General features: G+C 73.0%; 107 protein-coding genes, 1 rRNA gene and 1 riboswitch (1 of these 109 only partly in view). Of the genes, 47 read left to right on the top strand and 61 right to left on the bottom strand.

What is annotated here, in order from left to right:
* The 6 genes from ABZ990_RS14915 to mug form a co-directional block, all read left to right on the top strand.
* Positions 1 to 324, top strand: the 3' portion of a protein-coding gene (locus tag ABZ990_RS14915; protein ID WP_361230791.1) for a GNAT family N-acetyltransferase. Its footprint begins 63 nt before the window's first position; only the last 324 of its 387 coding nucleotides appear in the window; its start codon lies beyond the left edge, outside the window; it ends in the stop codon at positions 322 to 324.
* 167 nt (positions 325 to 491) lie between these two features.
* Positions 492 to 1,832 (top strand): hemolysin family protein, encoded by a 1,341-nt coding sequence (locus tag ABZ990_RS14910; RefSeq protein ID WP_361230789.1) that lies wholly within the window; start codon positions 492 to 494, stop codon positions 1,830 to 1,832.
* Entirely contained in the window at positions 1,829 to 2,848 is a 1,020-nt protein-coding gene (locus ABZ990_RS14905) for a hemolysin family protein (protein WP_361230787.1), read from the top strand. Before ABZ990_RS14910 ends, ABZ990_RS14905 begins: the two co-directional genes overlap by 4 nt.
* Before the next feature lie 153 nt (positions 2,849 to 3,001).
* Positions 3,002 to 3,784, top strand: a complete 783-nt coding sequence (locus ABZ990_RS14900; protein WP_361230785.1) for an SGNH/GDSL hydrolase family protein — start codon at positions 3,002 to 3,004, stop codon at positions 3,782 to 3,784.
* Between the two features lie 98 nt (positions 3,785 to 3,882).
* Positions 3,883 to 5,325: an adenylosuccinate lyase gene (gene purB / locus ABZ990_RS14895; protein ID WP_361230783.1), complete on the top strand. Its 1,443-nt coding sequence runs from the start codon at positions 3,883 to 3,885 to the stop codon at positions 5,323 to 5,325.
* Positions 5,326 to 5,336: 11 nt separating this feature from the next.
* Positions 5,337 to 5,897, top strand: coding sequence for a G/U mismatch-specific DNA glycosylase (gene mug, locus ABZ990_RS14890; protein WP_361230781.1), 561 nt, complete (start codon positions 5,337 to 5,339; stop codon positions 5,895 to 5,897).
* Positions 5,898 to 5,907: 10 nt separating this feature from the next.
* On the opposite strand, the gene ABZ990_RS14885 is transcribed toward mug, so the two are convergent.
* Entirely contained in the window at positions 5,908 to 6,357 is a 450-nt protein-coding gene (locus tag ABZ990_RS14885; RefSeq protein ID WP_361230779.1) for a hypothetical protein, read from the bottom strand.
* A 140-nt stretch (positions 6,358 to 6,497) separates the two neighbouring features.
* Here ABZ990_RS14885 and ABZ990_RS14880 point away from each other — a divergent pair, with 140 nt between their 5' ends.
* Positions 6,498 to 7,655, top strand: a complete 1,158-nt coding sequence (locus ABZ990_RS14880) for an ROK family transcriptional regulator (RefSeq protein ID WP_361230777.1) — start codon at positions 6,498 to 6,500, stop codon at positions 7,653 to 7,655.
* 176 nt (positions 7,656 to 7,831) lie between these two features.
* Here ABZ990_RS14880 and ABZ990_RS14875 read toward each other — a convergent pair whose 3' ends face one another.
* The gene (locus ABZ990_RS14875) at positions 7,832 to 8,572 is read right to left on the bottom strand and encodes a GntR family transcriptional regulator (RefSeq protein WP_361230775.1); all 741 of its coding nucleotides are present in this window, start codon (positions 8,570 to 8,572) and stop codon (positions 7,832 to 7,834) included.
* A 314-nt stretch (positions 8,573 to 8,886) separates the two neighbouring features.
* Positions 8,887 to 9,726, bottom strand: coding sequence for an RNA polymerase sigma factor SigJ (gene sigJ, locus ABZ990_RS14870; RefSeq protein ID WP_361230830.1), 840 nt, complete (start codon positions 9,724 to 9,726; stop codon positions 8,887 to 8,889).
* A 397-nt stretch (positions 9,727 to 10,123) separates the two neighbouring features.
* On the opposite strand from sigJ, the gene ABZ990_RS14865 reads away from it, so the two are divergent.
* From ABZ990_RS14865 to ABZ990_RS14850, 4 genes are all read left to right on the top strand, one after another.
* The gene (locus ABZ990_RS14865) at positions 10,124 to 11,743 is read left to right on the top strand and encodes an alkaline phosphatase D family protein (RefSeq protein ID WP_361230773.1); all 1,620 of its coding nucleotides are present in this window, start codon (positions 10,124 to 10,126) and stop codon (positions 11,741 to 11,743) included.
* 125 nt (positions 11,744 to 11,868) lie between these two features.
* On the top strand, positions 11,869 to 13,287 hold the full coding sequence (locus tag ABZ990_RS14860) for an SWIM zinc finger family protein (protein ID WP_361230771.1): 1,419 nt from the start codon (positions 11,869 to 11,871) through the stop codon (positions 13,285 to 13,287).
* A gap of 20 nt (positions 13,288 to 13,307) precedes the next feature.
* A complete protein-coding gene (locus tag ABZ990_RS14855; protein WP_361230769.1) occupies positions 13,308 to 16,034 on the top strand; it encodes a DUF6493 family protein in 2,727 nt (908 codons plus the stop codon).
* 76 nt (positions 16,035 to 16,110) lie between these two features.
* Positions 16,111 to 17,679: a GNAT family N-acetyltransferase gene (locus tag ABZ990_RS14850; protein WP_361230767.1), complete on the top strand. Its 1,569-nt coding sequence runs from the start codon at positions 16,111 to 16,113 to the stop codon at positions 17,677 to 17,679.
* A gap of 87 nt (positions 17,680 to 17,766) precedes the next feature.
* Here ABZ990_RS14850 and ABZ990_RS14845 read toward each other — a convergent pair whose 3' ends face one another.
* Entirely contained in the window at positions 17,767 to 18,993 is a 1,227-nt protein-coding gene (locus ABZ990_RS14845; RefSeq protein ID WP_361230765.1) for a PLP-dependent transferase, read from the bottom strand.
* 60 nt (positions 18,994 to 19,053) lie between these two features.
* Here ABZ990_RS14845 and ABZ990_RS14840 point away from each other — a divergent pair, with 60 nt between their 5' ends.
* The 3 genes from ABZ990_RS14840 to ABZ990_RS14830 all read left to right on the top strand — a co-directional run bounded on the left by ABZ990_RS14840 (position 19,054) and on the right by ABZ990_RS14830 (position 21,921).
* Positions 19,054 to 19,605, top strand: a complete 552-nt coding sequence (locus ABZ990_RS14840; RefSeq protein WP_361230763.1) for an Lrp/AsnC family transcriptional regulator — start codon at positions 19,054 to 19,056, stop codon at positions 19,603 to 19,605.
* 4 nt (positions 19,606 to 19,609) lie between these two features.
* Positions 19,610 to 21,367, top strand: coding sequence for a DUF885 domain-containing protein (locus ABZ990_RS14835; RefSeq protein ID WP_361230761.1), 1,758 nt, complete (start codon positions 19,610 to 19,612; stop codon positions 21,365 to 21,367).
* Positions 21,368 to 21,471: 104 nt separating this feature from the next.
* Entirely contained in the window at positions 21,472 to 21,921 is a 450-nt protein-coding gene (locus tag ABZ990_RS14830) for a hypothetical protein (protein ID WP_361230759.1), read from the top strand.
* A 38-nt stretch (positions 21,922 to 21,959) separates the two neighbouring features.
* Here the strand turns inward: ABZ990_RS14830 and ABZ990_RS14825 are convergent, their stop codons facing one another.
* From ABZ990_RS14825 to ABZ990_RS14810, 4 genes are read right to left on the bottom strand one after another with little or no spacing between them, the layout of a single operon-like run.
* Positions 21,960 to 25,127, bottom strand: coding sequence for an SMC family ATPase (locus ABZ990_RS14825; protein WP_361230757.1), 3,168 nt, complete (start codon positions 25,125 to 25,127; stop codon positions 21,960 to 21,962).
* Positions 25,124 to 26,293, bottom strand: coding sequence for an exonuclease SbcCD subunit D (locus ABZ990_RS14820; protein ID WP_361230755.1), 1,170 nt, complete (start codon positions 26,291 to 26,293; stop codon positions 25,124 to 25,126). Before ABZ990_RS14820 ends, ABZ990_RS14825 begins: the two co-directional genes overlap by 4 nt.
* 11 nt (positions 26,294 to 26,304) lie before the next feature.
* Entirely contained in the window at positions 26,305 to 26,535 is a 231-nt protein-coding gene (locus ABZ990_RS14815) for a hypothetical protein (protein ID WP_361230753.1), read from the bottom strand.
* Positions 26,528 to 27,154, bottom strand: coding sequence for a YigZ family protein (locus ABZ990_RS14810; RefSeq protein ID WP_361230751.1), 627 nt, complete (start codon positions 27,152 to 27,154; stop codon positions 26,528 to 26,530). The genes ABZ990_RS14815 and ABZ990_RS14810 overlap by 8 nt, the downstream gene beginning before the upstream one ends.
* A gap of 152 nt (positions 27,155 to 27,306) precedes the next feature.
* On the opposite strand from ABZ990_RS14810, the gene ABZ990_RS14805 reads away from it, so the two are divergent.
* Positions 27,307 to 27,735, top strand: a complete 429-nt coding sequence (locus ABZ990_RS14805; protein WP_361230749.1) for a CoA-binding protein — start codon at positions 27,307 to 27,309, stop codon at positions 27,733 to 27,735.
* Positions 27,736 to 27,859: 124 nt separating this feature from the next.
* On the opposite strand, the gene ABZ990_RS14800 is transcribed toward ABZ990_RS14805, so the two are convergent.
* Positions 27,860 to 28,432 carry an XRE family transcriptional regulator gene (locus ABZ990_RS14800; RefSeq protein WP_361230747.1) on the bottom strand — a complete coding sequence of 191 codons (573 nt, stop codon included), beginning with the start codon at positions 28,430 to 28,432 and terminating at the stop codon, positions 27,860 to 27,862.
* A gap of 261 nt (positions 28,433 to 28,693) precedes the next feature.
* A complete protein-coding gene (locus ABZ990_RS14795; RefSeq protein ID WP_361230745.1) occupies positions 28,694 to 29,461 on the bottom strand; it encodes an acyltransferase in 768 nt (255 codons plus the stop codon).
* Positions 29,462 to 29,650: 189 nt separating this feature from the next.
* Here ABZ990_RS14795 and ABZ990_RS14790 point away from each other — a divergent pair, with 189 nt between their 5' ends.
* Positions 29,651 to 30,190, top strand: coding sequence for a gamma carbonic anhydrase family protein (locus ABZ990_RS14790; RefSeq protein ID WP_361230742.1), 540 nt, complete (start codon positions 29,651 to 29,653; stop codon positions 30,188 to 30,190).
* 109 nt (positions 30,191 to 30,299) lie between these two features.
* On the opposite strand, the gene ABZ990_RS14785 is transcribed toward ABZ990_RS14790, so the two are convergent.
* The 3 genes from ABZ990_RS14785 to ABZ990_RS14775 all read right to left on the bottom strand — a co-directional run bounded on the left by ABZ990_RS14785 (position 30,300) and on the right by ABZ990_RS14775 (position 34,565).
* Positions 30,300 to 30,989, bottom strand: coding sequence for a DedA family protein (locus ABZ990_RS14785; RefSeq protein ID WP_361230739.1), 690 nt, complete (start codon positions 30,987 to 30,989; stop codon positions 30,300 to 30,302).
* Between the two features lie 47 nt (positions 30,990 to 31,036).
* Positions 31,037 to 33,781 carry a glycoside hydrolase family 3 C-terminal domain-containing protein gene (locus tag ABZ990_RS14780; RefSeq protein ID WP_361230737.1) on the bottom strand — a complete coding sequence of 915 codons (2,745 nt, stop codon included), beginning with the start codon at positions 33,779 to 33,781 and terminating at the stop codon, positions 31,037 to 31,039.
* Between the two features lie 331 nt (positions 33,782 to 34,112).
* The gene (locus ABZ990_RS14775) at positions 34,113 to 34,565 is read right to left on the bottom strand and encodes a DUF4442 domain-containing protein (RefSeq protein WP_361230734.1); all 453 of its coding nucleotides are present in this window, start codon (positions 34,563 to 34,565) and stop codon (positions 34,113 to 34,115) included.
* Between the two features lie 95 nt (positions 34,566 to 34,660).
* Between ABZ990_RS14775 and ABZ990_RS14770 the strand changes: the two genes are divergently transcribed.
* Together ABZ990_RS14770 and ABZ990_RS14765 are read left to right on the top strand one after the other, a co-directional pair.
* A complete protein-coding gene (locus tag ABZ990_RS14770) occupies positions 34,661 to 35,824 on the top strand; it encodes a hypothetical protein (RefSeq protein ID WP_361230731.1) in 1,164 nt (387 codons plus the stop codon).
* The gene (locus ABZ990_RS14765; RefSeq protein ID WP_361230728.1) at positions 35,821 to 37,122 is read left to right on the top strand and encodes an MFS transporter; all 1,302 of its coding nucleotides are present in this window, start codon (positions 35,821 to 35,823) and stop codon (positions 37,120 to 37,122) included. The genes ABZ990_RS14770 and ABZ990_RS14765 overlap by 4 nt, the downstream gene beginning before the upstream one ends.
* A gap of 139 nt (positions 37,123 to 37,261) precedes the next feature.
* Here the strand turns inward: ABZ990_RS14765 and ABZ990_RS14760 are convergent, their stop codons facing one another.
* The 3 genes from ABZ990_RS14760 to ABZ990_RS14750 all read right to left on the bottom strand — a co-directional run bounded on the left by ABZ990_RS14760 (position 37,262) and on the right by ABZ990_RS14750 (position 40,079).
* Positions 37,262 to 38,107 carry a fused MFS/spermidine synthase gene (locus ABZ990_RS14760; protein WP_361230725.1) on the bottom strand — a complete coding sequence of 282 codons (846 nt, stop codon included), beginning with the start codon at positions 38,105 to 38,107 and terminating at the stop codon, positions 37,262 to 37,264.
* Between the two features lie 219 nt (positions 38,108 to 38,326).
* Positions 38,327 to 39,259 carry a patatin-like phospholipase family protein gene (locus ABZ990_RS14755; protein WP_361230722.1) on the bottom strand — a complete coding sequence of 311 codons (933 nt, stop codon included), beginning with the start codon at positions 39,257 to 39,259 and terminating at the stop codon, positions 38,327 to 38,329.
* Positions 39,260 to 39,338: 79 nt separating this feature from the next.
* Complete coding sequence (locus ABZ990_RS14750) at positions 39,339 to 40,079, bottom strand: DNA alkylation repair protein (RefSeq protein WP_361230719.1); 741 nt, start codon at positions 40,077 to 40,079, stop codon at positions 39,339 to 39,341.
* A 187-nt stretch (positions 40,080 to 40,266) separates the two neighbouring features.
* Between ABZ990_RS14750 and ABZ990_RS14745 the strand changes: the two genes are divergently transcribed.
* Positions 40,267 to 41,028 (top strand): TVP38/TMEM64 family protein, encoded by a 762-nt coding sequence (locus tag ABZ990_RS14745; RefSeq protein WP_361230716.1) that lies wholly within the window; start codon positions 40,267 to 40,269, stop codon positions 41,026 to 41,028.
* 133 nt (positions 41,029 to 41,161) lie between these two features.
* Complete coding sequence (locus tag ABZ990_RS14740; RefSeq protein WP_361230713.1) at positions 41,162 to 42,037, top strand: undecaprenyl-diphosphate phosphatase; 876 nt, start codon at positions 41,162 to 41,164, stop codon at positions 42,035 to 42,037.
* 300 nt (positions 42,038 to 42,337) lie between these two features.
* Here the strand turns inward: ABZ990_RS14740 and ABZ990_RS14735 are convergent, their stop codons facing one another.
* From ABZ990_RS14735 to ABZ990_RS14690, 10 genes are all read right to left on the bottom strand, one after another.
* Positions 42,338 to 42,460, bottom strand: coding sequence for a hypothetical protein (locus ABZ990_RS14735; protein ID WP_361230711.1), 123 nt, complete (start codon positions 42,458 to 42,460; stop codon positions 42,338 to 42,340).
* A 92-nt stretch (positions 42,461 to 42,552) separates the two neighbouring features.
* Positions 42,553 to 43,125 (bottom strand): MazG-like family protein, encoded by a 573-nt coding sequence (locus tag ABZ990_RS14730; protein WP_361230709.1) that lies wholly within the window; start codon positions 43,123 to 43,125, stop codon positions 42,553 to 42,555.
* 26 nt (positions 43,126 to 43,151) lie between these two features.
* The gene (locus tag ABZ990_RS14725; RefSeq protein WP_361230706.1) at positions 43,152 to 43,562 is read right to left on the bottom strand and encodes a DUF6302 family protein; all 411 of its coding nucleotides are present in this window, start codon (positions 43,560 to 43,562) and stop codon (positions 43,152 to 43,154) included.
* 8 nt (positions 43,563 to 43,570) lie between these two features.
* Positions 43,571 to 44,365, bottom strand: a complete 795-nt coding sequence (locus ABZ990_RS14720; protein WP_361230828.1) for an endonuclease/exonuclease/phosphatase family protein — start codon at positions 44,363 to 44,365, stop codon at positions 43,571 to 43,573.
* A complete protein-coding gene (gene tmk / locus ABZ990_RS14715; protein ID WP_361230703.1) occupies positions 44,247 to 44,996 on the bottom strand; it encodes a dTMP kinase in 750 nt (249 codons plus the stop codon). Before tmk ends, ABZ990_RS14720 begins: the two co-directional genes overlap by 119 nt.
* On the bottom strand, positions 44,993 to 46,105 hold the full coding sequence (locus ABZ990_RS14710; RefSeq protein WP_361230700.1) for a radical SAM protein: 1,113 nt from the start codon (positions 46,103 to 46,105) through the stop codon (positions 44,993 to 44,995). The genes tmk and ABZ990_RS14710 overlap by 4 nt, the downstream gene beginning before the upstream one ends.
* A 371-nt stretch (positions 46,106 to 46,476) precedes the next feature.
* The gene (locus tag ABZ990_RS14705; RefSeq protein ID WP_361230698.1) at positions 46,477 to 46,605 is read right to left on the bottom strand and encodes a hypothetical protein; all 129 of its coding nucleotides are present in this window, start codon (positions 46,603 to 46,605) and stop codon (positions 46,477 to 46,479) included.
* Positions 46,602 to 47,153 (bottom strand): hypothetical protein, encoded by a 552-nt coding sequence (locus ABZ990_RS14700; protein WP_361230696.1) that lies wholly within the window; start codon positions 47,151 to 47,153, stop codon positions 46,602 to 46,604. Before ABZ990_RS14700 ends, ABZ990_RS14705 begins: the two co-directional genes overlap by 4 nt.
* Complete coding sequence (locus ABZ990_RS14695; RefSeq protein WP_361230693.1) at positions 47,150 to 47,587, bottom strand: hypothetical protein; 438 nt, start codon at positions 47,585 to 47,587, stop codon at positions 47,150 to 47,152. Before ABZ990_RS14695 ends, ABZ990_RS14700 begins: the two co-directional genes overlap by 4 nt.
* Positions 47,584 to 48,174, bottom strand: a complete 591-nt coding sequence (locus ABZ990_RS14690; RefSeq protein WP_361230690.1) for a hypothetical protein — start codon at positions 48,172 to 48,174, stop codon at positions 47,584 to 47,586. Before ABZ990_RS14690 ends, ABZ990_RS14695 begins: the two co-directional genes overlap by 4 nt.
* A gap of 173 nt (positions 48,175 to 48,347) precedes the next feature.
* Here ABZ990_RS14690 and ABZ990_RS14685 point away from each other — a divergent pair, with 173 nt between their 5' ends.
* Positions 48,348 to 49,640: an XRE family transcriptional regulator gene (locus ABZ990_RS14685; RefSeq protein WP_361230687.1), complete on the top strand. Its 1,293-nt coding sequence runs from the start codon at positions 48,348 to 48,350 to the stop codon at positions 49,638 to 49,640.
* On the opposite strand, the gene cutA is transcribed toward ABZ990_RS14685, so the two are convergent.
* A complete protein-coding gene (cutA, locus tag ABZ990_RS14680; protein ID WP_361230685.1) occupies positions 49,637 to 49,966 on the bottom strand; it encodes a divalent-cation tolerance protein CutA in 330 nt (109 codons plus the stop codon). The two genes, ABZ990_RS14685 and cutA, sit on opposite strands and share 4 nt — an antisense overlap.
* A gap of 265 nt (positions 49,967 to 50,231) precedes the next feature.
* Here cutA and ABZ990_RS14675 point away from each other — a divergent pair, with 265 nt between their 5' ends.
* Positions 50,232 to 50,984, top strand: coding sequence for a hypothetical protein (locus tag ABZ990_RS14675; RefSeq protein ID WP_361230682.1), 753 nt, complete (start codon positions 50,232 to 50,234; stop codon positions 50,982 to 50,984).
* Between the two features lie 639 nt (positions 50,985 to 51,623).
* Here ABZ990_RS14675 and ABZ990_RS14670 read toward each other — a convergent pair.
* The gene (locus tag ABZ990_RS14670; RefSeq protein ID WP_361230679.1) at positions 51,624 to 51,755 is read right to left on the bottom strand and encodes a hypothetical protein; all 132 of its coding nucleotides are present in this window, start codon (positions 51,753 to 51,755) and stop codon (positions 51,624 to 51,626) included.
* Between the two features lie 41 nt (positions 51,756 to 51,796).
* On the opposite strand from ABZ990_RS14670, the gene ABZ990_RS14665 reads away from it, so the two are divergent.
* Both ABZ990_RS14665 and lnt read left to right on the top strand, forming a co-directional pair.
* On the top strand, positions 51,797 to 52,234 hold the full coding sequence (locus ABZ990_RS14665) for a nuclear transport factor 2 family protein (RefSeq protein WP_361230676.1): 438 nt from the start codon (positions 51,797 to 51,799) through the stop codon (positions 52,232 to 52,234).
* A 221-nt stretch (positions 52,235 to 52,455) separates the two neighbouring features.
* Complete coding sequence (gene lnt / locus ABZ990_RS14660; RefSeq protein ID WP_361230673.1) at positions 52,456 to 54,090, top strand: apolipoprotein N-acyltransferase; 1,635 nt, start codon at positions 52,456 to 52,458, stop codon at positions 54,088 to 54,090.
* A gap of 88 nt (positions 54,091 to 54,178) precedes the next feature.
* On the opposite strand, the gene ABZ990_RS14655 is transcribed toward lnt, so the two are convergent.
* Positions 54,179 to 55,084, bottom strand: coding sequence for a Gfo/Idh/MocA family oxidoreductase (locus ABZ990_RS14655; RefSeq protein ID WP_361230670.1), 906 nt, complete (start codon positions 55,082 to 55,084; stop codon positions 54,179 to 54,181).
* 95 nt (positions 55,085 to 55,179) lie between these two features.
* Positions 55,180 to 56,382 carry an FAD-dependent oxidoreductase gene (locus ABZ990_RS14650; protein ID WP_361230667.1) on the bottom strand — a complete coding sequence of 401 codons (1,203 nt, stop codon included), beginning with the start codon at positions 56,380 to 56,382 and terminating at the stop codon, positions 55,180 to 55,182.
* A gap of 101 nt (positions 56,383 to 56,483) precedes the next feature.
* Between ABZ990_RS14650 and ABZ990_RS14645 the strand changes: the two genes are divergently transcribed.
* From ABZ990_RS14645 to ABZ990_RS14635, 3 genes are all read left to right on the top strand, one after another.
* The gene (locus ABZ990_RS14645; protein ID WP_361230665.1) at positions 56,484 to 57,122 is read left to right on the top strand and encodes a TetR/AcrR family transcriptional regulator; all 639 of its coding nucleotides are present in this window, start codon (positions 56,484 to 56,486) and stop codon (positions 57,120 to 57,122) included.
* A gap of 133 nt (positions 57,123 to 57,255) precedes the next feature.
* A complete protein-coding gene (locus ABZ990_RS14640; protein ID WP_361230663.1) occupies positions 57,256 to 57,783 on the top strand; it encodes a DinB family protein in 528 nt (175 codons plus the stop codon).
* Positions 57,784 to 57,921: 138 nt separating this feature from the next.
* Complete coding sequence (locus ABZ990_RS14635; protein ID WP_361230660.1) at positions 57,922 to 58,374, top strand: hypothetical protein; 453 nt, start codon at positions 57,922 to 57,924, stop codon at positions 58,372 to 58,374.
* A gap of 101 nt (positions 58,375 to 58,475) precedes the next feature.
* On the opposite strand, the gene ABZ990_RS14630 is transcribed toward ABZ990_RS14635, so the two are convergent.
* The 7 genes from ABZ990_RS14630 to ABZ990_RS14600 form a co-directional block, all read right to left on the bottom strand.
* Positions 58,476 to 58,910 carry a hypothetical protein gene (locus tag ABZ990_RS14630; protein ID WP_361230826.1) on the bottom strand — a complete coding sequence of 145 codons (435 nt, stop codon included), beginning with the start codon at positions 58,908 to 58,910 and terminating at the stop codon, positions 58,476 to 58,478.
* Between the two features lie 118 nt (positions 58,911 to 59,028).
* The gene (gene ung / locus ABZ990_RS14625) at positions 59,029 to 59,712 is read right to left on the bottom strand and encodes a uracil-DNA glycosylase (protein WP_361230657.1); all 684 of its coding nucleotides are present in this window, start codon (positions 59,710 to 59,712) and stop codon (positions 59,029 to 59,031) included.
* Positions 59,713 to 59,961: 249 nt separating this feature from the next.
* Positions 59,962 to 61,539: an ABC transporter substrate-binding protein gene (locus ABZ990_RS14620; protein WP_361230654.1), complete on the bottom strand. Its 1,578-nt coding sequence runs from the start codon at positions 61,537 to 61,539 to the stop codon at positions 59,962 to 59,964.
* Between the two features lie 148 nt (positions 61,540 to 61,687).
* Positions 61,688 to 62,455: an SDR family oxidoreductase gene (locus ABZ990_RS14615; RefSeq protein ID WP_361230651.1), complete on the bottom strand. Its 768-nt coding sequence runs from the start codon at positions 62,453 to 62,455 to the stop codon at positions 61,688 to 61,690.
* Between the two features lie 32 nt (positions 62,456 to 62,487).
* A complete protein-coding gene (fabG, locus tag ABZ990_RS14610) occupies positions 62,488 to 63,249 on the bottom strand; it encodes a 3-oxoacyl-ACP reductase FabG (protein ID WP_361230648.1) in 762 nt (253 codons plus the stop codon).
* Between the two features lie 178 nt (positions 63,250 to 63,427).
* Positions 63,428 to 63,811 (bottom strand): DUF3037 domain-containing protein, encoded by a 384-nt coding sequence (locus ABZ990_RS14605; protein ID WP_361230645.1) that lies wholly within the window; start codon positions 63,809 to 63,811, stop codon positions 63,428 to 63,430.
* Positions 63,808 to 64,692: a HipA family kinase gene (locus tag ABZ990_RS14600; RefSeq protein WP_361230642.1), complete on the bottom strand. Its 885-nt coding sequence runs from the start codon at positions 64,690 to 64,692 to the stop codon at positions 63,808 to 63,810. Before ABZ990_RS14600 ends, ABZ990_RS14605 begins: the two co-directional genes overlap by 4 nt.
* Before the next feature lie 498 nt (positions 64,693 to 65,190).
* Between ABZ990_RS14600 and ABZ990_RS14595 the strand changes: the two genes are divergently transcribed.
* Entirely contained in the window at positions 65,191 to 65,955 is a 765-nt protein-coding gene (locus ABZ990_RS14595) for an FCD domain-containing protein (protein ID WP_361230639.1), read from the top strand.
* Positions 65,956 to 66,049: 94 nt separating this feature from the next.
* On the opposite strand, the gene ABZ990_RS14590 is transcribed toward ABZ990_RS14595, so the two are convergent.
* Positions 66,050 to 66,943, bottom strand: coding sequence for an IS982 family transposase (locus ABZ990_RS14590; RefSeq protein ID WP_361230636.1), 894 nt, complete (start codon positions 66,941 to 66,943; stop codon positions 66,050 to 66,052).
* 63 nt (positions 66,944 to 67,006) lie between these two features.
* Entirely contained in the window at positions 67,007 to 68,677 is a 1,671-nt protein-coding gene (locus ABZ990_RS14585; RefSeq protein WP_361230633.1) for an L-lactate permease, read from the bottom strand.
* 314 nt (positions 68,678 to 68,991) lie between these two features.
* On the opposite strand from ABZ990_RS14585, the gene ABZ990_RS14580 reads away from it, so the two are divergent.
* From ABZ990_RS14580 to ABZ990_RS14555, 6 genes are all read left to right on the top strand, one after another.
* Entirely contained in the window at positions 68,992 to 69,759 is a 768-nt protein-coding gene (locus ABZ990_RS14580; RefSeq protein WP_361230630.1) for a (Fe-S)-binding protein, read from the top strand.
* Complete coding sequence (locus ABZ990_RS14575; protein ID WP_361230627.1) at positions 69,756 to 71,300, top strand: LutB/LldF family L-lactate oxidation iron-sulfur protein; 1,545 nt, start codon at positions 69,756 to 69,758, stop codon at positions 71,298 to 71,300. Before ABZ990_RS14580 ends, ABZ990_RS14575 begins: the two co-directional genes overlap by 4 nt.
* Positions 71,297 to 71,956, top strand: a complete 660-nt coding sequence (locus tag ABZ990_RS14570) for an LUD domain-containing protein (RefSeq protein WP_361230624.1) — start codon at positions 71,297 to 71,299, stop codon at positions 71,954 to 71,956. Before ABZ990_RS14575 ends, ABZ990_RS14570 begins: the two co-directional genes overlap by 4 nt.
* 277 nt (positions 71,957 to 72,233) lie before the next feature.
* Positions 72,234 to 72,815: a hypothetical protein gene (locus tag ABZ990_RS14565; protein WP_361230621.1), complete on the top strand. Its 582-nt coding sequence runs from the start codon at positions 72,234 to 72,236 to the stop codon at positions 72,813 to 72,815.
* A 167-nt stretch (positions 72,816 to 72,982) separates the two neighbouring features.
* Positions 72,983 to 73,996: a DUF4232 domain-containing protein gene (locus ABZ990_RS14560; RefSeq protein ID WP_361230618.1), complete on the top strand. Its 1,014-nt coding sequence runs from the start codon at positions 72,983 to 72,985 to the stop codon at positions 73,994 to 73,996.
* Between the two features lie 315 nt (positions 73,997 to 74,311).
* Complete coding sequence (locus ABZ990_RS14555; RefSeq protein WP_361230824.1) at positions 74,312 to 74,881, top strand: adenosylcobinamide amidohydrolase; 570 nt, start codon at positions 74,312 to 74,314, stop codon at positions 74,879 to 74,881.
* Positions 74,882 to 74,992: 111 nt separating this feature from the next.
* Here ABZ990_RS14555 and ABZ990_RS14550 read toward each other — a convergent pair whose 3' ends face one another.
* Positions 74,993 to 75,625, bottom strand: a complete 633-nt coding sequence (locus tag ABZ990_RS14550) for a cysteine hydrolase (RefSeq protein WP_361230615.1) — start codon at positions 75,623 to 75,625, stop codon at positions 74,993 to 74,995.
* Positions 75,626 to 75,706: 81 nt separating this feature from the next.
* On the opposite strand from ABZ990_RS14550, the gene ABZ990_RS14545 reads away from it, so the two are divergent.
* On the top strand, positions 75,707 to 76,174 hold the full coding sequence (locus ABZ990_RS14545) for a pyridoxamine 5'-phosphate oxidase family protein (protein WP_361230613.1): 468 nt from the start codon (positions 75,707 to 75,709) through the stop codon (positions 76,172 to 76,174).
* Between the two features lie 122 nt (positions 76,175 to 76,296).
* On the opposite strand, the gene ABZ990_RS14540 is transcribed toward ABZ990_RS14545, so the two are convergent.
* On the bottom strand, positions 76,297 to 77,202 hold the full coding sequence (locus tag ABZ990_RS14540; RefSeq protein ID WP_361230610.1) for a LysR substrate-binding domain-containing protein: 906 nt from the start codon (positions 77,200 to 77,202) through the stop codon (positions 76,297 to 76,299).
* A 74-nt stretch (positions 77,203 to 77,276) separates the two neighbouring features.
* Between ABZ990_RS14540 and ABZ990_RS14535 the strand changes: the two genes are divergently transcribed.
* Positions 77,277 to 78,518, top strand: a complete 1,242-nt coding sequence (locus ABZ990_RS14535; RefSeq protein ID WP_361230607.1) for a DMT family transporter — start codon at positions 77,277 to 77,279, stop codon at positions 78,516 to 78,518.
* Here ABZ990_RS14535 and ABZ990_RS14530 read toward each other — a convergent pair.
* Positions 78,512 to 79,606 carry a chemotaxis protein gene (locus ABZ990_RS14530; protein ID WP_361230604.1) on the bottom strand — a complete coding sequence of 365 codons (1,095 nt, stop codon included), beginning with the start codon at positions 79,604 to 79,606 and terminating at the stop codon, positions 78,512 to 78,514. The two genes, ABZ990_RS14535 and ABZ990_RS14530, sit on opposite strands and share 7 nt — an antisense overlap.
* A gap of 415 nt (positions 79,607 to 80,021) precedes the next feature.
* Positions 80,022 to 81,353, bottom strand: a complete 1,332-nt coding sequence (locus ABZ990_RS14525; protein WP_361230601.1) for an aminotransferase class I/II-fold pyridoxal phosphate-dependent enzyme — start codon at positions 81,351 to 81,353, stop codon at positions 80,022 to 80,024.
* A 35-nt stretch (positions 81,354 to 81,388) separates the two neighbouring features.
* On the opposite strand from ABZ990_RS14525, the gene ABZ990_RS14520 reads away from it, so the two are divergent.
* Together ABZ990_RS14520 and ABZ990_RS14515 are read left to right on the top strand one after the other, a co-directional pair.
* Positions 81,389 to 82,135 carry a pyridoxamine 5'-phosphate oxidase family protein gene (locus ABZ990_RS14520; RefSeq protein ID WP_361230598.1) on the top strand — a complete coding sequence of 249 codons (747 nt, stop codon included), beginning with the start codon at positions 81,389 to 81,391 and terminating at the stop codon, positions 82,133 to 82,135.
* 15 nt (positions 82,136 to 82,150) lie between these two features.
* Positions 82,151 to 82,885 carry an FMN-binding negative transcriptional regulator gene (locus ABZ990_RS14515; protein ID WP_361230595.1) on the top strand — a complete coding sequence of 245 codons (735 nt, stop codon included), beginning with the start codon at positions 82,151 to 82,153 and terminating at the stop codon, positions 82,883 to 82,885.
* Here the strand turns inward: ABZ990_RS14515 and ABZ990_RS14510 are convergent.
* The 3 genes from ABZ990_RS14510 to ABZ990_RS14500 form a co-directional block, all read right to left on the bottom strand.
* A complete protein-coding gene (locus ABZ990_RS14510) occupies positions 82,875 to 83,864 on the bottom strand; it encodes a DMT family transporter (RefSeq protein ID WP_361230592.1) in 990 nt (329 codons plus the stop codon). The two genes, ABZ990_RS14515 and ABZ990_RS14510, sit on opposite strands and share 11 nt — an antisense overlap.
* Positions 83,865 to 84,040: 176 nt before the next feature.
* Entirely contained in the window at positions 84,041 to 85,117 is a 1,077-nt protein-coding gene (locus tag ABZ990_RS14505; RefSeq protein ID WP_361230590.1) for a DMT family transporter, read from the bottom strand.
* Between the two features lie 23 nt (positions 85,118 to 85,140).
* Entirely contained in the window at positions 85,141 to 85,920 is a 780-nt protein-coding gene (locus ABZ990_RS14500) for a Clp protease N-terminal domain-containing protein (protein WP_361230587.1), read from the bottom strand.
* Between the two features lie 363 nt (positions 85,921 to 86,283).
* Here ABZ990_RS14500 and ABZ990_RS14495 point away from each other — a divergent pair, with 363 nt between their 5' ends.
* Together ABZ990_RS14495 and ABZ990_RS14490 are read left to right on the top strand one after the other, a co-directional pair.
* Positions 86,284 to 86,496: a hypothetical protein gene (locus ABZ990_RS14495; protein WP_361230584.1), complete on the top strand. Its 213-nt coding sequence runs from the start codon at positions 86,284 to 86,286 to the stop codon at positions 86,494 to 86,496.
* A gap of 69 nt (positions 86,497 to 86,565) precedes the next feature.
* Positions 86,566 to 86,994: an SRPBCC family protein gene (locus tag ABZ990_RS14490; protein WP_361230581.1), complete on the top strand. Its 429-nt coding sequence runs from the start codon at positions 86,566 to 86,568 to the stop codon at positions 86,992 to 86,994.
* 156 nt (positions 86,995 to 87,150) lie between these two features.
* Here ABZ990_RS14490 and ABZ990_RS14485 read toward each other — a convergent pair whose 3' ends face one another.
* A complete protein-coding gene (locus ABZ990_RS14485; RefSeq protein ID WP_361230578.1) occupies positions 87,151 to 87,753 on the bottom strand; it encodes a PadR family transcriptional regulator in 603 nt (200 codons plus the stop codon).
* A gap of 173 nt (positions 87,754 to 87,926) precedes the next feature.
* On the opposite strand from ABZ990_RS14485, the gene ABZ990_RS14480 reads away from it, so the two are divergent.
* From ABZ990_RS14480 to ABZ990_RS14465, 4 genes are all read left to right on the top strand, one after another.
* A complete protein-coding gene (locus ABZ990_RS14480) occupies positions 87,927 to 88,301 on the top strand; it encodes a DUF6193 family natural product biosynthesis protein (protein WP_361230575.1) in 375 nt (124 codons plus the stop codon).
* A 140-nt stretch (positions 88,302 to 88,441) separates the two neighbouring features.
* The gene (locus tag ABZ990_RS14475) at positions 88,442 to 89,290 is read left to right on the top strand and encodes a class I SAM-dependent methyltransferase (RefSeq protein WP_361230572.1); all 849 of its coding nucleotides are present in this window, start codon (positions 88,442 to 88,444) and stop codon (positions 89,288 to 89,290) included.
* A 225-nt stretch (positions 89,291 to 89,515) separates the two neighbouring features.
* Complete coding sequence (locus ABZ990_RS14470) at positions 89,516 to 90,211, top strand: SMI1/KNR4 family protein (protein ID WP_361230569.1); 696 nt, start codon at positions 89,516 to 89,518, stop codon at positions 90,209 to 90,211.
* Between the two features lie 501 nt (positions 90,212 to 90,712).
* A complete protein-coding gene (locus ABZ990_RS14465) occupies positions 90,713 to 91,528 on the top strand; it encodes a PhzF family phenazine biosynthesis protein (protein ID WP_361230566.1) in 816 nt (271 codons plus the stop codon).
* 139 nt (positions 91,529 to 91,667) lie between these two features.
* Here ABZ990_RS14465 and ABZ990_RS14460 read toward each other — a convergent pair whose 3' ends face one another.
* Positions 91,668 to 92,621, bottom strand: coding sequence for a CPBP family intramembrane glutamic endopeptidase (locus ABZ990_RS14460; RefSeq protein ID WP_361230563.1), 954 nt, complete (start codon positions 92,619 to 92,621; stop codon positions 91,668 to 91,670).
* A 46-nt stretch (positions 92,622 to 92,667) separates the two neighbouring features.
* A complete protein-coding gene (locus tag ABZ990_RS14455; RefSeq protein WP_361230560.1) occupies positions 92,668 to 94,185 on the bottom strand; it encodes a glutamate--cysteine ligase in 1,518 nt (505 codons plus the stop codon).
* A 593-nt stretch (positions 94,186 to 94,778) separates the two neighbouring features.
* On the opposite strand from ABZ990_RS14455, the gene ABZ990_RS14450 reads away from it, so the two are divergent.
* Entirely contained in the window at positions 94,779 to 95,417 is a 639-nt protein-coding gene (locus ABZ990_RS14450) for a hypothetical protein (RefSeq protein WP_361230558.1), read from the top strand.
* A 465-nt stretch (positions 95,418 to 95,882) separates the two neighbouring features.
* A complete protein-coding gene (locus ABZ990_RS14445) occupies positions 95,883 to 96,089 on the top strand; it encodes a DUF5999 family protein (protein WP_361230555.1) in 207 nt (68 codons plus the stop codon).
* A gap of 294 nt (positions 96,090 to 96,383) precedes the next feature.
* On the opposite strand, the gene gcvP is transcribed toward ABZ990_RS14445, so the two are convergent.
* Positions 96,384 to 99,269: an aminomethyl-transferring glycine dehydrogenase gene (gene gcvP, locus ABZ990_RS14440; protein ID WP_361230552.1), complete on the bottom strand. Its 2,886-nt coding sequence runs from the start codon at positions 99,267 to 99,269 to the stop codon at positions 96,384 to 96,386.
* A 178-nt stretch (positions 99,270 to 99,447) separates the two neighbouring features.
* A riboswitch (glycine riboswitch) is annotated at positions 99,448 to 99,547 on the bottom strand.
* Between the two features lie 113 nt (positions 99,548 to 99,660).
* On the opposite strand from gcvP, the gene ABZ990_RS14435 reads away from it, so the two are divergent.
* Entirely contained in the window at positions 99,661 to 100,035 is a 375-nt protein-coding gene (locus ABZ990_RS14435) for a PRC-barrel domain-containing protein (RefSeq protein ID WP_361230549.1), read from the top strand.
* A 167-nt stretch (positions 100,036 to 100,202) separates the two neighbouring features.
* Here the strand turns inward: ABZ990_RS14435 and ABZ990_RS14430 are convergent, their stop codons facing one another.
* From ABZ990_RS14430 to rrf, 11 genes are all read right to left on the bottom strand, one after another.
* The gene (locus ABZ990_RS14430; RefSeq protein WP_361230547.1) at positions 100,203 to 101,726 is read right to left on the bottom strand and encodes a DNA polymerase IV; all 1,524 of its coding nucleotides are present in this window, start codon (positions 101,724 to 101,726) and stop codon (positions 100,203 to 100,205) included.
* A gap of 146 nt (positions 101,727 to 101,872) precedes the next feature.
* On the bottom strand, positions 101,873 to 102,496 hold the full coding sequence (locus ABZ990_RS14425) for a MerR family transcriptional regulator (protein ID WP_361230544.1): 624 nt from the start codon (positions 102,494 to 102,496) through the stop codon (positions 101,873 to 101,875).
* 379 nt (positions 102,497 to 102,875) lie between these two features.
* Positions 102,876 to 103,349, bottom strand: a complete 474-nt coding sequence (locus tag ABZ990_RS14420) for a bifunctional nuclease family protein (protein ID WP_359885251.1) — start codon at positions 103,347 to 103,349, stop codon at positions 102,876 to 102,878.
* Positions 103,350 to 103,415: 66 nt separating this feature from the next.
* The gene (locus tag ABZ990_RS14415; protein ID WP_361230541.1) at positions 103,416 to 104,156 is read right to left on the bottom strand and encodes a MerR family transcriptional regulator; all 741 of its coding nucleotides are present in this window, start codon (positions 104,154 to 104,156) and stop codon (positions 103,416 to 103,418) included.
* A 30-nt stretch (positions 104,157 to 104,186) separates the two neighbouring features.
* Entirely contained in the window at positions 104,187 to 105,008 is an 822-nt protein-coding gene (locus ABZ990_RS14410) for an FHA domain-containing protein (RefSeq protein WP_361230538.1), read from the bottom strand.
* 190 nt (positions 105,009 to 105,198) lie between these two features.
* Positions 105,199 to 106,047 (bottom strand): DUF881 domain-containing protein, encoded by an 849-nt coding sequence (locus ABZ990_RS14405; protein ID WP_361230822.1) that lies wholly within the window; start codon positions 106,045 to 106,047, stop codon positions 105,199 to 105,201.
* Between the two features lie 266 nt (positions 106,048 to 106,313).
* Positions 106,314 to 106,646 (bottom strand): small basic family protein, encoded by a 333-nt coding sequence (locus ABZ990_RS14400; protein ID WP_359885255.1) that lies wholly within the window; start codon positions 106,644 to 106,646, stop codon positions 106,314 to 106,316.
* Positions 106,643 to 107,575, bottom strand: coding sequence for a DUF881 domain-containing protein (locus tag ABZ990_RS14395; protein ID WP_361230535.1), 933 nt, complete (start codon positions 107,573 to 107,575; stop codon positions 106,643 to 106,645). The genes ABZ990_RS14400 and ABZ990_RS14395 overlap by 4 nt, the downstream gene beginning before the upstream one ends.
* A gap of 112 nt (positions 107,576 to 107,687) precedes the next feature.
* Positions 107,688 to 110,183 carry a mannose-1-phosphate guanyltransferase gene (locus tag ABZ990_RS14390; protein WP_361230533.1) on the bottom strand — a complete coding sequence of 832 codons (2,496 nt, stop codon included), beginning with the start codon at positions 110,181 to 110,183 and terminating at the stop codon, positions 107,688 to 107,690.
* Between the two features lie 117 nt (positions 110,184 to 110,300).
* Positions 110,301 to 110,909 carry a CDP-alcohol phosphatidyltransferase family protein gene (locus ABZ990_RS14385; RefSeq protein ID WP_361230530.1) on the bottom strand — a complete coding sequence of 203 codons (609 nt, stop codon included), beginning with the start codon at positions 110,907 to 110,909 and terminating at the stop codon, positions 110,301 to 110,303.
* A 138-nt stretch (positions 110,910 to 111,047) separates the two neighbouring features.
* Positions 111,048 to 111,164 (bottom strand): 5S ribosomal RNA (rrf, locus tag ABZ990_RS14380).
* Positions 111,165 to 111,300: the final 136 nt, after the last annotated feature.

The following is a 111,300-nucleotide window of genomic DNA, read 5'->3' as shown; positions in this document are numbered from 1 at the left end:
GCCCGACTGATCACCCGCGCCCCCGAGGCCCCGCTCCTCGCCGAGCGGGACGGCCTCCTCGCCGGAACGGTCATCGCAGGCTTCGACGGCCGGCGGTGCTCCGCCTACCGGCCGGCCGTCCACCCCGGCCACCGCCGGCAGGGCGTCGCCACCGCTCCGCTGGAGGCGGCGGAGGCGCGCTTCGCCGCCCTGGGCGGCCGCCGCGCCGACGCCATGGTCCTGGAGGCGAACGAACCGGCCCACCAGGCGTGGGCCGCGACCGGCTACCACCACGAGGACCACCGGCGGCGCCGGGGGAAGCCGCGGGCCACGCCCATCGACTGAACCCTTTGCCGCTCCTTTACCATGGGAGGACTCCGTCGATCATCTACCGAAAGGTGTGAGCGTCCGCCCATGGGCGAGCCTCCCAGTAGCCGTTCCCGCAACCGACATCGCGCGGTCCGCCCCTCCCTGACTGATCATGGGATGCGTCGAGGGACGGAGGTGATCCGATGACCGAGGTAGCACTGCTACTGGTCGCCCTGCTGCTGGCACTCGCGTGCGGTGGCTTCGTCGCGGCCGAGTTCTCCCTCACCACCGTCCAGCGCGGCGAGCTGGAGGCCGCCGCCGAGCGCGGCGAGCGCGGCGCGGCCAGTGCCCTGAAGGCGGTCCGCTCGCTCACCTTCCAGCTCTCCGGTGCGCAGCTCGGGATCACCGTGACCAATCTGGTCGTCGGCATGCTCTCCGAGCCGTCGATCTCGAAGCTGATCCGCGGCCCCGTCGAGGCCGTCGGGCTGTCCCCCGCGGTCGCCTCCACGGTGGCCCTGATCCTCGGCACCGCGCTGTCGACCCTCGTCCTGATGGTCGTCGGCGAGCTGGTCCCCAAGAACTGGGCGATCTCCTCCCCGCTCGCCGTGGCCAAGGTGGTGGCGACCCCGCAGCGGATCTTCACCGCCGCGTTCCGGCCGCTGATCAGCCATCTCAACAACACCGCCAACCGGGTGCTGCGCCGGCTCGGTCTGGAGCCCACCGAGGAGCTGGCCTCCGCCCGCTCCCCGCAGGAGCTGGTCGCGCTGGCCCGTCACTCCGCCAAGGCGGGCGCGCTCGAGGCGGACACCGCCGAGCTGTTCGTCCGTACGCTCAACCTGGCCGGACTGACGGCGGAGAACGTGATGACCCCGCGCGTCCAGGTCACGGCCCTGGAGATGCGGGCCACCGCCGAGGACGTCGCCAACGCGACCCGCGCGACCGGTCTGAGCCGTTTCCCCGTCTACCGGGGCAACCTCGACACGGTCGTCGGCATCGCCCACATCAAGGACGTGCTGGCCATACCGGCCGAGGAGCGGCCGCGCCGTCCGATCGGCGATCTGCTGCGCCAGCCGCTGCTCGTCCCGGAGAGCCTGACCGTGGACCGGCTGCTCGACCGGCTCTCGGGCAAGCAGACGATGGCCGTGGTCATCGACGAGTACGGCGGCACGGCCGGTGTCGCGACCCTGGAGGACATCGTCGAGGAGGTCGTCGGCGAGGTGCGCGACGAGCACGACCCGCACGAGACCCCCGACCTCGCCCCGGCGGGCGAGGACACCGACGGCCGCACGCTGTGGTCGGCGGACGGCGCGGCCCGCACCGACCAGCTGGAGACCATCGGCCTCCGGCTCCCGGAGGGGCCGTACGAGACCCTGGCGGGCGTGCTCGCCACCGCGCTCGGCCGGATCCCGGTCACCGGTGACCGGGTGGAGCTGGCCGGCTGGCGGCTCGACGTCGTGGACGCCTCCGGGCGGCGCGCGGCGCGCGTACTGCTGCACGCCCCGACGGCGGGCAGCACCGACCAGGACGAGGAGGCCGGCCGATGATCGTGATCCAGTTGCTGATCGGCCTGCTGACGCTGGTCGCCAACGCCTTCTTCGTCGGCGGCGAGTTCGCCCTGATCTCCGTACGCCGCAGCCAGATCGAGCCGCTCGCGGACTCCGGCGACCGGCGGGCCCGCAAGGTCGTGTGGGGTCTGGAGCACGTCTCGGCGATGCTCGCGGCCGCCCAGCTCGGCATCACGCTGTGCACCCTGGTGCTCGGCATCGTGGCCGAACCGGCCATCGCACACCTCCTGGAGCCGGTGTTCGACGCGGTCGGCGTACCGCACGGCCTGGTGCACCCGATCTCGTTCGTGATCGCGCTGACCGTCGCCACGTATCTGCACATGCTGCTCGGCGAGATGGTGCCGAAGAACATCGCGCTGGCCGAGCCGGTCCGGCTCGCCCTGCTCCTCGGGCCGCCGCTGGTGACCCTGGCACGGACGCTGCGCCCGGTGATCTTCACGGTCAACGCCTTCGCCAACGGCATCCTGAAGCTGCTGCGGGTCGAGGCGAAGGACGAGGTCGCGGCCACGTTCTCGGACGACGAGCTGGCCCGGATGGTCACCGACGCCGGTGACGCCGGTCTCCTCGACGACCGGGCCACCGAGCGGCTGCACGACGCCCTCGAACTGGGCCGCCGCCCGGTGGGCGATGTCGTGATGCCGGCGGAACGGGTCGTCTACGCGCGCGTGGGCACCACTCCGGAGGAGCTGGAGGCGCTGTCGGCGCGGTCCGGGTTCTCGCGCTTCCCGGTGCTCGACGACACCCGCCGGATCCTCGGCTACCTCCATGTGAAGGACGCCCTGGACGCCACCCCGCGCGATCTGCCGTTCCCGGTGACGGCGATGCGGCCGATCGCCCGGGTGCGGGCGTCGACCCCGATGGACGACGTACTGACGGCGATGCGGCGCAGCCGCACCCATCTCGCGGCGGTCATCGACGAGCACGGCGCGCTCACCGGCCTGGTGACGATGGAGGACGTGCTGCGCGAGCTGGTGGGCCGCCCCGCGGCCCAGTGACCCAGTGACCCAGTGACCCAGTGCCGCGCGGCAGGGAGGGGCCCCGGGGACGCGATCCCCGGGGCCCCTCCCCCGCTCCGTTCCGTTCCCCTTTGCCGCTCCGCCCGACTCCCCCGCCGGGCGGCGCATACCGCGCGGTACGATCGCTGGGCCATGGAGATGAATGCCACGTACACCAGCCTTGTCGCCGTGGGCGACAGCTTCACCGAGGGCATGTCGGACCTGCGGCCCGACGGTTCCTACCGGGGCTGGGCCGATGTCCTCGCGGGCCGGCTCGCCACCCGCGCCCCCGGCTTCCGCTACGCCAATCTCGCCGTACGCGGCAAGCTGATCGGCCAGATCGTCGACGAGCAGGTGGCCCCGGCCGCGGCCATGAAGGCCGATGTGGTGACCCTGGTCGGCGGGCTCAACGACGCCCTGCGCCCGAACTGCGACATGGGCCGGGTGCGCGGGCTGCTCGGCGAGGCCGTCGAACGGCTGGCGCCGTCCTGCGGGCAGCTCGTCCTGATGCGCAGCCCGGGCCGCAACGGCCCGGTCATGGAGCGTTTCCGGCCGCGCATGGAGCAGCTGTTCGCGTACGTGGACGAGCTGGCCGCCCGGCACGGCGCCCTGGTGGTGGACCTGTACGGTGCGCCCGTACTCGGCGACCCGCGGATGTGGGACGTGGACCGGCTCCATCTGACGGCCGAGGGGCACCGGCGGGTGGCCGAGGCCGTATGGCAGACCCTGGGCCTGCCGGCCGAGGAGGACTGGCGCACCCCGCTCGCCCCGGGCCCGCGCCCGCGCTGGGCGGATCGCCGCCTCGCCGACGCCCGCTTCGCCAAGGAGCACCTGGGACCCTGGATCGGCCGCCGGCTCACCGGCCGCTCGTCCGGCGACGGCCTGCCGCCCAAGCGCCCCGAGCTGCTGCCGTACGAGGGCCCGGACGCCGGCTGACCGCCTCGGGGCATGGACGGAGTGACGCCCGTCTCGTAGCAACCTCCAGTCCGGGCCGTGGCGCTGACCTGCATGAAAGACCAGTAGAATCTGGACATGTGACTGCTGTGACTGCGAAGCCCCGTATCCCCAACGTCCTGGCCGGCCGCTACGCCTCCGCGGAGCTCGCCGTCCTCTGGTCCCCCGAGCAGAAGGTGAAGCTGGAGCGCCGGCTGTGGCTCGCCGTGCTGCGTGCCCAGAAGGACCTCGGGATCGAGGTGCCGGACGCGGCGCTCGCCGACTACGAGCGGGTGATCGACCAGGTCGACCTGGCGTCGATCGCCGAGCGCGAGAAGGTCACCCGGCACGACGTCAAGGCCCGGATCGAGGAGTTCAACGCCCTCGCCGGTCACGAGCACGTGCACAAGGGCATGACCTCGCGCGACCTCACCGAGAACGTCGAGCAGCTCCAGATCCGGCTCTCCCTGGAGCTGATGCGGGACCGTACGGTCGCCGTCCTGGCCCGGCTCGGCAAGCTGTCCGCCGAGTACGCGGAGCTGGTCATGGCCGGCCGCTCGCACAACGTCGCCGCCCAGGCCACCACCCTCGGCAAGCGTTTCGCGACCACCGCCGACGAGCTGCTCGTGGCGTACGCGCGCCTGGAGGAGCTGCTCGGCCGCTACCCGCTGCGCGGGATCAAGGGCCCGGTCGGCACCGCGCAGGACATGCTGGACCTGCTCGGCGGCGACGCGGGCAAGCTGGCCGACCTGGAGCGCCGGGTCGCCGGCCACCTGGGCTTCGCGCACGCCTTCACCTCGGTCGGCCAGGTCTACCCGCGTTCGCTCGACTACGACGTGGTCACCACCCTGGTGCAGCTGGCCGCCGCCCCGTCGTCGATCGCCAAGACGATCCGGCTGATGGCGGGCCACGAGCTGGTCACCGAGGGCTTCAAGCCCGGCCAGGTCGGCTCCTCCGCGATGCCGCACAAGATGAACACCCGCTCCTGCGAGCGCGTCAACGGCCTCATGGTCATCCTGCGCGGCTACGCGTCGATGACCGGCGAGCTGTCCGGCGACCAGTGGAACGAGGGCGACGTCTCCTGCTCGGTGGTGCGCCGGGTGGCCCTGCCGGACGCGTTCTTCGCGCTGGACGGCCTGCTGGAGACCTTCCTCACCGTCCTCGACGAGTTCGGCGCCTTCCCCGCCGTCGTCGCCCGCGAGCTCGACCGCTACCTGCCGTTCCTCGCCACCACCAAGGTCCTCATGGGCGCGGTGCGCGCGGGCGTGGGCCGCGAGGTCGCGCACGAGGCCATCAAGGAGAACGCGGTGGCCTGCGCGCTGGCCATGCGCGAGCAGGGTGCCGAGCGCAACGAGCTGCTCGACAAGCTGGCCGCCGACGAGCGGATCCCGCTGGACCGCGCGCAGCTCGACGAGCTGATGGCGGACAAGCTCTCCTTCACGGGTGCCGCCGCCGACCAGGTCGCCGTCGTGGTCTCCCGGATCGAGGAGATCGCCAAGCAGCACCCGGAGGCCGCCGGCTACACGCCCGGCGCGATCCTCTGACCCCTCCGGCCATGACCACGCGCTTCTCCCCCGAGGAGCTCCAGGCCGCCCGTGACCGCCTCGTCCCCGATGTGGTCACGGGCGGTCTCTCGGTGCTCTTCTGCGGGATCAACCCGGGCCTGATGACGGCGGCCACCGGCCATCACTTCGCCCGGCCCGGCAACCGCTTCTGGCCCGTGCTGCACCTGTCCGGGTTCACCCCGCGCCGGCTGGCCCCGGCGGAACAGGGCGAGCTCCTCTCGTACGGCCTGGGCATCACCAACGTGGTGGCGCGGGCGACCGCGCGGGCCGACGAGCTGAGCGCCGAGGAGTACCGGGAGGGCGGCCGGATCCTGACCGCGAAGGTGGAGCGGCTGGCCCCGCGCTGGCTCGCGGTCGTCGGGGTGACGGCGTACCGCACGGCCTTCGGCGAGAAGAAGGCCGCGATCGGGCCGCAGGAGCGGACGATCGGCGCGACCCGGATCTGGGCGCTGCCCAACCCGAGCGGGCTTAACGCGCACTGGACGGCGGAGTCGATGGCCGAGGAGTACGCGCGGCTGCGGGAGGCGGCGGGGGTGCCGGACCTGCACTAATGCGGATCCGTCAGGGCGGGTCGACGGTGGTGACGACGGCAACGAGCTGGAACGGCAGTTCCTTGTCCCACTGGGCCACGCCGAGGCCGATCCACCGCTCCCCCGCCCGCCACAGGTACAGGTCGGGGACATGGCAGCTCAGCGTGGCCCAGGGCTCCGGGACGTCCTCACCGGACATGCCGCGCTCGAGGACGTCCCGGAGACCGAGAATCCGCGGTGCGCCCCAGCGGATGTCGAGCAGGACGGCCAGGGCGTCCCGTTCCGCTTCGTACCGGTCCTCGACGATCAGGCGGCGAGTTCCGTCGTCCTCCCAGAAGTCCTCACTGGTGGCGAGCGGCACGACGTGGTGGCCGGGGCCGCTGTCCCGTAGCGCGGACCGGCAGTACTCGGAGTGGTCCGGGAAGACGCGGGCGGTCAGGGCGTCGAGCGCCGCGAGATGCTGTGCCGTCGATGTCCGCATGGGCCCAGTGAACCGCGCCCCACTGACAGTTGGCGGTCCGCCAGCGGCACCGGCACCGAACCGGCCCCGGGGTACAGGGGACTTCTCGAAGGCCATTGAGTACCATCCGGGCAAAGAAGCACGAGCTGGGAGGACAGACGGTGGGGCGGCTGACCGGCGGGGATCCCTCGCTCCTGCGACGGATCAACTCCGCGGTGGTGCTCCACGCGCTGCGGGGCTCCGGCGCGCTCACTCTGACGGATCTGACCCGGGTCACGGGACTGTCCCGGCCGACGGTCGAGGGCGTGACCGAGGGACTGATCGACGGCGGTCTGGTCGTCGAGGCGGCGCCCGAGGAGCCGGGGGCCCGGCGCCAGGGGCGGCCCGCACGGAGGTTCCGCTTCCGGGCGGAGGCCGGACACCTGCTGGGGATCGAGATCGGTCCGCACCGGGTCGCCGCGCTGATCTCGGGTCTGGACGGGCGGATCGTCGGCTCCGGCGCGCGCGAGGTCGCCGACACCGCCCCGGAGGACGAGCGGCTCGACCGGGTCCGGGCCGTCGTGGCCGACGTCCTGCGCCGGACCGGGGTGCCCCGGTCGAATCTGCGGGCGGTCGGGGTCGGCACCCCGGGCATCGTGGAGGCCGACGGCATGGTGCGGCTCGGCACTGCGCTGCCTGGGTGGACCGGGCTGGCGCTGGGCGAGCGGCTGCGGCGGTCGTTCCGCTGCCCGGTGATCGTGGAGAACGACGCCAACGCGGCGGCGGTCGCCGAGCACTGGAAGGGTGCCGCGACGGACTCCGACGACATCGTGTTCGTCCTGGCGGGGCTGAGCCCGGGGGCCGGTTCGCTGATCGGCGGGCGGCTGCACCGGGGGTACGGCGGTGCGGCGGGCGAGATCGGGGCGCTGCACCTGCTCGGCCGGGGCGCCACCCCCGAGCATCTGCTGTCGACGACGGACGAGCCGCTGCACCCGCTGGACGAGCAGGCGGTCGCCGAGGTGTTCGCACTGGCCCGGCAGGGTGACGTACGGGCCGAGGCGGCGGTGGAACGGTTCATCCAGCGGCTGGTGCACGATGTGGCGGCGCTGGTCCTGGCGCTCGATCCGGAGCTGGTGGTGATCGGCGGCTGGGCGGCGGGCCTGGACGGGGTGCTCCAGCCGCTGCGCGAGGAGCTGGCCCGGTTTTGTCTGCGGCCGCCTCGGGTGGCGCTGTCGATGCTGGGCGAGGCGGCGGTGGCGACGGGGGCGCTGCGGCTCGCGCTCGACCATGTGGAGGAACAGCTGTTCGCGGTGGAGGGCTCGGTGACGGCCCGCCGCTGACCGGCCCGGCCCGCCGGACAGCCCTCAAGGCCCCGCCGAGGGGCCGCGCCCGTACACGAGAATGGCCCTGGGGCGCGTGCCCCAGGGCCGTTCTCATTGTGTGCCGCGTCGGCGCGGCGCGTCCAGACGACCGGCGGAAGCCGTCGTAAGGCTGTCCGAAAGCAGCCGGGAGTCCGTCAGGAGGCCATGGCCAGGTCGCCGGAGTCGCCGAAGGTGAGCCGGCAGGTGTCGGCGCGGTAGGTGGCGACGGAGACGGCGGCGGTACGGCCGGCCGAGAGGTAGCGGGTCGTCACGACGAGCACGGGCGAGCCGGGCAGCCGGTCCAGTTCCCGGGCGTCGTCGGCGCGGGCGGAGCCCAGCTCGACGGAGCGGTCCTGGCCGTCCAGGCTGAGCCGCTGGAGTTCGCGCAGGACGGCGCGGGCGCCCGTGGGGCCGCCGGCGGCGCCGGTCTCGGTGAGGCCCGGCACGGACAGCTCGGGAACGTAGAGGAGTTCGGCGGCGACGGGCAGACCGGCGCTGAGGCGCAGCCGGCGCACGATGTGGACGGGCTCCGCCGAACGGATGTCCAGGAGGCGGGCGACGGCGGACGGGGCCCGGCCCGCGATGCCGTCCACGGGCTGCCAGGTGTCGTCGCCGACGCCGGGCCAGGCGTGTGCCGCGGTGGAGACGTCGACGCCGACGCGCGGCGGGGCGACCGTGGTGCCGACGCCTCGGCGGCGCTGGAGCCGGCCTTCCAGCTCCAGCTGTTCCAGGGCCTGCCGGAGGGTGGCGCGGGCGACGCCGAAGCGGGCCGCCAGTTCGCGCTCGTTCGGCAGGATCTCGCCGACCGCGAACTCCGTGTCGAGGGCTTCGCCGATCACGTTCCGCAGGTGCCAGTACTTCGGCTCCGGAGCTGCTTCCAGCTGCGTGGTCCCCACCCTGATCCTCCGCACGTTCGCCGTGTCCCGCGGCGTGTTTTCCGCGCCTTGTTTATTAAAGGTTCCTGCACTAACGATGCGACGATAAGGCGCCGCACACCCTTGGTCAAGACCAATCCTCCGTCAGGGAGGGGCGAACCGGGCGAGATGATCTTGATCGTTCACGGGACGTTCGCGCGGCCGTGTCCCCGGCGCAGCACAACGCCCTCCCGGGCGTCCGGCGCGGCCCGGGAGGGACGCGGCGGGTCCGGGAGGGACGCCGTACCGGTTCGCGGGCGGCGCACGGCGCGGCGGGCCCCGCGCCGCCGGGGTGTTCAGGCGCGCACGAGTCCGCGCAGCTTGTCCGGGTTGCGCAGGATGTAGACACAGGCGACGAGGCCGTCCTGGACCTCGATCTGGAAGACCGCGTCGATCCGGCCGCCGACCAGACTGATCAGCGCCGGCGCGCCGTTGACCTCCTCGAAGCGGTAGTCGTAGACCTCGTCCGCGCGCTGCGAGGCGCCGACGAGGAACCGGCCGATCTTGCGGGCGGTCTCGATGATCCGCAGCGGCGCCTTGGACTTGCCGCCGCTGTCGCCGACCAGCCGGGCGTCGGGCGCGAGCATCGCGAGCAGGGCGTCGAGGTCGCCGCCGGTGGCGGCGGCGAGGAACCGTTCGGTGAGGTCGCGCCGCTCGGCGGGGTCGACGTCGTAGCGGGGGCGGCCCTCGTCGACGTGCTTACGCGCGCGTGCGGCCAGTTGGCGTACGGCGGCCTCGCCCCGGTCGAGGACGGCGGCGATCTCCGCGAAGGGGAAGCCGAACGCCTCGCGCAGCACGAAGACGGCGCGTTCGAGCGGCGAGAGCGATTCGAGGACGACGAGCAGGGCGAGGGAGACGGAGTCGGCGAGGAGGGCCCGTTCGGCGGTGTCGGGGACGGCGGGCCCGAAGTCGGTGACGACCGGTTCGGGCAGCCAGGGGCCGACGTAGGACTCGCGGCGGGACTGGGCCTGGCGGAGCCTGTCGATGGCGAGGCGGGTGGTGACGCGTACGAGGAAGGCGCGGGGTTCGCGGACGTCGCCCCGGTCGGCGGCGGACCAGCGCAGCCATGCCTCCTGGACGACGTCCTCGGCGTCGGCGGCGCGGCCGAGCATCCGGTAGGCGACGCCGGTGAGCATCGCCCGGTGGGTCTCGAACACCGCCGTCGGATCGGCCGGACTCGGCCGGTCGGCGTACTCGGCCGGGCCGGCCCCGTCGGCCGCTTCGCCCGCATCGCTCTGATCGGTGGTCATCTCGGTCGGCTCCCCCATTCCCGCCGGCGGGCGGGGCGGATCCCGTCGCGCCGGACGTCGTGCCCGCGACTCTACTCACCGGTAATCGCCGCTTCCGGGGGTCCCCCGGCGGGGCGTCGGGGCAGGGCGGCTTGGTCATATGCCAGGACGCCCTGCCCCGCACCGGCGTCAGGAGGGCCGCGCGGACAAGGCTTTTGTTCATACGGGGTTGGGCTGCGCGCCGCTCCCGGGCGCTAGGGATGGGGCCGACGGTCCCTGTATCCCGCTTCCTGGAGGCGTTCGCATGTCCCAGTCCCTCCCCGGCCTGCCGCACGGCACCACCGGTCCGCTGCCCGCCCGCCGTACGGTGCTGCGCGGCTCCCTCGCCGTGTCCGCCGCCACGCTGGCCGCGACGGGCGGCGGGGCGCTGGCGAGTCCGGCGCTCGCCCTGTCCGGGCGGCCGTCGGCGGCCTGGGGTGTGCAGACCGGTGACGTGACGGCGCACTCGGGCCTGGTGTGGGTCCGCTCGGACCGGCCCGCCCGGATGATCGTCGAGACCTCGTCGAGCGCGTCGTTCCGCCGGGTGCGCCGTCATCAGGGCCCGCTGCTCGGCGCCGGGACGGACTTCACCGGCACCACCGCGCTCGGCGGGCTGCCGGCCGGCGAGCAGATCCACTACCGGGTGACCCTCGCGGACCCGGACGACCCGCGCCGTACCGGCGAGCCGGTCACCGGCACCTTCCGCACCGCCCCGGACCGGCGCCGGGACGGGGTGCGGTTCCTGTGGTCGGGCGACATCGCCGGACAGGGCTGGGGCATCAACCCGGACATCGGCGGCTATCGCGCGTACGAGGAGATGCGCCGGCTCGACCCGGACTTCTTCCTGTGCAGCGGCGACTCCATCTACGCCGACGGGGTGATCGAGCCGAGCGTCACGCTGCCCGACGGGCGGGTCTGGCGGAACATCACCACCCCGGAGAAGGCGAAGGTCGCCGAGACCCTGGCCGAGTACCGGGGCAACTTCCGCTACAACCTGCTCGACCACAACGTGCGCGCGTTCAACGCCCAGGTCCCCTCGATCGTCCAGTGGGACGACCACGAGGTGCGCAACAACTGGTACCCGGGCCAGATCCTGGACGACGCCCGCTACACGGAGAAGAGCATCGACGTCCTCGCGGCCCGCGCCTCGCGCGCGTTCGCCGAGTACACGCCGGTGTCCACGCTCCACGCGCGCGGGGGCGCGAACCGGGTGGAGGGACGGGTGCACCGGGTGGTGCGCTACGGCCCGCTGCTCGATGTGTTCGTGCTCGACATGCGCTCGTACCGCAACGCCAACTCGCCCGGCCGGCAGGCCGACGACACGGTGGGCATCCTGGGCGCCGAGCAGCTCACGTGGCTGAAGCGGGAGTTGAAGCAGTCGCGCGCGGTGTGGAAGGTGATCGCCGCCGACATGCCGCTGGGGCTCGTGGTGACCGACGGGGCCACCGACTTCGAGGCGGTCGCGCAGGGCGACCCGGGCGCGCCGCTCGGCCGTGAACTGCAGATCGCGGAGCTGCTGCGGTTCATCAAGCACCAGCGGATCACCGGCACGGTGTGGCTGACGGCGGACGTGCACTACACCTCGGCGCAGCACTACGCGCCGGAGCGGGCGGCGTTCCGGGACTTCGCGCCGTTCTGGGAGTTCGTCTCCGGGCCGCTGGCGGCGGGCGGCTTCCCCGCGAACGCGCTGGACCCGACGTTCGGCCCGGAGCGGGTGTTCGTGCGGGCACCGCAGCGGGCCAATGTCTCGCCGATGGAGAGCCCGCAGTACTTCGGCGAGGTCGACATCGACGGCGACAGCGGGGAACTGACGGTGCGGCTGCGCGCCGAGGGCGGCCTGGTGCTCTTCTCGAAGGTGCTCCAGCCGGGCCGCGTCGGCCAGTAGACGCCCCGTCACCCCGGGCCGGACGGGGTGCGGACGGGGTGCGGGCGGGGTTCGAGTGGGTCGCGGGCGGGGCGCGGGCGGGCGTTCACGGTCGATTGTCAGTGCCGGGTCCTACCGTCGTTTCCATGACGCGATCCGTACAGGCGCTCGCCTACGCACGCCCGTCCGCCCTGGAGTCCGCCGGCTCCGGGCGGCTGCTCGGCCTGGAGACGGCCGGGGGCCTCACACCGCGTGGCGCCGAGGCCCATCCCCGGTTCTTCGCCGGGTTTCTGACCTCCCCGCAGATCGCCGCGCGGGGGCTGCTGGCCGTCGCGGACGTGGCCTCGGCCCGCTATCACCAGCGGATGCGGCCGGGTTCGCTGGACCCGGTGGTGACGGGCAACGGCGACCGGCTCCGGTTCGAGTCCTTCTCGGGCTGCGGCGGGGTGTACGCGCGCCTCGACGTGCTGAGCGCGGGGCTCGACGGCGCCGAGACCGGGCACGGCACGACCAATGTGGACGTCAACAACCCACTGCGGGAGGCACTGTCGCGGCTCACCGGGGACGATCCGCTGCATCTGCGGGTCGGGCCGGAGGAGTTGGCGGTGACCACGCTCGACGGGCCGGTCGTGGAGAAGAAGGTGCCGCTGCCGGACCGCTGGCTGCGGGGCTTCGCGGAGGCGCAGGTCGCGTCGGCCGGTTTCGACCTGCGGGCGGAGCTGTCGGGGGCGGAGGCGGTGCGGTTCCTGCGGTCGCTGCCGCGCTCGGGGGCGCGGGCCCGGGGACCCCTGTGGGTGGTGCCGTCGGGGCGGACGCTGCGGCCGACGACCCGGCCGGTCGCGGGCGCGGTGTGTCTGGCGGGGCCGGACCGGCTGGTCGCGCTGGAGCGGGTGCTGCGGCACGCGACGGCCCTGCGGGTGTACGGGCCGGTGCCGGACGGACGGCCCGTACCGAGCGCGTGGGAGATCACCCTGCCGGGGATGCGGCTCACGCTGACGCTCTCCCCCGACCCGGCGCGCGGATTCTCCGGCGAGGGCGGTGTCCTGGAGGCGCTGGCCACCGAGGAGGCCGCCGGGGACGCGGAGCTGGTCGCGGTGCTGCTGGCCTGGGAGCCTCGGATCGACACGGCCGAGCTGGCCGAGCAGTCGGGGCTGAGCGCGGCGCGGGTGCGGGCGGCGCTGACCCGCCTCGGCACGGCGGGGCGGGTGGGGTACGACGTGGCGGACGCCGCGTACTTCCACCGGGAGCTGCCGTACGACGCGGATCGCGCCGAGCGGCACAATCCGCGTCTCGTCGACGCGCGGAGGCTGCTGGCCGAGGGCGCGGTGACGCCGGGCGGCGGCCCGGCCGGGGAGCCGGCGTCGGTGGTGTCGGGTGAACGGACCTATCGGATAAGGGAGTCGGCGGACGGCCGGCTGAGCTGCACCTGCGCGTGGTGGGCGGAGTACCGGGGCCGGCGCGGGCCGTGCAAGCACGCGCTGGCGGTGCGGATGGCCCGGCGCGGGGTGCGCGCCGGGGCGATGGCGGGGACGGGGACGGGGACGGGCGTGGGGGGTACGCGATGACGACGGGGAGCGGTACGGCGATGGCGACGACGAGTACGACGGACACGGGGGCGGACGCGGCGACGGACGTGGCGACCGGCGCGGGCGCGGAGTTGATCGCCGCGGTGCGGGCGGGACGGCATGCCGAGATTCCTCGGCTGCTGGAGCCGCTGGACCCGGCGGCGCGCAAGGCGCTCCTCGGGGAGCTGAAGGAGCTGCGCAAGGAGGTACGGGGCTGGGGCTGGGACCGCTGGCGCGTGCAGGAATCGGTGCGGCGCGCGCTGTGGGTGGCCGGGGCCGGGTGTCACACGGGCGCCGCCGCGGCGGCCGGGTGGATCGGCTCGCGTGAACTGGCGGGCTGGAGCGACTCGTACGGCCGCCTCGTCCTCGACGTCCTGGAAGGCCGGGACACCGCATGGCTCGGGGATCTGGCGCGCCGGCTGGCGGAGCGTCCGGCCACCGCCGAGGAGCAGTACGGCCTGGTGCACGCGCTGGTGATCCGCTCGGGCGGCCCGGTTCCGGTCTCCGAGGGGTACCTGCGGGGCTGGACGCGGGCGTGGACATGGGCCGAGGCGGATCTGGTGGACCGGCTGCGGGCCGACCCGCACACGCCCCTGCTCGTCCCCCGGGTGATCGAGCTGACCGAGACGCCCGAGGCTCTCGCCTGGCCGATGGGCCCGGCCCGGGAGGCTCCCTGGCCGAGCGCGCTGAAGGCGCTCGCCGACGAGGGGATCCTGGACCGGGCGGCGCTGGCCGACGCCTGTGCGTCCCGGCTGCTGCGCGGTGGCCGGCCGCGCGACCTGCGCTTTCCGCTGGCGCTGCTCCGGATCCTCGGCACGACGGCAAAGGAGCGGCGCGGGCGGATCGCGGACTGGCTCGGCATGGTGGCGGACGGTCCGTCGCCGGTCGCCGGGTACGCGCAGGAGGTGCTGGGTGAACTGGCCCTGGACGGCGGGCTCGGGACGCGGGAGCTGGCGGAGATGTCCGGCGCGGTGCTGTTCCGCACGGAGAAGAAGCTGGTCCGGGCGCAGCTGACGCTGCTGGGCAAGGTGCTGCGGAAGGACCCCGGGGCGGCCGCCGAGCTGCTGCCGGTGATCACGGACGCGTTCGGGAACGAGGACACCGTGATCCAGGAGCGGGCGCTCGCCCTGGTGGGCCGTCATCTGGCGGACGTGGACGCCGGGGCGCGGGCGGAGCTGGCGGGCGCGGTCGAGCTGCTGAGCCCGGTGCACCGGGCGGCCGCGGCGGAGCTGTTCGGGGTGAGCGCTCAGGTGGCGGCCGTCCCGTACCAGGAGGTGCTGCCCCCGGTGCCGGAGCCGGCTCCGGTGGCGCCCGCCGCGGAGACGGTCGCCGAGCTGGTGGCGGACCTGGTGGCCCTGGAGCGGCATCCGTACGAGTCGCTGGAGGAGTTCGAGCGGGCGCTGGACGGGGTCGTCCGCCATGCGTACCGCGACCGGGAGACGCTGGCCACGGCGGTCCGGGAGGCGTTCGCGGGGTCGTACCGACTGGAGTCCGCCGACCATGTGGGCGATGGATCGCACGGCGTCCACACCGTACTCGCCGCGCTGCTCGGCACGGTGCGGCCCGGGAAGCTCGACATCGCCCGCCGGCGGCCCGGAGGTACGCCGTCCTGTGCGCACCAGGCGCTGACCCGGACGATCGACACCCGGATATGGGAGGCGGCATGGCAGGTGATCTCGGCCGCGCCGGTGCCGTTCCTGCTGGCCACGCCCACCCTGCACACGGGGGCGATCGAGCCGATGGCGCTGGTCGAGCGGCTGCGCGCCTACCGGGACGCCGGCGTCGAGCCGCTGCCGGTGGACCTGGCGCAGGCGCTGCTGCGGATACGGAAGGCCGATCCGTCGGCGGCGGAGGCCGCCGGTGAGGCGGCGGCGCTCGGCACCCGGGCGGGCGCTCGGCTCTCGGACTGGCTGACGTCGGACGAGTCGCTGACGCCCGGGCTGCGGCTGCTGCCCCGGAGCGGGACCGCGTCGGGCGGCGGGTGGTGGCTCGCGGACCGGCTGGTGACGACGGTCCGGGAGCGGCGGGTGATACGGGAGGAGTTCCCGGAGGTGTTCGCCTGGCTGGGTGCCTCCCCGACGGACATCACGCGCGGCTGTCACCCGTACCACTGGTCCGGGCTGCGTCCGCTGTGGCCGGGGGTGCTGCCGGACGACCGGGAGACGCTGGCGTCCTGGCTGCTGCCGTCGGTGGCGGGCGGGGCCGAGCGGGAGGAGCGCGGGGCGGCGTCGGTGCTGACGGCGCTGGCGGAGGCGGACGGTCCGGTGGGTCCGGCCACGCATCTGGCGGTCGCGCTCGGCCTCGGCTGCCGGCACACGGAGGACCGGCTGACGGCGGTGGACGCGCTGCTGGTCCTGGCGTCGCGCGGGGAGCTGGACCCGGCGCTGCTGGGCACGCGGCTCGCGGAGCTGGTGGCCGACGGAACGGTGAAGCCGAACCGGCTGGCCGACGCGGCCCGTACGGCCGCCGCGACGGGGGCGTACGCCACGGTCCTCGCCGTACTCGTGGAGCTGCTGCCGGGGCTGTTCGGCGCGGAGCGGGCGGTGCGCGGGGCCGGGGATGTGGTCGCGGTGGCCGCGGAGTGCGCGGAGCGGTGCGGCGGGCGGCCCGGGGAGATCGCGGGGCTCGCACGGGCGGCGGACCGGCCGGGTTCCTCGCAGCTGGTGACGCAGGCGCGGCGGCTGCGGGCCGCGCTCGGGAGCGGCGCCGATCGGGTGCGGTCAGAAGTGGCCGAAATCTGCCGGTAAAGGGACAGATCGGCACTTAACCCATCGGACACAAAGTGTTCGCGGCGACGCAACACCGCTGGGTCACAGTGAGGTCATGACCGACTCGCATCCTGCCCGAGGCACCCGCCCCCGAAGCGCCCGTCCCCGAAGTGCCCGCCGCGTCCCGCACTGGCGGCACGACATGATCGAGCTGGCCGCGATGTTCACGGCGGTGGTGGTGGCCGACTCCCTCGCCAAGACCGTCGCCAAGGGGCCGGACGGCCCGTATCTGCTGGTCTTCTCGGCGATCGCACTGATCGCCACGGCCGCCTTCCACACCTGGTGGGCCCGCCGGCACAGTCACGCGCCGCCCACCGGTGATCCCGGCGGCAGCGGGGAGCGATCCCCGCTGCCGCCGGCCGCCGGGTCCGGCAGCGTCCCCACCCCCGTGGGGGACCCTGCCGGAACGGACCCGGCGGGCACGGACCCGGCGGGCACGGACCCGGCGGGAGCGAGCCCGGCGGGCACGGCACTGTGGCGCCTGCGCACCACCGTCCGTGACACCCCGGGCAGTCTGGCCGCCCTGTGCACGGTGCTCGCCCGGCACGAGGTCGACATCGTGGCCCTGCAGACCCACCCGCTCGCCGACGGCACGGTCGACGAGTTCCTCCTGCGGGCGCCCGCGGACCTTCCCGCGCAGACCCTCGACCGGGCGGTCGGCGCGGCCGGCGGCACCGGCACCTGGACCGAGCGGGCCGACGCCCACGATCTGGTGGACGCGCCGACCCGGGTGCTCGGACTCGCCACCCGTACCGCTCTCGACTCCGCCGAACTCCCGCTGGCCCTGCGCCAGTTGCTCGGCCGGTGCACCCTGCGTTCGGTGCCTCCCACCTCGCTGGGCGGGCGGCCGTCCGGCGAACGGGCCCCCGTGGAGGGAGTTCTGGCGAAGACCACGATGCGGCTGCGCGATCCCGACGGGGGCACCCTGATCGTCGAACGTCCCTATCTGCCATTCACTCCCACCGAGTTCGCCCGCGCCCGGGCACTGGTCGAACTCGACGCCCGGCTCGGCCCGCGCGTCCCGCCCCACCGGGCGGTGCTCACCCTGACCAAGGGCGAGCGGATCACGATCCGCCGCGCCGACCGGCGCGACCTCCCGGCCGCCCGCGCCCTGCACGACCGCTGCTCGGCCCGCAGCCTGCGGGCCCGCTACCACGGCCCGGTCGCCGACGCCGACCGCTATCTGGACCATCTGCTCAGCCCGCGCTTCGGCCGTACGCTCGCGGCGCAGACGGCCTCCGGGCGGATCGTCGCCCTCGGCCATCTGCTCTGGGACGGCGACGAGACCGAGATCGCCCTGCTCGTCGAGGACGACTGGCAGCGGCGCGGCATCGGCGCCGAACTCCTGCGCCGGCTGGTGGCGATGGCGGGCGAGGCGGGCTCCGCGAGCGTGTACGCGGTGACCCAGGCGTCCAACACCGGCATGGTGGCAGCCATGCGGGCGCTGCGGCTGCCGCTCGACTACCAGGTCGAGGAAGGCACGCTCGTCATCACCGCCCGGCTGGCCCCACAGCCGACGCCCGCCACCCCCGCCGCCACCCCCGGCGGTGTCCCCGCCGTGGAGCCGGCGGGAACGGCGGGGACGGCGCGGACGGCACCGGGCCAAGGGGCCAAGGGCCGCTGACCCGGCGCCGCGAGAACGCGAGGCACGGAAGGAGTACGGAAGGGGCACGGAAGGGGCACGGAAGGGGGTACGGAAGGGGGTACGGAATCAGACGCCCACGGTCTCCGCCCGGTACGGGGAGCCCGCCCCCTCCGCCGCCTCGCCGGGCATCGCGCCCAGGGCCTGGGACAGATCGCTCCACAGGTCCTCGACGTCCTCCAGACCGACCGACATCCGCAGCAGCCGGTCGCCGATCCCGTGCTCGTGCCGGTCGCCGGCGTCCACGATGCGGTGGCTGATCGAGGCCGGGTGCTGGATCAGGGTGTCGACGCTGCCGAGACTGACCGCCGGGGTGACGAGCCGGACCCCGGCGATCACCTCGTGCGGGTCGCCGTACGTCTCGAAGGCGATCATCGCGCCACCGATGCTCGGGTAGTGCACCCGCGCGATCCTCGGATCGGCGGCGAGTCGGCGGACCAGTTCGGCCGCCGTCGCCGAGGCCGCCCGCACCCGTACCGGAAGCGTCGACAGACCCCGCAGCAGCAGATATCCGGCGAGCGGGTGGAGCACCCCGCCGGTGGCGAACCGCACCTGGCGCAGCGGCCCGGCCAGTTCCTCGTCGCAGGCGACGACCCCGCCCATGACGTCGCCGTGCCCGCCCAGGTACTTGGTGGCGCTGTGCAGCACCATCCGGGCGCCCAGCTCGATCGGCCGCTGGAGGACCGGGGTCGCGAAGGTGTTGTCGACGAGCAGCGGCACCGAGCCGCAGGAGTCGGCGAGGGCCCGGATGTCGACCTCGGCGAGGGTCGGATTGGCGGGCGTCTCGACCATCACCAGACCGGTGTCGGGCCGGATGGCACCGGCGACGCCGGCCGGATCGGTCCAGGTGACCTCGGTGCCGAGCAGCCCGGAATTCAGCAGGTGATCGCTGCATCCGTAGAGCGGGCGGACGGCGACGACATGCCGCAGACCGAGGCTCGCCCGGCTGAGCAGGACGGCGCTGAGCGCGGCCATGCCGCTGGCGAACGCGACCGAGGACTCCGCACCCTCCAGACGGGCGAGGGCGGTCTCGAAACGGTCCGTCGTCGGGTTGCCGAGCCGGGCGTAGACCGGCGAACCCTCCGGCAGGGCGCCGCAGGTGGCGAACGCGTCGATACGGGCGGCCTCCTCCCGGGCGTCGTGCGACGGGTAGGTGGTGGACAGATCGAGCGGTGGTGCGTGCAGCCCCAGTTCCGCGAGGTCGTCGCGGCCGGCGTGCACGGCTTCGGTGGCCAGGGCCCGGATGGGGGCGGCGGCCGACGGAGAGGAGGCGAAGGCGTCCATGGAGGTGTCCATGCGCGGAACTGTGAACGAAAACCGGCCGGTAGTGGCCAAATCCCGTGCTACGTTCGGCCGATGGCCGATTCTGTCGTACTGGACACGGTCGATCTGCACATTCTTCGCCTCCTGCAGAACGACGCCCGGACCACCTATCGGGCGCTCGCCGCCGAGGTCGGAGTCGCCGCCTCCACCTGTCTGGACCGAGTGACCCGGCTGCGCCGCACCGGAGTGGTTCTCGGGCACCGGCTACAACTGAATCCGGCCAAACTCGGCCGGGGCCTGGAGGCACTGCTCCTCGTCCAGGTACGCCCGCACCGGCGCGAGTTGATCGGTCCGTTCGTGGAACGGATCAGGGCCCTGCCGGAGTCCCGGGCGCTGTTCCATCTCACCGGTCCGGACGACTATTTGATCCATGTGGCCGTGGCGGACCCCGCCGACCTGCAACGACTGGTGCTCGACGAGTTCACGTCACGGCGCGAGGTGGCCCGGGTGGAGACCCGGCTGATCTTCCAGCAGTGGGAGTGCGGTCCGCTGCTGCCGCCCGTCCCCGGTGCTCATTTGTCAGCCGACTCGCTTCGCGGGAGATCGTCCGAGGGTGACGCGGCAACGACGAACGGGCCAGGATGAGTTCATGCCAGAGACTTCCCGCATCGTGCTCCCCCGCCAGGTCGCCGACGACTACGTCGACGCGCTCATCGAACTCGACCCGATCACCGGAACCTATCTGGGAGTCCGGGAGAGCGCGGGTCGGCTGCCCGACTTCTCCCCCGCCGGCCAGGAGGCCCTGGCCACGCTCGCCCGGCGCACCCTGGAGCGGCTCGACGAGGCCGAGCGGCACCCCGGCGCCGAGGAGGAGGCGGAACGGCGCTGCGCCCGGCTGCTGCGGGAGCGGCTGACGGCCCAGCTCCTCGTCCACGACGCGGACGAGAACCTGTGCACGGTGAGCAATCTGCGCTCCCCCGCGCACAGTGTGCGGATCTCCTTCACCGTGATGCCGACGGCGACCGCGGCGGACTGGGCGGCCGTCGCCGCCCGGCTGCGCGCGGTTCCGGCGGCACTCGACGGCTATCGGGAGTCGCTGGCGCTCGGTCTGGAACGGGGCATGCGGGGCGGGCCGCGGGCCACGGGGACCTTTGTCGAGCAGCTCACCGAGTGGGCGGGCGAGGCGGGCCCCCAGGGAGAGGGGGCCGGCCGGGGCTGGTTCACGGCCTTCGCGAGCGAGGCCGGCGCCCCGGACGAGGGTGGCGCGAGCGGTGGCGGCGCGGGCGAGGCCGTACCCGAGGAGCTGCGCCGGGAGCTGGCCGCGGCGGGGGCGGCCGCCGACCGGGCGGTCGTCGCCCTGCGCGACTGGATGCGGGACGTGTACGCCCCGGCCGTGGCCGACGCGCCCGACACCGTCGGCCGGGAGCGCTACCGGCGCTGGTCGCGCTTCTTCAACGGCACCGACCTGGACCTCGATCTGGCGTACGCGTACGGCTGGTCCGAGTACCACCGGCTGCTCGGCGAGATGCGGCACGAGGCCGAGCGGATCCTGCCCGGGGCCGACCCGTGGCAGGCGCTGGCCCACCTCGACGAGCACGGCGCGCATATCGAGGGCGTGGCCGAGGTGCGGGAGTGGCTGCAGCGCCTGATGGACGAGGCGATCGAGGCGCTCGACGGCACCCACTTCGAACTGGCCGAGCGGGTACGGCGGGTGGAGTCGCGGATCGCCCCGCCGGGCGGCGCGGCGGCCCCGTACTACACCGGCCCCTCCGAGGACTTCTCCCGCCCCGGCCGCACCTGGCTGCCGGTGGACGGGCAGTCCCGCTTCCCGGTGTACGACCTGGTGTCCACCTGGTACCACGAGGGCGTCCCGGGCCATCACCTCCAGCTCGCGCAGTGGGCGCACGTGGCCGACCGGCTGTCCCGGTACCAGGCGACGGTCGGGAAGATCAGCGCCAACACCGAGGGCTGGGCGCTGTACGCGGAGCGGCTGATGGACGAGCTGGGCTTCCTGAAGGACCCGGAGCGGCGGCTCGGCTACCTGGACGCGCAGATGATGCGGGCGTGCCGGGTGATCGTGGACATCGGCATGCACCTGGGCCTGGAGATCCCGGCGGACTCCCCGTTCCGGCCGGGCGAGCGGTGGACTCCGGAGCTGGCCCAGGAGTTCTTCCAGCGGCACAGCAGCCGGCCGCCGGCGTTCGTGGAGAGCGAGATGACCCGCTATCTGTCGATGCCGGGGCAGGCGATCGGCTACAAGCTCGGCGAGCGCGCCTGGCTGCTCGGCCGCGCCAACGCGCGGGCCGCGCACGGCGACGCGTTCGACGCGAAGGCCTGGCACATGGCGGCGCTGTCGCAGGGGCCGCTGGGGCTCGACGACCTGGTGGAAGAGATCTCGAAGCTCTGATCGGGCGACGGGACTTGAGGAAGCCGGAACGCGCGGCCCGGGCGGGCGACGGGCCGGGCCGGTGACGAACCGGCTTGGCCGGCACGTCCGTTGGAGGGCGGTTCATGGTCTCCGCGCGTTTCACGGTGCGGCCGGGCCAGGGTGGCGCGAGCGGTTTCGACCTGGGCGACATGACCGTCACCGGGGATCTCGGCACGGTGGAATCGGCCGGCCGGGTCCCCGACCAGAGCATGATGATCCATCTGTCGGCCGTGCTGCTGCTCGACGGCCTGGCCGCGTTCCTCCGCGACGGCACCCGCGCGTTCCGTTTCGCCGCCGCCGACAGCTCATTCGGTCTGACCGTGCGACGGTCGAAGGGCGGGGTGTCGGTCGCCGGGGAGAAGGGGGTCGTCGCCTGGACGACGGCCGGGGAACTCGCCTCCGCCGTGCTGGACGCGGCGGAGGCGCTGGGCAGGGAGCATCCCCTTCCCGCGGACGATCCGGTCGCGGGCGACCTGGCAGCCGCTCTCGCCGGCTTCCGCCCCCTCGTCCCGGCCGGAAGAGGAAGACGGTAGGGACGGCCGGCGGCCGGACCGGGGTGCGCGGGGCGGGCTCAGACGCCCCGCTGCCGCACCGCCGAGCCGTTCCGTTCCTTGACGACCTCCAGCTGCGCGTGGACCCGGCGGCGCAGGTCGGCGACATGGCTGACGATGCCGACGCTGCGGTCGCGTTCCCGCAGGGAGTCGAGGACGTCGAGGACCTCGTCGAGGCTCTGGTCGTCGAGGCTGCCGAAGCCCTCGTCGATGAAGAGCGTGTCGAGCCGGACCCCGCCGGCCTCGTCGGTGACGACGTCGGCGAGGCCGAGGGCGAGGGCGAGGGAGGCGAAGAAGGTCTCGCCGCCGGAGAGGGTCGCGGTGTCGCGTTCGGCGCCGGTCCAGGCGTCGACCACGTGCAGACCGAGCCCGGCGCGCCGGCCGCCGCTGCGGGCGTCGGAGTGGACCAGGGTGTAGCGGCCGGCGGACATCCGCCGCAGCCGGGCGGTGGCGGCGGCCGCGACCTGTTCGAGGCGGGCGGCGAGCACGTACGACTCCAGGCGCATCCGGCGCTCGTTCTCCGCCGAGGTGCCGGCGGTGAGGGTGGCGAGCCGGGCCACCCGTTCGTACTCCTCGCGCAGCGGTCCGAGGCGGCGGACCTCGGTGTCGGCGTCCCTGGACAGCCGGGACAGCGCGGTCTCCCGCTCGCGTGCGGCGGCGAGCCCGGTGGCGGCCTCGCGCAGGGCGCGTTCGGCGGTGGTGTACGCGGCCCCGGCGGCGGCCGGGTCGGCGGGCGGCAGCGCGGCGGCGGCAGCGGTCGCGGGTTCGGCGAGCCGGTCGGCGACGGCGGCGGCCTCGGCCCGCCAGGCATCGACGCGCTGCTGGAGGGTGCGCCGGACGGACTCGTCGAGCAGCACGCCGGCGGCCTGGGCCGGGGTGTCGAACCCGGCCTTGAACGCGGCGTGGGCCAGCCGGTCGTCGGCTTCCTTCAGGCCCCGGGCGGTGTTCTCGGCCGCCCGTACCGCCCCGGCCGCCTCGGCCAGCCGGGCGACCCACCGTTCCAGGAGCGCGGCCTGGGCGGCGACGCTGCCGGCCCGGCCCCGGGTGCGGTCCAACTCCTCGGCCAGGACGGCCTGTTCGCGCTCCAGCGCCTCGCGCCGGGAGGTCCGGGCGGCGGCCCGCCGCTCGGCCTCGCGCTGGGCTCCGGAGCGCTGCTCGTACTCGTACTCCGCCCGGGCCAGGGCCTCCCGTACGGCATGGGTACGGGAGGCGACGGCATGGGCCTCCCCGTGCGCCCGCGCCAGCGCGTCCGCATCGCGTGCGAGAGCGGCGACGGACGGGTCCCCGGAAGCGGTGTCCCCGGAGGTGGTGCCCCCGGACGCGGGGCCGTCGGATGCGGGATCGGCGGCGGCGCCGACCGGGCCGGTGCCCGCCCGGGCCTGCTGGCGCGCGGCCTCCCATGCCTCCGACGTGGCGGCGGCGGCCGTCTCGGCCCGCGTACGGAACTCGTCGGCGCGGGTGTACGCGGCCTGGGCGGCGTCCTCGGCGGCGCGGTCGACCTGGCCGACGGTGGCGCGGGCCGGCTCGGGGTGGTCCGGGGAGCCGCAGACCTGGCAGGGCGCGCCGGGGACGAGGCCGACGGCGAGTTCGGCCGCGATGCCGCGCAGTCGGCGGGCCTTGACGTCGAGCCAGCGTTCATGGGCCTCGTTGCGCCGCTCGCGGGCCCCGGTCAGGCGCTCGCGTGCGACGGCGAGTTCGGCGGCCAGGTCGTCGCGGCGGCGGGCGGCGGCGAGCCGGTGGCGCGCGGGCTGAAGCCGGCCGGCGAGCTGTTCGGCGCGGGCGGCGGCCTCCTGGGCGGCCTCGACGTCCCGCCGGAGCGCGGCGCGGCGCGGCTCCCAGCCGGCCAGCCAGCCGGCGTCGTCCTCGGCGGACTCCTCCGCGGCGCGGGCCTCCCGGTCGAGGGCCGCGCGCTCGGCGGTGATCTCGTCGTACCGGCGCTCGGTGCGGCGGGCGGACTCCAGGCCGGCGAGCCGGGCGCGCAGGCGCTGTTCGGCGGCGGTGAGCTGTTCGGCTCCGGCGTCGGCGAGCGCGGCGGGCGTGAGCGGGCCGGAAGCGCGGTCGGGGGCGCGGTCAGGGGTACGGCCGACGGCCTGGCCGGTGTCGGCCGCGAGCCCGACGAGCCGCGCCCTGGCCTGGTCGCGGGCTTCGGCGGCGGTGCGGTGGGCGCGCTCGGCGTGCTCGCGCAGGGCCAGTGCCGGGGCGACCCGTTCGGCGTCCCGGGAACGGTCCAGGGTGGTCTGCCACTGGTCGCGCTGGGGGCGACGGGCGGCGAGCTCGGCCTGACGGCGCAGGGCCTCGGCGTGCCGCGCCTGCCGGTCGGCATGGGTGCGGGCGGCGTCGAGGGCGGTGCGGGCGGCGTCCTGGCGTCCTTCGGCGGCGGCGAGCCGCAGCCGGGCGATGTCGAGGGCCTCACGGGCCTCGCTGCGGGCGAGGGCGGCGCGGGTCTGGACGGCGTCGGCGAGGCCCGGTTCGCCGGGACGCTGCTCGACGGGGGCCGCGCCCGGCAAGGCCGGGCCGGCGGCCTGGGCCATCCGGTGGGCGAGGGCGAGCAGCCGTTCGTCGCCCTCGCCGACCTGGCGGGCGGCGCGCTGGCGCAGTTCGGCGAGGCGTTCCTCGACGGCGGCGAAGCGGCGGGTGTCGAAGAGCCGGCCGAGGAGTTTGCCGCGGGCCTCGGCGTCGGCGCGCAGGAAGCGGGCGAAGTCGCCCTGCGGCAGCAGGACCACCTGGCAGAACTGGTCCCGGCTCATGCCGAGCAGCGTGCCGATCTCCTCGCCGATCTCCTGGTGGGAGCGGCTGAGCGCCCGCCATTCGCCCGCCCCCGCGTCGTACTCCCGCAGCCACGACTGGGCCTTCTCCGAGGTGAACCCGGTGCCGCGCTTCTTGGGGCGCGGCTGGGCGGGGCGGCGGGTGATCTCCAGGCGCCGCTCGCCCACGGTGAGTTCGAGGAGGACCTCGGTGGGGGTGCCGGCCTCGGCGTGGTCGCTGCGCAGGCTGGTGCCGGGGCTCTGGCGGGCACCCGGGACGGCTCCGTACAGCGCGAAGCAGACCGCGTCGAGAACGGAGGTCTTGCCCGCGCCGGTGGGCCCGTGCAGGAGAAAGAGCCCGGCCGACGACAGGGCGTCGAAATCGACTTCCTGGGCGGTGGCGAACGGCCCGAACGCGGTGACCCGCAGACGGTGGAGTCTCATCGGCCCGCCTCCCGCTCGGCGGTGTCCACCCGGACGTCGTCGAAGGCGGCGGTCAGGACGGCGCGCTCGGCGCCGTCGGGTCCGGCGCCGCCGCGGACGTGGGCCACGAAGTCCTCCGCGATCTGCTGGTCGCTGCGGTCGCGCAGCCGGTCGGCGTAGGAGACGAGCGGGTCGTCGTCGGTGCGGTCGGGGTCGAAGACCAGATGGAGGGTGTGCGGGAAGCGGGCGGTGAGCCGGGCCATCGGGTCGGCGGGCCGTACGGGGTCGGTCAGGGTCGCTTCCACCCAGGCGTCCTCGTGCCGGGTCAGGTCGGGGTCGGCGAGCAGGTCGTCGAGCCGGCCGCGGACGCGGGCGAGCGGCCGGGGCACGGGGCAGTCGATCCGTTCGGCGTCGTCGATCGCGCCGTCGGCGCCGAGGTCGATCAGCCACATGGTCTTGCGGTGGGCGGTCTCGGAGAAGGAGTACGCGAGCGGGGAGCCGGAGTAGCGGATCCCGGGCGCGAGGGTCTGGCTGCCGTGCAGATGGCCGAGGGCCACGTAGTCCACGCCGTCGAAGACCCCGGCGGGCACGGCGGCGACGCCCCCCACGGTGATGTCGCGTTCGCTGTCGCTCGGCTCGCCGCCGGCGACGAAGGCGTGCGCGAGGACGACGGAACGGGTGCCGGCGGGGCGGGCCGCGAGATCGGCGCGCACCCGGTCCATGGCGGCGGCGAGCACGGCCTCGTGACCGGCCCGGGCGGCGCCCAGCTGTGCGCGGACCAGGGCGGGTTCGAGGTAGGGCAGGCCGTAGAAGGCGACGTCGCCGTGGCGGTCGGCGAGGACGACGGGGGTGCCGGCGCCCGCCGGGTCGGTGCGCAGATGGATGCCGGCGCGGTCGAGGAGTCCGGCGCCGACGCCGAGCCGGCGGGCCGAGTCGTGGTTGCCGGAGATCATCACCGTGGGCACCCCGGCGTCGGCGAGCCGGTGCAGGGCGGTGTCGAAGAGCTCGACGGCGGCGAGCGGCGGTACCGCCCGGTCGTAGACGTCGCCGGCGACCAGGACGGCGTCCACCTCGCGCTCCCGCACGGTCGCCACCAGGTGGTCGAGGAACGCGGCCTGGGCATCGAGCAGGGCGACCCGGTGGAACGAGCGTCCCAGGTGCCAGTCCGACGTGTGCAGAATCCTCATGACGGGCGAGCCTAGCGGTGGGGTACGACAACGCCCGCCGCGAAGCCGTTCACCGGGGCGGCCACGGGGCCGGCCGCGGCCCCGGCCGACCGGTGATCCGGCTCACGAATCGGGTCGGGAGCCGGGTCGGGGGTCAGGTCGGGAGCCAGGCCGGGAGCCGGATCGGGAGCCAGATCGGGGGCCAGGCCGGGAGCCGGATCGGGAGCCAGATCGGGGGCCAGGTCGGAAGCCGGCTCAGGCATCCCCGTACGCCTCGCCGCCCAGTTCGAGGGTGGCCTCGCCGGCGGTCGCGTCGGCGAGCCAGGCGGTGAACTGCGGCACGTCCGCGTCGGGCAGCCCGATCTCCAGGGTGACCTCGGCCCCGTACGCGACCCCGATCACCTGCCGGCCGGTGGACCGCAGATCGTTCTCCAACTTGCCGGCGCGCTGGTGGTCGACGGTGACGGTGACGAGCCGGTAGCGCCGCCGGGTGACGGTGCCGAGCGCGTCCAGGGCCTCGCCGACGACCCCGCCGTAGGCCCGGATGAGGCCGCCGGCGCCCAGCTTCACCCCGCCGTAGTAGCGGGTGACGACGGCGGCGACGTACCGCATCTCGCGCCGCGTCAGCATCTGGAGCATCGGCACTCCGGCGGTGCCGCCGGGCTCGCCGTCGTCCGACGCCTTCTGTACAGAGGCGTCGGCGCCGATGACGTACGCGAAGCAGTTGTGGGTGGCCGTCGGGTGCTCGCGGCGGATCCGGGCGACGAACGCCTGCGCCTCCTCCTCGGAGGCGACGGGCGCCAGCGCGCAGATGAAGCGCGAACGGTTGATCTCGGTCTCGTGGACGCCCTCGACGGCGAGCGTGCGGTACTGCTCCTGCATCCCGCCAGCCTATGCGCCCCGGCCGGCGGATCCCGCCGCCGGTCGGGCGCCGGGCTCCGGGAGGCGGCGGGAATGACCGAGGGTCACGGAGTGTTCACGTGGGCGACCGGTGGTTTCACCGGGTGTCACCGCGGCAGGGAAGGCAGCGTCACATGAGCGTGGAGAGCGGGAGCGCCGAGGCCGAGGCGGAGACCGTCCGCAGGATCCTCACCGAGAGCGGGGACACCTGGGCGGTCGTGGGGCTTTCCGACAACCCCGCGCGGGCCGCGTACGGGGTGGCGAAGGTCCTCCAGCGGTTCGGGAAGCGGATCGTCCCGGTGCACCCGAAGGCGGAGACGGTCCACGGGGAGCGGGGGTACGCGTCGCTGGCGGACGTCCCGTTCCCGGTGGACGTCGTCGACGTCTTCGTGAACAGCGACCTGGCAGGCGGGATCGCGGACGAGGCCGTGGCGATCGGCGCGAAGGCGGTCTGGTTCCAGCTCGGTGTGATCGACACGGAGGCGTACGCGCGGACGCGGAAGGCGGGCCTGGAGATGGTCATGGACCACTGCCCCGCCATCGAGATCCCGAAGCTGGGCTGACCGGCCGCCGGGGCCCGGCGTCGCCCGGGCCCGGGGCCCCGGGCGAAGGAGCGCGTGCGGCACAGCGGGGTACGGGGTACGCGGGCGGCTCGGCGTACGCGCGCGGTGCGACCGTGCGGGCGGTTCAGCGTACGGGCGGGAGCGAGACGGCCAGGGTCATCTCGGCCGGCTCCGTCCCGTCGTTGCGGTAGGCGTGCGACGCGTTGCCCGCGAAGGCGGCGGAGGTGCCGGCCGGCACGGTGTGCTCCTCGCCGTCGACGACGAGGGTGAGGGTCCCGGCCGTGACGTGGAGGAGTTCGGCGGTGCCCTCGGGATGGGGGTCCGAGGCGCTGCCGTCGCCCGGCATCAGGGTCCAGTGCCACAGCTCCAGCGGGCCGCGGGCCTCGGTGCCGACGAGCAGGGTGCCGGCGCTTCCGGCGTCGGTGGACCACATCCGCACGGCCTGGTCCGGCGGGGCGAGGCGGACCCGGGGGCCCTGCTCGTGGTCGAGCAGGGTGGTGATCGGGACGCCGAGCGCGTCGGCCAGTTTGACGGTGGTGCCGACGCTGGGGTTGGTGCGGGCCTGCTCGATCTGGATGATCATGCCGCGGCTGACCCCGGCCCGGGCGGCGAGGGTGTCCAGGGTGAAGCCCCGGTCGTTGCGCCAGCGCCGGAGGTTGCGGGCGAGCGACTGGGTGAGCTGGTCGAGGTCCGACACGTTCCGTCCCCTACGGTGGATGACCGGGTCCAACAGACTGCACTACGGTGCGGTGCACCGGATTGTGCACTGCACTGTACTGGGGTGCGCCCCCGGCGCCGGCCGGTCCGCGCCGGGCCATCCGGCCGGCCGCCTTGGCCCGATCGGCCGCCACCGCCCGACCGCGCCCGCCACCGCCCGGGCGCCGACCCTTCGCCGTCGGTCCCGCGCCGCCGTACCTCCGCTGCCGGCCGTCGGTCGGCAGCCGTCCGCCGTCCGCCGTCAGCTCTCCAGTTCGGCCAGGGACGTGAGCTCCTCGGGCCCGAGCCCGGCGAGCGCCGCCAGCTGCTCCGCGGTCATCCCGGCCGGGATGGGCCGGGGCGCGGGCGTGCGCAGCGGCGGCTGCCAGCCCTTCTCCGGGTCGTAGGAGCGGACGACCTTCGCGGGCGCGCCCGCGACCACCGCGTGGTCGGGGACCTCGCCGCGGACGACCGCTCCGGCGGCGACCACGACGTTCCGGCCGATCCGGGCGCCGGGCAGGATGACCGCGCCGGTGCCGAGCCAGCAGCCGGGGCCTATGACGACCGGCTCCGAGCGGGGCCACTGCCGGCCGATGGGGACGTCGGGGTCGTCGTAACTGTGGTTGGTCGAGGTGATGTAGACGTACGGCCCGCAGTAGGTGTCCGAGCCGATGGTGATGGGCGCCTCGGCGATGACATGGCTGCCCCGGCCGAGGACCACGCCGTCGCCGAGGGTCAACAGGGTGTCCGTGCCGAGGTCGAGGTCGGGCAGCATGCCGGCGGTCAGGGTGACCTGCTCGGCGATGATGCAGCAGGCGCCCATCTCGATCCAGCGTTCGCCGAAGACGGTGCCCTGCGGGAAGGCGAGCCGGGTGCCCTCGCCGATCCGGCGGAAATCCAGCCGCCCGGGCTGCTCGGCGGTGACGGCGCCCGCCTGCTGGACCCAGCGCCAACCCCCTTGCAGGGCGCGGGCGACGGCACGGCGTCGCCAGGCGGTCAAAGACGAGAACGTGTTTCTGTTCCGGGGCACCCGGACACCGTAGTCGGCGGCGTCGGCGCTGATCACCGGGGTGCCCTGTGATGTCCGTCATGGGTGGGGCCGGGGGCCACCGGACATGCCCTAGGGTGCGCGGGCACGAGGCGTGAGGCGCGACCCGCGGCACGACTTCGGGAACGACTTCGGATTCAGACTTCAGACTTCAGACTTCAGGAGCGAACGATGGCGGACAGGTCAGGGGCGTTGATCAAGGGTGTGGGCGGCAAGGAGCCGCGGATCGATCCGACCGCCTTCACGGCGCCGACCTCGGTGGTGCTCGGCGACGTCGCGCTCGGGGCGCGCGCCGGGATCTGGTACCACGCGGTGCTGCGCGCGGACTGCGGTCCGATCGAGATCGGCGAGGACTCCAATGTGCAGGACAACTGCACCGTTCATGTGGATCCGGGTTTTCCCGTACGGATCGGCGCGCGGGTGACGATCGGTCACAACGCGACCGTGCACGGCTGCGTCGTCGAGGACGATGTGCTGATCGGCATGGGGGCCACGGTCCTGAACGGTGCCCGGATCGGGGCCGGTTCGCTGGTGGCGGCGCAGGCGCTGGTCCCGCAGGGGATGGAGGTGCCGCCGGGGTCGCTGGTCGCGGGGGTTCCGGCGAAGGTGCGCCGTCCGCTGACGGAGGAGGAGCGGGCCGGGATCCGGCTCAACGCCGAGATGTATCTGCACCTCGCCAAGGTCCACGGCGAGGCATTCGCCGGCGAGTAGGCACCGGGGGCGCGAAACGGAAGGCCGGGGCGGTACGGAGACGGGGCCCCGGGCTCGTACCCAGGGCCCCGTCTTCGAGGTTTCGTGCCGTTCCCGCCGGATCGGCGGGTCAGTTCCCGGCGGCTTCGGCGGCCGGGCCGCCGCCAGTCCCGCCCGTCCCGCCGGCCTCCGCCGCCGTCCGCGCGGATGCCTCGGCGGCGGCCTTCTTGGCCCGGTTCTTCAGGATGAGCAGCGAGCCGAGGCCGATGAGGACCGCGAGCACCAGGCCCAGCCAGGAGAAGCGCTTGAGCCACGCCTCGGCGACGACGCCCACCGTGTAGATGACGGCCGTGGTGCCGCCCGCCCACAGCACACCGCCGAAGACGTTGGCGATCAGGAACTTCCAGTAGGGCATGCGCAGCACGCCCGCCAGCGGCCCGGCGAAGATCCGCAGCAGGGCGACGAAGCGGCCGAAGAAGACCGCCCACATGCCCCACTTCTCGAAGGAGCGCTCGGCGAGGCCGACATTGGCCTCGCTGAAGTGTTTCGGGAACTTCTTGCCCAGCTTGGTGAGCAGGGGCCGGCCGCCCTTGCGGCCGATGGCGTAGCCGATCGAGTCGCCGACGACGGCGCCGACGGTGGCGCAGGCACCGAGGACGTACGGGTTGATGTGGCCGTGCTGGGAGGCCAGCAGGGCGGAACTGACGAGGACGATCTCGCCGGGCAGCGGGATGCCCAGGCTCTCCAGCCCGATCACCAACCCGACCAGCGCGTAGACGGCGACCGCGGGGATCGTCTCCAGCCATTCCTGGACGTGCACGCGCGTTCCTCTCCCGTGGGCGCGACCGACTCGGGCAGCCTACCCGGTCAGGGCGTACGCACGACGGCCCGCGCCCGCAGGACCAGGTCGCGGGCGGACGCCCCGACCGCGATCTCCCGCGCCCCGGTGCCCAGTGTCCAGCGGTGGCGGACCTCGTCCCAGGAGGAGAGGGTGCGGGCGGCGACCGGGACGGTGATCCGGCGCCGCTCGCCGGGGGCCAGCCGGAGCCGCTGGTAGCCGGCGAGCAGCCGGCGCGGCTGGTCGATGCCGAGGCCGGCGAGGTCCGGTGACGGTCCGACGTACACCTGGGGGACGTCGGTCCCCGCGCGGGCCCCGGTGTTGACGACGGTGAAGGAGACGCGGAGGCCGCCGGGTTCGGGCGCGGGGGCGACGGCCAGGCCCTCGTAGCGGAAGGTGGTGTACGACAGGCCGTGGCCGAAGGGGAAGAGCGGGGTGACGTCCTCGGCGTCGTACCAGCGGTATCCGATGTGGACGCCCTCGCCGTACCGTTCGACGCCGTTCTTGCCGGGGTAGCGGGCGGGGTCGCCGGCGGTGGGGTGGGCGTCGTCGGAGCGCGGGAAGGTCTGGGTGAGCCGGCCGCCGGGGTCGGCGTCGCCGAAGAGCACGGCGGCGGTGGCCGGACCGCCTTCCTGGCCCGGGTAGTACATCTGGAGCACCGCCGCGGTGTCCGCGAGCCAGGGCATGGTGACGGCGGAGGAGGTGTTGAGGACCACGGTGGTCCGGGGATTGGCGGCGGCCACCGCCTCGATCAGGGCCTCCTGACGGCCGGGCAGGGCGAGCCCGGTGCGGTCGCGGCCCTCGGTGGCGTCCTCGTAGGCGAAGAGGACGACGCTGTGGGCGGCGCGGGCGGCGGCGGTCGCCTCGGCGAGGTCGGCGGCGCGGGTGACCGGGTCGGCGGCGCGCAGCCGGAAGAGCTGTCCGTCGGTGCCGCCGTCGGCGGTGACGGTGAGCCGGTGGGTGCCGGCGGCGAGCCGGCGTTCGGCGCGGCGCAGGCCGAGGCCGTCGGCGGCGTTGCCGCCGAGGCCGCCGTTGAAGAACTCTCCGACGCCTTCCCGGGTGGGGAAGAGTTCGCTGCCGTCGAGGGTCACGGTGGGGCGGGTGCCGGAGTAGTGGACGAAGAAGCTCCAGTCGCCGTCCGCCGTGGTGGTGAGGGTGCCCTCGTAGCGGTGGGTCCCGCCGGCGGCGACCCGGACGGCGTCGAGGTCCGGGGCGGGCCGGAAGCCGGCGCCGGTGGCGGTCAGGGGTTTGCCGTAGGGGTCTTCCCCGAGGGCGTAGGTGACGGTCGCGCCGTCACCGGCGCGGGCGCGCAGGGCGTCGAGCGGGCTGACGGCGGCGTCCGGGACGACATGGGCGCTGCCGCCGCCGCTGACGAACGGCACCCGGCCGGTGGGGCCGATGACGGCGAGGGAGCGGGCGGCGGGGCCGGTGAGCGGGAGCGCCCGGTTCTCGTTGCGCAGCAGGGTGGCACCGGCGAGGGCCACGCGCAGCGCGAGCCGGGCCCCGGCGGCGGCGTCACGCGCGGGGCGGGTGGTGGCGGTGACTGTGGCTGTGGCTGTGGCTGTGGCGATCCGGGGCCCGGTACCGGTGGCCGTCGCGTCCGCGGCCTCGGTCCGGATATCGGTCCGGGTTTCGGTCCCGGTCCCGGTTTCGTTCTCGGCTTCGGTTTCGGCGGCGCCGGGGGCGGGGCCACCGCCTTCCCGCTCCGGGTCGAGTGCGCCGAAGCGTTCGCGTACGGTCAGCAGCCTGCGTACCGCGGTGTCGACGTCCGCCTCGTCGATCCGCCCCTCGCGGACGGCGTCCGCGAGCGAGGCGCCGAAGTGCTCGCCGCCCGGCATCTCCAGGTCGCAGCCGGCGGTGAGCGCGCCGGCGGTGTGGACGGCTTCCCAGTCGCTCGTCACCCAGCCGTCGAAGCCCCACCGGCCGCGCAGCAGGTCGGTGAGAAGCGCCCGATTCTCGGTCGCGTGGACCCCGTCGACCTTGTTGTACGCGGCCATGACGGAGCCGGCGCCGGCGGCGACGGCGGCCTCGAAGCCGCGCAGTTCGGTCTCGTGCAGGGTCTGCTCGCCGGCCCGGACGTCGACCGTCGTCCGGTCGCGCTCCTGGTTGTTGAGGGCGAGGTGCTTGACGGTGGCGATCAGTCCCTCGGCCTGGATGCCGCGGATCTCCTCGGCGACCAGGTCGGCGCAGAGCAGCGGGTCCTCGGAGAAGGTCTCGAAGTTCCGGCCGCCGTACGGGGTGCGGATGAGGTTGACCATGGGCGCGAGGAGCACGTCCTGGCCGAGGGCGCGGCCCTCGCGCCCGACGATCCGCCCGTACGCGCGGGCGAGGCCGGGGTCGAAGGCGGCGGCGAGCATCACGGGCGCGGGCAGGGCGGTGGCGTGCGCGCGGACCCGGATCCCGGCGGGGCCGTCGGCGAGCCGGAGGGGCGGGATGCCGAGGCGGGGGACGCCGGGCACGTAACCGGCCTGGCCGAGGTTCTCGGGGTCGGTGGCACCGTGCAGCAGCGCGGTCTTCTCGTCGAGGGTGAGGCGGGCGAGGAGTTCGGCGACGCGTTCGCTCGCGCGGGTCCTCGCGGGCAGGTCACCGGGGCCCCGGGGGCGGCCGGCGGCCGGGGCCGCACCGGCCGGAGCGGAAGCGGAAGCGGAAACGGCGGTCAGGGCCGCCGCGCCCGCGAGGGTGTGCAGCAGCCGGCGCCGGGGGATCCGGCGGGACGCGGCGGGCCGGTCCCCCGGCGACGGCTCCGGCTGCTGGGGGGCGGGGGCATGGGACACGGCGGCGCTCCTTCGGACCGGCACGATGCCTGCGATCGCACGTCGACCGCACTATGCGTGACGATTCGTCCGTTTTCGCGCCGCCGTGCCGGGCGCGGCCCCGTCCGGGCCGTCACCCGGGCGGGCGGCCACCCAGCCGAGCCGCGAGGCCCGGTGGGCGGGAGCCCGGTGTGCGGGCCCGGTGGGTGCGGGCCTTGGGGGTACGGGCCTTGGGGGTGCGGGCCTCAGGGGTACGGCCGCACGCCGGGCCCCGTACCCCGTACCCGCACCCGCACCCGTCCCCCACGTCCGCGTCCGGAGCCCCCATCAGGAACCCGCCCCCGTATCCCCGTCAGGCGTTCGGGCGCAGGGTCCACAGGACGGTCATCTCGCCGGTGACGGCGCCGTCCTCGCGCGTGATGTCGATCCGTACCGGGAACTCGGGGCGCTGCCCCGCGTCGAGCTCGGCGACGACCTCGGCGGCCGGGCGGCCCAGGGTCGCGGTGGCGGTGACGACGCCCATGGCGAGCTTCTTGTACGCGATCTCGGCCTTGACGGCCAGCGGCACCGCGCGCTTCAGCTGGTCACCGAAGGCGGCCAGGACGATGGCGCCGCTCGCGGACTCGGCGAGGGTGAACATGGCGCCGGCGTGCGGGCCGCCCACGTGGTTGTGGTAGGCGGCCTGGTCCGGCAGACGGACCACGGCGCGCTCGGCGGTGGTCTCCAGGAACTCGAGGTCGAGGGTCTTGGCCATCGGCACCGTGGCGGCGAGCATCTCGCCGACGGACATCTGTTCTGCGCTCATGGGCCGTGATGTTACCCACGAGTAGTCAGCCAGGGCCATACCTCGCCAGGGGCGGCCGTAGCCCGCCTCCCGTCGGGCATCTATCGTTACTGGCCATGTGGCCAGGACAGCAGCCGCCCGGGGGCGAGCAGAACCCGCAGGACCAGAGTCAGAACCCGTACGCGCAGCCGGGACCGCAGCCCGGCTACGGTGCGCCGAACCAGCAGCCGGGCCAGCAGCCGGGCCCGTACCAGCAGCCGGGCCAGCCGGGCGGTTACGGCCAGCCGAACCCGTACCAGCAGCCGGGACCGCAGCCCGGCTACGGCCAGCCCGGCGGTTACGGGCAGCCCGGTGGTTACGACCAGCAGAACCCGTACCAGCAGCCGACCATGCCGGCCGGCCAGTACGCGGTGCCCGCCCCGGCCCAGTTCGGCGGCGGCGACGGCAACGGCGGCAATGGCGGCGACGGCAAGAAGAAGCAGACCACCGTGGTGGCGATCGTCGCCGCCGTGGCGGTGCTCGCCGCGGCGGGCGTGGCCGGCTACCTGGTCCTCGGCAAGGACGACGACAAGAAGAACCAGGCCGACGACCCCAAGGCACCGGCGACCGCCTCCGCGCAGCCCTCCTCCCCGGCGTCCCCGTCGCTGGACAACCCCCGTTCCGGGGCGTCCGTCCAGCCGACGATCCCCGGTTGGAAGGTCGTCTACAACCCCAAGCGCGGCACACTGTTCGACGTCCCGCCGGAGTGGGAGGTCTCCAAGCCGGGGATGTCCACGTACTTCGAGGACGAGGAGAAGGGCGACGGCTCCCCCGTCGTCACCATGTCCTCGCCCGCGCACCTCAAGAGCAACTGGTGCACGTACGACACCAACAAGGACGGCACCGAGGAGACCTGGGGCCTCAGCACCGCCGGCACCAAGGGCGGCCAGGGCGCCAAGAACACCGACGAGGCCGCGTACAACGAGGCCGGCAACTGGGTCTGGGCCGGCTACGCCCAGCACATGCCCAAGGGCACCATCAAGATCACCAAGGCCGAGCCGTACACCACCGCGTCCGGCCTCCAGGGCAGCATGGCCACCGCCGTCGCCCCCGGCATCAAGAAGCGCAACAAGTGCGAGTCGGACGGCAAGTCCCTCGCCTTCTCCTTCAAGAACGCCAACGGCGACTACTCCTCCTTCGTGATCTACGCCGCCAAGGGCGTGAACGAGGAGCTGCCCGACGCCACGATCAAGAAGATCCTCTCCACCGTGCGACTGGCTCCGAGCGCCCCGCAGTCGTGATCCGTTCCCGCAGACCCGACTGGGCCGGCCGGAACTATCTGCTGCTGACCGCCGCCGCGATCGTCACCAACCTCGGCACCCACGGCGCCCTGATCGCGGCGGCGTTCGCCGTCATCCAGTCCGGCGGTGACGGCGGTGACGTGGGCCTGGTGGCGATGGCCCGCACCCTGCCCCTGGTGCTCTTCCTCCTCGTCGGCGGCGCGATCGCCGACCGGGTGCCCCGGCACCGGGTGATGGTCGCCGCCAACGCGCTCAACTTCGTCTCGCAGGCCGTCTTCGCCGTACTCGTGCTCACCGACGAGGCCCGGCTGTGGCACATGATGCTGCTGACCGCGCTGTGCGGCACCGGGCAGGCGTTCTTCAGCCCGGCCGCCGAGGGCATGCTGATGTCCAGCGTCAGCGGCGAGCAGGTCAGCCGCGCCTTCGCGCTCTTCCGGATGGCCATGCACGGCGCCGGAATCGGCGGGGCGGCGCTCGGCGGCGCGCTGATCGCGGCCTTCGGGCCGGGCTGGGTGCTGGCCATCGACGCGGCGGCGTTCGCGGTGGCGGGCGGACTGCGCGCCTTCCTCGACGTCCGGCACATCCCCGCCCGCGCGCCGGGCGGCGGGCTGCTCGCCGATCTGCGCGAGGGCTGGGACGAGTTCGTCGGCCGCCCCTGGCTGTGGGCGATCGTCGCCCAGTTCTCGGTGGTGGTCGCGCTGATCGGCGCGGCCGAGTCGGTGTACGGGCCGCTGGTCGCCCGCGACCACCTGGGCGGCGCCCGGCCCTGGGGCCTCGCGCTCGCCGCGTTCGGGGTCGGCACCCTGTGCGGCGCGTTCCTGATGGCCCGGTGGAAGCCGCGCCGGATGCTGTTCGTGGGCACCCTGTGCGTCTTCCCGATCGCGCTGCCCTCGGCGGCGCTCGCGGTGCCGCTCGACGTGCTCGGACTGTCCGTCGCGATGTTCGTCAGCGGGGTCGCGATCGAGGTGTTCGGCGTCTCCTGGATGACGGCGATGCACCAGGAGATCCCCGAGGAGAAGCTGTCCCGGGTCTCCGCCTACGACTGGTTCGGTTCGACGGCGATGCTGCCGCTGTCCACGGCGCTGGCCGGCCCCGCCGAGCAGGTGTTCGGCCGGAGCACCGCGCTGTGGGGCTCCGTGACGATCATCATCGTGGTCACGGCGCTGGTGCTGCTCGTGCCGGACGTACGGAACCTGACGCGCCGTCCCGCGACGACGAAGACGGTGACGGGCTCGGACGGCGAGGCGGTCCGGAGCGAGGAGACGCGAGGCGAGGAGACGCCGGCCCAGCGGTCGTGACCGCCGAGCGCCGAGCGTTGAGCGCCGGGGGGCCGAGCGCCTGGGACCGGCCGGGTCCGGGTCCGGGTACGGGGACGAGGCGGGGTACGGGGCCGGGAACGGCCCCCGTACCCGCGCGAAGTCCCGTGGCGGCGCGCGGTCAGCCGATGCCGAAGGAACCGTCCGGCGGTACGGGCGACGGCACCGCCTCCGTATCCCGGACCGGCCGGGCGGCGCCGGTGAAGCGGGCCAGCGGCTCGCCCCATTCCACTCGCGCGGGGAAGGGATCGGCGGCGGTACGGCGGGCCAGGCCCGCGATGTCGACCGGCCGGTCGGAGGCGACGAGCACGACGTTGCCGAAGCGCCGCCCGCGCAGCACCGCCGGTTCGGCGATCAGCGCCAGTTCGGGGAAGACGGCCGCGAAGGTGGCGAGCTGCGCGCGGAGGAAGGCGAACGGGGCGCCGTCCGCGAGGTTCGCCGCGTAGGTGCCGCCCGGCCGGAGCACCCGCCGGGCCTGCTCCGCGTACTCCAGCGAGGTGAGGTGCGCCGGAACCCGGGAGCCGCCGAAGACATCGGCGATCAGCAGGTCGGCCGAAGCGTCGGGCGCGGCCTCCAGCCACTGGCGGGCGTCGGCTGCGTGGACCTCGATCCCGGATCCGGCGGGCAGCGGCAGACACTCGGCGACGAGCGCGAGCAGTCCCCGGTCGGCCTCGGCCACCTGCTGCCGGGAGCCGGGCCGGGTGGCCGCGAGGTACCGGGGCAGGGTGAGCGCCCCGCCGCCCAGGTGGACGACGTCGAGCGGGACGCCCGGTGCGGCGGCGTGGTCCGCGACATGGGCGAGCCGCTGCGCGTACTCGAACTCCAGGTGGGACGGGTCGTCGAGGTCGACGTAGGACTGGGGCGCGCCGTCGACCGTGAGCAGCCAGCCCCGCTCGGTGTCCACGTCGGGCATGAGCCGGGCGGTGCCCCAGTCGACGTCACGGATGACGGGAATCTGCTCGTTCACGCGTTCATTGTGCCGGGGCCGCGACCCGCTTCCGTCGGCGGTACCGGCCCGGCGGGCTGCTCGCCCCCGGCCTCGGTGCCGCCTGGGCCGAGGTTCCGGTCCCGTCACCGGTCCCGTCACCGGTCCCGCTGGTGGTGTCACCCTCGCCGGCGCCGGACTCCGGCAGGGGCGGCACAGTCCCGGCCACGACACCTTCGCGCGGCCCGGCCCCGCCCGGCCTCAGCCCGCCCACACCGCCGCGACCGCCTTCGCGTGGGCGGCGGCCTGGGCGCGTCCGGCGCGGGCCGCCGGGACCCGGCGGGCCGGGTCGATCGCGCCCCGGCCCAGGGCCCGCTTCGACTCGGCGTCCGGGGTGACGACCTCGACCCGGGCCCCCGCGGCGGCGAGTTCGGCGCCCTGGCGGGCCGGGGACACGATCGCCTTGTTGCCGGCCGCGCTGGGCGCGATGATCACGACCCGTTCGTAGCCCGCGGCGAGCTGGGCGTTGGCGGTGGAGTGGACCCCGCCGTCGATCCACCGGCGCCCGGCGAGCTCGACGACCGGCCAGACGCCGGGGATGGCACAGCTCGCGGTGACGGCGTCGAGAAGCGGAACGTCCGCGAACGGCGCGGAGCCGGAGCCGGAGCCGGGGCCGGAGTCGCGGCCGGAGCCAGGCCCGTGACCATGACCGGACCCGCGGCCGTCGAAGGCGGCGAGTTCGCCGCTCTCGGCGTCGACGGCGGTGACGAGCAGCCGCCGGTCCGGCCAGTCGAGGTCCCGGCCGATCCGGCCGGCGATCACCTCGCGGCGGGCGGCGGGCGGAACGGTCCCGGTGGCCGAGGCGAGCCGGCCGAGCCGCCGCCCGTACTCCTCGGGAGTACGCGAACGCAGCACGGCCAGCGTGTACGTGACGATCGCCCCGGCACCGAGCCGGCCGGGCAGTTCTCCGGTGGGTACGGTGAGCTGGCTCTCGTAGAGTTCGTCGAGCGGATACTTCCCGGAGGCCACCTGGGCCCCCACGACGGCGCCCGCCGAACTGCCGACGATCAGATCGGCGGTCGTGAGGTCGGCTCCCGCCTCGGCGAGCCCCCACAGGATCCCGATCTCCCACCCCGCGCCGGACATTCCGCCCGCGCCGAGTACCAGTGCCGTACGCCCCGTCGTCTTGTCCATGAACCGAGTGTGCCGGACCGGCCGGGCCCCGCACCGGCCGGGGGCGGGAATACGACACTCCACGCCAACTCGCTTGCTTTCAAAGGTTCTTCATGGCCTCGCGCACCGAGAGCGGAGACAGTCGGGAGGACTGCTCCGCGACGAAGGCGCGGACGGCGTCCGGGTCGGTCTTGGCGTACTCCCGCAGGCTCCAGCCGATCGCCTTGCGGATGAAGAAGTCGGGGTCGCCGGAGCGGAGCAGACAGTAGGAGAAGAGCCGGCCGGTGTCGGTGGCGTCCTTGAAACGGAGCTGGTGGAGCAGAGCGGTGCGGACGATCCAGCGGTCGTCGTCGGCGATCCACTCGTCCATGCGGGCGGCGAGGGCGGGATCGGCGGCGACGAGGGCGCCGACGACATGCGCGGCGAGCAGGTCGACGGTGTCCCACCAGGGGACGGTGGTGATCAGGGTGCGGGCGACCGGGAGGAAGGCCGAGGAGCAGCGCCCGGCGTGACGGCGCAGATAGTCGACGGCGAAGTAGTGGTACTCGCGCTCGGGCAGGGCGAAGCAGCGCAGCGCGACGGCCGTGCAGTCGGCCTCGGCGGGGGCGGGCAGACCGGCCAGGACGGTACGGGACAGGGCCCGTCGTTCCGGGCTGCGCAGACCGAGGAAGGGGGCCACGTCCTTCATGTACGCGGCCATCTCCCCCGCCCGGACGGGATCGCCCGCGGCCGGGTAGACCTCGGTGAGCCGGGCGAGCACGGTGTCGGCGAGGGCGCTGCCGGGAGATTCGGGGGTGTTGGGGGCGTCCGGGGAGGTGCTGTCGGGGACGGCGGGCGTCATGGGGTCACTGTAGGGCGGGCCGCCCGTAAGGGACCGTCGTACGCGACCGCCGTACCCGACCTCCGTACCCGGCCTCCGCACGGAACCGCACCCGGCCGTCTCCGCCCTCGACTTCCGTACGCGGCCACCGCACGCGGCCTCCGTACCCACCCTCCTCCCCTCCTCGCGATGGCGAGAGCACGCACGGATGCGGCGATCACGCCCGGGTGTCGGTTACGCTCCCCGCGTGCTTCTGTCGCCCAAGGCCCGGCTGGTGTTTCTGGCCGTGATTCTGCTGTCCGCGGGACTGTCGGTGCTGCTCTTCGAGCCGCAGCGGCTGCTCGCCTCGGGCTGGCCGCCGCAACTGAGCGGGGCCGGTGCCGTCGTCGTGTTCGGTCTGGCGTACGGGGTGTGCACGGCGGCGCTCGTCCCCCGGCCGATCCTCAACCTGGCGGCGGGGGCGCTCTTCGGCGGTCTGGCCGGCTTCTCGGGGGCGCTGGCCGGCACGGTCCTCGGCGCGGGTCTGTCCTTCGCCCTGGGCCGCGCGCTCGGTCAGGAGGCGCTGCGCCCATACGTCCGGGGCCGCTGGCTGAAGGCGGCGGACGGGCAGCTGAGCCGGCACGGCTTCCGCTCGATGCTGGCGATCCGGCTGTTCCCGGGGATGCCGTTCGCGGTGGCCAACTACGCGGCCTCGGTGTCCCGGATGCGCTACACGCACTTCCTGCTGGCGACCGGTCTCGGCTCGGTCCCGAACACCGCCGCCTACGCGGTCGCGGGCAGCGAGGCCACCTCGCCCACCTCCCCCGCGTTCCTGGCCTCGGCCGGGTTCATCGTCCTGTCGGGGGCGGGCGCCGCGGTGGTGGGCTGGCGCAAGCGGCACCATCTGCGGGGCGCGGCCGGGGAGCCCGCCGGAAACGCGGACCCCGAGGTGGCGAACACCGCCGACGCACGCGAGAGCGTGCCCGCCTGAGCACCGGTCACCCCGGGCCCCGCCCGGCGCCGCCCCATGCGGCCACCTCGTGTCCACGCCCCCGTCACCTTCCAGCGGTACGCTGCGCTCCCATCGCCCGCCACACACGCATATCCGGGACGGCCCTGCCCCCATGAGTTGGTTCGAATCATTCATCCTCGGACTCGTCCAGGGGCTGACGGAGTTCCTCCCGATCTCCTCGAGCGCGCACCTGCGGCTCACCGCCGCGTTCTCCGGCTGGGAGGACCCCGGCGCCGCGTTCACCGCGATCACCCAGATCGGCACCGAGGCCGCCGTCCTGCTCTACTTCCGCAAGGACATCGCGCGGATCGTCTCCGCCTGGTTCCGGTCGCTGTTCGACCGGTCGATGCGCGGCGACCACGACGCCAAGATGGGCTGGCTGGTCATCGTGGGCTCCATTCCGATCGGTGTGCTCGGCGTGACGCTGAAGGACCAGATCGAGGGCCCCTTCCGTGATCTGCGGATCACCGCCACGACCCTCATCGTCATGGGCATCGTGCTGGGTATCGCCGACCGGCTCGCGGCCCGCCAGGAGGCCGGCGGCCGGCACCGCGCCGCGCGCGAGCGCAAGACCCTGAAGGACCTGGGCGTCCGCGACGGCCTGATCTACGGCTTCTGCCAGGCCATGGCGCTGATCCCCGGTGTCTCCCGGTCCGGCGCGACCATCTCCGGCGGCCTGTTCATGGGGTACACCCGCGAGGCCGCCGCCCGTTACTCCTTCCTCCTCGCCATCCCCGCGGTGCTCGCCTCCGGCGTGTTCGAACTGAAGGACGCGGCCGAGAGCGGCCATGTGTCGTGGGGCCCCACGCTGTTCGCCACGGTCATCGCCTTCGTGGTCGGCTACGCGGTCATCGCGTGGTTCATGAAGTTCATCACCACGAAGTCCTTCATGCCGTTCGTGATCTACCGGATCGTGCTGGGCGTCCTGCTGCTGATCCTGGTGGGCATGGGAGTGCTCAGCCCGCACGCGGGCGAGTCGGCCGGCTGACCAGGCAGCCATTCCTGGCATGATCTAGCGCCTTCTTACGTTTTCACGCATCCAGGCGCCATGGTCGTCTCCCACTCGTCTCCCAGTCATCTCCCACTCCGAGGGCCGGGGGTGGCAGTTAGACGGTGTGCGACCGCAAAGTCGAAGATCAATAAGGAGAGCAGCATCAGCTGCGCGGGGCCGCCCTCCTGCCGTTTGGCGGCGTCCGAATCAGTAATCCAGCAGCAGGCACGACGATGCCCCGGCACCCCTCCTCCGGTGCCGGGGCATCGTGGCTCCAGGACGCTCACCTCAGCATCGTCACGCCGGGCGGGTCGTCAGGTAAACCTTGCGCGGGAGTGGGACGGGGCCAAGACAGGTGACGCGCTGGTCGACGACCCACATCAGGTCGCCGCCCTCGGCCTGGTCCACATCGAGCGGCACGTTCGCGGGCGAGATCCTGCGCCGACGATCTCCATGCCTGCGCCCAGAGATCGCCTCTGCGCCTACCACCTCCCGCTGGATGGCATGGCCGGCTAAGCCGCGACCCTCTCAACGAGGAACCGCAGCCTCACCGCCACCGTCGCCCACGCGTCGCCGGTGAGGTCGTCCAGCGCTTCCACGGCGGTGAGGATGAGCCCGCCGAGGTGCGCCTCCACGTCTTCCCACGTGTGCGTCACCTCGGTCTCGCTGCCGCGCGGGCCCGTGCCGAGCGCGCCGTACACGGCGGTGGCGAGCTGCCCCATGTCCTCGGAGATCTTGAGTACGCGCAGGAGCCGGACGTCCCCTGCCGCCGCCGGCTCCTCCGTCTTACGGTCCCGGAGCTGCTGCGCCACCGCCGCCTCCGCGTCCCCGCTCACCGTGTCCAGGGCGACCGCAGCCGTCACGATGACATCCGCCAACTCCTTCACCACGTCCGACCAGGAGTGGGAAGACCCCTTCCTCGGGTTCGCGCCGAGCGCCCCGTGAACGGCTTCCGCGACCTCACCCAGCTCCTCGGAGATCTTGAGTACGCGCAGGAGCCGTGTGTCCTCCGCCGACGCCGGGGCCGCGTCCGCGTCGAGCCACTGCCGCAGCCGCGTCACGTGGTTCCAGATGTCTACCTTCATGCCGTCCTCTCTCGGTTCGTACAGGATCAGGAACAGGCGGCGCGGCCCTGCCGCGCCACGAATCGGTCAATGGCGGCGCGGCTGTAGCCGTAGAACCGTCCGTAGCCCTCGTCGTCCAGGTCATCGGGCGGGCGCTCTCCCCACGCCACCACATGGCAGGAGTCCAGGTAGGGCGACCAGGAGAGCCGCACGTGGGGGAAGCCGGACTGGCCGAGGAGCAGCGACCTCACCGCCCACCCGGTTACCAGCTCCGGCATCGGCAGGAACCCACCGAGGCGCCGACCGCCGACCGGGACCGCGAGGTACGCGAACCCGCTCACCCTCACGGCCAGACTCACCGTCATGAGCCTCGGGTCTTCCAGTCGCTCCCGGTAGTACGCGGCCTCCTGGTCGTCCGCCTCGGCGGGCGGCCGGAGTACAGCCAACGGACGGCCCACGTCGCTCCTTAGAACAGTGCCGGCGCGATCGCCGCAGCGGCCGGGTCCGTCACGTCCAACGGCTCCCTGGCGGTGACCGCCAGGGAGACCGTGAGGGCGGAGTGGTCGGTCAGCCGGTCCTCGCCGGTGCGCGGCTCGTGCACGTACCGGCACCCCTCCACGCTCGCCGCGAGACCCATGGACACGTGCGCGTGGTCGTAGCGGTAACCGTCGCCGGTCCGGCCCACCCACGAATACTCCAGGGCGTCCGGGGCCAGGAGGCGGAAGGCGTCCCGGTACCCGGCCCGGCCGAGCCCGGCGTAGAACTCGTACTCCCACGGCCGGAACGTCGAGTACCGGGGGATGTGGTTCGGCTCCAGGATGTTGAAGTCCCCGAGGACCAGGCGGCGGCCGGTCTCCCCGGTGGGGAGCGCGGCGGCCAGACCCTCCAGGAACGTCCGCTTCCTGGTGATCTTCGCCTCCGTGGCGTCCCGGGACGGCACGTACACCCCAATGATCTCCAGCGGCCCCGCGCTCGTCTCGACGGTCACGGCGGCCACCCGGTGCGGGAGGTAGTCCACCGGCAGCGGGGGCAGGCGTGTGGCGAGGCGGGACACGATCATCACGCCCCGCTCCCGGGTGCCGTGCGCCGGCCGGGGGAAGGTCACCGCGTACCCGGCCCGCTCGAACTGCTCGGCCAGGTACTCACACCCCGCGCTGCGCGCCGTCTCCGTCAGTACGAGCACGGCCTCCGGCCGCTGTGCCAGGTACCGGAGCTGCCTCTCCGCGCGCTCCCGGGACGGGTTGTTGAGGTTGAACGTCAGCACGTCCAGCATCGTCGGACTGGTCCTTCCGGAGTCGTGTGATCGCGGCGACGATGACGCGGGCGACCTCGTCGGCCGGCAGACGGGTGGCGTCCACGTCCAGGACGCGGTGCCCCTTCCTGCGGAGGAATGTAGTGGCCTCCGCGAAGTAGGCGCACTCCACACGGCTGGAGCCCTCTGCTCGCTCGTAGCGGGAGTGCGCGCCCCGCGCCTTGAGCCGGTCCTCGATCACGTCCGGGTCCCCGCTCACCACCACAGTCAAGTCCGGCTGGAGAACCCTCTCGTTGAGGAGCCACACGAACTCGCGGTCGACGCCGTCCATGGACTGGAGCGCGAGGCTGCTGGCGATGTACCGGTCGCAGACCACGACATCCCCGCGTTCCAAGAGCGGCCGGATCGTCTCTCCGTGCTTGAAGCGGTCGGCGGCGATGAGGCACGCCATCGCCTCACCCTGGTACTCGTCCGTACCGTGCCTCGCCAAGTTACCCAGGGGGCTGTCCGTGGGCTCCCGGGTTGCCAGCGCGGGCACGCCCTGCGTGTCCAGGAGGCGGGCGACGAGGGCCGTGACGGTCGACTTCCCGGCACCGCCCGGGCCCTCGATCGCGATCAGGAGGCCGCGGCGGGCGATCACGAGACACCGACCACGGGCAGAACACGCGTCTGGCGGGGCACCACCGGGCACTGCTCGGTGTCCACGGCGCCGATCCGCTCGCCGGCGGCCACCACGGCGGCCGGGCAGCCCTTCCCGCACGACGGCGACAGGGAGCAGGACCGGCACGTCGAGTTGCCTCCGAGGTCCCAGCGGTCGGAGAACTTGCCGTACGCGTCCAGACGGGCCGCGATGTCGTCGTCCGTCCAGACGTTACCCACGAGGAAGTCCGTGTCCGGGTGCTGGGAGACCTTCGTCCGGGCCGCGAAAACCAAGTAGGGGCAGATCGCGACACCTCCGTCCGTGAAAACGTAGACGATGGTCCCGGCCTCGCAGCCGGCCAGCGGCCGATCCCCGTTGGGGAACCGGATGTTCACCAGCTCCACGTCCTCCCCGAAGGGCTCGGCGAGGGCGGCGATCTCCCGCATCTGCTCATCCGGGGTACGTAGCTTCCCCTGTGCCTTCCTCGACTGGCCGCGCCCCATGTTCCCGAGCGGGTTCATCAGCACGTACTTCGCGCCCTGGTCCCGCGCGAAGCGCACCAGGTCCCGGTACTCCTGGTCCTGCGCCAGGTTGTTGGGGGTGCACAGGAGGCCCTGGAGGATGCCGGCGCGGGCGAAGCGCTTGATGGTGTCCACGGTCTCGGCGAAGCATCCTTCGAGCTTGCGGAACGTGTCGTGGGACTCCGGTGCGAAGCCGTCGAGGCTGACGTTCATGTGGACGTCAAGCTCCGCCAGGGCGGCCACCGTCTCGTCGGAGCACATGGTGCCGTTGGTGCACACGCCTACGGACATGCCGGCCTCGCGGAACGCGGCGATGATCTCCAGGAGGTCCGGGTGCATGAACGGCTCGCCGCCGGTGATGGTCACCCGCGTGACGCGGGCCTCCGCGAGCTGGGGAATCAGCTGCTCCCGGACCTTCTCCAGCGGCATGTAGTTGCCGCGCTTCGTCGCCGTCACGAAGCAGTGGACGCACAGCGCGTTGCACGGCTCGCAAATCTGGACGAGGGCCTTACGGTTGGGGTGGTCCACGGTCGTGCGGAAGTAGCACGAGGCGGCCTGTTCGCCGCTCAGGATGGGGCGCGCGCTCACAGCGGTCTCCCTCATGGTGGATGGGGCCGGCCCGTTCCGGGCCGGGGGGGGTTGGCCGTCCTCCCGTCACAGCAGGAGCGGTGCCGCCCTCGGGTGCGCCCGGCGTGAGCCGGTACCGGGCGCGCGGGGAGAAGTCCCCGGCCGGGGGCGGAAGTCTGTGGGTCAAGCGCTGTATGCGGCCGCCAGTTCCTCCAGGCGCCGGATACACCGCTCGCACGCGTAGAACGGCCCGGAGCCGCCGTGGTCCTCGCTACGGACCGGACCGAGCCACATGACCGGAAGGCCGGTGCGGTCACACCTCCAGCACTGGCCGACGATCCACACCTGCTTCCCGGTCTCCGGCCGGTCCGGGAGCCTCACCGCGAAATCCCCTAGGTGAGGAGGCAGACGAGGCCGACCAGGACCACGAGGTAAGCCACGACATGGCGGCGTTGCCCGGCCTTCGCGGTCTCCCGGACGGGGTCGGGCGGGTACGCCGTCCGGCGCTCCTCACCGCTCACGACCTCGTCACGTCCTTCAGACCGCGGCCGGCGGCGCAGGGCTGGCAGGCGTACCAGCTCCAGCCGGGCCCGCTCTCTTGCTTTCCCCACGCCACGAGGACAACCGCGGCCGTCACCGCTCCGCAGAAGTGGCACACCTCCACCTCGCCCTTCGCCGCGGCTTCTTCCAGCGGACCGATGAGTGTTTCGATCGCGCGCCGTAGCGTGGTGACATCGACGTACGGGCGGTCCTCCTCCGGAGGCCAGAGCCAGCACATCCCGGACAGGGTCCGATGCCGCGCGGGAACGATGAGTTCGTCTCCGGGCCCGTACCGGACGACCCGGATCGCGGTGAGGTCCGGCCAGTCGGCTGCCGCGCCCTCGGGAAGCGGCCACACCAGGTGCAGGCGGCCGGGGTCCTCGAAGACGGGGCCGCCGAGGTCGCCCAGCGTCGTCAGCACGCGGGGACCCCAGGTCATGGGCACGGCAACCGCGCACCATGGGGAGCCCACGGTCAGCTCGTCGAACCTCTTGCCCTCGCGCGGGAGGTAGGGCAGCCGTGCGGTCATCGTGCTCGCCGGCCTCGGTAGACGGAAAGAAACTCGTGGTCCGCGCCCAGGCCGCCGCCGAGCTCGCGCCGGGCCAGGCCCACGGCCACGTGGACGCGGCCCCACCGCTGCGCCAGTGGGTACCAGGTCTCCGGGTACGGGACGTTCAGCGTGGAGGAGCGGTGCCCGTAGTCGAGGGACGCGATGCCCCGGACCAGGAGGAGGCCGAGACCGAGCCGGTACGGCTCATCCGGCCGCCCCAGACCGAGGCCGCTGGCGATGCCGAGGAGCCCAGGCCGGTAGTGCTCCATGTTCTCGGCCGACCGCGGCCGGGCGGGGGTGAGCAACACGTGGTACTCGGGGCCGAGGACCCCGGGCTCCACCCACGCCGCGGCGGAGACGCGGTGCATGAACTCCGGCCCGGGTGGGGCGAAGCGCGCGGAGAGGACAGTCACCGGTCCGCCTCCGCGTTCTTCGTGGCCGCCTGGTGGCCGGCGAGGACCAGGCCCGCAACGTCGTCCGGCGCGCACAGCGTGCCCGGGCCGTCCATGGGGAGGACCCAGTACGCCGGATAGCGGCAGTCGGGCTCCGTCCTGTCCGTGGCCGGCACGCCCAGGAAGGTGTTCGAGCCCAGGCACTCCGCGACGGTCAGGTGCCAGGTGCTCGGGGCGCTCGCCGGGGTGAGGGCGTAGAACTGTCGGCCTCCGGTGTCGTGGAAGATCGGCCCGCCGTCCAGGACATCGGCGAGGAAGGCACGGACCTGCTCCAACTCCTCGGTGCCGGCCGCCGCGTACACGAGGTCCGCCGGGATGCGCACGGCGGAGAGCAGACTCCCGCACCGCAGCAGGGCCACCCCGTAGTCCTCCCACTCGTGGCGGGCCTTCTCGGCGTTGGGCGCCGCCAGGATCAGCCACGATGCGGCGGCCACCTCGCGGTCCCGGCGCAAGTGCACCAGCACCCCGGGGCCCGCCATCACCGGTGAGGGAAGCGCCTCGGGAAGAACTTCCCTGCCTCTCAAGGGCAGTTGGATACGCTCGTGCATGGCGACTCCTCAACAGTCGTCCACGCCCCGGAGTGCACACCACGCCTCCGGGGCTCTCGACGTAAAGGGTGGAGTTCTTGCGAATGCCGCGCGTCCTCGTGCCGGGTATCCCCATGATGGGTACAGACGCCATAGAGAGCAGGCGTGCAGCCTTACCGGGCAGGAAGAGACCGATGAGCTATCAGCCTCCGACCGCGCTCCCTCGTGACCTCCTGGACGACGCGGCCATGCAGCACGCGTTGACCAACCACGATTTCGGCACCGTGTTCCGCCTGGCGCGCGAACGGGCCAGGATCAGCTACTCCCGGATCGCCACCGAGTGCGATATCAAGCCGGAGCGCGTGGGCACGCTGGCGCGCGGCCAGGGTCGGATCAGCAGCTTCGGGAAGATCGTTCAGATCGTGGACGCCTTACGGGTGCCCGGGCACATGATCGGTCTCGCTCCCCGACCGTGGGAGGCGGACGCCGCTCCTGCTTCGCAGGGCTGGCCCCGCCGTACTGTGCTCCAAGTGGCCACCGCCTCCGGGCTGGCCGCCGCGCTCCCCGCCCTCCACCATGCCGCCCCGCCGGCCCGCATCACCACCTCCTACGTGGACCGCCTCCGGGAGCGCACCGCCCGGCTCCGGCGCCTGGATGACATCCTCGGCGGCGGCGACACCTACCGCGTGTACCTCGCGGAGGTCCAGCGCACGAAGGCCGTCCTACAGCGCGGTTCCTTCGCCGGGGAGGACGCACGCCGTCGGCTCACCGCGCTCCTGGCCGAGCAGGCCCAGCAGGCGGGTTGGGCAGCGTTCGACGGCGGGCGAGGGAAGGAGGCGGCCTCCCTCTACGAGGAGAGCCGCGCGTACGCCCAGGAGGCAGGGGACGCCGACCTCTACGGGAACAGCCTGGCCTTCCTGGCGTACGGCGCCCTCGCGCACGACCGGCGGACGGCGGTGACCTTCGCCCGGGACTCATGCACCACCATCACGGCCAGGACGCCGGCCTCCGTCCGGGCCCTGCTCTTCGAGCGGCTCGCGTGGGCGTGCGCTGTGGACGGCCAGGCGGCCGGGACAGAGGCCGCGCTCAACTCGGCCCGGGAGGCCCTGGAGACCGCCCAGGACGGGGAACCTCAACCGGACTGGTCGGTGTGGGTGGACCGGACCGAGCTCGGCATCATGACGGGGCGCTGCTGGACGGAGCTCTCCCGCCCGCTCCGCGCCGTCCCCGCGCTCACGGACGCCCTCGGCCGGTACCCGGACGAGTACGCCCGGGACAAGTCGCTCTATTTCTCCTGGCTCGCGGAGGCCTACCTCGCCGCCGGGGAGGTAGAGGAGGCCGCCGCCACGACGAACCGCGCCCTGGACCTCGCTACGGGCGTCGCGTCCATCCGCCCCATGCAGCGCATCGCGCCCGTCCTGGAGAGCCTGCGCCCTCACCGGCAGCTCCCCGAGGTACGGGCGGTCCTCGAACGCGGGGGGTCCTAGCCCTCCTGCGGGCTCACAGAGTCTCGGATCCACTCCAGGGCGCGCGCGGAGCCGGCCGTGATGGGCGTGGCGATCACCTCGGGGTTGTCCCACGGGTGCTCCGCCAGGAGGTGCGCCTCCAGCTCCGGGTATCGCTCCGTCGTGGTCGTGAGGAGAACTTTGTACTCCTGGCCGGTGCCGTACTCCCCGAGATGCCAGAACACGCTGGTGACGGGGCCGATGACCTGGGCACCGGCGGCGAGCCGGGCCTTGACCGCAGAACCGGCCAGGGCCACGGCGTCGTCCTTCGTGGGCGTGGCGGTCGATACCTGCACGTGATCAGTCATGATCAGGAGCGTAGCCACCAGGCCGTAGGGCCACTAGACCGTCGAGCCGACTGTAACGGCGGTCCGTACACGGCGGGTTTCGGTGCATCTTTCGTGAACAGCTCGCGGAGAATACGCCCACGCGCACGGGGCCTCGCGATCCTACGGAGCGCTGCCCTCACCTGTCAGTCAGCTTGAGCCGGCCGGAGGCCCCGTGGGAAGCCTCGTCGTCCTCACGTCTGCTGGAGCACGCCGATGGCCTCCGCCCGCGCCTTACTCTCCCCCCATGACAGACATAGATCGGCTCCGTCGGCGCCGTCGCCTGCTGCTCGTCCTGGCGCTCCTCGCCACGGTCATCGGCCTGGTGGTGCTCAACCTCCTGGACCAGCTCGGGAAGGACCGCGCCGGGCTCATCGCGGCCTTCCTCAGCGTCGTGGCCGCCGCTGCCGCATGGGAGGCAACGGGACGTGCGAGCGACACGGCCGAGGACGCCCGGCGGACGGCCGAGATCGTGGCCCGGATCGAGCGGGAGCGGTGGCTCGCCGAGCTCACCCCGAAGTTCGAGTTCGCCCTCACCGGGGAGGGCGACCGAGCGGCCCGACTGCTCGTGCACCTCGCCGGCCCGGACCCTCTCGGCCACCTGGACTCCGTGACCATCCGGATCGGGGACGACGACTACGACCACACCCCGACCCAGCAGCGGCTCGTGTACTCCAACCCGAACGGGCCGACCCCGGAGGAGATCGCGGCCCACGTCTGGGGCCCGTTCCGCCTCCGGCCCGGGATCGACGGCGCCAACGAGCACGGCCGAGAGCTGACCTTCACCGACCTCAGGGTGGGCCGCGGCCGACCCCTCGCGCTGAACCGGACGATGCCGGGCTGGTGGATGGAGGGCAAGTCCTACGAGTCCTGGCAGCAGGAGTACGCCGGGCACCCGCTGCGCCTCCTCTTCACGTGCCACCGAGGCGAGGAGACCTGGCAAATCACCCGGACCGCCGACAACCCGGACTGGCGCCCTGCGGAACCGGTCACGACGTAGTCGGACACGTTGTCCGGACAGGTGTCCGCGCAGGTCACCGCAGCGAGCGCGATCAGTACGGACAGGCCCTGGACACGATGTCCGTACCGATCGGGCCGGGTGTCCGGACAGTGCGCCCCGCCCGGGTTCCACCGCCGGACGAGGCGCACAGGGCCCGAGTAGCAGCACGGACAGAGCGGACGCTAACGCTCAGGGCCGACAGCGGGCGAGGGCGGCGTACGCGGGGCGCCCGCCCCCGGAGCCGTGGGACGGGCGGTCCGTTACAGGGCCGCGGCAGGCGGCGGGGCTCGGTCCCGTCGGAGTGGGCCGGTGGGGCCTCGTCGCACAGGCGAGAGAGCCGCTCGTTCGCAAGGTCCACCGCATCCCGGAGGCTCTCGCCAGAGTTCGGGTACAGCTCATGCTCGACCCGGCTCAGCCGCTCTTCGATTCCGCTGACACGCGCCATGCCTCCGGGCCTTTCGGGTACTCCCGGGCGCCCCTCTTCGCCCACCCAGTCGTCCATGAACTCGTCCACCCGTCGATGCAGGCGGAAGACCGCCCGAAGGCCCTTCCAGGCGCCTGCGAGGACGGCCGCGATGGCAGAGGCAGCACCGGCCCCAGACGAGCACCATGTCCAGGGCCGGGACGCCGGTGTCCATCTCAGCCCTCGGTGTCCGCGTTGCCGCGAGGGGTGTGCTTGGCCTGCCACCCAGCCGCGAAGGTGATGAACGTCGGCACGATCGCCAGGACGAACGGGCTGACATAGTCGGGGGTCCGATCCCGTCCCCGCACGCCCCTTGGCCCCACGGGGCCCGCGGGCCGACACTGAACCGATGACGCAGCGCGTGGATCTCGCCGCCGTAATGGCCCGGCTCGCCGTCGACGACCTGGTCACCGGCTACGCGATGGCCGTGGACGACGCCGACTGGGCCGCGTACCGGGCCCTGTTCGTACCGGGCGGGCGGGCCGACTACCGCTCCTCGGGCGGGATCGAGGGTCCGGTGGACGAGGTCGCCGACTGGCTCGCGGAGTCGATGCGGCTGTTCCCCGTACGCCAGCACCTCATCGTCAACCGCCGGATCGTCCTGCCGGACCCGGCGGGCCATCCGGACGGCGCGGCAACCGTCCGGGCCGACTACCTCAATCCGATGCGGTTCGCGTCCGGCGCGGAGTACATGTCGGGTGGGCGGTACTCCTTCACCGCGCTCCGCGTGGACGAGAACTGGCGGCTGGGCTCGGTCGTCGTCGAGGAGAAGTGGCGCCGGGGGTGAGGCGTCCCGGCGCACGGCCCACCGCACACTCGGCCCCTGTCCCCGTCCCTGCTCCTGCTCCCGTCCATGCCCTCGCCCTCGCTCTCGCTCTCCGCGCCTTCGGGTCCGGAACCGGTCCGCGCGCCGTGCTCCACCTGCCCCGCCGCCGGTTCCGTTCCGCGCGCCACCCCGCCCGGGAGACCGACCGCGCGCACACTGGAGGCGACTCCTGGAGGCGCGGCATGCGGACGGCGTTCGCGGCGAAGTCCCGGGCCAGGCCCGCGCGCGGGGGCCGGTGGGCCGGGACCGGCCGGTCCCTGCTCGCGCTCGTCCTCGGCGCCCTGCCCGTGTTCGCCTTCCCCACCCCCGACCTGTGGTGGTGGGCGTATGTGTCCCTCGTACCGCTCCTGCTGCTGATCCGCACGGCGCCGACCGCGCGCCGGGCCGGATTCGACGGCTGGTGCGGCGGTGCCGGCTTCATGCTGGCCGTCCACCACTGGCTGCTGTCGAGCCTGCATGTCTTCCTGTTCGTCCTCGCCGCGCTGTTCGGGCTGCTGTGGCTGCCGTGGGGCCGGCTGGTGCGGGCGGCGCTTCGCGGGATGCCGACCCCGGCGCGGGCCTGCGCCGCGCTCGTCCTGGTCCCCTCCGGCTGGCTGATGATCGAACTCGTCCGCTCCTGGCAGGCGCTCGGCGGCCCGTGGGGGCTGCTGGGGGCGAGTCAGTGGCAGGTTCCGCCCGCGCTGCGGCTGGCCTCGGCCGGCGGGGTCTGGCTGCTGAGCCTGCTCGTGGTGGCGGCGAACACGGCCGTGGCGCTGCTCGTCATCGCGCTCGCACGGGCCCGCAGGTCCCCGCGGGCCCGCCGTACCGCGCTCGCCGGAGCCGCCGGAGTCCTCGACTGCGTCCTCCTCCTGGCGCTCGCCCCCTGGCTGTTCCCCGCCCCGCACACCTCCGGCAGCGTCCGGATCGGGGTCGTCCAGCCGGGCGTGTTCGACGGGCCCGGCGGTGCCACGCGGCGCTTCGACCGGGGCGAGCGGCTGACCCGGACGCTGGCCGGGAAGCGCCTCGACCTCGTGGTGTGGGGCGAGAGCAGTGTCGGTACGGACCTGCGGACCCGGCCGGACCTCGCGGCCCGGCTCGCCGCGCTCGTACGGGAGGTCGGCGCGCCGGTCCTGGTGAACGTGGACGCGCACCGTTCCGACCGGCCCGGCATCTACAAGAGCGCGGTCCTGATCGGCGCGGACGGGCCGACGGGGCAGCGCTACGACAAGATGCGGCTGGTCCCGTTCGGCGAGTACATCCCGCTGCGGTCGCTGTTCGGCTGGGCCACCTCGGTGGGCAAGGCGGCGGCCGTGAACCGCCGGCGCGGCACCACGCCGGTGGTGATGACCCTGCCCCCGGTGCCCGGCGGTACGGGCATGCCCGGCCTGCGGATCGGCCCGCTGATCTGTTTCGAGACGGCCTTTCCGGACATGAGCCGGCATCTGGCCGACATGGGCGCGCAGGTGATCGTCGCGCAGTCGGCGACGTCCACCTTCCAGAACACCTGGGCCCCGGCGCAGCACGCCTCGCTCGGCACGCTGCGGGCGGCGGAGACCGGGCGGCCGATGGTGCACGCGACGCTGACCGGGATCAGCGCCGCGTACGACCCCGACGGGCGGCGCACCGGCCCGGTGCTCGGCACCGACCTCAGCACCACGGCCGTCTACACGCTGCCGCTCTCCCGGACCCGGACGCCGTACGACCGGCTGGGGCCGTGGCCGGTGTACGCGGCGGCCTTGGCGCTGGTCGTGGCGGCGGGCGCGGCGGTCTCGGCGCGGTTCGGGGCCGCCTGGCGGGCGAGGCCCGAACCCGGTCAGGACGCTTCGGAGAACCCCTAGAGGCGTCCGGATCCGAAATGCCCCGGCCCAGGGGGCCCAGGTCCGACAAGCCCCGGCTCAGGGATGCCCCGGCCCGGAAAGCCTGGCTTCAGGAAGTCTGGGCAAGGACCTCGCGCAGGACGTGGTCGCACAGTTCGTGGCTGAGCAGGGCGTCCCGGGCGCTGAGCGGGCGGCCCTCGCGTACGGCGTCGAGGAAGCCGAGAGCGGCCTGTTCGATGCCGCGCTGCCGGGCGACCGGCACCCAGTCGCCGCGCCGTCGCACGGTGGGGTCGCCGTGGTGGTCGACGATCTCGGCGAGGTTGACGACCTGGCGTTTGGCGTCGCGCCCGGAGACCTCCAGGACCTCCTCGGTGGAGCCGCTGGAACGGTTCATCAGGCCGAGCGCGGTGAAGCCGTCGCCGGAGAGCGTGAGCACCACGTGGTGCAGGAGGCCGTTCTCGACCCTGGCCCGTACCTGGGTGTGCTCGATCTCGCCGGGCACCAGGAACCGGAGCGTGTCCACGACGTGCACGAAGTCCTCGAAAATGAAGGTGCGCGGGTCCTCGGGCAGTCCGGTCCGGTGCTTCTGGAGCACGATCAGGTCGCGCGGGTGGTCCAGGCAGGAGACGTAGCCGGGGGCGTGGCGCCGGTTGAAGCCGACGGCGAGACCGACGGCGCGCTTCTCGGCGAGTTCGACCAGCCGCTCGGACGTGGCGTAGTCGAAGGCGAGCGGCTTGTCGACGTACGTGGGCACGCCCGCTTCCAGGAGCCGGGTGGTGATCTCCGGGTGCGCGGCGGTGGAGGCGTGGACGAAGGCCGCGTCGAGGCCCGCCGCGAGCAGCGAGTCGAGGTCGTGGTGACGGCGCTCGGCGGGCAGCTGGTAGAGGTCGGCGACCCGGTCGAGGGTGGCGGGGGTACGGGTCTGGAAGTGGAGTTCGACCCCGGGAAGGGCGGACAGGACGGGCAGGTACGCCTTGCGTGCGATGTCACCGAGTCCGATGCAGCCGACCTTCACGGGGTCTCTCCTTGGGGTCTGTTCCCGTTCACCGCACGGGACTTCACGGATTTCGCATGTGTCGCGGGTGTCGCCGGTTCATGTTTTCGCGGCGGTCAGCTTACGCGCGCGGGCGCGTCGCCGGTCGGCGGCCGCCAGTCCGCGATGCCGTCGAAGCCGCGCAGCACCAGGCCGGGCCCGAAGCGGGAGACGGCGGTCATCGCGGTGTCGCGCAGCGCGACGGCGGGGCGGGCGGAGAGCAGGGCGAGGCGGCCGGTGCGGGCGGCCTTGCGGACCAGGGCGGTGGTACGCGGCAGCCGGTCGGCGGTGTACGCGGCGAGCGCCGCCGGGACGTCCCGGCCGGGTCCGGCGTGGTGGGCGAGGACGACGGCGTCCTCGATGGCCTGGTTGCCGCCCTGACCGAGCGTCGGCTGCATGGCGTGGGCGGCGTCGCCGAGCAGCGCGACACGGCCGAGGTGGAAGGCGGGCAGCGGGTCGGTCAGCTGGTGGACGTCGTGGCGCAGGACGGTGTCCTCGTCGCAGGCGGCCAGGATCGCGGGGACGGGGTGGTGCCAGTCGCCGAACAGACGCAGGAGTTCGGCCTTCTCGCCGCCGGGGGCGTGCTCCCCGGCGGGGGCGGCGGCCATGGCGTACGCGTAGACGCGGCCGTCCTTGAGCGGCTGGCTGCCCCAGAGGCGGCCGGGGCCCCAGGTCTCGTGCGGGGCGAAGGGGGCTTCGGGGGCGGGGACGACGGTGCGCCAGGTGGTGAACCCCGAGTAGCGCGGGCCGGGATGGCCGGGGAAGAGGAGCCGGCGGACGGCGGAGTGGATGCCGTCGGCGGCGACGACCAGGTCGGCCTCCCACTCCCCGTCGGGCGTGCCGACCCGGGCGGGCCGGCCGGCGCCGCCGGGATCGGCCAGGACGGCGGGGCCGCCGGTGCGGACGGCGCCCTCGGGCAGCGCGCCCTCGAGCAGGCCGACGAGGGTGGCGCGGTGGAGCAGGACGAGGGGACCGCCGAAGCGCTCGGCGGCGGCCCGGGCGCTGGTACGGACGAGCCAGCGGCCGTCGGGGCGGCGCATGCCCCCGTCGCCCTGCCAGGCGGCGAGCGCGCGGACCCGGTCGCCGAGGCCGATGGTGTCGAGGGCCCGCAGGGCGTTGGGGGCGAGGCCGATGCCCGCGCCGACGGGGGCGAGGGAGGAGGCCCGTTCGAGGACGGTGACGTCCCAGCCGCGGGCGCGCAGGGCGAGGGCCGCGGTGAGGCCGCCGATCCCGGCTCCGACGACGACGGCGCGGTGCTGCTGCTGCTGCTGCTGCTGCATGATTCCCCCTGGGAAGCACGGGACTACAGGTGTAGTTACCCTTCGAACGTACTACAGGTGTAGTCGCGGGGGCCAGACAAAGCGCTCGATAGGTTGTCCCCATGACCGCAGCACCGGCCCCCGCCGCCCCGTCCAGCCGCGCCGACCGCATCGGCGACGCCGCTCTCGACCTGCTCGTGGAGCGCGGGATGCGCGGACTCACCCACCGCGCCGTCGACGAGCGGGCCGGACTCCCCCAGGGCTCCACCTCCAACCACGCCCGCACCCGCCAGGCCCTGCTGGAGACCGCCGTACGGCGTCAGGCCGAGCGGGAGGCGGTCGTGCTCGCGCCGCACGAGATGCCGGGGCCCGGAGCCACGCCGGAGGATCTGGTGAACGCGCTCGCGCTCGCCCTGCACCGCTATCTGACGGACCACCGCTCCCTCCTGGTGTCCCGCTACGAACTGGCTCTGGAGGCCACCCGCCGCCCCGAGCTACGCACCTTCTTCGACGCCGCCGGGTCCGTCTTCCGCACCCCCGTGATCACGATGCTGCGCGCGGCCGGCTCCCCCGCACCGGAGCGCCAAGGGCTCTCCCTCATCGCCTGGTGCGAGGGGCTGATGTTCTCCTGCGCGGCCGGCTCCTTCCACGCCGAGGTCCCGAGCCGTGCGGAACTGCGCGCGGGCTTCGACGAACTGCTGCGCGGCATGCTCGGCACCGGGACCGACACCGGGACTGGGACTGGGACCGGCGGGCACTGAGCGACCACGGCGCACGCCGAGCGACCGCGGCCCCGCCCCGACCACCACCACCACCACCACCACCACCACCGCCGCAGTGACTCCCCGTCAATTCCATGGCCATACCACCAGGTCGTCGGTCACGATGAGGAGCATGACCACCGACGATCCCTCCCCCGCGTCCCGCGTCCGCCCCGACACCCTGAGCGGCGAGCGCGCCGCCCTGGAGCAGTGGCTCGACTTCCACCGCGAGACCCTCGCCCTGAAGTGTCAGGGTCTCGACGACGCCCAGCTGCGCACCGTCTCCGTCCCGCCCTCCGACCTCAACCTCCTCGGTCTGGTACGGCACATGGCCGAGGTCGAGCTCGCCTGGTTCCGCCGGGTGCTGGCCGGCGAGGACACCCCGTGGCTCTACGACGACGAGAAGGACGAGGACCGGGACATCCACGTCACCGACGAGGACACCTGGGAGGAGGCGTACGCCACCTGGCAGGAGCAGATCGCCCATGCCCGGGCCAACGCGGCCGGCCGCGACCTCGACGACCGGGGCCTGCGCCCGACCAGCCGGGGAAAGATCGTCAACCTGCGCTGGATCTACCTCCACATGATCGAGGAGTACGCCCGCCACAATGGCCACGCCGACCTCATCCGGGAGCGCATCGACGGCGCCACCGGAAACTGACCCGCCCACGACACCCCGGCGCACGGGAGCATTCGCCCGGGGCGCGCCGGTCAGTGCGCACCACGGCGCTCACCCATGCGGGGCATTCCCCGCGAGTAGGGGCGCGCCGGACGGGGTCCGGCCTGCAAAGTGGCGCGGGTGCATCGAACGAGAACCACCGTGACATTCCTCGCCGGGATGGCGATGGCCGCTCTGTCCGGCTGCGTCGCCGTCGAGCCGGTCGCCCCGCGCCCCGCACCCGCCGCCTCGGCCGGGCCCGCCGGCGGCGAGGCCGTGCCGCAGATCGTCCCGGGCCCCGCCCGGGAAGCCCTGGAAGCGGCGATGCCCGATCCCCCGGAGCCCGAGCCCCAGTCCTCGCTGGAGAAGCACGCCGAGGACGACGGGAAGCACCCGGCGCACCGGCACCCGCCGGCGCACGCACACCCCGGGCACCCACCGGCCGCGCGGCCCCACCGGCCGCCGGCCGCACCCGTCAGACCGCCGGAGCTTCCCGAGTCGCGCTCCGACGTCTGCCGGCTCGGCGCGGTGTTCGGCGGCTGGAGCTCCGACAGCGCCCAGGCCCGGATCTGCCGGAACACCTACGCGAAGTAGGGCGCGCGCCCCTCACACGCCCGCCTCCGCCCGCCTCCGCCCGCTCCTGCCCGCCACGGGCCGCCCTTCTCAGGCTCGTCGCACGGCGAACGGCCCCGCGCTCAGTCCTCCAGCCGCAGCTCCAGCCGGTCGATCGCGGCCCGCACCCCGTTGCCGTATCCGTCGTCGTCCAGGCATACGGCGGCCTCGCGGGCCCGGTCCAGATGGATCCGGGCCGCGTCGGGGCGGGCCAGCTTCACATAGTCGGCGGCCAGGTTGAGATGGAGCGAGGGATACAGGGCGCGCAGGGCGACGGCCGAGTCGTGCCGGGCCAGGCGGTCGTCGTCCAGGCCCTCGGCCGCGGTCAGGGCCCGCAGGTCCCAGGCCAGCTCGGTGTCGGGATCGTCCTGCGCGTCGGCCATGTAGTGGGCGAGGGTGCAGCGGTGGAGCGGGTCGCCGTCCGGCCCGATCTGGTCCCAGATGGCGCCGAAGCGGTTGCGGGCCTCCTCCCGGTCGCCGCCGTGGAGCAGCATCATCGCCTGCCCGATCCTGGTCATGACGGCGTCGTCCGATACCTGCTGCCCGGTCACTACGGCCTCCACGCGCTGTCGTGCGGCACCCGTACGGATTGCCGGATCCGACGCTAACCGTCGCCGCGCCGGATCCGGGCGAGGCTCAGCCGAGGTCCGGGACGCGCCAGTCGATCGGCTCGTGCCCCTGCGCGGCGACGGCCTCGTCGATCTGGGTGAAGGGACGGGAGCCGAAGAACTTCTTCGCCGACAGCGGCGAGGGATGGGCGCCCTTCACCACGACGTGCCGGGTCTCGTCGATGAGCGGCAGCTTCTTCTGGGCGTAGTTGCCCCACAGGACGAAGACGGCCGGGTCGGGGCGGGCGGCGACGGCCTTGATGACGGCGTCGGTGAACTTCTCCCAGCCCTTGCCCTTGTGCGAGTTGGCCTCGCCGGCGCGGACCGTGAGCACCGCGTTGAGCAGCAGGACGCCCTGCTCGGCCCACGGCATCAGATAGCCGTTGTCGGGAATCGGGTGCCCGAGCTCGGCCTGCATCTCCTTGTAGATGTTGCGCAGCGAGGGCGGCGTCTTGACGCCGGGCCGCACGGAGAAGCACAGACCGTGGCCCTGGCCCTCGCCGTGGTACGGGTCCTGGCCGAGGATCAGCACCTTGACCCGGTCGAACGGGGTGGCGTCGAGGGCGGCGAAGACCTGGTCGCGCGGCGGGTAGACCGGCCCCTTGGCCCGCTCCTCCTCGACGAACTCGGTGAGCTCCTTGAAGTAGGGCTTCTCCAGCTCTTCGCCGAGGACGCCGCGCCAGGACTCGGGCAGCTGGTCGGTGTCGGTCACGGTCAACAACCTCCGGTGGGCTTGCTTGGTACTCCGAACGAGAACCTACCGGGGGCCACTGACAATGCCGTACTCCACCGGTCGTCGCCGGCCGCCCACCGGCCGCCGCCCGGCCGGTGGGCGGTACCACCGGCCGTCGTCCGGCCCCGCCGGGCGGACCCGCGTTCCGGGCCGGACCCGCATGCCGGGCCCGGCTCATGCGAAGGGCCGGACCCGCATGCCGGGTCCGGCCCTTCGCTCACGCTTCGGTCACCAGCTGGTGCGGCGGTTCAGCTCCCACACCTGCATGACGGTCTGCGGGTCGAGCGCTCGCTCGCCGCCGCCGATGTCCTCGCTGGCCGCGATGTACAGCTTGCCCTGCCACAGCGGCAGCAGCCGGACGTCCCGGACCATGATCTCCTGCGCCTCGACGAACTTGCCCGTGACGGCCGCGCGGTCGGTGTTGCGGCGCGACTGGGGGATCAGCTCGTCACTGATGCGGGAGTTGACGTACGGGGTGCCGAGGACGTTCTCCTGGCCGATGAAGGGGGCGACGAAGTTGTCCGGGTCCGGGAAGTCGGGGAACCAGCCTCGTCCGAACACGGGGTACTCGGCGCGCTGGAAGCCCGCCTGGAGCTCCTTCCACGGCTTGCCGTGCAGGGTGATCTTGAAGAGCTTGGACTCCTCCAGCTGCTTCTTCAGCTCGGCGAACTCGGCGGCGGTGGAGGAGCCGTAGCGGTCCGTGGCGTACCAGAAGTCCAGCGAGACGGGCTCGGTGATGCCGGCGTCGCGCAGGATGCCCTCGGCCTTGTCCTTGTCCGGTCCGCCGAAGCGGTCGAAGAACTTGGTGGTGTGACCGGCGATGCCCTTGGGCACCATGGAGTACAGGGGCTCGGCGGTGCCCTGGAAGACGTTGCTCACCAGCCGGTCGCGGTCGACCAGTTGGGCGATGGCGCGGCGGACGGGCAGCTTGGCGGCCGTCGCGTCCTTGCTGTTGAAGACGAGGTAGCGGATGTCGGAACCGGTGGACTCGACGAGCTGGAGGCCCTTGTTCTCGGGCTTGCCGTCCTCGAGATCGACGACCTCCGCGGCGGTCAGACCGCGGTAGGTGATGTCGATCTCCTTCTTCCGGAGCGCCGCGACCATCGGCTCGGACTCCTTGAAGTACTTGATGGTCACACCGTTGTTCTTGCGGTCGGCGAAGCCCTTGTAGTTGGCGTAACTGCTCAACTCGGCCCGGTCGCCCTCCTTGTAGGAGTCCAGGACGTACGGTCCGGAGCCGGTGATCTTGCCGTCCTCGCGGAGCTTGTCCGCCGGGTACTCGGCCGGGTCCACGATGGACATGGCCGGGGTGGTGAGGATGAACGGGAAGGTCGCGTCGGGCTTGTTGAGCCGGAAGAGCACCGTGTTCGCGTCGGTGACCTCGACCTTGTCGAGGGAACCGAGCATTCCGTTCGGGCCGCCCTCGACGTCGATGGTGCGAATGCGGTCGATCGAGTACTTGACGGCCGCGGCGTCCAGCTTGTGGCCGTTGGAGAAAGTCAGTCCTTCATGGACCCGGCATTCGAAAAGGCGGCTCTCGGAATCCTTGAACTGACAATCCGCGGCGTCGGGCTTCGGTACCGCACTGCCCGTCGGATACGCCACGAGCGTCTGGAAGACATTCCGGAAGAGCTCCCAGGAGTTGTCCCAGGCGGCCGCCGGATCGAACGTGGTGGGGGAACTCGTCGTCCCTACGACGATGCGCTGTTCCGCTGTGGATCCACTGTCCGAGAACATGCTGCATCCGGACAGGAGGGATATGGACGCAAGGGCTGCAGCCGCCTGCAGACTGGTCCGGTTGAACACGTGCACGCTCCTCGTTCAGCCTGGGATCGGCCGACCATACCGCAGCGCCCCACCAGGTCAATGATCCGCCCTGGCAGGGCACTTGAGGCATTCAGCGTGCAACCGGGGCCAAACCGGTCACGACTTCAGGAAAGTGTCCGGATATCGGTCACCCGACACCGGCGTTCAGGAAAATCCCGCCGTCGACGACCAGGGTCTGCCCCGTGATCCAGTCCGACTGAGGCGAGGTCAGGAAGGCGGCGGCACCGCCGATGTCCTGCGGCTCGCCGAGCCGGCCGAGCGGGTACGGGGCGGCCGCCTCGGCCTCCCGGCCCTCGTACAGCGCCGCCGCGAACTTCGTCTTCACGACGGCCGGAGCGATGGCGTTGACCCGTACGGCCGGGGCGAATTCATGCGCCAGCTGAAGGGTCAGATTGATCATCGCCGCCTTGCTCATTCCGTACGCACCGATGAAAGGCGACGCCGAAAGCCCGGCGATCGAGGCGATGTTCACGATCGCCCCGCCGTTCTCCTTCTGCCAGGCCCGGTAGGTCTGCTGGGCGAAACCGAGCGCCGAGACCACGTTCGTCTCGAATACCTTCCGGGCGACAGCGAGATCGAGTTCGGCGATCGGGCCGAACACCGGATTCGTACCGGCATTGTTGACCAGGAAATCGACGCGACCGAAAGCCTCCATGGTGGCGGCGACCGCGGCGGCCTGGTGGGCCTCGTCGTGGGCCTTGCCGGGCACCGCGACGACCCGGTCGGACCCCAGCCGCTCCACGGCCTCCTTGAGGGCCTCCTCGCCTCGGCCGGTGATGCAGACCCGGTCGCCGCGCGCGACCAGGGCCTCGGCGACGCCGTAGCCGATGCCCCGGCTCGCACCGGTGACCAGGGCGACCTTGCCGGAGAGCTCGGGCAGTTCCCGCTTGCTCATACGTATGCCTCCTCGTGCGGCTTCGCCGGGCGTCAGTTGAGCGGGCCGCCGGCCACGTACATGACCTGGCCGGAGACGAAGCCCGCGGCGTCGCCCGTGAAGAAGGCGATGGCGTTGGCGACGTCCTCCGGCCGGCCGACCCGCTGCACCGGGATCATGGACGCGGCGGCGGTCTGGAAGTCCTCGAAGCCCATGCCGACCCGTTCGGCCGTCTGCGCGGTCATCTCGGTGACGATGAAGCCGGGAGCGACGGCGTTGGCGGTGACGCCGAACTTGCCCAGCTCCTTGGCGAGGGTCTTGGTGAGGCCCTGCAGACCGGCCTTCACGGCGGAGTAGTTGGCCTGGCCGCGGTTGCCGAGCGCCGAGGAGGAGGACAGCGAGACGATCCGGCCGAAGCCCGCGTCCACCATGTGCTTCTGGCACGCCTTGGCCATCAGGAACGCGCCCTTGAGGTGCACGTTCATGACGATGTCCCAGTCCGACTCGGACATCTTGAAGAGCAGGTTGTCGCGGAGCACGCCCGCGTTGTTGACGAGGATGGTCGGCGCGCCCAGCTCGGTCGCGACCCTGGCCACCGCCGCCTCCACCTGCGCGGCGTCCGAGACGTCGCAGCCGACGGCGAGCGCGGTGCCGCCGGCGGCGGTGATCTTCTCGACGGTGTCCTTGCAGGCCGCCTCGTCGAGGTCGAGCACGGCGACGGCGCGGCCCTCGGCCGCGAGCCGGATCGCGGTGGCGGCGCCGATGCCCCGCGCCGCACCGGTGACGACGGCTACCCGCTGCTCGGTGGTGGACATGCTTGTTCTCCTCGCCCTTGGGATCCCTGGATGCGGTCCGCACCCCGCGCCGCGCCCACTCCCCCGAGCATGAGCGACCGCTTAGTATCGTCCGCAGACGAGACGCTAGAAGCCCTGGCACCCGGTGTCAACGGCCCACCGGGTGCACCCGCCCCCAGGGGGCCGAAGAGGCGGGCCGCTACCGGACGAGCAGGTCGAGCAGGCGTTCCACCTCGGCCTCGGGATCGGTGGTCAGGCCGGTGTGCACCGGCCCGGGCTGCACCACGGTGGAACGGGGCGCCATCAGCCAGCGGAATCGCCGGCCGGCGTCGTCGGGCGCGGCCTGGCCCGCGGCCTCGCCGCCCGTACAGACCCCCTCGACGGCGCGCAGCGCGGCCCGGACGCCGGTGACGTCGGCGGCGGGGTCGAGCGCGGCGAGCTTGGTCTCGTCAAGATGGACGCGGGCGGCGACGTAGGACCGGGCCCGGCAGTAGACGACCACCCCGGCGTTGAAGCACTCGCCGCGCTCGACGCGGGGCACGACGCGCAGGAGCGCGTACTCGAAGACATCTCGGTGGGTCACGTGGTGCTGTCCTTCGGGGTACCGACCAGGGAGGTGCTGTCCGGGGCGGAGGCGTCCGCGCCCTGCGTCCGGGGCGTGAGGCGATCGGCGAGCCAGCCGGGGGGCTGCTGGGGCCGTCGCTCGACGCGGGGGCCGAGGGTGATCCGCTCGTGGATGGTGGCCGCGCGCGGGAGCAGCGCCGACACGTACGCGTCCCGCAGTTCGTCGGTGCTGTCGAAGCCGGGCTCGTCCACCAGCCACTCGTCGGGCACGTCGGCGGCGACCTCGGTCAGCAGTTCGCGGGTGACGAGCGGGGCCAGTTCGGCGGCGGCCGCGGCGATGTCGGGCGCGAACGGCGCGAGGGCGTGGTCCGAGGCGTCGTACGGCTTGGCGGCGGACGCCTGGGCGCCGGGCCAGTTGTGGTGCCAGATCATGGTGGCGCCGTGGTCGATGAGCCACAGATCGCCGTGCCAGACCAGCATGTTGGGGTTGCGCCAGGACCGGTCGACGTTGTTGACGACCGCGTCGAACCAGACGACCTTGCCCGCCTCCTTCGGGTCGACCTCGTAGGCGAGCGGGTCGAAACCGAGCGAGCCGGGCAGGAAGTCCATGCCGAGGTTGAGGCCGCCGCTCGCCTTGAGCAGCTCCTGCACCTCCTGGTCGGGCTCGGACAGTCCGATCACCGGGTCGAGCTGGATCGTCACCAGCTCCGGCACCCGCAGCCCGAGCCGCCGGGCCAGCTGCCCGCAGATCACTTCGGCGACCAGCGTCTTGCGCCCCTGGCCGGCGCCGGTGAATTTCATGACGTACGTACCGAGATCGTCGGCCTCGACGATCCCGGGGAGCGAGCCGCCCTCACGCAGTGGCGTGACGTAGCGGGTCGCTACGACCTCTTGCAGCACTTCCCGGGCCACCCTTCTCTTCGACCTGACAATCCACGGATGATCTCTCCGTGGTGTCGAGGTGGGAATCACCGGTCGACGGTGCTGGGGAAGATCCGGAAGTGCCGGCCGGCGAGCCGGTCTCCCCGCTCCCCCGGCGGACCGTCGATGGTGCCGTGCGCCTCTTGCCGCCGGCTTCCGGCGTGAAGTGAGCATAGTAACCGAGGGTGATCGTCGGTGAGGAGTTTCGAAGCCGCCGAGCAAGGGGCACGACGGGCTCTCCGACCGGCTTCCGGCGGAATCGAGGCGCGGGGTGTACCGAAGGGTGGGGTGCACCGAGGGCAGGGTGCACCGAGGGCCGCCAAGCCGTTCTTCGGGGCCACCGCCCCCTGCCCGGGTTTCACCTGGCCGGCCAGGGTTGTCCCCCTGACACATTGTGGTCGGACCTTATGCCAGTTGTGCCATAGTGATGTTCTGAATTCCGATAGGGCGAGCAGACGGGCTGGGGAGGCACCGACAGTGGCCGAATGGCTTCCGGTCCGACAGTCGCGGACACACGAACTCGTCCTGGAAAGCGTCGAGGAACAGGTGCTCGCCGGCGAACTCAAGGCCGGCGACCGGCTTCCGCCGGAGCGCGAGCTGGCCCAGGCGCTCGGGGTCAGCCGGTCGGCCCTGCGCGAGGCGCTCCGGGTCATGGAGACGATAGGCGTCCTGGTGGCCACCGCGGGGCGCGGTCCGGACGCGGGCGCCCGCATCGTGCAGAACCCGGACGACGCCCTGGGCCGCCTGCTGCGGCTGCATGTCGCGCTCGGCAGCTACAGCCTCGAGGACGTCCTGGAGGCCCGGGTGACCCTGGAGCGCTCCAGCTTCGAGGCGGCGGCCCGTTTCGCGCACGAGGAGCAGTTGGCCGAGGCGGAACGGCTCCTGGAGCGGATGCGCGAGCCGGACCTGTCCATCACCGAGTTCAACGACCTGGACACGCGGTTCCACGTGTACATCGCCCGCATCTCGGGCAACGAGCTGATCTCGACACTGACCTCCGCGGTGCGCGAGGCGGTGCGGACGTTGATCCTCAAGGCCGAGGAGGCCACCGGCGAGGACTGGCCGGCCACGGCCCGCGCACTCGACGAGCAGCACACCGAGCTGCTGCGGCTGATCCGGGCCGGTGAGGGTGGCCGGGCCGCCGACCTCGTGGAGCAGCACATCCGCGGTTTCCACGGCACGCTCGTCGAGGTCGGCGGCCCGGCCGATTCCGATTCCGGGGCCGCGAAGCACTCCTCATAGGGCTGCGACTTAAGGCTGCGACCGGAAGGGTATGCCGGGCGGCGAGCCGGTGAACCTTGCCGGTCGCGGTACTAGATGAGTCATTCCGATGTGTTCAGTGGTCGTAGGCGATCAGGGATCGTATGACCGGTTGCCTGGTCTTGTGGTTGTGCCAGACCGCTGCGGCCAGGGCGAGGACGCGCTGTGCGACGCGGACGGCGACGCCCTCGAAGGTCCGCCCGCCGTGCTGTTCCAGGTTGAGCTGGCCTTTGAGCGTGTCGTTCACCGACTCGATCAGCTGCCGCACCGACTTCAGCAGGGACTCGCCCTCGCGGGGCTTCTCCCGCTTGAACGACGGCCGCAGCAGATTCGCCCCGCGCAAGGCCAGATCGCCCTCGAACTCCTTGGAGGCGAAGCCTTTGTCCGAGATCAGCAACAGGCCGGGCCGGTCGGTGACCGTGTCCGGTTCGCGGTCCAGCATCGCTGTCAGCACTTCGCGCTCGTCCAGCTTCGGGTTCGCCAGGGCCCACAGGATCGGCATCCCCGCCGGGGTGCAGACCAGGTACAGCCGCAGGCCCCAGAAGAACCGGGAGTGACTGGCGCAGTATCCGTATCCGGCCCAGCCGGCCATGTCCGACCGCTTCACCGTGGGCCGTGACCGGCCGCATTCGACCGGGGTGGAGTCGATGATCCAGTGGTTGTCGAACCAGAAGTCGCTGTCCGTCGCCAGGAGCCGTATCGCCTGCTTGACCAGCGGGAGTGCGGCCCGCAGACGCTTGTTCCAGCCCGGCTGCTTGGGGATGTACGGGAACATCGCGCCCAGGCGGCAGCGGACGAACCGCAGCCATCTGGACTCCGAGGTGAAGCCCAGCATCGCTTGGGCGACGGCGAGACAGACGAGTTCGGAGTCCGTCAGCCGGGGCGGGCGTCCCAGCCATCGGGTGTCTCCGATCTCGTCATCGATCTTCACGTACAGTGCGGTGAGCAGGGCGTCCAGGTCATTCGTCACAGATCGATCATGGACGCCCTGTCTGCGTTCCCGAACGCACCGTCAGCATTCGGAATGACTCGTCTAGGGCAGCATCCAGGACAGCGCCGGCAGCGACTGCAGGTAGACGAGGGCGCAGAGGATGGCGAGCATGCCGAGGCTGTAGCCGGCGACCTTGCGCAGCAGGACGCGTTCGCTGCCGGGTTGACCGACGGCGGTCGCGGCGATCGTCAGGTTCTGCGGGCTGACCAGCTTGCCGACCACTCCGCCCGAGGTGTTCGCGGCGACGAGGAGGGTCGGGTCGATGCCGGCCTTCTGGCCCGCGGTCTGCTGGAGCGTCGCGAAGAGGGCGTTGGCCGAGGTGTCCGAGCCGGTGACGGCGGTGCCGAGCCAGCCGAGAGAGGGCGACAGAAGGGCGAAGACGCCGCCGGCCGCGGCCAGCCAGGTGCCGATGGCCATGGTCTGGCCGGACTGGTTCATGACGTAGGACAGGGACAGCACGGTCGCGACGGTGGCGATGGCGACGCGCATGTTCACCACGGTGCGGCCGGCCGCGCGCAGCGCCAGCCGCCCGGTCATCGGGTACCGCTCGCTGCCGGTCAGCCGGTAGATCAGCGTGACCAGCAGGCCGGAGAGGATCAGCAGGGTGCCGGGGTTGCCGAGCACCTCCAGCTTGTAGACGGCGCTGCCGGCCGGGGCACCGTCGGGTGCGAGCAGCTCGCCGTACAGACCGGGCCACTGGAGGAGGACGTTCCAGCGGGCGAGGGCGGCGGGTACGTCGAGGGCGCCGGTGTTCAGCTTGGCGAGCCCGAAGACCATGATGACGAGCAGGTACGGCAGCACGGCGAGGGTGACGCGGCGCGGGGTGAGCGGCTGGGCCTCGACCCGTGAGCGCTGGTCGTCGGGGGTGGCGGGCTTCCAGAAGCGGAGCATGAGCACGGCCGCGACGAAGCCGGCGAGCGCGGCGACGACGTCCGTCAGTTCGTAGGCGAAGTGACCCGCGCACCAGAACTGCGCGGTGGCGAAGACGGCTCCGGTGACCACGGCTATCGGCCACAGCTGGCGCACGCCGCGCCGTCCGTCGACGAGGAAGAGCAGCAGCGTCGGGACGAACAGGGCGAGCAGCGGGCTCTGGCGGCCCACGACGGCGGCGATCTCCTCGGCGGGGATGCCCGTGAGGTTGCCGGCCGTGGTGATCGGGATGGCCATGGCGCCGAAGGCGACGGGGGCGGTGTTCGCGACCAGGACGGTGACGGCGGCGCGCAGCGGCGGCAGACCGAGCGCCATCAGCATGGCCGCGGTGATGGCGACGGGGGCGCCGAACCCGGCGAGCGCTTCGAGGAGGCCGCCGAAGCAGAACGCGATGAGCATGGCCTGGACGCGCAGATCGCCGCGGCCGACCGCGCTGAAGGAGCGCCGCAGGTCCTCGAAGCGGTTGCTGACAACGGTGAGTTCGTAGAACCAGATGGCCGCGACCACGATGAGCATGACCGGGAAGAGGCCGAAGACGGCGCCCTGCGCGGCGGACAACAGGCCGAGCTCGACGGGCATGCCCATCCCGAACACGGCGACGAGCAGCGCGACGAGCAGCGCGCCCAGCGCGGACTGCAGCGCGGGCCGCTTGGCGACCATGAGCAGGACGAAGAACACGGCCAGCGGAAGGAGGCCGAGGAGTGCCGTACCGGCGAGGCTGTCACCGACGGCGTGCGCGTCTGGGGTGAAGGCGGCGAGGACCGCCGGGGGTGCTGAGGCCACGAAAAGTACTCCTCGTCGAGTTCCGGACCATGCGAGCAGAGGATGCGCGCCCACGGAGCGCGGCAGGAAACGGCAGGAAACGGCAGGGAACGGCAGCGGCTGCGGCCTGCTGACCGTTCGGAGTGCTCGCCGCTCCGGGCGGCGGGCGCCCTTAGTAGCGCACTGGCTAACACCTGATGTCAATAAGGTCGGACCACATTGTCGTCCGGCCTAGGCGTGGGGCGACACGCTGTCCTTTTTGGCACGACGGAAGTATGGTCGGACCGTAAATCGCCTCGCGAGACGTGCGAGAACGAGATTGTGGAGGCTCTCCCTTGCGTATCGGACTCTTCGCCACGTGCCTGGGAGACACCCTCTTCCCCGACGCGGTCAGGGCCACCGCCATCCTGCTCAGCCGGCTCGGCCACGAGCTGGTGTTCCCGCCGGACCAGACCTGCTGCGGGCAGATGCATGTGAACACCGGGTACCAGCGCGAGCCCGTGCCCCTGGTGCGGGGCTTCGTCGACCAGTTCGGCGACGCCTCGATCGACGCCGTCGTGATGCCGTCCGGCTCCTGCGCCGGATCGGTCCGCCACCAGCACGAGATCATCGCCGAGCGGTACGGGGACCCGGCGCTGCGTTCGGGGGTCGCGCGGGTCAAAGCGAAGACGTACGAGCTGTCCGAGCTGCTCGTCGGCGTACTCGACACCGTGGACGTCGGCGCGTACTTCCCGCACCGGGTGACCTACCACCCCACCTGTCACTCACTGCGCATGCTGCGCGTCGGCGACAAGCCGCTCCGGCTGCTGCGCGCCGTCGACGGGATCGACCTCGTGGAACTGCCCGAGGCCGACTCCTGCTGCGGCTTCGGCGGCACGTTCGCCCTGAAGAACGCCGACACCTCCAGTGCCACGCTCGCCGACAAGCTCACCAACGTGTGCGGCACCGGCGCCGACGTGTGCACGGCCGGCGACTCCTCCTGCCTGATGCACATCGGGGGCGGACTGTCCCGGATCCGCTCCGGCACCCGCACGCTGCACCTCGCACAGATCCTCGCCGCCACCCGCACCACGCCGTACGCCATGACGGAGGCCGCCCGATGAGCGACACCTTCCTCGGCATGCCCGCCGTCCCGCCGCGCGCCCCGTACGGAGCGGGCAACCTGCGAGGCGACCGGACGTTCCCGAAGGCCGCCCGCACCGAACTGCGCAACGAGCAGCTGCGCGGCAATCTGCACCGGGCCACGCACACCATCCGTGCCAAGCGGCTCGCGGTCACCGCCGAACTGCCCGACTGGGAGCAGTTGCGGGCAGCCGGAGCCGCGATCAAGACGGACACCATGAACCGCCTTCCCGAGCTGCTCGAACAGCTGGAGGAGAAGGTCACCGCGGCCGGCGGCACCGTGCACTGGGCGCGCGACGCCGTCGAGGCGAACGCGATCGTGCGCCGGCTCGTGGAGGCGACGGGCAGCAAGGAGGTCATCAAGGTCAAGTCGATGGCCACCCAGGAGATCGGACTCAACGAGTACCTGGAGGAACGCGGCATCCGGGCCCACGAGACCGATCTGGCCGAGCTCATCGTGCAGTTGGCCGACGACAAGCCCTCGCACATCCTCGTCCCGGCGATCCACCGCAACCGCGACGAGATCCGGGAGATCTTCCTCCGCGGCATCCCCGGCGTCGACCCGGGGCTCGACTCCGTACCGGCACACCTCGCGGCCGCCGCGCGCGCCTATCTGCGCGAGAAGTTCATGACGACGAAGGTCGCCGTCTCCGGGGCCAACTTCGCCGTCGCGGAGACCGGCACCCTGTCGGTCGTCGAGTCCGAGGGCAACGGGCGCATGTGCCTGACCCTGCCGGAGACCCTGATCACGGTCATGGGCATCGAGAAGGTGCTGCCCCGCTACCGCGACCTGGAGGTGTTCTTCCAGCTGCTGCCGCGCTCCTCCACCGGCGAGCGGATGAACCCCTACACCTCGCTGTGGACCGGGGTCACCCCGGGCGACGGGCCGCAGGACTTCCACCTCGTCCTCCTGGACAACGGCCGCACCGCGGCGCTCGCCGACGCCATCGGCCGCGAGGCCCTCAACTGCATCCGCTGCTCGGCCTGTCTGAACGTCTGCCCGGTGTACGAGCGGACCGGCGGCCACGCGTACGGGTCCACGTACCCCGGGCCGATCGGGGCGGTGCTCACCCCGCAGCTCGCCGGCATGCACGAGGCGAAGGACGACCCCAACTCCTCGCTGCCGTACGCCTCCAGCCTGTGTGGAGCCTGCTTCGACGCGTGCCCCGTGAAGATCGACATCCCCTCGCTCCTCGTCGAGCTGCGCCACCAGAACACCGAGCGCGCGGGGACGACGGCCGAGAAGCTGGCGATGAAGGCGGCGGCCGCGGTGATGTCCCGGCCGAAGGTGTACACGAGCGCGCAGAAGGCCGCCGGGCTCGGCCGGGTGATCGCCGGCCGGGACCGGAAGATCACCCGCCTGCCACCGCCGTTCGACGGCTGGAGCGCGAGCCGGGACACCCCCGCGCCGCCGAAGCAGACCTTCCGTTCGTGGCTGGCCTCCGCCGAGGGGGCGGCCACGCTGCGCCAAGCCGCCGAGGAGGGTGCGGCCACCGCCCAGAACCCCGAGGAGCAGCGATGACGACCACCCCCGGAACCGGCACCGGAACCGACGCCCGCACGGCCGTGCTCGGCCGGGTCCGTGACGCGCTGGCGCTCGCGACGAAGCCCGACGTGCCCGTGGAACGTACCTACCGCACCGGGCGCACCCTGCCCGACGCGGAACGGCTCGAACTGTTCGTCGACCGGCTCGTCGACTACAAGGCCACGGTGGTCACCTGCACCGCCGACACGACGGCCCTCACACTCGCGCGGGTGCTCGCGGAACGCGGGGTCCGCACGGTGGGTGTACCGGTGGGTCTGGACCCGTCCTGGCTCGGCGCGTTCGACGGCACGGTGCGCGAGGACGCGGCGGACGTGCCGGCACCGCGGCTGGACGCCCTGGACGGCGTGGTGACGGCGTCCGCGGTGAGCTGCGCCGAGACCGGCACGATCTTCCTCGACGGCTCCCCCGGCCAGGGCCGCCGCGCCCTGTCCCTCGTGCCCGATCTGCACGTCTGTGTCGTCGACCTGTCGACGGTCGAGGCGGGCGTGCCCGAGGCCCTGGCCCGGCTGGTCCCCGAGCGGCCGACGACGATGATCAGCGGCCCGTCGGCGACCTCCGACATCGAGTTGGAGCGCGTGGAGGGGGTACACGGCCCGCGCACCCTGGACGTGGTGATCCGCACCGACGTGTGAGGGCCGCTGCCCGTGGCCGCTCCTCCGCCCCGGCGGGGCGCACCGGATGACGACGTGCCCGGCCCGGCCGGCCTCCGACGAGCCGGTGGGTGGGGGCGGGCGAGGGCGGTCGAGGGGTGAGCGCGCGAGGCCGGGCCGATCCGGCACGTGGTGATGATGTTCGACGGGCGGGGTGCGGCTTCTGCGGGCGGAGGGCGCCTTCGGGCGGGGGGCTTCTGCGGGCTGAGCCGTACGGAAACCGCTCGACGGTTTCCGTACGGCCTGTCAGGGTGAGGCCGTGACATGGAGTGAAGGCGACTGGTTCGCGGCGGGGCACGAGAGCGAGCAGGAGAGTCTCTACGCGTACCGGATACGCGGGCGGGGCCGCGGCGGGGTGGTCCTGTCGATCGGGGGCGTCGGCGACACACCCGACCGGGTGCTGGCCCTGCCGGACGGCGACCGGCGACGGATGCCCGTGTTCGCGACGGCCATGCAGGCCCGGCGGTACGCCGAGCGGCGCGGCCGGCCCCTGGCCTACCCCGAGGCCGACACCCTGGAACTCGTCCGGGTCCAGCACTGGCTGGCGGACCCGGTGCGCCGGCGGGTTCCCGCGGGTGCGGTGCTGGAGGCCTGGAACTTCTTCGAGGACCTGACCCTCGGTCTGGCCCCCGATCCGCTCGCGGCCGACCGGCCGTGGCGGTCCGCCGTGCACGACAGCGCTTACGAGAAGTTGTTCGGCGGCGAGTGCGACATCTGGACGCCCGAGGAACAGGGCGCCGTCCGGGAGCTGCTGACGGACGGGGTGGAGCTGTGGAACTCCTGTCCGGTGGTGGTGCGTCCCCGGGTGGTCCGCGCCGCCACTGCCAAGACCGCCGGCTGACTCGTTCGTGCCCGCGCCCCACACCCGGACCTGTACCCGGACCTGTACCCGGACCTGCTCCGGCGCGCGGCAGCTCCCGTACGGCGGAGGGCCTTTGTGACGCCCCTGTGACCGGAACTATGGCTTCCCTCACACCTCCGGGACGCGCTCCCTGATGGGATGCCTTGATGCGCCGCTTCCCCGCCGCCCGCCCGGCCCTCGCCGCGACCACCCCTCTCGTGTCGGCTCTCGCCGCGACCGCGCTGCTCCTCACGGGCTGCGGGACCACACCCGCGGACGGCGGGAGAACAGGCACGGACGGCACCCCGGCCGCACTCCCGTCCGGTACGCCGATCGACGACCCGGGCAAGGACGGTGTACGGGTCGTCTCGCTGACCCCGCCGCCGGCCCCGCCTTCGTCCTCGCCCTCACCCTCGCCCTCCCGTCCTTACGCCGTGCACGCCGATCCGCTTCCCACGGCCCTGGCCGGCGCGGGAACCTCCGCCGCCTACGAGGTCGTCAACAAGGGGCCGGTGGCGCTGACGTACACCGTCGTCATCACCTTCACGAACGAGGACGGCGGGGCCATGGACAACCAGCGGGTGACCGTGCGCGATGTCGCCCCCGGGAAGACCGTACGGGGCACGGTCCAGGCCCAGGCGTTCACGCCTCGGGTGACGGGGGCGAAGGTGACGACGGTGACCAAGGTCCCCGCGAGCGAGGCCCCGGCCGAGGTCGGCACCTGCCCCGCCTCCGGGATCCGGATCGGTGCCGACGACGGCAACGCGGCCATGGGGCTGCGCGTCGTGGGCCTGCGCCTGGACAACTGCGGCACGCGCGACTACACCGTCGAGGGCTACCCCCTCCTCGAACTCCTCGACTCCCGGCGCGAGCCCGTCGACGGCGTGCGGATTCTCCACGGCAGCGGGGAGATCACCACGGGCCTCGGCCCCGACGAGCCGCCCCGGCGGGTGACCCTCCGGCCGGGCGAGTCGGCGACCGCCGCCCTGGCCTGGCGCAACACCACCGAGTCCGGCACGCCGGTGAACGTGCCCTACGTACGAGTCCGGGCGAAGGCGGGCGCGGGCCCGGTGACGGTGACCCCGCACCTCGACCTCGGGACCACCGGCAAGCTCGGGGTCACGCCGTGGAAGAAGGCCGGACAGCAGGCAGCGTCCGGAGGTTCACGGCCGGGTTCCTGACCGCCCGCCCGCGCGGGTCCCGGCCATTCCGCTTCCGTTCCGTCCTGCGACGGACGCGAACCACCGGGCCCGGACAGGCCGTTCGCCGAAGAAGATCGCTCCCCCGTCGTCTGTCCGGAACGGGCCGGAAACGGGGCCGGTACGGGCCGGTGGCCCCGGCCGGGGCGCGGGTTAGGGTGCGGGGTGCTCTCGCGATCCCCGGCCGCCGCACCGGACATCAGCCCCGCCTCGCTCGCCGACCCCGTCCTCCTGGACCACACGGAGGACGGCCGGCGCTGGCCGCTGCTGGTCTGGGCGCCCGGACCCGGCACCCGGATGGTGTCCAGCGCCGTTCTCGGCGGTGGCCTCGGGGAGCGGAGCTGGGTGGTCAACGCCCAGGTGCCCCCGGGGTACGGGCGGCTCGACCCGGTCGATCATCTGCGCGAACTGGCCGCCGGAGCGGGGCTGTCCGGCCCCGGTGTGGGTCTGATGACGGCGGCGGAGCTCGACGAACGGCGGTTCGCCGCCGACGACGGCGCCGAGGCCCTGGTGACCGCCGGGATCGGGGTACGGGGGTGGGCCGCGGCCCCGGCCCCGGGCACCGTCGGCCCACCGCGCCCCGGCACTATCAACATCGTCGTCTCGCTCCCGGTGCCGCTCTCGGACGCGGCGCTGGTCAACGCGATCGCCACGGCGACCGAGGCGAAGGTCCAGGCACTGCTCGACGCCGGGGCCGACGCCTCCGGCACCCCGACCGACGCGGTCTGCGTCGCGTGCCCCTCCCCCGGCCGAGGTCCGGCCGAGCCCTTCGCCGGTCCGCGCTCCGTCTGGGGCGCCCGGCTCGCCCGCGCCGTGCACCGGGCGACGCTGGAGGCGTGCGCGCTGTCGCTCACCCGCGGCGTCTGACGGACCTGGCGGACCGCCGGGGACGAGGGCGGGGACGGGGACAGGACCGGCCTCGGGGAGCACCGGGCGAGGACGCCGGGCATTCCGCCGGACGGTTCACCGGGCATCGTGTCAGGGCGTGCGCCAGTGGGCCAGCACCTCGTCCGTCGTCGCGAGGGTGGCGACGAGCGCGAGGGTGTGGCGGAGCATCGCGGCGGTGTAGTCCGCGGGCACCCCGGCGATGGCGTCGCTCGGCACGACGACGGTGTAGCCGAGGTTGACGGCGTCGAAGACCGCGTTCGGCACGGCCACGTTGGCCGAGACCCCGGCGACGACCAGCGTCCGGCAGCCGAGGTTGCGGAGCAGCGCGTCCACGTCCGTCCCGGCGATCGGCGAGAGCCCGTGCAGCCGTCGGACCACCAGGTCCTCCTCGGCCACCTCGATCGGCTCGGCGATCCGTACGGCCGCACTGCCGGGGTGCTGCGCGACGGGGAGCCGGGCGGCGGCGCGGAAGAGGCGGGCGTTGCGGTTCGCGCCGCGCCCATCGGGGCGGCGCTCGGCGACCGCGTGCAGTACCTGGACGCCCGCCCCGTGCGCGGCGGAGACGAGCCGGGCCACCCGGACGAGCACGCCCGATTCCCGTGCCGCCGCAGCAAGTTCGGGGAGGGCGCTCGACGCCCCGACGACACCCTCCTGGCACTCGACGGTGAGCAGGACGACTCCGTCCAAGGCGAGCAGCCCGGCGAGCGGATTCGGCCCGGTCATGGCACCCTCCTTCTTGCTCCTGGACATCCGGAGCCGCCATGATTTCTGACACTTCATCAGATAGCCAGAAGGGTGCGGAGGATGGCCACGGAACAGCGCCGCGGGCGCCGGATCATGATGACCCCGGACGAGATCGACTCCTATCTCGCGGGGCAGCGCACCTGCCGGGTGGCGACCGTCTCCGCCGACGGCCGTCCACACGCGGGCGCCCTCTGGTTCGTCTGGGACGGAACGTCGCTCTGGCTCTACTCCCTGACCCGCAGCCGCCGTTGGGCCGATCTGCGGGCCGATCCCCGGATCGCGGTCGTGGTCGACGACGGCGAGGGGTACGGGGAGCTGCGCGGGGTGGAGCTGTCCGGCAGTGTGGAGTTCGTGGGCGAGGCGCCGCGCACCGGCGAGCCCCACCCCGAACTCGACGTCCCCGAAAGGCTCTTCGCCGCCAAGAACTTCGGCCTCGACACCATGCCGCACGACGGCCGGCACGCCTGGCTGAGGCTCACCCCGAGCGCCGTCGTCTCCTGGGACTTCCGCAAGCTCACCGAGGGGTGAGGCCCCTCACCGGCCCGGGCTCCGTACCTCCAAGTGCCGGACCAGGCACCCGGGATGGCGGGCCGTACACCTGAGCGCCGAGGTCCCGGATCCGGCCCCGGGCCGCCCTCCCCGTACCGTCGTCAGACGGACAGCGGCGCGCCGGCCGCCCGCAGCGCGTCCACGACCGCCCGTATCGAGGGCCGGCGCCCGGCGTCGGTGCGCCAGGTCGCGTAGATGTGCCGGCGCACCGGCTGCCGTACGGGCACGAAGGAGACTCCGTCCCCCATCGACAGCCGCCCGAGCCGGGGCGCGACACAGACGCCGAGCCCGGCGGCGACCAGCGCGAGCTGGGTGTGGTGGTCGGCGGCGACATGGGCGATGCGCGGCTCGACCCCCTTGGCGCGCAGGGTGAACATCAGCCACTCGTGACAGAACTCGCCGCGCGGCCAGGACACCCAGTCCTCCCCCGCGAAGTCCTCCAGGTCGACGACCTCCCGGCCGGCCAGCGGATGGTCGGCGGGCAGGGCCAAGTCGGCGGCGTCATCGAGGAGATGGACACGTTCGAGACCGGCGGGGACGGGGGACCGCTTGTTGTTCCAGTCGAGTACGACCGACAGGTCGCAGTCCCCGCGCAGCACCTCGCGGACCCCGGGCTCGGGCTCCAGCTCGGTGGTGTGCACCCGCAGCTCGGGGTGGGCCGCGCGCAGCGCGCGGATCGCGGCGGGGAAGAGCCCGCGCATGGCCGTCGGGAACGCGGCGATGCGTACCTCTCCGACCACCTGGCCGCGCTGTGCCTCGATGTCGGCCTGGGCGAGTTCCACCTGGGACAGGATCCGCCCGGCGTGCTCGGCGAGCAGCAGCCCGGCGTCGGTGAGCCGGATCCCTCGGCCGCTCCTGGCGAGCAGCTGCTGACCGATCTCGCGTTCCAGTTTGGCGAGTTGCTGGGACACGGCGGAGGTCGTGACATGCAGTCCGTCGGCGGCTCCGCTCACCGATCCGTGCCGTGCGACGGCGTCCAGGGTCCGCAGGCGCTCCAGATTCAACATGTAAGCAATGCTAAGACATCCACCCAAGGAATTCTCGCTTGTGCTACGAAGTTGCCTCGTTCACTCTGTGGTGCATGAGCAGCTCCTCGTCCTCTTCTTCCTCCCCTTCCGCCCCTCCTGTCCCTCCCTCCCTTTCCGCCCGCCCCGCCGCCGCGCCCCGCCCGCGCGGCGTGGACTGGCGGGTGCGCTTCGGCGTCCTGGCCCTGATCTGGGGATTCAGCTTCCTCTTCATCAAGGTGGGCACGGACGGCTTCGCCCCGTTCCAGGTGACCTTCGGCCGGCTGCTGTTCGGTACGGCGGTGCTGGCCGTCGCGATGGTCGCGAAGCGTGACCGGCTGCCGCGCGGCCCCCGTGCCTGGGGGCATCTGGCGGTGGCCGCCTTCCTGCTCAACGCGCTGCCGTTCTCCCTCTTCGCCTACGCGGAGCTGACGATCCCCTCGACGCTCGCGGGCATCTGCAACGCCACCACCCCGCTGTGGGGCATGCTGCTGTCGCTCGTCGCGCTCTCCGAGGACCGGCCGACCCGGGTGCGCGCGGCCGGACTCGGCATCGGCTTCATCGGCGTGCTGACCGTGCTCGGCGCCTGGCAGGGCTTCTCGGGACTGGACGTCACCGGTACGGCGCTGGCCCTGCTCGCCTCGCTCAGCTACGCGGTCGGCTGGATCTACGTCCGCCGCACTCTGTCCGGCACCGGATCCTCGAACCTGTCCCTCGCCTGCACCCAGGTCGGCCTGGCCACGGTCCAGCTGGCCTTCGTCACTCCGCTGTTCACCACCTGGCCGGAGCGCTTCGAGGTGCTGCCGCTGCTGTCGGTGGTCGCGCTCGGCGCGCTGGGTACGGGGTGCGCCATGCTGCTCCAGTACGGGGTGGTCGCGGAGGTCGGCCCGACGACCGCGTCCATGGTCACGTACTTCATCCCGGTCATCGCCACGGCCGCCGGTGTCGCCGTCCTGGGCGAGACGCTGACCTGGAACACCCCGGTCGGTGCGGTGATCGTCCTCGCCGGCGCCGCCCTCACCCAGACCCGCGGCCCGCGCCGGGCACCCCGCCCGGAGCCGGTCCCCGACCACACCCCGCCGGTCCGGGAGCACACCCCGCCGCTGCGGCGCCCCGTTCCGGTCACGGCTGCGGCGTCCGTCCCGGCTCCGGCCCCCGACAAGGCCCCCGTTCCGCTCGCCGCCTCGGTTCCGGCCACGGCCCCGGCCCCGGCGGTCGCGGCCCAGGCTCCGGCTGCCGCTTCGGCTTCAGCTGCGGCTGCGGTGCCCTCCGCGCCCGGGGGCCCGACTCCGGACGGGCCGGGCCCGGTCGTTCAGTAGCGCAGGACGCCCGCGATCCGCCCCTGCTCCTCCAGCGTGCCGTCGGGCACGAAGCGGACCTCGGTACCGGTCTCCAGCGCCTGCTCGACGATCTCGTCGACCATGTCGTCCCGGGCACCCTCGTCCCCGGACTGGGCGGGCTCCAGGTGATCGCCCTCCTCGCGGACGACGGTCCGGTAGTGCTCCTCCACCGCCAGCAGCCGCACCCGCGCCTGCCGCACGGCCTGCCAGACCTCGTCGATGCCGCCCGCGAACTCGTTGCGCCCCCGTGCCGCGTCCAGCTCCGCCACCACCGTGGACGTCGCCGCCGCCACCCGCGCCTGGCGCAGCGGTTCGACGGCCTGCCACACGGCGGCGGCCGGCCCTTCGGCGAGACCGCCCTGCTGGATCGTCATGGCGTCCGGGCCGAGCGAGCCCAGGTCCTCCAGTAGGGCGAGCGCGGGGGCCGACCCCAGCACGTAGAGCGGGCGGGGCTCGGCGGCGACGACGGCCCGCAGCTTCTCGTGCGCCTCGCGCAGGAACTGGCGGGCCTCCTCGTCCTGGAAGGTGCTGGGCACGTCGCCGATGCGCTCCTTGCGCTCGACGTCCGGGTCCTCCAGGCTCCGGGTGAGCGGGAAGCCGTCCTTGCCGTGTTCGGTGGCCCGCTCGGGGTCGCCGCTCCACAGCGAGACCCGGTCGGCCGCCACCGCCAGGGCCCAGTAGGGCTGTTCGGCGGCCTGGGCCGCGACCAGGTTGCGGGTGAGGAAGGTGTCGGAGAGCACCACCCGCTCGGGTACGGCGCGGGCCACCGACCACACCTGGTGCTCGCCCTGCGCCACGTAGATCACCAGCCCGTCCTCGGCGTGCACGAGGTCGGTCTCGGCCACGGCCCGGCGCAGCTGGTCGAGGATGTCGAGGCGCCGCTCCCGGGGTACGTCCGGGTCCTCCTGGACGGCTTTCTCCGCCTGGGCGACCAGGTTGCGCAGCCGTACCGGGTCCTGGGTGTTCTCCGGTTCGCGGCGATGCGTGGGCATCACGAGGGAGACCGCGGGGTACGGGCGGGGCTGGCGCAGCTTGGCGAGCGCGTCAGGGGTGAGCACGGGGTCCATGGGGGGAGCCTCCTGCCGGGTTCGGACGGATGCCGGGACGGGCCTCGGGGTCGCCGTGCGGCGGCCGGGGTGCCGACCCCGGGGGGCCGGTCGCGGGTCCGCCGCCACGACCGGCCCCCACACAGCGCCATCCTGGACCGAGATGTCACCACCCGCGACTCGGCGCGTTCGAACGGTGTCCGTGCGAGGACGACGGAGCATCCACACCGGAGGCCCGGGACATCCGCCTCACCGCACCGCACCACGCCACGCCACGCCACGCCACGGGGCCCGAGCCCGCCGCGTCCCTGGATACGGTCACGGCCTCGGGTGCGGGTTCGCGGGTACGGAACCGGATTCGGCCGCGTACGGGCGCGGACCCGCGGACTCGGACACGGGCCCGGACCAGCGGACCCCGCCCCCGCTCCCGCCCCCCTCAGCCGTACCTCCGGGCCGGCGCGGGGCCCGCCGCGTGGGCCAGCGCGTCGGCGAGCGGTTCGAGATCGGCGAGGGTGAGCCCGGAGACGGTGACCCGGACCGCCGGCCCGGCCTCCAGCCGGAAGCGCGCGCCGGGCGCGACCGCCCAGCCCCGGGCCTGCAGCCGGGCGACGGCACCGGTCTCGTCGGCGACCGGGATCCACACGTTCATCCCGCTGCGGCCGTGCGCCTCGACCCCGCGCGCGGCGAGCGCCCGGACGAGCCCGTCGCGCCGCTCCCCGTACGCCGCCGCGACCGCGTCCGGATCGACAGCCCCGGAGGTCCACAGTTCCACGACCGCGCGCTGGAGCAGCAGGCTGACCCAGCCGGGGCCGAGCCGCTGCCGGCCGAGGACCCGGTCGACGGTCTCCGGGTCCCCGGTGAAGGCGGCGATCCGCAGGTCGGGGCCCCACGCCTTGGCCACCGAGCGGACGAACACCCACGCGCCGGCGCCTGTGGCGAGCGGATGCGGGGGCTCGGCGACGATGCCGTGGCCGTGGTCGTCCTCGATGAGCAGGACGTCGGGGTGGCGGTCCAGCACCGCCCGCAGCGCGGCGGCGCGGGCCTCGGTGACGCGGGCGCCGGTCGGGTTCTGCGCGCGGTCGGTGACGACGACCGCGCGGGCGCCGGCCCGCAGCGCGCGGGCCACCGAGTCCGGCAGCGGCCCGTCGTCGTCGACGGCGACCGGGACCGGCCGCAGCCCGAGCGCGGGGACGAGATCGAGGAGGCTGCCCCAGCCGGGGTCCTCGACGGCGACGGCGTCGCCGGGCCGCAGCCGTGCGGTCAGCACCCGCTCGATGGCGTCGAGCGAGCCCGACGCGACGCCGACCGGTCCGGCCGGCACCCCCGCCCGGTCGAAGGCGGCCCGCGCGAGCCGGGCGAACTCCTCGTCGACGGGCTCCTCGCCGTACTGCGTCGGCCGCCGGGCGTACGCGCCCGCGACCTTGGCCAGGGCGGCGCCGAGCGGGGGCAGCAGCGCCGGGTCCGGGCTGCCGTTGCCGACGTCGCGGACCCCGGCCGGGACCTCGACCTGGAGGGAGCCGCGGGCGGTCGTCGCGGGCGCGGGCCGCACCCGGCTGCCGCGCCGGCCGTCGGTCTCGATCACCCCGCGCTCGCGCAGGGTGCGATAGGCGGCGGCGACGGTATTGGGATTCACTCCGAGGGTGGCCGCCAACTCCCGCATGGGCGGCAGGGGTTGCCCTGGTTCGAGCTGCCCGGAGCCCACCCCCCGCTCCACGCTGGCGGCGATCTCCGATGCGCGACGGCCTTCGATCCGATACTCTCCTAGCACAAAGCCTATTATGCACTAGTGCAATGGAGTACGCCATGACGGACGCGCTTCCCGCAGCCCTGTCGCCCTACGAGCCCAGCGAGCGGACCATCCCCACCCGTTCCCGCGAACGCGCCTCGTACGACCGCCCGCTGGTGCACGCGATACTCGACGAGGGGTACGTCTGCCACCTCGGCTTCGTCCGTGACGGCGCGCCGGTCGTCCTGCCCACGCTCTACGGCCGGGTCGGCGAGCATCTCTACGTCCACGGCTCGACCGGCTCGCGGCCGATGCGGATGGCGGGCGGCAGGGGCGACGGCACCGGGAACGGTGCCGAGAACAGTGCCGGGAACGGTCGTGACGGCGACGGCGGTTCGGAGGGGCCCGGGCTGCCGGTGTGCCTGACGGTGACCCATGTGGACGGCCTGGTCCTGGCCAAGTCCGCCTTCCACCACTCGATCAACTACCGCTCGGTCGTCGTGCACGGCACCGCCCGCCAGGTGACCGACCCGGAGGAGCTGCGGACCGCTCTCGACGCGCTGGTCGACCATGTCGTGCCCGGCCGCGCCGCCGACTCCCGGCCCGGCAACGCCAAGGAACTCGCCGCGACCGCCGTGCTGCGCCTCGACCTCGACGAGGTGTCCGCCAAGGTCCGCACCGGCGGCCCCAACGACGACCCCGAGGACGCCACGCTCCCCCACTGGTCCGGCGTGGTCCCGGTCGTCGGCGGCCTCGGCACCCCGGTGCCCGCCGAGGACCTGGACCCGGCCATCGCCCTGCCCGGTTACCTCGCCGGCCGCTGAGAGGACCGATCCACCGTGCTGATCCACCCCTGGGACGCGCCCCACGACGACGGCGAGTGGCAACGCTGGCTCGCCGCCCACGACTTCGGCCAGCTCGCGGTCAACGGCGCCCCCGGCGAACCGCCGTGGGTGCAGCCGCTGCACTTCCGGTACGAGCCCGGGCCCGGCCCGTACGGCCAGGCGATCACCCATCTCGCCCGCCCCAACCCACTCTGGCGCGATCTGGACCGCGACTCCACCGTGCTGCTGAGCGTGGTCGACGACTACGTGTACGTGCCGGGCCACTGGACCGCCCCGGACGGCGCACCGGCCGAACACGGCACGCCGACCTCGTACTACGCGGCCGTCCAGCTCCGCTGCACCGCGCACGTGGTGGACGACCCGGAGGAGAAGGCCGAGTTGCTGAACCGCCAGGTCGCGCACTTCCAGCCCGAGGGCGGCACGGCACAAGTCCGCACCGGCGAGGCGCCGTTCGGACGGATGCTGCCGGGCATCCGGGCACTGCGGCTCGAAGTGACGGGCGTCCGCGCCAAGTTCAAGTACGCGGGCAACAAGCCGGCGGCCGTCCGGGAGCGGGTCTCGGTCCGGCTCGCCGAGCGCGCCGGACCGGGTGACGCGGCGGCCCGAGCCCATCAGCTCCGCCGCCACGCCCCCGAACCGGCCGGAGACGGACCGGTCGACGGGCCCGCCGGTGCGGGACGGTCCGCCGCCGGCCCGGCCGCCCCCGAGGGCCCCTCCGCTACGACGTGACGGAGACCGTCTCCGCCGTCGCCCGCTCCCCGCGCCGTCCTGTCGCCGCCCGTGTCTCGGCGAAGGCGAGACCGGTGACGGCGCAGAGCAGCAGGAGGGTGCCGGCGACGGTGGAGGCGGTGAGGTGTTCGCCGAGCAGGGTGACCGCGATGAGCGCCGCGCTGACCGGCTCCAGAAGCATGATCACGGAGACGGTCGCGGAGCGGATCACGGCCGCCCCCGCGAAGTAGAGCGCGTTGGCGAGTGCGGTCGGGACGGCCGCCACGTAGACCAGCAGGCCGAGGATCGCCAGCGGGGCGTCCGTGTGCGGGACCAGCCCCTCGACGGCCGCCATCGGCAGCAGACCGGCGGCGCCGACGGCGAACGACCAGGTCGTGGTGGCCAGGACGTCGACCCGCCCGTCGCCGGTGCGGCCGAGCCACCGGGTGAGCAGGGTGAACGCGGCGTAGGCCGCGGCGGAGACGAGGGCGAGCCCGACGCCGAGCGGCCGTACCTCGGCGCCGCCCCCGCCGAGGACGAGCACGCCGAGCCCGGCGAGCGCCCCGGTGACGGCCATGACCCCGCCCGCGCCCAGCCGTTCGCCGAGGAGGATCCGGGCGCCGGCCGCGATGAGCACGGGACCGGCGCCGAGGGTCACGACGGTGCCGACGGCGAGCCCGGTGGCCTGGACGGCGGCGAAGTAGGCGCTGTGGAAGACGGCCATGCCGATGCCCGTACCGAGGACGCGGACGAGCCATCGCCCGCGCGGCTCGCGTACGGCCGGGGTCTTGGCGGCCCCGCGCCGCCGCAGCGCGAGCACGCCGAGCAGCAGTACCAGCGCGCCGACGTAGCGCCAGAAGGACAGGGCGAGAGGGCCGAGATCGCTGGCCCTGAAGACCAGGGACGCGGCGGCGCCCGCGGTGCCCCAGGCGACACCGGCGATGATCAGGAAGGTGAGGTTCCGCCCCGTGGACAGGGCGGAACCAGGAGTGTTCGACACGTACGGACTCCGATGAGGAGGAAGGATGGGTGGTCGCCGGCTCCGCGGGCGGGCGGCGACGAACCACTCGGGGGCCTGGATTCGGCCCGCCCGAGTTCGGTCCTCGTCAGCGGAAGTGAGCCGCCCGCGGTCAGAGCGCGGGGGGCGGCAGTACGGTCAGACGCATGGTCGGCACCCTACGGGGTGACCTTTCCGGCCGCCAGACCGGCACCGGCCGACCCCGGTTCGGCCGGGGCATCCGCGGCATCCGCGGAGTCCGTCCGGGAGGCGCCCGCCGCCGCACCCGCACCCGCACCTACCGCGGCGGTCCGCTCGGTGGATCCGGCGACCGGTTCGGCCGTCGCGGCCTTCGGCGTCGAGGACTGCGCGATGAACGCGCCGACGAGGACCACCGCGCCGCCCGCGATCTGCGGCGCCCCCAGGTGCTCGCCGAGCAGCACCCAGGCGAGGACGGTGGCGATCACGGCCTCCAGACAGGCCACCACGCCGGCGACCTGCGGGGAGAGCTTGCGTACGGACACGACCCCGGTGACGTACGCGAGGACGGTCGCGATCAGCACGATCCAGGCCAGCAGCAGCCAGGCCGGGGCCGTGGTGCCGCCGAGTTCGGCACTCCCGCCGAGCACCGGCCAGTCCATGTTCCACGGGCGGGAGACGAAGGTGAGTAGGACGGCGCCGAAGAGCAGTCCGTACGCGATGAAACCGAGCGGGTCGACGGGCTCGGCCTCGTCGGTGCCCTGGTCGGCCAGGACGAAGTAGCCGACCTGGCAGCCCGCGGCGGCGAGCGCGAGCAGCAGGCCGAGGGCGTCGAAGCTCAGCCCGGACCAGATCTGGACGACACAGGCGAGTCCGCCGACGGCGAGGACGACGCCGAGGGCGGCGGCGCGGGTCACCGGGCGGCGCTGGACGAAGCGGACCCAGCCGAGGACGAGAGCGGGGGCGAAGTACTCGACAAGCAGCGCGACGCCGACGGGGACCCGGGAGATCGCCGCGAAGTAGCAGGCCTGCACACCGGCGACGCCGAGCAGACCGAATCCGGCGAGCAGGGCGGGCTTGCGGCGGGGCAGGTCGCGGTGGCGCCAGGCCACGGGCAGCATCACGAGGGCGGCACCGGCCACCCTGAGCCAGACCACGTGCAGCGGGTCGAGCCCCGCCTCGATGAGCGGCTTGGCCGCCACACCTGAACCACCGAATGCGAAGGCCGAGGCCAGGGCGAGTCCCAGGCCGGCGCTTCTCCCCTGAGACGCGTGCATCGGGCCATCATGACAGGGCCTGATCAGGGGCGTAACCCCTGTTGCACCTGTTGAGACAGCTCCCCGACCCGGGCCGCGAGAACGGTCCGGTCGACGCCCGCGCGGCGCAGCACCTCGGCGGCCCGGCTGTCGGGATCGGCGGCGAGCGCGCCGAGCAGATCCAGCCCCCGGGCCCGGCGCTCCCCGCGCCGGGCGGCCCGTTCGAAGGCTCCCCCGAGGGCCGCCGCGGCGGCCGGGGACCAGCCGGAGAACGCCGCCTCGCCGGACCGCAGGGCGGGAAGCGCGGGGTCGTTCTCCGCGCCGGACCGCAAGACGGGAAGCGCTGCCCCCGGGTCTTCACCGGACCGCAGGGCGGGCGGTGCCGAGCCCGCGTCCTCGCCGGATCGCAGGACCGAAAGCCCGGGACCCGGCTCCTCGCCCGGCCTCAGGACGGGAAGCGCGGAGCCCGCGTCCTCAGCTGACGGCCTCAGGACGGGAAGCACGGTGCCGGTCTCCTCGACGGACCGTTGCCAGCGCAGCCCGTAACCGATGGACCGCTGCACGAGATAGCCGAGCACCCGGGCGACCTGGTGGCCGCCCTCGAAGGCGGCGCCCGCCTCCGGGTCGCTCTCGACGAGTGAGTGCAGCAGGTGGGCGGTGTCGATCTGCCGGTCGCCGCCCCTCAGGGTCCGCCGCCTGGCACCGGCCACGACCGTCATCAGCTCCGAGGTCAGGACGCTCTCCAGATCGGCCCGGCGCGCGGCGGGCAGCAGCCGGTGCGCCTGGGGACGGGGGGCGGGGACGCTCGGGACGGGATTGTGCACGATTCCCACCTCATCAGACCCACGGCGCCGGGACATCCCCGGCGAGGAGCATCCGCGCATCCCACCGGAGTCGGGGCCGGGCGGGCGATTCCTCCTCCTTACGAAGGAGATCGCGCCACTTCTTCCCTCAGGGGGCGCGCCGCCTTGCCAGCGGCCGGAAGTTCTGACGGCGCGACATCTGGAGGCCCCGGGGCCGGGCCGGGGGCCGGCGCATCGGCCGCCCGGCCCGGGGCACCCGGCGCCCGGCCCCCGACCCTCGGCCGCCCGGCACGGCCATGGCGGCACCCACCTGTCGGACCGGGCCGCGCCCCACCCGAGTGGCCGACGGCGCGGGCACCTGGTGTGCCGTATCGTCCTTCCGGCATGTTCTGGATGGTGGCCCTGCTCGCGCTCGACGGGCAGCAGTACGTCTACCGGGTGTACGCCCCTCGGGAGGCGCTGCCGGGCGACCTCTTCTGGGCCGCGTTCCACTGCCACGACGAGAGCGGCCGGCCGCGCGCCTCGGACTGCTTCGACTCGGCGCGGATCTGGTGGACCGGTGACGAGACCGTCAACCTGACGATTCGTCAGTATTGAATGTTGGCGCCGCCCCGGCTACGTTCCGCGACAGCGAAGCCCGACTGGTACGCGTAAAAGGGGTGGCCCATGGCCGAAGTCAGCGCGGAGGCACGGATCGAGGCACCGGCCGGAAAGGTGTGGGCGCGGCTCACCGACTTCGGCTCGTACGGGCAGTGGAACGCCACCCACACCGACTTCCCGGACGGCGGCCCGGCGACTCTGGAGCCCGGCGTCACCTTCATGGAGAACATGCGACTGATGGGCTTTCCGGCCGAGGTGGCCTGGACGGTCGCGGAGCTGGAGCCGGGGCGCGTGTTCGCGATCCGGGGCAAGGGCCCGATGAACGTCGCCATCGGCACCCGCTACTCGCTCACGGCCGACGGCGAGGCGACGACGGTACGGATCGACGGGGAGTTCACGGGGGCGGCCGTGTCCCTGATGGCGGGCAAGCTGAAGGACTCGGCCACGGCGGCGCTGACGGAATCGCTGAGCCGGCTGGCGGGCCTGGTGACCTGACCGCGACGCACGCCACACCCGGACAGGGTGAGGGGCCCCGCGGTGGACACCGCGGGGCCCCTCACCCCGGACCCGGCCGGACTTCCCGGAACTCCCGGAACTCCCGGGCCGCTCAGCCCTCCCGACCCTCCCCGACCCGCGGCCGGAGCCGGTCGGTCAGTCCTCGTCGGCCAGGATCAGATACATCTTCTTACGGGCCTCGTTGACGACATCGACGGCCTTCTGACGCTGCTCGGCGCTGCCGGTCTTCCAGACCTGACCGAACGCCTCCATCAGGCCGAACCCGGCCTGCCGGATCTCGTTCACGGCGTCCCAGTCGATACCGCGCCCGGCCTCCTCCCACGGGGCCTCCGGCCCCGCCTCGGCCTCGGCGCGCCCGGCGTCGGTGAGCGTGAACAGCTTCTTGCCGCCCTCGCTCTCGCTGGCGATCAGGCCCTCGTCCTCCAGCATCTGGAGGGTCGGGTAGACGGACCCGGGGCTGGGCTTCCAGGCCCCGGACGTACGCTCGCCGATCTCCTGGATCATCTCGTACCCGTGCATCGGGCGGTCCTTGAGCAGGGCCAGGATCGACGCGCGCACATCACCGCGCCGCGCCCGCCCGCGCCCACCGCCACGCCCCCGGCCACCGAAGCCGCCTCCACCCCAGGGTCCGCCCCCGAATCCGGGCCCGAACGGCCCGAAGGCCCGCCGCCCCTCACCCTCGCCCCGGGGTCCGGGGCCGCAGTTCCCGTGCCCGTACTCGTGTCCGTAGCTGCGCATCGCGGTGCTCCTTCCATCGAGTTCCATCGCTGTACTGTCGCGATGCTTCAACGATATATCGGAACCTGTCGCCCGACAAGGCCCGTATGTCTGCCCCGCCGGCCTGCCCCATCGGGGTTCGGCCGTCGGCGGAGCGGGTTGTCCTGGTCGGCCGGGGGCGTCATGATCGCGGGATGACCGAGGAGACGGTTGTCGAGACGACCTGGCGGCTGATGCGGGAAGGGCACCCCGGGGTGCGGCGGGGGGACCCCGCCGTCGTCGCGGCCGCCCACGCCGAACCGCGGTTGCGGGCCCTGTTTCCCTTCCCGAGCCATGGGGCGCTCACCTTCCACCGGAACACAGAGTTCCCGTGGAGCAACGACCTGCCGTTCATCGTGGGCGACGCGCACTCGTGCGTCGTGTACGCGCCGCTGGGCAGGCGCCGGCGCGTCCTGGGCGAGTCGCTCACACCACGCGAGGCGGCCGCGCTGGTGGTGGCGCATCTGCCTCCTGACTGCGGTCCGGCCTTCGAAGGGCCGTGGCCCCCGCCGATGAGCTCCGTCGACTGAACCGACCGCGGAGCCGCCGCGCCGGACGAACTCCGCCGAGACCGATCAGACTTCACCAAGGCCGGTCGCCGGCCGGCTGATGCGGGGACCCGGCTGCACGCGGCAGCCCCGCTCTGGCATCGCCCCTCTAGGCTTGCGCGATGACTGATGAGCGGGAGTGGGAGCAGCCGTCGGGAGTGTGGGCCACGGCGGTGGGGGTGGCCCGGGTGCGGGCGCTGGAGACCGAGCGGGAGGACGCCCTGTTCCGCGACCCGCTGGCGCGGGCCTTCGCCGCCGCCGGCGGGCTGTGGCCCTCCTCGCCGCCGCCCGATGACGAGGCCGCACGCCGTCGCCGGTCGGCCGTGTCGTTCTCCGTCGTCGTCAGGACGAGATTCCTCGACGACCTGTTGCGGCAGGCCTCCGCGTCCGGGGTCCGGCAGGTCGTGCTGCTCGGCGCCGGTATGGACAGCCGGGCCTTCCGGATGGACTGGCCCGAGGGCACCCGGCTGTTCGAGGTCGACACCGCCGCGCCGCTGGACTTCAAGGCTTCGGTACTGCGCCGGGAGCGGGCCGTCGCGCGCTGCGAGCGGATCACCGTCGCGGTGGATCTACGGGAGGACTGGCCGGGCGCGCTGGCCGCCGCAGGGCACGACCCGGCGATGCCGACCGTGTGGATCGCCGAAGGACTGCTGATCTACCTGCCCGGGGACGCGGTGGAACTCCTGCTGGCCCGGATCGGCGCGCGGTCGGCGGCGGGCAGCCGGATGGGGCTGACGCTGGGCTCGCGCGGTGTGATCGAGCGTTTCGGCGCGGGCGCCGAGCCGGGATCGGCGGCGTCCCTGTGGGTCTCCGAGATGCCCGACGACCCGGTGGGCTGGCTGGCCGGGCACGGCTGGGAGGCCGAGAGCCACACCCTGCGCGAGCGCGCCGCCGCCTACGGCCGCCCATTCGGCACCCCGCCCCAGCGCGAGGAGCGGCCCGGCGGACTGATCTCGGCGGTCCGCCAGTAGGCGCCGCCGGGCGCGCGGAGTGCCGCCGGGCTCGCGGAGTTCAGCAACGACTCGGGCAAGTCGCGCGGGCGGGCAAGCGGGCGGGCCAGGACCGAAGCCGGTCTACGACGCACTGTCCGGGGCCGACGGAGAGACTGATCCGGTCGGCGCCGATGCCGCCCGGACTCCCGTGGCCTCCGGGGAATCCCCTGGCCGCCGGGCCAGGGGGCTCATTACCGTACGCCCATGAGCGAGAACACCTGGGCGGGGATCCGGGAGCGGGTGCTCCGGCTCGCCGGACAGCCCGGAGCGGGCAAGGTCTTCGGGGCGCGGGGACACGGCTTCCACCTTGGTCCGGTCATGAGCGAGGAGGAAGTCCGGGGGCTGGAGACGGATCTGGGCGCGGGACTGCCGGCGGAGTACCGGAGCTTTCTGTTCCAGGTCGGAAGCGGCGGAGCCGGCCCCGACTACGGTCTGATGACGCCGGCTCCCGGCGTCGACGGGTGGCGGTGGCACGGTGCCAAGCTCGCCTACCCCGCGCGGTCGACCGCCGCGAAGTTCGCCGGGCGGCCCTTCGTGGCCCCGGATCTCCAGCCCGAACTCGACGCGCTGGACGCGGAAGAGCCCGATCGGAACGCCTTCGCGGACGACGAATCGTTCAGCCGCGTGTACGCGCCCTGGGAAGCGCGGTACGACGAGCTGTACGACGCCCAGGAGGCGGGCGCCGTGTTCCTCGGCGACCAGGGATGCGGCTACGCCTCCCTGCTGGTGATGACGGGACCTCACCAGGGCGCCGTCTGGGAGGATCTGCGGCCGATGGACGAGGGGATCAAGCCGACCGGGTACGGCTTCGCCCGCTGGTACCGGAACTGGCTGGAGCGCACCGAGCAGCAGCTCGGCCTCACCCCACCCATGCCGGCCCCCGCAGAAGAGGCGCCTTGACCGGGCCGGTGGCGCCAACGCCTTCGCAGCCACAGCCGGATACGGCCGTATGAGGTCCCGTACAGCCCCTCACCTGGGCGTATCCAAGCCCGCCTCCCGACGACACCCTGTCGAAGACGGCCACTAGCCTGATACGCCATGGACGCCCACGACCTCGACCGCCAGGCCCGGACGCAGTCCGGCCTCATTCCTCCGCCCCTCGCCTCCCGTCTGCTCGACTCGGCCGCGTACGGGAAGCCGTAGCCCTCTTCCAGCAGGCCGCACCCGAGCCGGAATCCCTCGCCTGGACCGGCGCACTCTTCACCTGACCGCCCTCCCCCGCCGACCGGCCCCGCTGGCGACCACTGCGGTGCGCCCTCACCACCAGTCATACCTTCATAAAAGGGTGAATATCAGGAGATTCCCCCGACAACCCCTGCCCTGTCCACACTCCACCGACAAGGCCAGTCCTCTCCGATTGGCCTTGGCACCCGGCTCCAGTGGCCCTATACCGTCCGGCTCATGCGTATCCGAATCGTCGACGCCTTCACCGACCGGCCCTTCTCCGGCAACCCGGCCGGAGTCCTGATCCTCGACTCCGATTCCTTCCCCGACGACTCCTGGCTCCAGCGGGTGGCCGCCGAAGTCAACCTCTCCGAGACCGCATTCGCCCACCCGCTGCCCCCGGGCGGCGAGGCCGACTGGGCGCTGCGCTGGTTCACCCCCGCCACCGAGGTCGACATGTGCGGGCACGCCACCCTGGCCACCGCGCACGTCCTGCACCGCACCGGCGCCACGACCGGCACCGTCCGCTTCACCGCGCGCTGCGGCGTCCTGAGCGTCACGCCCGAGCCGGACGGCTCCCTCACCATGGACTTCCCGACCTCCTCGCTCACCCCGGTGCCCGCGCCGGACGGCCTCGCGGCGGCGCTCGGCGCCGAGCCGCTCGCCGTCCACGACACCGCCGCGCACATCGGCGATCTGGTCGTGGAACTCGCGGACGAGGCCACCGTCCGCGGTCTCGCCCCGGACTTCACGGCGATCGCCTCGCTCTCCAAGCGCGGCGTCATCGCCACCGCCGTCGCCGACCGTCCTGAGGGCGACTACCAGTTCGTCTCCCGCGGCTTCTTCCCCGGCGTCGGCATCGACGAGGACCCCGTCACGGGCAGCGCCCACACGGCGCTCGCCCCCTACTGGTCCGCCCGCTTCGGCCGCGAGGAGCTCACCGGTTTCCAGGGCGGCGCGCGCACCGGTCTGGTCCGTGTCCGGCTGCGCGGCGACCGTACGCTGCTGACCGGTCACGCCGTCACAGTCATCGACGGCGAACTGCACGCCTGAGACCCGAACAGACCCGAGCACGCCCGACCAGCCGGCCAACCACCCACCCGGCCGACCCCAGGCACGCCCCGGAGCAACACGCCGAAGGGGCGTACGGCAGCCATGCCGTACGCCCCTCCGGTCCGTGCCGCCCGCCCACTCACACCGTGGGCAGCCAGCCCACCTTCCCGGCGAGCAGTCCGTAGCCGACGAAGGCCACGATGTCGAGCAGCGCGTGCGCGACGACCAGCGGGCCGACCCGGCCCCAGCGCCGGTACAGCCAGACGAAGACCACGCCCATGACCATGTTGCCGATGAAGCCGCCGATGCCCTGGTAGAGGTGGTACGAACCGCGCAGCACCGCGCTCGCCGCGAGCGAGGAACGGGCGCTCCAGCCCAACTGGTCGAGCCTGCGCAGCAGATAGCCGACGACGATCACCTCCTCCAGTACGGAGTTCTGGATCGCCGACAGGATGAGCACCGGGTACTTCCACCACACGTCCGGCAGCGACTCCGGCACCACGGTGAGGTTGAATCCGGACGCCCGCGCCACCAGGTAGAAAACCAGCCCCGCGCTGCCGATGCCGGCCGCGACCAGCGCACCGCGGCCGAGGTCCGGCCACGGCCGGGTGCGGTCGAAACCGAGCACCCGCAGCCCGCGCGCACCCGGCGCCGACCCGGCCGCGGACCCGGCCGTCCCGACCGCCGCCCAAGCCCCAGCCCCAGCCCCAGCCCCAGCCCCCGACCCGACCGCCGACCCGGCTTCCGCCCCACCCCGCGACAGCGACCCCGGCAGCATCCGCGCCCACCCGCCCTCGCGCAGCAGCAGGTGCGCGACCAGGGCGACCGGCACGAGCGCGGTGGCGATGCCGAACAGCTGCCACGCGAGGTCGAGCCACGGCCGCCCCGGTGCGTACGAGCCGTTGAGGGTGGCCGCCTGCTGCTTGAGAGCGGCCGGCCGGGTCAGCGCCCCGATGAAACTGATGAGCGCCGACACCCCGCTCGCGCCGAGGGAGAGCGCGAGCACCAACAGGGTCTCGTCGCGCAGGATCCGGCGCGGCGCCGGACCTCCTCCGGCCGGCGGGGCAGCGTCCACCACGTGTTGCTCCGACACCACACCGCTCTCCCGTTCCCTCGCGTACTGGGTACGGGCACCCTACCTACGCGCTCCGCGCACCGCCGTCGAGCCCCACGGGCCAGGTGTGCACGGGCTCGCCGGTCAGCATCAGCGCGCGGTAGCGCCGGGTCGTCGCGGCCAGCGCGGCCGGCCGGTCGAGACCGGAGGCGAGGGCCCGGTGGAAGGTGTCGGCCTGCCAGGAGGCACCGTTCACCCGCCGCCGGCAGCGCTCCTCGATGATGCCGAGGTAGAAGTCCCGTTCGCGCGGCTCGACATGCCAGGCGTCGAGTCCTGCTGCGGCCATCGGCAGCAGTTCGTCGCGTACGAGCCGTACGGCCGGCACGGTGGCCGTTCCGCCGGAGCGGCCGGGACGCGGCCAGCGCAGCTCCGCCTCGATGCCGTGGCGGCAGGCGGTGTCGAAGTTGTGCTCGGCGTCCGCGAAGGTCATCCGCTTCCACACCGGCCGCGACTCGTCGGCGAGCGTGCGCACCAGGCCGTAGTAGAAGGCGGCGTTGGCGATGACGTCGGTGACGGTCGGGCCGGCCGGCAGCACCCGGTTCTCCACCCGCAGGTGCGGGACGCCGTCGACCCAGCCGTACACGGGCCGGTTCCAGCGGTAGACGGTGCCGTTGTGCAGGACGAGTTCGCCCAGCTTGGGCACCGTGCCCGCGTCGAGGGCCTCCAGCGGGTCCTCGTCGTCGCACAGCGGCAGCAGTGCCGGGAAGTAGCGCAGATTCTCCTCGAAAAGGTCGTACGCCGACTCCACCCAGCGTTCCCCGAACCAGGTGCGCGGCCGGACGCCCTGCGCCTGGAGTTCGGGCGGGCGGGTGTCGGTGGCCTGCTGGAAGAGCGGCGGGCGGGACTCGCGCCACAGCTCCCGGCCGAAGAGGAACGGCGCGTTGGCGCCGAGGGCGATCTGAACGCCGGCGATCGCCTGCGCCGCGTTCCAGACGGACGCGAACCGGGCGGGTGTGACCTGGAGATGCAGCTGCACCGACGTGCACGCCGCCTCGGGGGTGATCGAGGCGGACTGGCACAGCAACCGTTCGACGCCGTGGATGTCGAGGGTGATGTCCTCGCCGCGGGCCGTGAGGATCTGGTCGTTGAGGAGCGCGTAGCGGTCCGCGACCGTCAGGTTGGACAGGACCGTGTCGTCCTGGGTGAGCGTCGGCAGGATGCCGATCATCACCACCCCCGCGCCGACACTCCGTGCCTTGCGGTCCGCGTACCCGAGTCCGGTCCGCAGTTCCTCCGCGAGCCGGTCGAATACATGGCCGTCGAGCCGGTGCGGAGCGATGTTCACTTCCAGATTGAACTGCCCGAGTTCGCTCTGGAAATCGGGACTGGAGATCGCGTCGAGCACCGGAACGTTCAGCATCCGGGGCAGTCCGTCGTCACCCGCCAGATTCAGTTCGATCTCCAGGCCCAGGAGATTACGCGCGCGGTCGAACCGCTTCTCCGCGAGCAGCCGCGCCAGCGCGGCAAGGCATTGCTGAAGCTTTCCGCGATACCTCTGCCGGTCGGACAGGCCGAACAGCTCGGCCACGACCTTCTCACCCATCGAAGCCCTCCCCGTGTGGGCAGCCGCTACGACGGCCGCGAGAGTCACGGACGATGATGCCCCGCCCGCTGATCGACAACGCCTGCGAAGCGACAGTGTGAGCGAATACTCTGTACCAGAATTCTCCGGGGGCAGTCCCCAGGGGCAAGCGGCAATGGACATATACCGGGGACACTTTTCCGGAGATCGGGTCGGCGAGGAGATCGTCGCGAGATCCACCGGCCGGTGATCGGCACCGGAAGGATTCGGCCGACCTGCCTTGGCGGAGAAAGTGCAGGACGGCGTTCCGCCGGACGCATGTGTTCCATGCGATCGCCATGGACATGTGACCGGATGACGCCTTGTCAGGAATTTCGGCGGCGTCCGCCGGAAACCCCGCGCAGACGCCTGTCGTATAAACTCCACTCACGGGGCACGGAGTGCCATCGCACGGCCACCCCTTCGTGGCCCGCCTCTCCGGCCCCGTCGCCGACAGCGCTGTCGCACCCGCCACGCTTCACCGTTTCACCGCGTCCTCGTGTCTCTGTGTCCTCGTGTCTCCGTGCCTGACTCCGTGCCTGACTCCGTGTCTCCTGAGTGAGAGGCGACCCACCATGCTCCGTCTCTGTCCGGCTCCCGCACCGGCTCTCCGCTGCGTCCTGACGGCCCTCGGCTCCCCGGCGGCGGTCCGCGAGCCACGCACCCCGGCCCTGCGGGCCGTCCAGGGACCGCTGAGTGCCGAACTTCCCCTGCCCTTCCACCTGCTCGGCGGGTCCCACGGCGCGGGGGCGGCCGGAGGGACCGGGACGGCCTCGGGGCCGGCCGGACGGACGACCGGAGCACCGCCCCGCACCCGGCTGGCGGGCTGGCGTTTCCTGATCCGCTGCGGGGAGCGGTCGATCGCGGCGGCGGACACCACGCTCACGCCGGACGGCTGGTCCTTCTCCCACTTCTTCGAGGGGCCCTACGTCCCGGCCACCGAGCGAGCGCTGGCCCAGGCCGACGCGCTCGGCACGCCGTACCAGCCGAGGCTGCTCGGCGTCCCGGGCCTGTACATGCTGGCCCTGTGGCTGCACACCGACGTCGAGTCCGACGGCACCGGCACCGCGCCCGGGCCGGCCGATCTCCTCGTGCCGCTGTCCCCCGCCCCTCCCGGGTTCGCCGCGCACCACCTCTACCGGGCCGCCGATCTGCTGCCCGTGATCGGGCTGCGGCTCCCGCCGCCGCCCCTGCTCGACTCCGCCACGGCCTGACGACGGGGTACGTACGGCCATGCGCGGCCGCCCGGGAAGCAAACCCACAGCCACCCGCGACCGCGCACACCGCTCACGCCTCGCCAAACGCGCCGCACACGCCCCGCACACCGCTCACGCCCCGCACGCCACCGTCACAGCGACACTGCGACACGGCGACACGGCGACACGGCGACACGGTGCCGGGTCCCGCCCCGGCACCCTGGGCGCACTGCTGTCCGACGCCTCTCCCGATCGGACTAGCCCGCCTGGACCACTGTGAACCCCCCGAAGAGGCGGTGCAGTTGAAGCGAACCGCCCCTGCGGGTGACGCGTCATCAAGGAAGAGGACGAGGTGCCGCGAAATACCTGCGGAACGTCGTTCGTGAGGCAAGACTGGGACCGGAACCCAACCGACCTACGGGGGCGGCCATGCCAGCAAAGCGCCGCAGGACATCCACCACGACACAGCGAGAGACTCCGCCCATGTGCCAGCACAAGCCTGCTTGTCCCACCGCCGACTCCGCCGACCGGGAGGCCGCTCTTCTCGTGGCCCATCACCCGGAACAGGGCTGGAGCCTGCTGTGCAACGGTGTCCTGCTCTTCGAGGACACCGGCGAGCTGCTGCCGAACGGGCAGATCATCGCCCCGCACCGCCCGCCGACGGCCGCCGCCGTGACGGCGGCCGCCTGACCGGGGCTCGACCGGGGCTCGCGGAACGAGCCGAGGGCCGGCCCGGAGATCTCTCCGGGCCGGCCCTCTTGTGTACGCCTCGGGTGTCCCGCACCCGCCTGAACCCCGGCCGAGGTACACGCGCATGCACCCCGGCGAGAGGCCGGACCACCGACAACCGGCGGACCACCGGCGGACCACCGACGACCGGCCGCCGAGGCGGCCGGCCCCAGACGTCGGTCGCCGTAGCGGACGCCGGCTGTCGCAGCAGACGCCGACTGTCACAGCGGACGCCGGCTGTCGCCGTAGCGGACGTCAGTTGTCGTACGCGTCCAGCGGCGGGCAGGAACAGACCAGGTTGCGGTCGCCGAAGGCACCGTCGATCCGGCGCACCGGCGGCCAGTACTTGTCCGCCGTCGAGACGCCGGCCGGGAAGACCGCCTCCTCGCGCGTGTACGCGTGGTTCCACTCGCCGCCCAGCGCGGCCGCGGTGTGCGGGGCGTTGCGCAGCGGGTTGTCGTCGGCCGGCCAGACGCCCGAGCCGACCTTCTCGATCTCGGCACGGATCGCGATCATGGTGTCGCAGAACCGGTCCAGCTCGGTCAGGTCCTCGGACTCGGTGGGCTCGATCATCAGCGTGCCGGCGACCGGGAACGACATGGTCGGCGCGTGGAAGCCGTAGTCGATCAGACGCTTGGCGATGTCGTCGACGCTGACCCCGGTCTCCTTCGACAGCGGGCGCAGGTCGACGATGCACTCGTGGGCGACCAGACCGGCCGGGCCGGTGTAGAGCACCGGGAAGTGCGGCTCCAGGCGCTTGGCGATGTAGTTCGCCGCGAGGACGGCGACCTGGGTGGCGCGCTTGAGGCCCTCGCCGCCCATCAGCCGGACGTACGACCACGAGATCGGCAGGATGCCGGCCGAGCCCCACGGAGCGGCCGAGATCGGGCCGACGCCGGTCTCCGGGCCCGCGGTGGCCTGGAGCGGGTGGTTGGGCAGGTACGGGGCGAGGTGCGCGCGCACGCCGACCGGGCCGACGCCCGGGCCGCCGCCGCCGTGCGGGATGCAGAAGGTCTTGTGCAGGTTGAGGTGCGAGACGTCGCCGCCGAAGTGGCCCGGCTTGGCGAGGCCGACCAGGGCGTTGAGGTTGGCGCCGTCGACGTACACCTGACCGCCGGCGTCGTGCACCATGCCGCAGATCTCGGAGACGTGCTCCTCGAACACACCGTGGGTGGACGGGTAGGTGATCATCAGCACGGCGAGCTCGTCGCGGTGCTTCTCGATCTTGGCGCGCAGGTCCTCGACGTCGACCTCGCCGTCGTCGGCGGTCTTGACGACGACGACCTTCATGCCGGCCATCGCGGCGGAGGCCGCGTTCGTGCCGTGCGCGGAGGACGGGATGAGGCAGACCGTGCGCTCGGTGTCGCCGTTGGCGCGGTGGTAGGCGCGGACGGCCAGCAGACCGGCCAGCTCGCCCTGGGAGCCGGCGTTCGGCTGGATCGACACCTTGTCGTAGCCGGTGACCTCGGCCAGGCGCTCCTCCAGCTCGGTGATGAGCGTGACGTAGCCCTGGGCCTGCTCGATCGGCACGAAGGGGTGGATCTGGCCGAACTCGGGCCAGGTCACCGGCTCCATCTCGGTGGTCGCGTTCAGCTTCATGGTGCAGGAGCCGAGCGGGATCATGCCGCGGTCGAGCGCGTAGTCGCGGTCGGAGAGCTTGCGCAGGTAGCGCAGCATCGCGGTCTCGGAGCGGTGCGCGTGGAAGACCGGGTGGATCAGGTACGCGTCGGTGCGCAGCGCGTCGGCCGGGAGCGCGTCCTCGGTGGCCGCGTCCAGGGCCTCGATGTCGCCCGTGACGCCGAAGGCGGCCCAGACGGCGGCGAGGTGCTCGCGCGTGGTCGTCTCGTCGCAGGAGACGGAGACGTGGTCGGCGTCGACGCGGTACAGGTTGACCCCGCCGGCAAGGGCGGCGGCGACGATCTCGTCGGCGCGACCGGGCACCTTGGCGGTGAGGGTGTCGAAGAAGGCGCCCTGGGCCAGCTGGACACCGCCGTCGCGCAGACCGGCGGCGAGGATCGCGGCGTAGCGGTGGGTCCGCTCGGCGATCTGCCGCAGGCCGTCGGGGCCGTGGTAGACGGCGTACATGCCGGCCATGACGGCGAGCAGCACCTGCGCGGTGCAGATGTTGCTGGTGGCCTTCTCGCGGCGGATGTGCTGCTCGCGGGTCTGCAGCGCCAGGCGGTACGCCTTGTTGCCGTCGGCGTCGACGGAGACGCCGACGAGGCGGCCGGGCAGCGAGCGGGCGTGCTTCTCCTGGACGGCCATGTAACCGGCGTGCGGACCGCCGAAGCCCATCGGGACGCCGAAGCGCTGGGTGGTGCCGACGGCGATGTCGGCGCCGAGGGAGCCCGGCGAGGCCAGCAGGGTGAGCGCGAGCAGGTCGGCGGCGACGGTGACGATCGCGCCGAGCTCGTGGGCCTGGTCGACGACCGGCTTGATGTCGCGGATGGCACCGGAGGCGCCCGGGTACTGCAGGAGCACGCCGAAGACACCGCGCTCGGCGATCTCGGCCGGGATGCCGGCGGACAGGTCGGCGACGACGACCTCGACCCCGGTGGGCTCGGCGCGGGTCTCGATGACGGCGATGGTCTGCGGCAGGGCGTCGGCGTCGACCAGGTAGACGCCGTTCTTGACCTTGCCGACACGGCGGGACAGCGCCATGGCCTCGGCGGCGGCGGTGCCCTCGTCGAGCAGCGAGGCGCCGGAGGTGGGCAGCCCGGTCAGGTCGGCGACCATCGTCTGGAAGTTGAGCAGCGCCTCCAGGCGACCCTGCGAGATCTCCGGCTGGTACGGCGTGTAGGCGGTGTACCAGGCCGGGTTCTCCATCACGTTGCGGAGGATCACCGGCGGGGTGAAGGTGCCGTAGTAGCCGAGGCCGATCATCGGGGCGAGGACCTGGTTGCGGCCGGCGAGGACGCGCAGCTCGGCCAGTACCTCGGCCTCGGTGCGGGCGGCCGGGAGGGCCAGCGCCTCGGCGTTCTTGATCACGTCAGGCACGGCGGCGGCCGTAAGCTCGTCGAGCGATCCGTAACCGACCTGGGCGAGCATCTTGGCCCGCGCCTCGGTGTCGGGTCCGATGTGCCGCTGCTCGAACGGAATACCCTGCTCGAGTTCGGAGAGCGAAGTGCGGTTGGCGGTCATGTACGGGGGCCTCCTGGTCGTCACGACCTGCGAGGGGCACCGCGGCGCGGTTGCCCGGACGACCTCCCCCTCTGTCATCTCGACCTGAGAGCTTCACCGGCACGCCTCGCGGCGGGCCGGCTTTCACCGTCGGTGAGGACGGATGCCGTACGACGTCCGCCCTGCTTTCCAGAGTGACCTCGTCCGCGCGGTACGGGGGCCTGAGAGATTCCGGGGAGGATTTGCTCCTTCGGCGCCTCCGAAAACGTTCTTCCGGAGGACTCTCCCGCGCGGGGTCGACAGCCATAACCAGCCTACCAGCGAGGATGCTTCCCCCATCGCTCAAGTGGCCGACATCGCGGATGTGCCTTTTCGTAGTGGTGCAGAGCAGTCGCGACCCGCTGGAGGGACCGTGCAGACCGACATCGATCCGCGCAGCCTGATCGGCCGCAAGGCGTTCGACCGGAACGGGCACAAGATCGGCACTGTGGACGAGGTGTACCTGGACGACGCGACGGGAGTCCCCGAATGGGCCGCCGTACGCACCGGACTGTTCAGCCGGGACGCCTTCGTCCCGCTGGAGCCCAGCGAGCTGGTGGCGGACGGCCTCCACATCCCCTACGAGCGCACCCTGATCAAGGACGCCCCGGACTTCGGGGTCGGCCGGCACCTCTCCCCGGAACAGGAGCTTCAGCTCTACCGCCACTACAACCTGACCCTGCCGCCCGCGCCCCCGGCCGTGGTGGAACACGACTTCGGCCGCCTGGCGGGCCAGGAGGAGGGGTGAGCGGGCCGGGAGGCGGCATGCGGGCGCCGGACACCCGTTCGGTCCAGAGTCCGTCACCTGGTGTGCCAAGTCGGGAGACTTCCGTCAGGTAGGACGTTCGGAACAGGCGGACCCGGCATGCTTCCGGGAAGGTTCGAACGCCGTCCCTAAGGGGCCGAACACCGTCCCTAGGAGGACGCGCCCGTCGCGCCGCCCGGGACCAGCGGCAGTGGATCGGCGGGTTCCAGCTCCGGGTCGTCGACGGCGAAGGTGCGCACCCGGCCCGGCGCGGAGCCCGGCTCCTCGAAACGGACGGTGACCCGCCCGACGCCGCTGCCCTGTACCCAGCCGGGCCCGTACGCGGCGTGCCGGACGTCGTTGCCGGGCGCCCAGCGCCGCTCGGCGGGCCGGGGGGCGGCCTCGGGCAGCGCGGCGGCCGGCTCCTCGGACGGCCGCGCACCCGCGTCCGCCTCCGCCGGTGTCTCCGTCCCGGGCTCGGTCCCCGCCCCGACCCCAGCCCCGGCCCGCGCTCCGGCGTGCGCCGCCTCCGCCTGTGCCTCCGCCTGTGCCTCCGCCCGCGCCTCCGCCCGGGCTCCGGCCGGCACTCCCGCCAAGGCTCCGGCCTGCGCCTCCGCCCGCGCCTCTGCCTGCGCGAACAGGTCCTCCTGCGTGTAGTCCGCGAGCCCGCTCACCCCGACCCCCAGCAGCCGTACGCCGCCGGTGGTGTCCACCAGGTCGAGCAGCCGCGCCGCCGCCTCCCGCACCACCACCGGGTCGTCCGTGGGCCCGCGCAGCGTCTCGGAGCGGGTCAGCGTCGAGAAGTCGTACCGCCGCACCTTCAGGACGATCGTCCGCCCGGAGTGCCCCGACCCCCGCAGCCGCCCCACACACCGCTCGGCCAGCCGCTCCACCTCGAGCCGGATCCGCAGCCGGTCGTGCAGGTCCACGTCGAAGGTGTCCTCCACCGACACCGACTTGGCGTCGCGCTCGGCCACCACGGGCCGGTCGTCGCGCCCGAGGGCCATCGCGTACAGCGAGGTCCCGTGCGCCCGTCCCAGGAGCCGCACCAGCTCGTCCTGCCCCGCCTCCACCACCTCGTCGACGGTGACGATCCCGGCCCGCCGCAGGTGCTCGCCGGTGGCCGGGCCGACCCCGGGGATGATCCGCACCGACCGCGGCCCGATCAGCTCGCGTTCCGTGCCCGGCTCGATCAGCAGCAGGCCGTCCGGCTTGGCCTCCTCGGAGGCGATCTTCGCGAGCATCTTGGACCCGGCCAGACCGACCGAGCCGCTGAGCCCGGTCGTCGCCAGGATGTCCCGCCGCAGCCGCTCCCCCGCCGCCCGCGCGCCCGCGCTGTCGTCGGCCACGCCCCCGGCCTCCAGATCGACGAAGGCCTCGTCCAGGCTCAGCGGTTCCACGAGCGGGGAGAGCCGCCCGAGCAGCTCCATGACCTGCCCGCTGATCGCCCGGTAGAAGGTGAAGCGGGGCACCAGGTACGCGGCGTTCGGCGCGAGCCGCCGGGCCTGCCCCATGGGCATCGCCGAGTGGATGCCGAAGCGCCGTGCCTCGTACGAGGCGGTGGCGACCACTCCGCGCGGCCCGAGCCCGCCCACGACCACGGGTTTCCCGCGCAGGCTGGGCTTCGACGCCTGCTCGGCGGCGGCGAAGAAGGCATCCATGTCGAGATGCAGGATCGTGGGCGCGGCTCTCACGGTTCCGATGCTGCCCTACGCCACTGACAATCGACTCGCACACCCGTTCACCCGCCCCGTGTGGACGCGGTATGCCGGGGTACGCCGGATACGCGGCACACCGGGCACGAGGCGAGGCACGCGACGGGGAGACGGGGCCGGACGGGTCAGACGGCCTTGTCGCGGCGCCGGCGCGCCAGCTCGTCGGCGGGATTGTGCCCGACCAGCGTCTCGCCGGTGTCGACCCGCTCGCCGTGCAGCTGCGCGAGCGCCGCCTCGACGTCCCGCCACACCACGCCCACCGCGATACCGAAGACGCCCTGGCCGCCCTGGAGCAGGTCGACGACCTCGTCCGGGGAGGAGCACTCGTAGACGGTCGCGCCGTCGCTCATCAGCGTCATCCGCTCCAGATCGCAAAAACCGCGGTCCCGCAGGTGCCGCACTGCCGCCCGGATGTTCTGGAGCGCGACCCCGGTGTCCAGGAAACGCTTGACGATCTTGAGGACGACGACGTCCCGGAAGCTGTAGAGCCGCTGTGTGCCGGATCCGTACGCGGGCCGCACGCTCGGCTCGACGAGCCCGGTGCGCGCCCAGTAGTCCAGCTGCCGATAGGTGATCCCGGCCGCCGCGCAGGCCGTGGGGCCGCGATAGCCGACCGCGTCGGAGTCGACCGTCGTGCGCGTGCCCGGGTCGGTTCCGAGGCCGCCCACCCTGCTGTGAAGCGGATACGGCCCCGGCTCCCCGAGCGCACGCCCCCGGAAGCCCTCTGCCGTACCGTCGCCGCTGCTCATCACGCCGACCCTCCGTCCTTGACCTGCCCACACGAAGGTAGGCAGTCACTCGGGGTGCGTCAACGATCGCCACACTCGGCACGCCGAGTGATAATCACCCTGAGAGTGGTTTTGCGTACCGCTCCGCGGGGAAAGGCTACTCGAATGCCCTCGGGCCGCCTCCGTCGGCGGCGCCGGCGACCCTGGCGAGCGGCTCCCGTGACCCCGGCGGCATCACCGCCAAGCCCACCGTCCGGAGCCCGTCCGCAGCCCGTCCGGAGCCCACGCTCGAAGCCCCGGCGTACGGGGAGAGGGGCGGGCTCCCGGGTCCGGGCCCCTGGGGACGGGGCCGGCTCTCAGCGGTCCCCTCCGTCCCGCCTGGGCAGGTCCGGCGGGACGCCTACTGGTTGCCGCTCCCGAAGTCCTCCGGCGAGATCTGGTCGAGGAACTCGCGGAACTTCTCCACCTCGTCCTCCTGCTCGTCCGGAATCGCGATCCCCGCGTCGTCCAGCACACCGTCGCTGCCGTAGATCGGCGTGCCGGTGCGCAGCGCCAGCGCTATCGCGTCGGAAGGCCGGGCGCTGACCTCCACACCGCTGGCGAAGACCAGCTCGGCGTAGAAGACCCCGTCCCGCAGATCCGTGATGCGGACTTCGGTGAGCTCCTGCCCCACGGCCTCCAGCACATCCTTGAAAAGGTCGTGCGTCAGCGGCCTGGCCGGGGCCATGCCCTGCTGAGCGAAGGCGATCGCGGTCGCCTCGCCCGGTCCGATCCAGATGGGGAGGTACCGGTCGCCTCCCACTTCACGCAGGAGCACGATCGGCTGGTTGGAGGGCATTTCCACCCGGACACCCACAACGTCGAGCTCGTTCACACAGCAACCCTAGGCCGTGCCCGACCGGTTTGGGTAGTCGGGACGAATCCGGGGCCGCCGCGGGGGTCACTGTGGCCGAATACCGAGTGCGGTCTGGACCAGCGCGGCGTGCAGCCGGACCGAGAGTCCGGCGAGTTCCTTGGCCGTGGCCTCGGCGTGGGCCCGGGTCTGGGGGTTGCGGTGCCGCCGCAACGGCGCCACCATCTGCTCGATCAGCCCGGCCTCGCGGTCGGCGCCGGCCTTCACGGCCCGCAGATGGCGCGGTTCCAGGCCGAATCGTCCCAGATCCGCGAGGAGTTTGGCGACGGTGACGGTCTCGGCGTCGTATCCGCCGCCCGCGGCCTGGGCGATCAGGCCGTACGACTCCCACGCGGCGAGTTCCGGCTCCGTCACCTCGGCGGCGGCGAGCAGCTCGATCCGGCCCAGTCGCGCCGCGGTCGGGCGCTCACCGTCCGGCTCCCCGGGTCCGTCGAGCGGATCCTGCGGCTGGCCCGGCGCGGGCAGGACGACCTGTTCACCCCGGGCCAGGGCGTCGAGATGCTCGCGGATCACCCTCAGCGGGAGATAGTGGTCCCGCTGCATCCGCAGGATCTGGGCGAGCCGCTCCACGTCCTGCGCACTGAACTTGCGGTAGCCGGAGGCCGTCCGCCGGGGCTCCACGAGCCCCTCGGCCTCCAGGAACCGGATCTTGGAAACGGTCACTTCGGGAAACTCGTCGCGCAGCCTCGCCAGCACCGTGCCGATGCTGACGAGACCGTCGCCTGCGGCGGTGCCGAAGCCGGCACCGCCCGACGCTGTACGCACCATGGACCTTCCCTGAAGGTTCTCCGGGGCGTGTCACACGCCCCGCTGGCTCGCGAAGAACACGAGCCGGTACTTGCCGATCTGCACCTCGTCCCCGTTGGAGAGCACGACCGAGTCGATCGGCTCACGGTTGACGTAGGTGCCGTTGAGACTGCCGACATCGCTCACCTTGAACGTGCCGTCAGGCTGACGCCGGAACTCCACGTGCCGACGCGACACCGTCACGTCGTCGAGGAAGATGTCGCTCTGCGGGTGGCGGCCGGCCGTGGTCAGCTCGCCGTCCAGCAGGAAGCGGCTGCCCGAGTTCGGGCCGCGGCGCACGATGAGCAGCGCCGCACCGGTGGGCAGTGCCTCGACGGCCGCCAGGGCCTCCGGCGACAGCGCCGGAATCTGGCCGGTCACCTCGGAGTCGTACGCCTCGAGACCCGAGATGGAGATCGTCGAGGTCGTCTCGGACGCGCGCTCCGCGACCGCTCCGGCCCGCAGCGGCGCACCGCAGTGGGAACAGAAGCGGCTGTCCACCGTATTGCGGTGGCCGCACCTCGTACACACCGGCATGGAGGCGTCCTCCGGCCGCGGCTGACCCGCGGAGGTCTGGGTCGCGTACGGGTCGGCGGTGGACTGTCCACCCGTACCCGAGGCTGATGCTTCCCCGAAACCTATGCGCGCGGCACCGGCAGGGTCAACAGAAGACGCGCCCTGAGTGCCCGAAATGTCGCCACCGGCGACCTCGTCACGGAAGAGGGGGCGCTCCGCACCCTGTTCCTCGTTCTGGGCGTGTCGCGACGCGCGGTGCCTGGCGTTGCCGCCGTCCTCGCGTCCGCTCTTGCCGAACAACTTCGCAAACAACTTCACGGGCGATTCCCCTTGACCGAAACAGACCCGCCCGTGGGGCAGGACGAACCCTGACTCAACACACCTGCCGACCCGGACATCTGGACAACGTCCGTATCCACTCGACAGTTTCCATCACGCACCACCAGTGTGGTGCGGCGACCCCCCGCAAGGCCGTGACCTTGCCGTGCCACCGTCATCACCCCCCGCCTCACTGCGAGGACGACTGAGCGTAGTCAGGCCGCTTCGCAGGTCGCAAGGCGTCGACGACGATCTTCTCGGAACGCTCCACCGTGGCCGTGGCCTGCTCCTTCTCCAGTGTCTGGACAATGCCGCCGGGGATGTTGAGCGCGGGCTCGAGATCCTCCGGCTTGCCGATGACCTTGAAGACGTACGGAGCGGCCGTCGCCGTTCCATCGATCCGCATATCGCGTCCGCTGCCCGAGAAATAGCTGTCGGCCACCACACGCACCTCGTTGACCTGGATCGCTTCCGCGCCGGCCGCCCGCAGCTCCTGGATCGCGTCGAGCAGCATGTCCGACTCCACGGCTCCGGAGGCGTCCGAGATCGTCAGCGTGATCCCGGGCCCCTCGGCGGCGACTGTACCCGCCAGGATGCCGAGCTGACGCTCCTTCTCCCGGGTCTGCTTGCGCGCCTCTTCGGCCTGGTCCGAACTGGACTCCAGCTCGGAGCGCTGCTTCTCCAGGCGGGTCTTCTCGTCCTCCAGGCGCTGGGTGCGGTCGTCGAGCTCGTCGAGGATCCGCACCAGGTCCTCCTGGCGGGCGCCGCGCAGCGCGCTGTTGTCGCTGGTCGACCTGACCTGGATGGCGAGGCCGAGACCGAGCACGAACAGCAGCAGCGCGACGACGAGTTGGGCCCGGGTGACCCGCGGCGGCCAGAGCGCGGCCACCAGCCGCTGCCGGCCGGTCACGCCCGGGTCGGGCAGGGGCGGCGGCGGGACCCGCGGGGACGCTTGCGGGGGCTGCGGCTCGGGCAGCGGCTGGGCCCGTCGCACCAGATGGGGCGAGGTGCTCCTCGGTGCCGGGCTCTCCTTGGGCAGCGGGGCCGGCTCGGGCGCCCCCGATCCGTCGGTGGCGCCGTCGCGCGGGCCGCCGTCGGCACTCCCGCCCTGACCTGCGGCCTCCTCACCGCTCACACGGCTCCGGCCGCCCTCGCCGCTCTCCCCGCTCTCGCGGGGCTTGCCGGCGGCCTCGGACGGGTCGCCCGGCTCGACGGGCGACGCGTCGGCCATGCCGGGCTCACTCGCCTTGCCGACCTCGTCGGACTCCTTGGCCTTCTCGGGCCCGTTGGACTCGCTCATCGCCGTCACGCCCTGAAGACGTGGCGCCGGATGGCGGCCGCGTTGGAGAAGATCCGGATGCCGAGCACGACCACCACACCGGTGGACAGCTGCGCGCCCACGCCCAGCTTGTCGCCGAGGAAGACGATCAGCGCCGCCACCACCACGTTCGACAGGAACGACACCACGAAGACCTTGTCGACGAAGATCCCGTCGAGCATGGCCCGCAGACCACCGAAGACCGCGTCGAGGGCGGCGACCACGGCGATCGGAAGATAGGGCTCGACCACCGCCGGAATCTCGGGCCGGACCAACAGTCCGACCACGACTCCCACGATCAGGCCCAGTACGGCGATCAAGATGTGCCCTTCCCTGTGTCGGCCGCGGCCCGCCCGGTGGCCTTGGCCGCCCCGGTGCCCCTCGGCTCTGCTGTACGTACGATCAGGCTCGGCGCGGCCGGCAGGCGCACGTCGCCCTCCGCCGAGATGCTGGTACGGATCCCGAAGTTCTCCCGCAGCGCGTGCAGGTACTGCCCGTCGGCGCTGTCCTGGAACGCCGTGCTCAGCCGTTTCCCGTCGCCCACGGCGAGCACGGTGTACGGCGGCACCAGCGGTTTGTTGTCGACCAGTATGGCGTCGCCCGCGGCCCGGATCGCGGACAGGGCGGTCAGCCGCTGTCCGTTGATCGCCACGGCTTCGGCGCCCGACTCCCACAGGCCGTTGACGATCCGTTGCATGTCGCGGTCGCGCACCCGCCCGGTGTCCGAGAAGCCGGCGCTCTCCCGGGGACCGCCGCCGCCTCCGGTGGCGGCCTCCTTGGCGTCGTCCACGACGAGTTTCAGACCGGGTCCCCGCACGGGCGTCGCGCCGGACAGCAGTGCCACCAGTTCCGCCTGGTCACCGCCGTGCCGGCTCAGCGCCTTGCGCTGCCGGGCGCCGACCTCGGTCCGCAGGCCCTCGACGTCCTGCTCCAGCTCGTCGGCCGCCGAGGTCTCGGACTCGATCCGGTCGATCAGATCCTGGCGTTCCTTGGCGACGACGGGTGCGGACACCCGGGCCTCGGCGGCGCCGAGCGTCACCACCGCCGCCGCGAGGACCAGGCCGGCCGCGAGGCCCAGCTTGGCCTTGATGGTGCGGGGCACTCCCCCGCCCTCGGCGGCGCGCCGGGCGGACGCCTCGGCGTAGCCGTCGTCCAGGGCGTGGTCGATCACATTGTTCAGCAGCGACATGGAAGCGTCCGGACGCGGCGGTGAGGTACCTGTGCTCCGAACGGGGGGCTGCTGCGACATGCCGCACATCGTCGCACGTCGTCGGCCGTACCGCCGAATGGCCCCACCCGGCGAGCCGGGAGACGGCGGCGCCCGTCTCCCGGCCGCGCGGCCCCGAGCGGGCCGCGATTCCTCAGTGACCTGCGCTCTCGACCACGGCCGACCACTCGTCGAGGAGCGTCTGGGCCGAGGCGTCGTCGGGTCCTTCGGCCCACAGATGAGTGACGGCCTCCGCCGGGTCGGGCAGCACCATCACCCACCGTCCGTCGGCTTCGACGACCCGTACGCCGTCGGTGGTGTCGACGCTGCGGTCCCCGGCCGCCTCCACCACCCGGCGCATCACGAGCCCCTTGACCGCCCAGGGTGTCGGGATGTCCCGCTTGAGGACATGGGCCCGCGGGATCCGGGCGTCGATCCGGCTCAGGGTGAGCTGAGTCCGCGCCACCAGACCGATCAGCCGGACGAAGGCCGCGGCTCCGTCGAAGACGCTGCTGAACTCGGGCACGATGAATCCACCGCGGCCGTCGCCGCCGAAGATCGTGGACTCCTCACGGCCGACCCGGGTCAGATCGTCGGGCGAGGTCGTCGTCCACTCCACCTGGGTGCCGTGGTACGCCGCGACCTGTTCGGCGATCCGGGTCGTCGTCACCGGCAGCGCGACCCGGCCGGACCGCCGCTCGGCCGCCACCAGGTCCAGCATGACCAGCAGCGCCCGGTCGTCCTCGATGATCCGGCCCCGCTCGTCGACGAGCGAGAGCCGCTCGCCCACGGGGTCGAAACGCACCCCGAAGGCGGCCCGCGCCGACGCCACGATCTCGCCGAGCCGGACGAGCCCGGCCCGCCGGCTCTCGGCGGACTCGGTCGGCCGGGACTCGTCGAGCCCCGGGTTGATCGTCAGCGAGTCGACCTGGAGCCGCCCGAGCAGACTGGGCAGAACGAGTCCGGCACTGCCGTTGGAGGCGTCCACCACGACCTTGAGGCCCGCCTCGGCGACCCCCGTGGTGTCCACGTTCCGCAGCAGCGAGCCGGTGTACGAGTCGAAGACGCTGGCCGGGAAGGACAGGTCGCCGATCTCGCCGGGGAACGCCCGCCGGTACTCCTGACGGGCGAAGACCCGGTCCAGTTTGCGCTGCCCGGCCTGCGACAGATCGGCACCGCGCCCGTCGAAGAACATGATGTCGACGGAGTCGGGCACCCCGGGCGAGGTCCTGATCATGATCCCGCCGGCACTGCCGCGGGCCGTCTGCTGACGGGCCACCGGCAGGGGTACGTTCTCCAGGTCGCGTACGTCGATGGCGCTGGCCTGCAGCGCCGAGATCACCGCGCGTTTGAGCGCCCGGGCACCCCGGGAGTGATCGCGCGCGGTGGTGACGGTCGAGCCCTTCTTCAGGGTCGTGGCATACGCGCCGGCCAGCCGGACGGCCAGCTCGGGGGTGATCTCCACATTGATGACGCCGGACACGCCACGGGCCCCGAACAGATGGGCCTGGCCCCGGGACTCCCAGATGACGGACGTGTTGACGAAGGCGCCGGCCTCGATCGTCTTAAACGGGTAGACCCGCACATTGCCCTGCACGATCGATTCTTCACCGACGAGGCACTCGTCCCCGATCACCGCGCCGTCCTCGATCCGGGCGGCCCGCATCACATCGGTGTTCTTGCCGATGACACAGCCGCGCAGATTGCACTGCTGCCCGATGTAGACGTTGTCGTGGACGACGGCCTTGTGCAGGAAGGCGCCCGTCTTGACGACGACGTTGGAGCCGATGACGGTGTGCTCCCGGATCTCGGCGCCGGCCTCCACCTTGGCGTAGTCGCCGACGTAGAGCGGTCCGCGCAGGACGGCGTCGGGGTGGACGTCGGCTCCTTCGGCGACCCAGACGCCCGGGGAGATCTCGAAGCCGTCGACGTCGACCTGCACCTTGCCCTCGAGGACGTCGGCCTGTGCCTTGACGTAGCTCTCGTGCGTGCCGACGTCCTCCCAGTAGCCCTCGGCGACATAGCCGTAGATCGGCTTGCCGTCCTTCATCAGCTTGGGGAAGACATCACCCGACCAGTCCACGGAGACGTCCGCCTCGACGTAGTCGAAGACCTCGGGCTCCATGACGTAGATACCCGTGTTCACGGTGTCGGAGAAGACCTGTCCCCAGGTCGGTTTCTCCAGGAACCGTTCGACCCGGCCCTGCTCGTCGACGATGGTGATGCCGAATTCCAGCGGGTTGGGGACCCGGGTGAGGCAGACGGTGACGAGAGCGCCCTTCTCCTTGTGGAAGGCGATCAGGTCGGAGAGGTCGAAGTCGGTGAGCGCGTCGCCGGAGATCACGAGGAACGCGTCGTCCCTCAGTGCTTCCTCGGCGTTCTTCACGCTGCCCGCGGTGCCGAGCGGCTTCTCCTCGTTCGCGTAGGTGAGCTCCATGCCGAGCTCTTCGCCGTCACCGAAGTAGTTGCGGACGAGCGAGGCGAGGAACTGCACGGTGACGACGGTCTCGGTGAGCCCGTGTCTTTTGAGCAGTCGCAGGACATGCTCCATGATCGGCCGGTTGACCACCGGCAGGAGAGGCTTGGGCATGCTCGAGGTCATGGGGCGAAGGCGGGTACCTTCGCCACCGGCCATCACGACGGCCTTCATGTCGGAAGCGTCCTCCTTGAAGAGACGACGGTCCTGCCGACTTCACCTGTCCACTCGATGGCCCTCGGGCGTCCTCGATCCTGCCGGCGCCATTGCTCGGCACAAGGACGGACGGGCTCAATCGGCCGCGGTATCCGCCTTCACGAGTCGACGGACCTGGATCACGTAGAGGATCCCTGCCCACCAATACAGACTTGTACCCCATCCGGCGAAAGCCCACCCGAAAACTTCGGCGAGTGACGCGAGCCACCCGTTTCCGTCACTGAGCAGGAGCAGCGGGAAGGCGTACATCAAGTTGAAAGTCGCAGCTTTCCCGAGGAAGTTCACCTGCGGCGGCGGATAGCCGTGCCGGCGGAGGATTCCCACCGCGACCAGCAGCATCAGCTCGCGGGCCAGCAGCACGGTGGTCAGCCAGAGCGGAAGGATCTCCCGCCAGGTGAGGCCGACGAGCGTGGAGAGGATGTACAGCCGGTCGGCGGCCGGGTCGAGCAGCCGGCCGAGGCTGCTGATCTGGTTCCAGCGCCGGGCGAGCTTCCCGTCCAGGTAGTCGCTGACTCCGCTGAACGCGAGCACGAGCAGTGCCCAGCCATCGCTCTTGGGTCCGCCGAACTCGGGGCGGAGGATCAACCACAGGAACACGGGCACGCCGACGAGGCGAGCCATGCTGAGGATATTGGGGATGGTGAGCACCCGGTTTGTCTGAACCCGAGTCTCCTGGACCTCCACCCGGGGGCCTCCTGTGGGAATGAGCTGCTGATGATGGCCCCATGACCTTACCCTCAGCCACGACGGCCGGGTGCACAGGGGTCGGTTGAACGCAGAAAAGCCCCGCACCATAAGGTGCGGGGCTTCCCCACAAAGATTGTTCGGCGGCGTCCTACTCTCCCACAGGGTCCCCCCTGCAGTACCATCGGCGCTGAAAGGCTTAGCTTCCGGGTTCGGAATGTAACCGGGCGTTTCCCTAACGCTATGACCACCGAAACACTATGAAGTTGAACTCAACCGGCAAAGGGAGTTCGTTACTTCAGAACTAACACAGTGGACGCGAGCAACTGAGGACAAGCCCTCGGCCTATTAGTACCGGTCAGCTCCACCCATTACTGGGCTTCCACATCCG

Source organism: Streptomyces sp. NPDC046203, from assembly GCF_040646255.1.
GTDB lineage: Bacteria > Actinomycetota > Actinomycetes > Streptomycetales > Streptomycetaceae > Streptomyces.
This window is presented reverse-complemented; position numbering and strand designations above follow the sequence as displayed.

What these genes read in the sequence shown, in the direction of transcription:
- ABZ990_RS14810 (WP_361230751.1), bottom strand. Translation starts at nt 27,154, where the DNA reads ATGCAGGAGCAGTACCGCACGCTCGCCGTCGAGGGCGTCCACGAGACC.
- ABZ990_RS14455 (WP_361230560.1), bottom strand. Translation starts at nt 94,185, where the DNA reads ATGGGTGAGAAGGTCGTGGCCGAGCTGTTCGGCCTGTCCGACCGGCAG.
- ABZ990_RS14790 (WP_361230742.1), top strand. Translation starts at nt 29,651, where the DNA reads ATGGCGGACAGGTCAGGGGCGTTGATCAAGGGTGTGGGCGGCAAGGAG.
- ABZ990_RS14645 (WP_361230665.1), top strand. Translation starts at nt 56,484, where the DNA reads ATGACCGCAGCACCGGCCCCCGCCGCCCCGTCCAGCCGCGCCGACCGC.
- ABZ990_RS14840 (WP_361230763.1), top strand. Translation starts at nt 19,054, where the DNA reads ATGGCCGATTCTGTCGTACTGGACACGGTCGATCTGCACATTCTTCGC.
- ABZ990_RS14805 (WP_361230749.1), top strand. Translation starts at nt 27,307, where the DNA reads ATGAGCGTGGAGAGCGGGAGCGCCGAGGCCGAGGCGGAGACCGTCCGC.
- cutA (WP_361230685.1), bottom strand. Translation starts at nt 49,966, where the DNA reads ATGACTGATCACGTGCAGGTATCGACCGCCACGCCCACGAAGGACGAC.
- ABZ990_RS14570 (WP_361230624.1), top strand. Translation starts at nt 71,297, where the DNA reads ATGACGACCACCCCCGGAACCGGCACCGGAACCGACGCCCGCACGGCC.
- ABZ990_RS14415 (WP_361230541.1), bottom strand. Translation starts at nt 104,156, where the DNA reads ATGGTGCGTACAGCGTCGGGCGGTGCCGGCTTCGGCACCGCCGCAGGC.
- ABZ990_RS14910 (WP_361230789.1), top strand. Translation starts at nt 492, where the DNA reads ATGACCGAGGTAGCACTGCTACTGGTCGCCCTGCTGCTGGCACTCGCG.
- ABZ990_RS14495 (WP_361230584.1), top strand. Translation starts at nt 86,284, where the DNA reads ATGTTCTGGATGGTGGCCCTGCTCGCGCTCGACGGGCAGCAGTACGTC.
- ABZ990_RS14825 (WP_361230757.1), bottom strand. Translation starts at nt 25,127, where the DNA reads ATGAGACTCCACCGTCTGCGGGTCACCGCGTTCGGGCCGTTCGCCACC.
- ABZ990_RS14545 (WP_361230613.1), top strand. Translation starts at nt 75,707, where the DNA reads ATGGCCACGGAACAGCGCCGCGGGCGCCGGATCATGATGACCCCGGAC.
- gcvP (WP_361230552.1), bottom strand. Translation starts at nt 99,269, where the DNA reads ATGACCGCCAACCGCACTTCGCTCTCCGAACTCGAGCAGGGTATTCCG.
- fabG (WP_361230648.1), bottom strand. Translation starts at nt 63,249, where the DNA reads ATGTCCACCACCGAGCAGCGGGTAGCCGTCGTCACCGGTGCGGCGCGG.
- ABZ990_RS14465 (WP_361230566.1), top strand. Translation starts at nt 90,713, where the DNA reads ATGCGTATCCGAATCGTCGACGCCTTCACCGACCGGCCCTTCTCCGGC.
- sigJ (WP_361230830.1), bottom strand. Translation starts at nt 9,726, where the DNA reads ATGCTCACCGGCGTCGCCTACCGGATGCTCGGCCGCGCCGCCGACGCC.
- ABZ990_RS14530 (WP_361230604.1), bottom strand. Translation starts at nt 79,606, where the DNA reads ATGGACCCCGTGCTCACCCCTGACGCGCTCGCCAAGCTGCGCCAGCCC.
- ABZ990_RS14740 (WP_361230713.1), top strand. Translation starts at nt 41,162, where the DNA reads ATGAGTTGGTTCGAATCATTCATCCTCGGACTCGTCCAGGGGCTGACG.
- ABZ990_RS14470 (WP_361230569.1), top strand. Translation starts at nt 89,516, where the DNA reads ATGAGCGAGAACACCTGGGCGGGGATCCGGGAGCGGGTGCTCCGGCTC.
- ABZ990_RS14855 (WP_361230769.1), top strand. Translation starts at nt 13,308, where the DNA reads ATGGCGACGACGAGTACGACGGACACGGGGGCGGACGCGGCGACGGAC.
- ABZ990_RS14745 (WP_361230716.1), top strand. Translation starts at nt 40,267, where the DNA reads ATGCGGCGATCACGCCCGGGTGTCGGTTACGCTCCCCGCGTGCTTCTG.
- ABZ990_RS14675 (WP_361230682.1), top strand. Translation starts at nt 50,232, where the DNA reads ATGACAGACATAGATCGGCTCCGTCGGCGCCGTCGCCTGCTGCTCGTC.
- ABZ990_RS14535 (WP_361230607.1), top strand. Translation starts at nt 77,277, where the DNA reads ATGAGCAGCTCCTCGTCCTCTTCTTCCTCCCCTTCCGCCCCTCCTGTC.
- ABZ990_RS14865 (WP_361230773.1), top strand. Translation starts at nt 10,124, where the DNA reads ATGTCCCAGTCCCTCCCCGGCCTGCCGCACGGCACCACCGGTCCGCTG.
- ABZ990_RS14665 (WP_361230676.1), top strand. Translation starts at nt 51,797, where the DNA reads ATGACGCAGCGCGTGGATCTCGCCGCCGTAATGGCCCGGCTCGCCGTC.
- ABZ990_RS14450 (WP_361230558.1), top strand. Translation starts at nt 94,779, where the DNA reads ATGCTCCGTCTCTGTCCGGCTCCCGCACCGGCTCTCCGCTGCGTCCTG.
- ABZ990_RS14830 (WP_361230759.1), top strand. Translation starts at nt 21,472, where the DNA reads ATGGTCTCCGCGCGTTTCACGGTGCGGCCGGGCCAGGGTGGCGCGAGC.
- ABZ990_RS14390 (WP_361230533.1), bottom strand. Translation starts at nt 110,183, where the DNA reads ATGAAGGCCGTCGTGATGGCCGGTGGCGAAGGTACCCGCCTTCGCCCC.
- ABZ990_RS14475 (WP_361230572.1), top strand. Translation starts at nt 88,442, where the DNA reads ATGACTGATGAGCGGGAGTGGGAGCAGCCGTCGGGAGTGTGGGCCACG.
- ABZ990_RS14650 (WP_361230667.1), bottom strand. Translation starts at nt 56,382, where the DNA reads ATGCAGCAGCAGCAGCAGCAGCAGCACCGCGCCGTCGTCGTCGGAGCC.
- ABZ990_RS14480 (WP_361230575.1), top strand. Translation starts at nt 87,927, where the DNA reads ATGACCGAGGAGACGGTTGTCGAGACGACCTGGCGGCTGATGCGGGAA.
- ABZ990_RS14750 (WP_361230719.1), bottom strand. Translation starts at nt 40,079, where the DNA reads ATGACGCCCGCCGTCCCCGACAGCACCTCCCCGGACGCCCCCAACACC.
- ABZ990_RS14520 (WP_361230598.1), top strand. Translation starts at nt 81,389, where the DNA reads ATGACGGACGCGCTTCCCGCAGCCCTGTCGCCCTACGAGCCCAGCGAG.
- ABZ990_RS14815 (WP_361230753.1), bottom strand. Translation starts at nt 26,535, where the DNA reads ATGCCTGAGCCGGCTTCCGACCTGGCCCCCGATCTGGCTCCCGATCCG.
- ABZ990_RS14850 (WP_361230767.1), top strand. Translation starts at nt 16,111, where the DNA reads ATGACCGACTCGCATCCTGCCCGAGGCACCCGCCCCCGAAGCGCCCGT.
- ABZ990_RS14820 (WP_361230755.1), bottom strand. Translation starts at nt 26,293, where the DNA reads ATGAGGATTCTGCACACGTCGGACTGGCACCTGGGACGCTCGTTCCAC.
- ABZ990_RS14905 (WP_361230787.1), top strand. Translation starts at nt 1,829, where the DNA reads ATGATCGTGATCCAGTTGCTGATCGGCCTGCTGACGCTGGTCGCCAAC.
- ABZ990_RS14505 (WP_361230590.1), bottom strand. Translation starts at nt 85,117, where the DNA reads ATGCACGCGTCTCAGGGGAGAAGCGCCGGCCTGGGACTCGCCCTGGCC.
- ABZ990_RS14445 (WP_361230555.1), top strand. Translation starts at nt 95,883, where the DNA reads ATGTGCCAGCACAAGCCTGCTTGTCCCACCGCCGACTCCGCCGACCGG.
- ABZ990_RS14490 (WP_361230581.1), top strand. Translation starts at nt 86,566, where the DNA reads ATGGCCGAAGTCAGCGCGGAGGCACGGATCGAGGCACCGGCCGGAAAG.
- ABZ990_RS14485 (WP_361230578.1), bottom strand. Translation starts at nt 87,753, where the DNA reads ATGCGCAGCTACGGACACGAGTACGGGCACGGGAACTGCGGCCCCGGA.
- ABZ990_RS14555 (WP_361230824.1), top strand. Translation starts at nt 74,312, where the DNA reads ATGGTGTCCAGCGCCGTTCTCGGCGGTGGCCTCGGGGAGCGGAGCTGG.
- ABZ990_RS14770 (WP_361230731.1), top strand. Translation starts at nt 34,661, where the DNA reads ATGTGGCCAGGACAGCAGCCGCCCGGGGGCGAGCAGAACCCGCAGGAC.
- ABZ990_RS14860 (WP_361230771.1), top strand. Translation starts at nt 11,869, where the DNA reads ATGACGCGATCCGTACAGGCGCTCGCCTACGCACGCCCGTCCGCCCTG.
- lnt (WP_361230673.1), top strand. Translation starts at nt 52,456, where the DNA reads ATGCGGACGGCGTTCGCGGCGAAGTCCCGGGCCAGGCCCGCGCGCGGG.
- ABZ990_RS14690 (WP_361230690.1), bottom strand. Translation starts at nt 48,174, where the DNA reads ATGCACGAGCGTATCCAACTGCCCTTGAGAGGCAGGGAAGTTCTTCCC.
- mug (WP_361230781.1), top strand. Translation starts at nt 5,337, where the DNA reads ATGACCACGCGCTTCTCCCCCGAGGAGCTCCAGGCCGCCCGTGACCGC.
- ABZ990_RS14900 (WP_361230785.1), top strand. Translation starts at nt 3,002, where the DNA reads ATGGAGATGAATGCCACGTACACCAGCCTTGTCGCCGTGGGCGACAGC.
- ABZ990_RS14835 (WP_361230761.1), top strand. Translation starts at nt 19,610, where the DNA reads ATGCCAGAGACTTCCCGCATCGTGCTCCCCCGCCAGGTCGCCGACGAC.
- ABZ990_RS14575 (WP_361230627.1), top strand. Translation starts at nt 69,756, where the DNA reads ATGAGCGACACCTTCCTCGGCATGCCCGCCGTCCCGCCGCGCGCCCCG.
- ABZ990_RS14550 (WP_361230615.1), bottom strand. Translation starts at nt 75,625, where the DNA reads ATGACCGGGCCGAATCCGCTCGCCGGGCTGCTCGCCTTGGACGGAGTC.
- ABZ990_RS14755 (WP_361230722.1), bottom strand. Translation starts at nt 39,259, where the DNA reads ATGGACAAGACGACGGGGCGTACGGCACTGGTACTCGGCGCGGGCGGA.
- ABZ990_RS14425 (WP_361230544.1), bottom strand. Translation starts at nt 102,496, where the DNA reads ATGAGCAGCGGCGACGGTACGGCAGAGGGCTTCCGGGGGCGTGCGCTC.
- ABZ990_RS14630 (WP_361230826.1), bottom strand. Translation starts at nt 58,910, where the DNA reads ATGACCAGGATCGGGCAGGCGATGATGCTGCTCCACGGCGGCGACCGG.
- ABZ990_RS14775 (WP_361230734.1), bottom strand. Translation starts at nt 34,565, where the DNA reads ATGAGCGCAGAACAGATGTCCGTCGGCGAGATGCTCGCCGCCACGGTG.
- ABZ990_RS14885 (WP_361230779.1), bottom strand. Translation starts at nt 6,357, where the DNA reads ATGCGGACATCGACGGCACAGCATCTCGCGGCGCTCGACGCCCTGACC.
- ABZ990_RS14560 (WP_361230618.1), top strand. Translation starts at nt 72,983, where the DNA reads ATGCGCCGCTTCCCCGCCGCCCGCCCGGCCCTCGCCGCGACCACCCCT.
- ABZ990_RS14615 (WP_361230651.1), bottom strand. Translation starts at nt 62,455, where the DNA reads ATGAGCAAGCGGGAACTGCCCGAGCTCTCCGGCAAGGTCGCCCTGGTC.
- ABZ990_RS14730 (WP_361230709.1), bottom strand. Translation starts at nt 43,125, where the DNA reads ATGAAGGTAGACATCTGGAACCACGTGACGCGGCTGCGGCAGTGGCTC.
- ABZ990_RS14640 (WP_361230663.1), top strand. Translation starts at nt 57,256, where the DNA reads ATGACCACCGACGATCCCTCCCCCGCGTCCCGCGTCCGCCCCGACACC.
- ABZ990_RS14540 (WP_361230610.1), bottom strand. Translation starts at nt 77,202, where the DNA reads ATGTTGAATCTGGAGCGCCTGCGGACCCTGGACGCCGTCGCACGGCAC.
- ABZ990_RS14845 (WP_361230765.1), bottom strand. Translation starts at nt 18,993, where the DNA reads ATGGACACCTCCATGGACGCCTTCGCCTCCTCTCCGTCGGCCGCCGCC.
- ABZ990_RS14685 (WP_361230687.1), top strand. Translation starts at nt 48,348, where the DNA reads ATGAGCTATCAGCCTCCGACCGCGCTCCCTCGTGACCTCCTGGACGAC.
- ABZ990_RS14700 (WP_361230696.1), bottom strand. Translation starts at nt 47,153, where the DNA reads ATGACCGCACGGCTGCCCTACCTCCCGCGCGAGGGCAAGAGGTTCGAC.
- ABZ990_RS14395 (WP_361230535.1), bottom strand. Translation starts at nt 107,575, where the DNA reads ATGTCGCAGCAGCCCCCCGTTCGGAGCACAGGTACCTCACCGCCGCGT.